Source organism: Maribacter algarum (ex Zhang et al. 2020), from assembly GCF_005885635.1.
GTDB lineage: Bacteria > Bacteroidota > Bacteroidia > Flavobacteriales > Flavobacteriaceae > Maribacter_C > Maribacter_C algarum.
On the sequence record NZ_VATY01000002.1, the window covers coordinates 865,070 to 980,412 of the forward strand.

The window sequence follows — 115,343 nt, forward strand, 5'->3', positions numbered from 1 at the left end:
CGAAATTTAGCCAATTGATTATCTGCAAAGTACTCAAGGGCTACACCAGATAGGCAAATTAGCATTCCCACAAAGAATAACCATGTGTATTGCATTGTGGAGCCAAAAACATCAAATAATGGCCACATAGCCGAAAATACCATGGCAGTCGGGAAAAGATGTATGCCGAAAAAATTAACCAAAGGATAAAATGAGCCTGTTTGCTCGGCAAGGTCTCTATAGCGCCAATCTTCTTGCTCAAAACCGGACCAAGATCGAACCCAATTCAAGGTCAATCGCCAAGACCAAATACTTACCGTTAAAAACGTTAGCAAATGGTATATGGTGAGCGCCTGATAATTATTGTAACAAAGCAAAATGACAGTGTAGAAGGGAATTACGCTCCAATACGCATCATAAACTGAACTATTTTTTTTAATTACTGAGAAAACATAACACACAACAGTCATAACAAAACTGACCACCATAAAAACAAATATTTGACTGTTAATCGGTATGTATTTCCAAGTCAAAACGCCACTAAGACCTATTAGCATATAGATAGCAGCAATTTGTATGAGATGATTGGTTCTAGTTTTCAAATAGAAATATTTTATTTATCCTCTGGCACCAGCATTATTCTAGATTCAGTTACTTTCATAATTTTTTCTTTGGAATAATAGGCTGGAAAATAGGCGTTCTTGGACCACATTTCATGAAGGTTACCATAGTACTTGCTCTCCGGATTGCCCGACTGCCCTGGTGAATTTATCATCAAGGTTTTATCCCAATCACTTAAATCGGCGATGAATTTAAAGCTCCCGCCACTTACTTGATTATCATTATTTCCGGTTGAATTGGGTGTAAAACTATTTCCACCCCGAGGGAAAGTACCTAGATCTATTTTGGCCTGCAAACTATCATTTACAAAAGCTGATAAGGCATTTTTCATTGTCGAATGTTTAAAATTTGCCTGTCCATATTTCCATTTGGCCATATCACCACCCAGCTTCTTTTCTAGAGCATTAATGGTACTTGCCAAAGTATTTTGAAGGAACTCCTCTTTATTCAATTTCTCAAAACTGGGGCCGAAAGTCTGACCATCCATTTCCAACCAAGAAATAATTTTTTCTAATTGAAGGGATATCAAACCGTTCACTTCCTCAGGAATAAAAGCATTTTCCGCTTCTTGACGAATAATACGTTCCCACATGGCATAGATACCTGCTTCGACTGAATTTCCATCCAAAATATAATCCCATTTCAAAAGCCTGTTTTTTATCTCCTCCCCCTTTTCAGATGGTATTTTGATATTTTGGAGCATGGGGACTATAGTCCGTGCGGGAATGGAAAGATAATCTGATTGTAGCTCTTCCATATCCTTCATGGTAAAGCTTTTTTCTTGAGATAATACTGCGTCTATTCGCTTTCCTCGGTAGGAATCTGCCCAAATGTAATTCAAGGTCTTTTGATGCTTATAGTCAGCTGATGTAACGTTTTGATTCGCCGTTGCCAAATAGCCTTTTTCTGGATTGTAACTATTTGGGCGTTCACTAATCGGTAAATACCCCTCCCAATCGTAACTACCATCCCCGGGAACTGGAACCAAACCACTATGGGACTTACGTATGGGAGTAATGCCTACAGCTTGCCATCCTATATTTCCTTTTTTATCTGCCCAAACCATATTCTCCGCGGGAATGTTGCTATAGGTACAGGCTTCTTTGAATTCTTCCCAAGTTTGCGATTGGTCCATCCGCAGGGAAGCCAAATAAGGGGCTCCCCCTTTTTCCAACCAAGCGCATTTTACGGCGTAGGCTTTATGATTTACAGAATCGATATAGGTAACCGGACCATGAATCGAATAGCGTAGCGTGGTTTTCACGGTTTCTTGTCCTTTAATCTGAATTTCATCTTGAATTTCTTTCATAGAAACCCATTCATCTTTGTATTTATACTCCGATAGGTTTTGGGGGTTTAAATCATATACGTATAAATCCTCTCCATCGGTTCTGAAAATCGTCAATCCCCATGCACCATATTCGTTGTGACCAATGGAAATACCCGGAATTTCAGGCTCTCCCCCTCCTATTACATTCCAACCTGGTGCTACTAAATGCACCATATATCTTAGCGATGGCAAAGCAACTCTTCGGTGCGGGTCATTTGCCAATAGTGGATAACCGCTTTCTGTTTTTGATCCGGTTACTGCCCAATTATTACTACCATCGTCTAAATAGTCCTTGTCAATATCTTGCTCTTCGAAAACAACACCACTTGCATAGGCTTTGTGTAAGGCCAAAATATCTTCGGAAAGTACACTTGCATCAATTTTTGGGTCAAGGGAAATGTTTGGTTCATTCGGATGGAACCACATGAGTTCTTTTACTTTCGCTTCACCTATTTTAGCTACTGCCATTCCATATTGCAATTCACGATTTACATTCCCTTTTAGGCCTTGGTGTCTTGAAATCACAACATCAGGTGTCCATTTTTTTGGAAGGATATCTAAAATTCTAAATTCTATGGGAAGATTGTCAGGTGTCTTTAGCATCTCCTCGATATAGGCATTCACACCATCAGTATAGGCATTGATGATTTCGGAACCTTCGGGATGATAGTGATTCAACTCTTCTTCTAAATTGCCACGAAATTGAAATAAACGTGTTCCTATATCCCTTTTCAATTCATCGGGACCTAGAATCTCCGCTACGGTTCCTGTTGCTTGCCTACGCCAAATTTCGAACTGAAAAAGCCGGTCTTTAGCGGCTGCATAACCCTGTGCAAAGAAAAGGTCTTTTTGATTTTTAGCGTAGATATGATTAACACCCCATTGGTCTCGTAAAATTTCAACAGGTTCAGAAAGGCCAACAATAGAAATTTGATTTTCTTTTTGAGATAACTTACAAGCAGATACGAGTAGAAGTAGTAGGCAGAGCCTACAAAATTTCAGAAGGGGCATAGAAAATGGTTAACCAGTTGGATTCTAAAAATACGAAATTTTAAGAATCCCTAAAAAAGTTAACCTACTTTCTGTCCTTTATCCGATACATAAACTTTAATCCACTCCAATCTTTATCAACGGCGCAAACTTTGACATCTACTAATCCGTTTTTCAAAAGATACTCCCGAATATAATCACGATTTAAGTCTGTTTCGATTTTTGAACTGCCCTTAGGCCAACTTACCCAAAACATTCCCGTCATCTTTAGGGCTGGCTTCAACTTTATGGATTGTTTTTCAAAATCCGCTTTTTTCTTGCAGAACAAATGAATAAAATCAACCGATTCTTTTGGTGGATGCGTTACATAATTAACTTCAGGCATATCTTCGAAAAGTAAAATATAATGAGAAGGTTCATTTACTAGAAGTGTGGTATATCCCTCTTTAATTCCTAGCTTCCTTGCCAAAGGAGTAGTCGAATAGCCTGAAGAATTCATGATAAAATCGTTTTCTCCAAGTTAGTAAATTTTAAAGGGGTAGCGAGCTATTCTAGTTCCTTTAATATATTTTCAGCAGATCTTGTAATACGATTATAACTACGATAACCCCAATAAGAACAGAAAACTACAAAGAAAACGGCAAAAACTATAGATAGGTTTGCCCAGATATTTCTTTCTACCCTAAAGAAATCTTTGTTTGACCATATTTTTGCAAATACTCCAGAGACCGCAAACATCAATATAAAGCTCAGAAAAATACCGAATTGTTGAAGTCTTAGAAGATTTCGTTTGGCCTTAGAATAATTAAGCAAAGTCTCTTTGTAATTCGTATTTGTAATATTCAAGTTCCGTATTTTTTTTAAGGAGTTTAAAACCAAGATTGGAAGAATGAAAAGCACTGACAATGTAAAGACTCCACATGCCTGCAAATACCAAGTATCTAATTTTTCAAAATTAACTATAATGTGAATTGCTATGCCAAAGCAAATTACGGCTCCTACTCTTTCATAATTTGAAAGTGTTCTAAACTTATTGGTGTATCGTTCTTGTGTCATACTCATAATGATTTCGCTAGTTAATTTTTTTTGCTGTTCCAATTGGTCACTCATTTCAGACCACAGCGCTTTCATTTCTTCTATTTCCATAGTCTTATTGATTTACAATTTGTTGTTTTAATTTCTGTTTGATTCTTGAAATCCGAGTCCCTACATTGCTGGGAGACAACCCGGTAATCTCCGCTATCTCCTCATATTTCTTCCCTTCCAATAGCAATAACATCAACCCTTTTTCAAGTACATTGAGTTGTTTGATATGGGCATACATTAGTCTCAATCTTTCTTCAAATTCCGAGTCGTAGTTTTCTGTCTGTTGGAGAATTACTTTGTCTATTGAAACCGGATTTCCAATTCGCTTACTTTTCCTTAGTCTTGTGAGAGCTGTATTTAGGGCGATACGGTACATCCAGGTGCTGATTTTAGACTCCGCTCGAAAGGAGCCAAACGATTTCCACAATTGGTACACAACATCCTGATACAAATCTTTCTGATCATCACGATTGTCGGTATACATCGTTGTGATTTTGAAAATCACACCTTCGTTTTCCTTAATGATGCGAATAAATTCCGCTTCTTTTTGCATGCTTGGTTACTAGGTTTATGGTATTAGTATCCCATGCCTTGAAATTATCACAAAGATTTTTGAAAATAATATGAAGAAGGATAAAAAAGACTAGTTCCCTTTGGATAGAACGGTGTCAATGAAAGTCCTGATTACTGAAGGTAGATTATGTTCATCATAGACGGACCTTATTTCCTGGCCCTCTTCAATAATTTTGACATGATAGATAAAGCCATCATGTATCTCTCCTGAAGCTTCTGGTTTTACTTTTAGGGTTTGGAACAACTCTTTTTTCTCAGAACTTTCCAAACTTATTTCGCCATTGTATTGTTTAGGGATATTGGCGAATCCACCATTTATAAAAATCTCGTACTTCATCCTCCCCTTCTTTTGAAATTATGCTACTACTTTGGACAATCCTACAGTGGAAAAGCTATTTTCTACTGCTTGCAAAGCACCATCGCATACCTTTCCTTCATTCTGTAAACCTTCGGTTACTCGTAGGATAACATCCAACATATCATTAAAATCGGCTGTCCTCCACAGCGCCTTTAAAGTTTCAAACCAAATCATGGCACAGTCATCGATTCCGATTTCTAAACAGGATAAATAAAAGGCTTTATTTGGAATTCCGGAGTTGATATGTACGCCTTGATTGTCTGCATTTCCTGAATAATAATTATCCATATGGTCGGGTTGTGAATCGAAGTCATTTGCAGTCCCTGGCGCCTTCATTGAACGAATTGCCACCCCTGGAAATTCCTCGGTCACAACAGTGTCACCTATCAACCAATCTGCTTCAGAAATATCTTGGTTTAAATATTTTTGTTTGATTATTGTTCCAAAGACATCTGAGAAATGTTCGTTCAATGCTCCAGATTGGCTTTGGTATTCCAGATTGGCCAAGAACTGTGTAATTCCGTGTGCCAATTCATGGGCTACTACATCAATTGCACTGGCAAAATCTTTGAATTCCTTGCCATCACCATCACCATAGGTCATTTCATCGCCGTCCCAGAATGCATTGTTATAGTCTTTTCCATAGTGGACATTTGAGATGATATCAAGTCCATTATCATCAATGGAATTCAATCCGAAGGTATTTTTAAAATAATCGCGTACGAAGCCTGAAGTTACATAGGCTTTATTTACAGATTCATCATCAGTGGCTTCTCCACCTTCTTGACGAACCATTTCTACTCGTTGTTGGTTACGATTTTGACAATCATAAACAAATCGGTCACCATCACCCTCAACTACCTCACGAATTAGTAAATTGTTGAGAATCCCATTTCTTTTCTGAAGAATTCTATGGGTGTCGTTTAATGTTTTTTTACAGGAAGTATTACCGAGTTTTGCTAATTCCTCCAAGATATGAGGCGGAATGATAAGACAATGATGTTTATCGCACATGATTTTAGATATAGGGTTCCCTTAAATTTCTAACCTTTTACGGCGATTCGCAAATTATATGAGTTAAGCTTTTTCTAAAAAATCTATGGTGCTTATTCTTCTGGAAATAGACTTTTATCTAAGTCCGGAATTAGTTTTAGTGCATTCTTGTAATATACCTTTTTCAGAACTTCATCGGATAAATCAAGTCCGTACATCGCCCAGAACGCATGATATTTCTTGTAGTAAGGGAAATATTCATCGTCTGACTCCAGCACCCTAAAATAGGTTGGAAATTCTTCAGGCTTCCAGCTATCTTTTCCGAAAAGTATACGGTCTTGGTACTTTTCAAAAAATACCTTGGCATTTCTCGGTTGTCTGCCCAACTCAGCGATAACTGCAGCAATACCTACATTCATATTAGGAATTTCATCTAAAAGTTCACCCAGCTTGCCTAAGTTATTGGCATACCAACCCATGTGGGCATTGATGAAATTAGTATTGGGGTGTTTCTTGAACATACGATGTTGCTCTTCAATTATCTGTTCCCACGGTGCTGGGTCGGTGGCTGAACGTTTTCTTCTTGGCCTTGTTTTTAATTCCAACCAACGTTCATTCTCTCCGTCCATAGGATCCCAGAAGGACTTTGGATCAGCCGCATGAATTAAAACGGGAACACCGAGTTCACCACACTTTGCCCATATAGCATCCAATCGGGGGTCATCAATGGCCACACGATTTCCATCTGAATCTTTATATCGAAGCCCAAGACTTTTATAGATTTTCAAGCCTTTAGCCCCAGCTTTGATGTCCTTTTCCAATTGGGCGGCCGCTTTTTCACTCCATCCCTCCTTACCTACTCCATCAAAATCAACGTTAGCAAAAACTACGAACCGATTCGGGTAGTTTTTTTGAATGCTTTCAATTTTGGCATTTAAGCTTTCTCCTGAGCCACCACTGAGATTGACCATAATACCCTCGTTCAATTTATCCATATCAGAAACTAGGCCGCTTAGAGCTGTTGCGTCCATATTTCTTTGGTGGCTATGGACATCTATAAAGGGGAATTTTGCCTTGGTGATTTCCACACCTTCAACGACCAAAGTAGATTTCGGGTTGTACTCTTCAAAGCCCATTTCCTGTGCTGAAATCGAACTAAGTACAAATAAAGAAAAAATGTGCACTAACTTTTTGATATACATCTTTTTGTGAATTTTATTTAGCCTTTTTATTTAATATTTCCTGATAGGTTTCCCAGCTATCGATATCGATTTCTTTTCCTTCAGGATTCAATGCTAAAATAGCATCTTTATGAGAAGCTATAATATCCTTAGCTCCAAAATCTTTGTTAAGTTTTTGTAGTTCCGTGAAGTACTCTTTTCCAAATATGGCTGGTACTCCCATTCGACTTTCATATTGCGTAGTTATAATTTTGGATGGATTACCTCTCCAATTACCCATCATCTTGTTTAAGTAATTGGAATCGATTAGAGGTTGATCGGCCAACATAATCAGTAATGCATCGAAAGATAATGCCTTTGATGAAAAATGTTCTATGCCAGCCGCTATAGAGCTTCCCAATCCATCTTTCCAATTATGGTTTTTAATAATTGCAATGGACTCTAGTTGCACTTCAGCCATTATCTTTTCTTCATAAGCGCCTAAAACAACAAAAATGGCATCTACCATAGAAGTCTTTGCCTGTTCAAGTGCATTTCCCAGTAAAGTAGTATCCTTCCAAGGAAGTATTTGTTTTACCTTTTCTCCCATACGGGATGATTCGCCAGCAGCAAGAACTAAAATTGCAATATTCGATTTCTCATCCATTATTAATTTATTATTTGTTAAACCAATAGGTGAACTTTAGGGTCAATGACCAATCGCGAGGCATGAATGGGTCTATAATCTGATTATTTGTATACACTAGGAAGAGGTCTGAGGCTGGAGCATAACGCCATTGAAACCGTGAGTTCAGATTAAAGTTACCCGATTGTTCATTGTATTGAAAAAGAGTCGCGAAAAAAAGTTTGTTGGTAAAGGTAATATCCACTTCGCTTCCAATGAGCCAAAATTCATTCGTATTCCAAGGGGCGGGTAACTTGATGTGATTGTAATTTAAACTAGCATTTAAGCTTAGGTAGGGCTGAAAACGATACCCTAAATCTGTTGAAATACTTGTTCTATTGCCTCCGGCAAAATAGCCCCCGAACCTGGTATCAAAACCATAAGTGAAAAGGCTTTGAGGTTTAGAGGAAAACGTTCCACCAAATGCATTCCATTGATGTTTTGTCCCTGTTTCCAATTCTTGTTTTCCTAATTGCGTAGGATCAAAGGGAAATAGAAGCTCAACATAATCATCAGAAACAAAGAATTCAAAACTACTACGGTTCCTAAAGTCCAACTGATACACCAAATAGTTCAGATTATCGGTCCGTCGAAAATTCTGCGTGAAATAGAACTGGGAATTCAATGTAGGTCCATGACTTACTATTTTTCCATTCTTTGGAAAAAACAAGTGCCCTAAATACCCATTAAAATTGACATAGCCCGTTCTAGGAACAAAACCTACTTCTGCGCTATAATCCTCGCTTACCCACTCCTCTTGAATGCGCCAACTCCATTTGCGATTTCTATACTCAAGATGCGCTGCTTGTGTAATTCCATTAGCATCATCATTTGGAGAAAAAGATTTTAGAACAAAGGCCTTTCCATTCCATAAATTATTGGAGGATGCTAGATTGTATTCAATACCAAGATTTCGATTGTATTCTGGATATATCGTCCGCAAAGAGTCGCTTTCATTCAGATAATTAAAGGATTGTTTATTAATAAGCATCAATCCAATACTAGATCTGCTGAAAACCTTTTTCTGTAGGGATAAAACACCGAAGTTTTGACTCGGCAAACCTGTTTCATCAATACTGCCAGTTTGAATGTCCATAAGTCCCACGCGCCAAGAGTCATTAATATTACCACTTATTCGCGCTCCAGCTTGAATGGGCACTCCTAATCCTATTCGTCGCGAGAAAAAAGGTCGAATAGTCGGATAACCGAAGTTGGCAAACAAATCCCCATTTTCAAGGAAGAACTGACGCCTTTCTGGAAAGAAGAGCTCGAAGCGATCCAAATTCGTTATTTGACGATCCACTTCTACCTGCGAAAAATCTGGATTTACAGTAACATCAAGATTTAATGAGGGTGTCAGGCTGAACTTTATATCGCCTCCAATTTTCGGATTATATTCGGGCTCCTCATTGTTCGCTTTGTTTTGAGTCACTTCTCCTAAAACATATGGAATGACCGAAAAGTTCAATCTCGGTTTTGGGGGAGCTTCATCCCATACCAGCGTCCCATTATAGGCCATCGAAGATGTCGGAAATTGTCTAGGAACTGGCGTCCAACTTGATTTTTCGCTGGATTTTAAATCGAGCCGACTAAAGTTAATCCCCCACTCCTTTACCCCTTCTTCATATCGAATAGATTTAAATGGGACAGCCATTTCGAAGACCCATTTTTCCTCATCGTGAGTACTGGCCGATACCCATTTACTATCCCAATTTAAATCGATATTGCTACCGTTGAACATCGTTCCATCCCATTGAGCTCCATAAGCATTGGAACCAAAAGAAAATCCAGTGGTTTGATTATTGAAAGGGTCTAAGAATAAAAGGAAGTTGTCATTTTTCCCGAAGGAAAAATCCCTTCGCAACGATTCAACAGTATATTTTGCTGAACCGCTATGATAAAAAGTGGCCAATAAATAGAAGCTTTTTTCATCATAGGCCATTCGAATTTCGGTCTGCTCATTCGCGGGGTCAGTATCCATGGGCAGAACCATATGAAAATCCTTTGCTACATCGGTATCTTTCCAAGCAGCATCATCCCCAATGCCATCTATGTTTATCGCAGAGCTTACTTTGCGAATTTCTAACCTAAAATCTTGATTCTTCTTTTGTCCATTTGCAGAAATATATAAAAGCAAAAGCAGCGTTGAAAAGACCGGCGTTTTTTTCATGAATTGATAAACTTCTTGTAAATGAAGATGGAAAACTACGAAAAACCCTTAACAATGTTTAACACTTATTTTAAAAGATCCCTATAATTTAAATGGATTTTGACCGTTCTGAGAGGTGAACCCAAAATTTAGAAAATGAAACCATTCACCAAATTAGTTATCCTGCTTTTATCTATTACTTTCTTTGTTTCCTGCGGGAATGCGGACGATGATGTCAATTTCCGACTGAATACTGGAGACGGACTAGGAAAAGGTAAAGAAGTAGATGAATGCTTGAACTTAGGCGAGAACGATCTCATACTATCCATTCAAGAACAATTCACTACCCTACCAGGTAAAGTATCCATTCTTTTTAAAGTTTCCGATAGCGATCAAAACCCTATTTCTGGACTCACGGCCGATCAGTTTACAATTTACGAACAAGGAAGAAACGATGATTGTTTCAATACGATATCCACTTCTGAGTCCTTAGCCAGAATATCACCGAATTCACAGGTTTTTAGTAATAATACTTTGTTGGTCCTGGATTTAAGTAACAGTGTATTGAGCAGTAGCTTAACTGAGCTTAAAAGCGCCAGCATAAGTTTTATTGACAATGTGATGCCAGATACCGCTCAGGAATCATTTAAAATGGCTATTTACTGGTTTGATGGGGAAAACGAATTACATCTATTAAATGATTTGACGATTTCCAAAGAAGAGTTGACAATGGCAATTAATGGAATAACCGATGATATTAGCAATGACCCTTCAACCGACTTATATGGTGCGGTAATAAAGTCAACAGATAGAGCAACTGAACTACTAAATGCCAGTACGCAAGGCGACAAAATAGGTGCAGCTTCAGTGGTACTTTTTACCGATGGTACAGATCAGGCATCTCGTTTTACAAAAGATGCTGCGCAAAAGAAGGTAGATGAAGCAGACCCGAACATTTCCTTCTTCACTATTGGACTAGGCGGTGAAATCGATACCCAGGTACTTACCGATATCGGAAAAACTTTTAGTGTATTTGCTGCAAATAAAGAAGAATTGGAAACCACCTTCAACGAAATTTCAACCCGCGTATCCGAACGAGCTAACAGTTTTTATCTATTTGAATACTGTAGTCCTAAGCGCGATGGTAGTGGTGAAAATAATCTTGCTATTCAAGTCAAGGCAGGTAGTAAGCAAGGCGCTGTACAAACGAAATTTGACGCAACAGGATTTACAGGAGGTTGCGAATAGTCTTAAAAAACAATCATTTTAAAGGAGAAACATACCGTTTCTCCTTTTTTTTTGCATTTCAACTAATTGTTACAATAAAGGGTAGGGACTTTCTGCGGATAGTTGTTTCTTTACTGAATCCCAAGTCAATGTCCTGCCTACATCCTTAGACTATGTAATGTTTAATCCGCTTGTTAGAACCAAGCCTCAAAGAACACTATCATGGATGTAATCAATTCTTTAATTCAAAATTCTTCATTAAACGGAATGCCAAAATGGTATAAGTTTATGGCGATTTCTTTATTCTCTGTAATCGTAAGCCTGCTTTTAACAATGATGACTTTATTGTTGATTTATGGGCCAAATGTAAATATTCGTTTCGGGTATTAATAAGTATATCGAAATAAGATAATCTCAAACAGCGGCTTTTCAATTGGCCGCTGTTTTTTTGTTTTGTAAATATTGATTTGTGTCTAAGTATAGATACCTTCCCTAATCGTACGGGCCACTTCCCTCATTTCACGTTTTATATAATACTATTTGGTTATAGTTTCGTTTTCATAATCAACGACCAAAAGTATGAAACGACCAATTTTCATTAATAAAGCATTCTTCACCATTCTTTTGTTTTTGACAGGAATACTGTCTCAAGCCCAATCTGGCTTTGTTTCAGGTACTATAGAAGATTCCGATGGCGTGCCTATTCCTGGTGTGAATCTAGTGATCAAGGGTCAGACTAAGGGTACTCAAACTGATTTTGATGGTAACTATCGTATCGAATGTGAGATCGGAGACGTCATTATCATCAGTTATATTGGGCAACAGACAAGGGAAGTCAAGATTACTGCGGCAATGTTCGGAGAGAAACAACATTCAACTGCTGTAAAAACCGTTGCTGTAAAAAGCATATTAGATACAACTTACCAAACTTCGGTTCAAAAACACATACCATCTTTTCTTGTAGTTCCTAATATTCAAGAAAGCTCTAAAACGCATAACGGCAAACAATATCTCAATGTCAATCGATTAAAAGAAATTTCAAAAAAAGGAAATACTGTTAAGTTGACATACTTCAAGCCGGATATTTTTTTTGAAGTTGGCATTTCCTCACAGTTAGGAATGCAATTTGTACAACAAAGCAACTTACCTGAAATTCAAAAAACATTTGCACAAGGAATTCCAGTAAACGGAACAAATACATATTTAGGTCCTGAAACCAGCACACAGTTCTCCTATGGACCTAGAATAAACGCCTTAGATTTTGATGGCGTTAGTTATCCTTTTGATACAAATGGAAGACTGGTTGCAACTGGGGGTGGTACTGGAAAAACCGGGATTATCTACGATAATAATCCTTTTCGAAATGTACTAAAAACCACAAATAACCTATTCCTTAAAGTATCTACGGACAAGCACTTTTTTGGCCTTGATTACTTGAATAATTCAGGGATGGATATTTATAATGTTGAGCAAAACAATCTTAATGAGCTGAATCTTAATTACTACAATTCACCTGCGAATGATGGTCTCCAATGGTATATGGATTTAAAACATGTTAAATCAATCGACAATCAACCCAACATCAATGGATTTCAAAACAACCTCCTTTTAAATGCTTTGGTTACCCCAATTAGCTTCGATAACGACCAAGGAACCACATTACAAGATGGAAACCAGCGTAGCTTCAGTACTTCAAGATTTAATAATCCTAAATGGTTACTAAATAGTAATCGAAATCAACTTGAGAATGATTTATGGTTGGCCGTATTACGGAATGAAATCTACATTTCAGATAGGGTTAGCATGAATAGCAAATTCGGATACACATTAAGTACAAATAACCAAGAGTTTGGATTGTTTACAAATACGGCAGGTTTCCTTGATGGCTACACAAGTGATAAAGTAATCACCAAGGACGTTTTCGATTCAACCATTAGTATTGACTGGGATGAATATTTTGGGGGAACTACACTAGAGGTATTTTCTTCAATACACTATAACAATGAAAATTTAAAATACCAATTTTCAGAAAGCCATGGATTTGATACAAATACTTTTATCAACCCAATCAATAGCAACAGCATCAATCGTGATTTGAGTCGAGCAATTTTTCGTTGGGCTACAAGAATCGACTACAGGTTTTTAGACAGAAATGCTAAGTTTTCCTTTGTCAACAACTCATTTACTTCAACAAAACAAAACAGTAAATGGTTTTTACCCACCTTTCAACTTGAGTATGAGTTTGGACGTCTTTTTTATTCAGGATTATTAGAAAGGCTTGACCTTTCATTAGGTTATGGTAATGATATCAATTACCTCAATTTGTTTTATGACAACTTGAGTCATAACAGTTTAAGAGTCAGTCCTGAAGAGAGTTTTGGCTATACGGCCAACAACGACCTTTTTGCATCAGATGCTGTGAAGTTAGAAGAAAAGAAGAGTTATGAGCTAAACCTTGACCTAGGTATGCGAATAAGCCAACAGTACTGGACACTAAACACTACGTATTATTCAAATACTACTAATGGAAGTGTCTTTCCGGTATGGGAAAACAATCAATACCAACTTCAAAACGTAGCGAATATCAAAAATTCCGGCATTGAATGGTCCCTTGAAGGAAATACCTATAATTACGACGAATTCACGTTTACACCGAAACTAATTTTTTCCTCTTACCGAACAAAAGTTCTAGACCTCCTTACCGATGACACTTCAATTCCTATTGCAGGATTTTCTTCTCTTTCAAAAAATCTTATCAAAGGGCAACGCGCAGGAGTGCTAGTAGGTAGCGTGTATGAAAGGGATGCCCAGAATACTATTATTGTTGATTCCGAAGGATTCCCTGTGATTAGTCCTATACCTGAAATAGTTGGTGACCCCACCCCCGATTTCAATTTAGGATTCTCAAGTATTTTCAAATGGAAAGGTTTTCAATTTGATTTTGTGATAGACTACCAGAAAGGTGGAGATATCTGGAACGGAACGCAAAGTGTTCTAAACTATTTCGGAACCTCTCAACAATCTGCACTAGAGCGGGAATTAGACAACTCCTTCTTTAATAGGGTCCAACGAAATGGGTCTGAAGGTATTGCCGAAGATGCCATTGTTGATGGGAGTTACGTAAACCTAAAATCAATTCATTTATCCTTTGAAAAAAAACACGAAGATTCAAAACCATTTTTTCGTCAGCTTAAAATAGGAATATATGGCACCAATCTCTTTATGATTTCAAAGTTTAAAGGGGCCACACCTTATTCAAGCCTATTTGATCAGACATCGAGTCAGGGTATTCATTTTTTTAACAACCCGACTATCAGCGAGGTGGGAATGAAAATCAATATAAAAATTTAGAGCATGGACACTACACTTAAAACCATTCGTAAAATAGCAACATTTTTCTTTTTAGGATTACTATTGACTTCATTCAATCGTGATGAACCTAAACTAGATTTGGTTGAGAAAATCTATACCCATACGGATAGACCCTTATACTTTCCTGGTGAGACCATTTGGTTTAAGTCATATGTGATGAATAGATCAAATACCATTTCTGCAATTAGTGAGATGATGTATGCCGATTTAATTTCTCCCAAGGGCTCGGTTGTCAAAACGCTAAGATTACCTGTTCAGAATGGGTATTCATATGGTGATTTTTTCATCAATAAAGAATGGATAGGTGGTGTATATACACTTAAAATTTATACAAATTGGATGCGTAACTATGGGGAAGAGCTACTCTTCACCAAAAAAATTACGGTTCAAAAAGTAGTACAGCCCAAGCTTCTGATGAAATTAAAATTCGTAAAGGAAGGTTACGGAAGGTCGTCGGAAGTCACCGCTGATTTTGAAGTCAAAGATTTAAAAAATAATCCCTTGTCAAATACTGAGGTTAATCTGGCCGTGATGATAGATGGAAAAAGCTATTTAAACAAAAAACTGCGTACAGATGCTGAAGGCAAGTTAAAACCAAAATTCAAACTACCTGATGACCTTGAAACAACAGATGTACTCCTAAATATGCTCATACCACACAAAGGTTCAACGGAATCTATTTCCAGAAATGTTCCTGTGTTTTTAGAAAATTTAGATGTTCAGTTCTTTCCTGAAAGTGGAAAAATTATTGCCGGAACATCCAATACAATTGCCTTTAAAGCAATCAATGAATATGGTAAACCTGCAGATATTTCAGGGGAAGTAGTAGATAATGAAGGAAATCATATTCTGGATTTTGATAGCTATCATGATGGAATGGGCGGGTTTGAATTCGAACCTATTGCAGGAAAAAAGTACTTTGCCCAAATAACGAAACCTTATGTTTCCGATCGACAATTAAACTTACCAGAGGTATTCGAAAAAGGTGTTCGTTTTTCACTTAAGGAGGAAAATAAGACTGTAGCGCTATCCCTTTTTTCAAATACAAAAGAAGATTTGCATTTGAAGATATCCAATAGCACTGGTGAAATTTTTAGTCAGCCAATAGCATCCGAAGATAAAAACATTAAAATAGCTACGGATGAATTCCTTATGGGCATTACGAAGTTTACTATTCTTGGCAAAAAAAAGAGGGTTCTGGCAGAGCGCCTGATATTCTTAAAACAGGATGAACAACTAAAAATTGATATCCAAATTGAAAAGGAAATTTTCAATACTAGGGAAAAAGTTTCGGTTAAAATACATACTAAAGATAAGACAGGAACACCCGTTTCCTCCAACATATCGGTTGCTGTTGCGGATAACAAATTACTGTCTTTTGCCGATGACAAACAGGATCATATTTTATCATATCTCTTAATGTCATCGGAACTCAAAGGTGAAATTCACAAACCTGTTTTTTACTTTGATAAAGAAGAGTCAAAAGGAAAAAAAGCCCTTGATTATGTTATGCTGACGCATGGTTGGAGAGATTACATTCAAGAAAAAGAAGTCTCACTTTATAATGCAGCCTATCAGCCTGAGCAATTGGCTATTCAAAATGGTGTGGTGGTCGACCACAAAGAAAATCCCCGAAAAGCACAATTGTTATTATTCGATAACAATGATAATAAAGTACTTGATTTTGATACCAATGATAAAGGGGAATTCTCTTTCAAAATGTCTAAGGGAAGTCGTTTCACCTTAGTCGCATATACCGACGATAATGCCCCTTTACGCATTCGCCCAAAAAGAAGGGCAGATGGTTTTTCAAGCAGACCTCAAAACAAGAAGGGAATTCCAAACCCAGATACGCCCTTTGATTTTTATGGGGTCGTAAAACCAAATCAGAAACCTATAAACAAGGAAGCTAAAGCCAGTCTTGTTTTAACGGAAGATACTGCCCAACTAGATGAAGTTGTTGTAACGGCTATGGGAATATCTAGAAAAAGAGATGCAACAGGAAGTGTTACATATATACAGTCTGAGGAGTTGCAAACAAATGAAAGTATAGCTCAGACACTGCAGGGCAAAGTAGCCGGGGTACAAATCACAAGCTCTTCAGGTATATCTGGTGCCGCTACCAAAATAAACATACGGGGCCATGCATCAGTTTCAGGAAACAATCAACCGTTATTCGTTGTTGATGGCATTCCGATGGATTTTAAGGGACAAATGACAATAAACCCGGATCAAGTCAATTCAATATCGGTTTTGAAAGACCTTGCTGCTACTACACTTTATGGTTCAGCTGGAAGTAACGGGGTAATTCTAATCTCTACAAAAAAAGCGAATTATAACTCCTTTAGTAAGAAAAAATTAAACAATAAAAAGTACAACAACTATGTCTCATATGATTTCTATAACTACAACGGAAATACTTTAGATCGTCAAGCCAAATTTTATGTGCCACTGTATGAGGGGGAAAAACTTCCAGAGGAGCGTACCGATTTTAGGTCAACAATTTATTGGAATCCCGTAGTACAAACGAATGCAAAAGGAGAGGCCGAATTTGAATTTTATAATTCGGATGCGATAACCTCTTTTAAAATTAGTGCAGAAGGTGTTGGACACAACGGTCTTTTAGGGCGACAAGAAAAGGACTATAGTACCAAGAAGTTATTGAACCTTGATTTTAAAACTCCTAGCTACATGACACTAAATGATATTGTGGTATTGCCAATTACCATCGTAAATGAATCGGACGAAACGCTGTTTTCGGAGCTGCAATTGGATTTGCCGGAAAATCTACAACTGGCCGAAACTATTGATAAAAATATTACCATTGCCGCACACTCCACTGTGATACGAAATGTAAAGGTTCTTGTAAAGAAAAAGGGGGATGACCTAAAAATAAGGGCTACCATAAAATCTGATAAGTATCAGGATTTGGTACACAAGAAAGTTTCTATCCTCAGTCCCTATTTTCCAATGCAAACGGCTATTTCAGGTACGAAAAGTCAATCATTCGAATTTGAAGTGAATAATGCCGTTCCCAATTCATTGTCTGCTGAATTTACGCTGTACACTGATATAACAGGAGATGTCATGAATGGTATTGCGTCAATGATGCGCCAACCCTATGGCTGTTTTGAACAAGTATCTTCTGCGACGTATCCGAATATCTTAATACTCAAATACTTGCAAGAAAAAGGAAAAATCAGACCGAGAATTGAACGAAGGGCTAAAAAATACATTGCCGATGGTTATCGACGAATGGCCGCCTATGAAACTAAGGAAAATGGTTTTGAATGGTACGGAAGAACACCCCCGCATGAAGCGCTTTCAGCTTATGGTCTGATGCAGTTTAAAGAAATGGAAGGAGTTTATGACGGTGTGGACAAGAAAATGATTGATAGAACCATTAACTGGTTATTGAGCCGCAGGGATAATAAGGGAGGATTTCTTCAAAACAAAGGAAAATATGGATTCTCAAGCGGTCCGAAAGAGGTAAACAACGCATATATCGTTTATGCGCTCACTGAAACCAATACAAAAGTTGATTTAGAAAAAGAATACCGAACTGCCTATTTTCATGCGCTGGATAGCTTAGATACTTACAAGTTGGCCTTAACGGCCCTGTCAAGCCATAATCTGAAAAAAGTATCGGATTATGAAAACCTGATGTCCTATGTGAAATTAAACATTAGAAATCATGGTTTTGCAAATATTCCGGTGGAGCATACAATTACAAGGTCTTACGGTGCTGCTAAAAATATAGAGACAACTGCTTACGTATTATTGGCATTGTTGAAAGATTTCGAATCAAATGAACTCTTAATTAAAGAAGGCATTGAACATTTATTTAGTAGAAGGTCTTATGGGCGATTTGGTTCCACGCAATCTACCGCAATGGCTCTTAAAGCATTGATAGCCTATGCCAAGATTCAAAAATCAAGGATTATTGGCAAGGATGATACTATTGAAATACTGTTAAATGGAAAGATAATAAAGGAAAAACTTCAATTGAACAACTCGGGTAATGTCAAAATCGATAGCCTTGAAAAGTATATAAAGGATGGGAAACAAACTATTAGTATACAGTTCAAAAACCCAAAAGTCACCTTTCCGTACGACATGAATGTGAGGTGGGATAGCGACCTACCGGATACCTCTGAGAATTGCAAAGTTGATATGCAAACAGAAATCACACCCGGTAATTATAAAGTCGCTGACATTGTGCGTATGAAAGTTTCCGTCTCAAACAAGAGAGAACATGGCCTGCCGATGACCACAGCTATTGTTGGAATTCCTTCTGGAACATCGGTTCAACCATGGCAGTTAAAGGAAATCCTTGAGCAAAAGAAAGTTGCCTTCTATGAAATATTCGATAACTATCTGGTCTTCTATTGGCGTGAAATGGGCCCTGCGGAAACAAAGGTCATCAACTTGGACCTCAAAGCTGAGATAGCAGGTAACTACGTGGCACCTGCAAGTTCAGTTTATTTATACTATGGTGATGAAGAGAAGTCATGGATAAAAGGTAATCAATTGACGATATCTGACTAGTATATAAGGCTTTACCCTGTTTTCAGGGAGTGTAATTTCACTTTTGGCAGTGAGATATAAATTCGGTTTCTGAAGTAATTTTGGAGTGTAAACAAAACACAACTAAAATTCAGAAATTATGAAAACGATTAAAAACATTATCAAAGAGAGTCCAGTAGGAACATTATCTAATTCTTATAAATATGCAGTTATCTGCCTATTCTCAGGAATTGTTGTAACCGTAGCCTCACTTTTAGTCTTTATGCTGAATAATATGGACTACGTAAGCACAAGCTTTAACTTCTAATACTGAGCCCCAATAGTAATATTGGGGCTTCTTTTTATCTATAAATCATGGAATTCTTGAAATTTCCCTCACCGTTTTTGAGGTCAATTAGAAAACCATTAATTATTGCATATTCGTAAAGCCCATTTTTTTCAAGTAGGAAAGTGGGGTTTATACCTACCTCCAAGTTGAGTTCTGGGAGTTCGTATCCTGGGGAAATCAAATGCATGGGCATTTTGAAATCCAGCCAATCTGAAGGAATATTTTTTGAACGCGCATAGGCATAGCCTTTTTGCAATAATTCCAGAGCCTCATTGGCTTTAAGTTCAGAAGGCATTTTAAGAATTTCGGGAGCAGCTTTGCCTGCTCGTATAGTATATCCGCTAGCATCGAAAGTTTCATAGCCGTAATACGTGGATAAATCACCTTGGTCGATAACTCGACTACTGTACCAAAAATCAGTACTTTCTTCGATTGGAACTTCCAATCGGTTCATTCCGATATCAAGTATATAAGGCTTCCCGTTAATTTCGTAAGTAGCGTTGGTAATCTTTAAATCAAACAATTTTCGGTCGTTTTCAGGAATCTTCTCATAATCCTCTAACGGAATATCCGCATAATTCCCTTTGGCAATTGTATAAATCGCTGAGAGGATGGATACATAGTTTAACTTTCGAATCTCTTGTTTTTCGATATCATTGGCATATCCCCCGGATTCAATCAGAATAGTGCTTGTCCCCCATTTTTGAATATTATCGCCAAAAGCCCTAGGCTCAAAGTCATCATTATAGCGACCTACTTGTCCTGGCGCATATTTCTGAATAATATTGTTCATAAAAACAATCACCTTCATAGCATTTCCGCGCTTCTCATTGATATCCTTTTCATAATTATAGGCAGGAGCCAGATAAGATATTGTAGCCGGTTTTTCTGTGCGTTCTGCATTGTAGTAGGTGCTTTGATCGTGCAGATTGAATCCAAAATCAGCATTGAGACTATCACGGACACGTTTTAAAGTTTGACTTTCTGGGGACTGTAAACGCAAGGCATCTCGATTGATATCTACTCCTAAAACATTCCTTCGCTGAAATCGCTCCGCCCCATCAGGATTCAACATTGGGAGAAAATGTAAAGTTAAATTATCTAATATTTCCTTTTTTTCATCCTTGAAATCGTCGCTTGATAGGAAATTGAAAATATCAAAAATGGCCTGCGTGGCTGTAGGTTCATTACCGTGCATTTGCGACCACAAATAAACATTGGTCTTCCCCCGCCCTATGCTCACTAGGGACAAATCACGCCCTTCGATGGACTTTCCAACAACCTTTACAGTAAAAAACGGATTCGCTCTAAACTTTGCCAATAAAGGCTGTAGCTGGTGATGCTTGATTCTTCGTTTATCTAGACTCGGCTCTTTGTAGTTTTCGTAAGTCTCAAAGAGTTGTTCAGTGATATCGCTTTCTTGGGAAAAAGAGACAGCAGCTACTAGGAGCATGAGTGTAAAAAATTTAATTTTCATAGTTTTTGTAAGTGTTATAGTGTTTTAAGAAAAGAGAATATGGAAAAGAGAATATCAGTTTTAATCTCTGGTCTTTTCTTTTTTCTCTATTCTATTTTCTCTGTTCTAATTTTAGGTAAAGGTTGAAACTCTTTCTTTTTTATGGCTTCTCGGACTTTTCCCATAAAATCTTCTCCAGGATCGGTCTTCTCAGTACGATAGCCATCATCTTTTTCCAACCAGAGTTCATGGCCCTCGAAAAGCGTGTATTCATAGTGCCCGATGAGATAGTCAATAGCATACTTTTTCGAAAGATAATTTACCAACCAAATATTAGACTTTAGTTGCGCCTCTGTCAATGGTAAATCTTCCGTCCCGCCAATATTTTCGACCCCTATAGAACAATGGTTTAGACCGATGACATGTCTAGCCATAGTTGTTTCTGGAAGTAAACGATAAATAGTCCCGTCTCTGTCTACCATAAATTGTGAACTAACATTTAAAGTACTTGCTGCTTTGATATCTGGTCTGCTGGGCAGTGTTGACGAATTAAAAGTTTCGAAAGATTCCTCAAAAGTAGGGATGACCGTCCAGTGTAGAACTATCATCTTGGGGTCGATAGTTGGTTCGCTTTGCTTTAAACCATACCTATCCTCCAAGTACTGTAATGTCAATTGTTTTCGCTCTTCGTCAAAGATTATAGGTTTGTCAATGATTTTATATTCCGTTTTGCAAGCAAAAAATAGTATAATGGACAGACCGGCAAATACTGATTTCAAGTAGCGCATATTACTCTTTTACGGAATGGGTTAGCGTATCTTTTTCAATGGCATAAACGATTTCCAGGTCTTGAACACCCCATTTTTTAGCTTTCTCCACCTTTTCACCCATATAAATATCAATCCTTTTTGTCCATCGTTTGGCCATTTTATCCTTTACCAAATAAACTCCTGGCAGCCCTTTTATCATTACTTTGGTATTGTGTTTTAATCCTAAGGCCAATAGATCCCGGGATACAGCGATAGCCTTCATTCGAGGTTTTAGCGTATCTCCCCAAGCCGCAATATTAGGCTCACCATCCGTTTGCGAAGGCACTGAATTATAGGCCGAAACCTTTACCTGCATTGATTTCCAGATGAATTTGTCCTCCTTGTCATTCGCACAACTCAAAAATAGTACTGCTACCAGAAGGACCTTCGCTCTCATTTAACTTAATTTTTGCCCAGGAAGTGGAACATAGGTGTCATCATCATCCATCATGGGAAAGGTTTTCGCCTCCCAAGCGGATTTTGCCTTTTCAATTTTTTCTTGGTCCGAAGAAACAAAATTCCAGTAAATATGTCGTTTTTCAGGAAAAGGTACGCCCCCGAATAATAACAGATGGGTGTTGGGTTTTAAAATCGTTTGACAAGTATCCTCAACTTTGGAAACTAAAATATTTCCTTTCCCTATAGCTTCTCCACATGCCTCAATTCCCCCTTCTACAATACAAATTCCGATTTCACCTTTCAAGTTATCCTTGGTATTTAGTTGGTACTCTTCCGTAGTTTTAATTTCAACCATAAATAGGGGTGAATGGACAGGAACCGGGGATTTTCTATTGTATCCCTCACCTGCCACCAAAGTAAATTCCGTAGAACCATCTTTCCATCTTGGTAATTCTTCGGCGGAAATATGATGGAATTCCGGTTCGATTTCTTCTAAATCCTTAGGCAAAGCCACCCAAATCTGGTATCCATGTGCCGTAAACTGTTTGCCATTCCGCAAGTCCCTTGGAGTGCGCTCCGTGTGTGAAACTCCTTTTCCGGCCACCATCCAATTGACAGAACCGGGTTGAATGCGTTGTTTTGTACCAATACCGTCCTCATGCATCAATTCCCCTTCAAGCATATAAGTTAGCGTTGACAATCCGATATGTGGGTGTTGGTCAACATCCATATAATTTTTCGGACCTAAAGTAGTAGGTCCCATATGGTCAATAAAAATAAAGGGACCTATCATCCGCTTTTTACGAAAGGGAATCAACCTACCTACCAAAAAATCACCAATATCCCTACTGCGCTCTTCTATTATCAATCCGATGTTAGACATAAAACTATTGGTTATATTCGTTCTTAAAAGTACTTTAAATTAAATAGAAATCCATCTTGAAAATCTTTAAACGAATACTTCTCGCCCTCCTGGTAATACTTGCTATTGCAATTTTTTTCAATTACCCGAAACTCAATATTGTATCAGGTTATGCTTCTAAAAATCTAGCATCAACCCATTTTATTGCAGATAGATTGTATTCTGATATCGTCGAAAGTGATAATAATATGGAACTCATAGAACTCGCAGAAATGGAAAGCGCAGATGAAAAAAGTGTTATCACCTCTGTTTTTGGACTAATGGAACGTGAAACCGTTTGCCGGGATGGATTAGGTTGTGTCCTAATTAACAAAGATTATGACAAGACCCAAAAGCTTTTAAAACCAACTCGCACAAAGTCCCTTCATGACTCTTTGCCTTTTCCATATGGAAACAACGGAAAGAAGGACACGGTTTTTGCGAACATAGATTATGAGCAGTTAAATTCAGCGGTTCGCGGAGCATTCGAAAATTATGAGGTTCAAAAGACAAGAACAGTACTGGTGACTTACAAAGGACAAATTGTTGCAGAAGAATATATTGAAGGTTTCTCCAAGGATACTCCCATTCTAGGCTGGTCAATGACTAAAAGTGTTTTGGCAACCTTGTACGGTATTCTCCAACATGAAGAAGGGTTGAATTTAGATTTAAGACCTTTCGATACAATTCCTGTTATTAATACTAAAACTATTATTACGTTGAATGATTTATTACGTATGCAAAGCGGATTGGAATGGGATGAGGACTATGGGTCTATTTCTGACGTGACCGAAATGTTGTTTCTAGATACTGATATGACTGCGAAGCAAGGTGCTAAAAAACGGATTGCTGCTCCCGCAGAAGTTTGGAATTATTCATCAGGAACTACAAATCTTCTTTCAGGAATCCTTAGAAAGGAATTCCAAACCCATCAAGATTACCTAAACTTTCCCTACACAGCATTAATAGATAAAATCGGCATGCATTCCATGTTGATAGAAACCGATATGGCCGGGAATTTCGTTGGTTCTTCATATGGATGGGCCACAACACGAGATTGGGCCAAATTCGGAATATTACACCTAAATAAAGGCAATTGGAACGGAGAACAGCTCTTTGCTCCCAAATGGATTGATTATATCACCAAACCTACTGAAGGCTCAGACGGAGTCTACGGCGCTCATTGGTGGCTCAATGCCGGAGGAAAATACCCTGATGTACCTCGAGATTTGTATTCTGCCAATGGTTTTCAAGGGCAACGGGTATTTATAATTCCCTCAAAAGACCTCGTCATCGTCAGAACCGGACTAGCGGGAGGCGATGCTTTTGATGCGAATACTTTTTTGAAGGAAGTTGTTGCGGCTATAGAGTAGTTGATTCAGCCTTGATGTTTCTATCAATAAAACTGAACAAGGCTTTTCTGTAAGCCTGTCCTCCTTTTTTTGATAAATTCATGTGGGTACCACCTTTTATTGGATACCAAGTTTTATCTTTTGCTTTCAAATTATCAAAAAGAGCTTTTCCATAAGAGAAGGAAATTCTTTTGTCAGCATCTCCGTGCGCAATAAAAATGGGTTGTTCTATAGCTTTGACGGATTCAATGGGTTGAACAGCATAAGGGTCAAAATCTGCAATTTGGGCGGCTCTTTTTAAAGCATAATCAGAGACAAAACGAATTCCAAATCCCTTCATAAATCGCTTCTTATAATCAAAAGCCACTTGGTGTAAGTCGGTAAATGTACTTTCGATGATTCCGAATTCTATTCTATTATCATTTTCCAGCGCCTGAATTGCAACTGCACCACCCAAAGAATTACCCCAAATTCCCAATGGAATGTCCCCATATTCATCCTTTATATAATCGACAATTTTACTGATATCGTTCTTTTCATAATACCCATAAGTGCAGTACTCACCATCACTTTCACCATGTGCCCTTTCATCAAAAACCATTGTCGCAATTCCTATTTTGGCTAGTTTGGTACCGAGTTCCACAAAATGTTCTTTGCAACCACCTACTCCGTGAACCAATATCATGACACCGGTAGTTTCATTTTTTTGTGAAGGTATATGGTAACCCACTAATTCGAGTTGGTCATCAGTGGTTAACGTTATGCACTTATTAGTAATACCAAAGTCTTCAGGAGAAGTTTTAAGAGAGACCCTAGCTGGCTGTATAATGATATAGGGAGCAACGAAATGCACCCCAACAAAGGCAGGGATTATGGTTAGTAGCAATACTGCAAGAGCGAAACGTTTTAGTTTTTTCTTCAATGAGGAGTTTTATGATAAGTAGACTTAACTCAAGATTTGTTACAAGTGAAGCATAGGAACTCATTTACAGGTCTTTACTACACGGGTTTTAAACCCAAATAACAGAATTCTGGCCTTTCACCACAAAAAAACCCGCGCTCACAACAATAATTTAGAAAAACGCTAGAAGGACACTAAGTTTGAAGTGTAATTAAGAAGTAAATTTTTTCATTTTCATATAGTGTTCTCGTAAAAGAGCTTGGTCCAAAAGGGTTGAGCTCTTTTTAGTTTAAATAGGTTTTACTGTCATTCCCGCGAAGGCGGGAATCCGTTGAAACTATCTTTTAACTCCCATTCAAATCCAATCGCCCAAAAAATACTAAGGAAGCTCCTTTCCCTAGCAGGGGAAGGTGTCCGCTTGCGGACGGAAGGGGTTGAAGCCCGAACCTTAGAACAAACACATAACATTATTAAAGTGCCAAACCATTGTTTTCGTTCTTTTCTAAGGTGTTGTGATCGAGATGAGGGTAAGCGCTCTACCCCTTCCGTCTTGCTATCCGCCCAGTTGGCGGATGCAATCCACCTTCCCCTGCATGGGGAAGGAACAGGTAAGTTCTTAAATCATCTAAAAATCCAGCAATCCAAGAACCCAATTCAAGGTATCCACTTATCCTTACCAAAATCAGGCTTACGCTTTTCTAAAAAGGCATTACGCCCTTCTTTTGCCTCTTCGGTACCATAGGCCAAACGTGTAGCTTCACCGGCAAATACCTGTTGCCCGACCATACCGTCATCGGTAAGGTTCATGGCGAATTTTAACATTTTAATGGAGGTCGGGGACTTTTCCAATACTTCCTGCGCCCATTGGTAAGCTGTTCCTTCCAACTCGTCATGTGGTACAACCGCATTGACCATACCCATGTCATAGGCTTCTTGTGCGGAATAATTTCTACCTAAGAAAAAGATTTCTCGCGCTTTCTTTTGCCCCACCATTTTAGCCAAATAGGCAGACCCATAACCCCCGTCAAAACTGGTGACATCGGCATCGGTTTGTTTGAAGATGGCGTGTTCTTTACTGGCCAAGGTCATATCACAGACCACGTGCAAGCTATGACCGCCACCAACAGCCCAACCGGGTACAACGGCGATGACTACTTTAGGCATAAAACGAATCAGTCGCTGGACTTCCAATATATTCAAACGATGATAGCCATCTTCACCTACATAACCTTGGTCTCCTCGAGCCTTTTGGTCTCCACCACTACAGAACGAATAGACACCATCTTTGGTCGACGGACCTTCAGCGGAAAGTAAAACCACCCCTATAGAAGTGTCTTCTTGTGCATCATAAAAGGCATCATACAATTCGCTTGTGGTCTTTGGGCGAAAGGCATTTCGAATATTAGGGCGATTAAAAGCGATACGGGCTACGCCGTCGCTTTTTTGATAGGTGATATCGGTGTATTTTTTGGCTGTTTGCCAGTTGGGTGATTTCATTTAATTATTTTTAACAAACTTAAAGATAAGTTTATTTGAATAGTTAAATTACAAAGAAGTTATTGCACAAATTTCTAATTGTCAAAACTGTCAAAATTGTCAAATGAAGATATTGTATTCACTATTTTTATTTTTAGTCATGATTACCAGATATTTAAATTCAATAGATGAAAATCACAATATAGCTAATTCATCAGAATATAGCTTTTCCTCATCTGACCTATTGATTCAAACTGATAACTATCCCTGTGAACTTAAATTAAGACTCTTCGACGAATCAAATAAGGAAGAAATAACCAATGGAGTCGACAATTTAAAATTAGAGTCCTTAATTATTAAATATGAAATACATTTTCCCCTAACGATTGGATTAAAAAATTTTAAAATTGTTGGACCTACCCAGAATAACGGTTATACTAGCAATTTGATAGGTCCCAAAGAATATAATTCTGAAATTGTTTGTCCATCGGATAATTGTAGAAATACCGTAATCGTCTATGAGCAGTTGTTAAGGAAAAATAACCTGGTAAACCCACAAATTGGGCCTCTTGAAATTGAACTTTTGGCTGAGATACCCACATTGGAGTATAATTTCGAAGGTAGACGAATTTATAATGACACAATCATCAGAGTAAAATCCGATTCGATATATTAATTAACTTTCTCAAGCACTACCTTGGCTAGAGCTCGTCTGCCACGAGTACCGTAGTAAGTAACTCAATCCTTTATCTGAATCGCATCACAAGTCCCAACAAACGGTACACCCGTCTGACCATAGGCATAGGTAATCAAGCCCACATAAACCTCTTCGCCATAAGCAGGCGTTGCACCAGGTAAGTCACCAGTATCTCGGTAGAGATTCCAATTATCTTCTGTAGTGGAATAGTTCAAATTTGGGGTTTGCCAGTATACGATTAGTTCTCGTTCTGTTGTACCGACAATTCTGATATCTGCTCTTCCCTCTGGAGCGGTATTGGCCCCGATATCATTAACGCTTGACGAACCGTTGACCGTGTTTTTTCCTTCAATGGTAAATTCCGCGCCACCTCGGTGCCCTACTACGACGTGTGATGAATTGATGGAATTAAAATCTATATCATGTACTTGAACACCTGAAAACAAATAGGGGTTTCCGTTGGGTGATGGTGCTGTTTGAGAATCGGCTAAGGTGCCTATTCCAATATTTCGAGCGATAAACTCAAAGGGGAATGTGACTGGTTTCGCATCAATGCGTCCTTGGTCCTCATGAAAATGGAGGGTGATATTGTTGGTGTTATCGTCTAAAACTGCCCTATATCGTCCTGAAACGCTAGATATATTGGGTAAAGCAGATTCGTTGTTCGTTACATAATCTATTAGGTCCCCGTCAGTGTCGAAGCTGTCTTCAAAAAAGTCATCCGGATTTTCATTACTGGGACTTTCGTCACTGGGATCGTCATCTGAGCCGTTTTCATCGTCGGATAGTTCAACGGACTCATCCAAAGCATCTTCAATGGCATCGACTTTATCTGTCGAACAAGAATGTAAAATGAATACGATTAGAAATAACGGGACTAGCTTTTTCATACTTCAAGATTGAATTTATAAAACGGAATTTGAGCTGTTGTATTGTTTATTACAAAAGCCTAGGCAACAAAAGCACAAGTAGTTGCGTCTATTAGTAAACCATCAACACTCCTAAAAATGACCGACGTAAAAGGTATATCCAAAACTTCAAAGCTATTTTGTATCATAGGAAGCTCGTTTCTTTTAATCATGGGCCTCTTTCACGGTAGCGGTTTCTTCTATGTCAGTGAAACCATAGAAAAATCAAATGCTGAAGGGTTCTTGAAGGATATCGTACCTGCCTTATTCGCGCATCCCTCAATACATCTGATAGGATTAGCTGCTTTTGGTATTTTGGCGCTATTCCTTAAACAGGATTTGCGCAAAGTAACCTGGTTATTGGCAGTGTTGATTGCATTAGATGCTGCGCTCGGGTTCTATTTAGGAGGCATGATTCCGGGTATTCTTCTATTGTTGGCGGCCATCTGTTTTGTGGTGTCGGGGTTAAGGGATAAATCCCAAATACTCATCTAAGGTTCCCTCCTATTTTATGCATTCTCATAAGTTTCTCCTTGCTAGCATATCCTGAGTAGCAATCTCTATTATATTGCCTATTTTTAGTCTTCAACAAATTACCAACTATGAAAAAGGCAATTTTCTTTTTAGCAATACTTGTTTGCGCCCAAACCTTTGGCCAAGAAGCCATGCGACGTTGGCGCAAACTGAATCAAGTCCGTCAAGATAAATTTGATTTGGTTCTACCTGAAGCCATGCGCGAAAACAATATTGCCATGTGGATCGTGACCAATCGCGAAGGCAATCTTGATCCACTCTATACCGATATGGGCGAAGGCTACGTAGGCCAAAATGCTTACTACATTTTCACTGACATAGGTAAAGAACGTATCGAACGTGCGGCACTAGGTGTTGGCGGATATTTATTGAAAGAAGGCGGTACCTATGATTATTTCGGCTCCGCTGATGAGCTCAAAGAGTTTGTCGCTAAACGTGACCCAAAAACCATTGGGTTGAATATTTCCAAGAATTTTGGTGGTGCAGACGGACTCACCCATTCTGCTTATTTAGAACTTTCCGAAATTCTCGGTGAGAAATATGCAAAACGCTTTGTATCCGCTGAAAAATTGGTTTCTGATTTTAGGTCCAGACGGGTGGCTAGTGAAATTGCCATCTATGGAGAAGCCGGAGAATTTTCGTATACCATTGCTGAAAGAGCCTTTTCTAACGAGGTGATTACTTCAGGAGTAACGACACTTGAAGATGTCGCTTGGTTTATGAAAGACCAACAATTCAAGAACAACCTTGGTTCGTCTTTCGGAATGCCTTCCGTTTACATTACAGGTCCTGATGGTGTTGAAGCTACTTCGAGCGACCGAATTATTCAACGTGGTGATGTCTTGATGTTGGATTGGGGCGTGGGACTCATGAATATGTTCACCGATATGAAACGTATGGCCTATGTATTGAAAGAAGGAGAGACCGATGTGCCGGCGGGAATTCAAAATGCCTTTGAGCAAGGGGTGAAAGTCCGTGATATCATCAAAAAAACCATCAAACCGGGAGTCACGGCTCAAAAAGCAGAAGATGCGGTCTATGCAGCGTTGACCAAGGCAGGATTCAACAAAATGAAGGGTTTCAATAAATTCACCGATTTGGATAAGACCGATGTAATCATTGGTTGTCACTCCGTTGGGAATTGGGGGCATGGTATTGGTCCTTCTGTAGCATTTTTCAATCCTGTTCGTCTTACTTATGAACTGAAACCTTCGAATTTGATTTCCATTGAGCTATTTGCCTATACCAAAGTCCCAGAATGGGGTGGCAAAAAACTACGTGTTCCCTTGGAAGACGATGCGGTGATTACCGAGAGAGGTGTTGAGTGGTTGTACCCTATCAATCCTAAAGTTTTAGTGATTAAATAAGTATTATCAATGATAAAAACGGCTATTTTTCTGATGCTTTCGCTCTTCGTTCAACAAACGATGGCCCAAGAAAACAATGAGCTACTGGAAGCACAGAAAAAAGTCATTGCTGAATTGAGTGGTCATCAAATTCCAGAAGATGGTAGAAGGATTCCGCATCGGAGTACCAAAGAAGAACGTGAACTTACCAGGGACTACTTATCGAAGGTAATCGAATCCCTTGACCTTACACCTCAATTGCAAGAATATACCCGTCCGAATGTGAATCCGATTATAGATTTGCTTTTTGAACCTTATAGAGGTGCCAATGTGTACACCACCTTACCTTCAACGAATGAAAGTGATGCCTATCTAGTGATTGGAGCCCACTTTGATACGGAGCGAAACTGCCCGGGAGCTATAGATAATGCCTCTGGAATCGCAATAGGATTTGGGGTACTTAGAAAACTTACAATGCTGAAAGAAAGAAATGCAAATGTGATTTTGGTCTATTTTGATCAGGAGGAAGAAGATCTTGTAGGAAGCCAAGCTTTTGCACAAAAACTGAAAAAAGAGGAGTTCAATGTCCATTCCGTGCACAGCATGGATACCATGGGCTGGGACCGCGATGGTGATAATGCCGTAGAATTGGGATTACCGAGCGACCTTTTAGAAAAAACGTATGTAGAAGTTGGTAAAGAATTGAATATTCCCATTGTTATTACTAGCGTTGGTTCAAGCGACCATGTACCATTTTTAGATTTAGGTTTTAACGCTGTAGGATTGACCGATGAACTTACCTCAGGTGACTATGCACCCTACAAAGACACTGAAAACGATACCTATGAGACGGTAAATTTTGATTACATCACGACATCGACTGAGTTGGTGTACGAGGTTCTAAAAAAATTAATGGAAGAATGAGTGTTTTAAAACAAATGGCTTCTTCTAAAGTGCTGTATTCACTTCTAGGCCTTTCAGTGCTGTTCTTTTTAGTCAAGGGGGTTACCTATGCTTCCATTGGTAGTTACGTGCCCATCCTTTTTATAACTATTGCAATCATTATTTTGGGTTGGAGTTTTACAAGATGTAATAAAGTCCATCGACATATCATACGTTTTTGGGCAATACTAATTATTCTTTGGGCTAGCATTAGATTGGTTTTATGGATAGTTTTAGAAATAGATACTACCCTCACTGAATCGCATTTACGTGAACAATTCGGAATAGTTCAAAATATTATTTCCTTACTAATGCTGCTTATCGGTATTAAAATCATTAGGGAAGTAAAACAAAGAAAACTGAATTAGTTTATCATATGTTTTTCTCCTCAATCCATTTGGACATATACTTCGTACTTGCCATGGTTTGGTGCCCAAGTATTGCGCCAACAAAGTTGTTTTTACGGTGGGTTTCTAAATCTTTTTGAACCGAACCTATTTTTGCATCTAACTTTTCAATCCAAACGGATTTGTCGTAAAGCGTATTGATGATTTCAAATCCATTGGTTTGTGCTTCCTCCCAAAGGCTTTGATTTTTATATAGCTCAATTGCGGAAGCAGCGATATTTTCTGATGTTTCCGCAATTTGACCGTTAAAATCTAAATCGCCGTGCATGCCCTCTGCTCCTACTGAAGTTGTTACACTAGGAGTCCCGTTCTGCATAGCATCTATTAGTTTTCCTTTGAGTCCGGCCCCAAATCGTAAAGGCGCCAAATTAACTCTGGCTTGATTGAAAACTTCGTTTACATTTTCTGCCCAACCTTTTACTAAAAAGCCTTCATTTTCAGTATGCATTTGTCGAATACGCTCAGGTAAATAAGCACCGTAGATTTTTAGATTGGCTTTTGGCAATTGCTTTCGAATCAAAGGCCAGATTTCGGACTTTAACCAAACTATCGCATCTACATTTGGAGCATGTTTCCCGTTTCCTACACAACTGAAATCTACTCGGTTTTCGAAGCTATTCCAAGTTTGTTCTTCTTCCTTAGAAATGGGGTCCAATAGAAAAGGTAAGTATATCAAAATAGACTCATCCATACGAAGTACATCCTTTAATAAATACATCTCATAGAGAGATATAATTAACGATATATCAGAACGATAGATACTTGAAATTTCCCGTTTCGTAATACCCTCATTCAGCCAAGCATCAGTAGAAAAGGGAATACTATTCTTAAAACACTTTTCACGTGTTTGTCTTAAGGAATGTAGGTCTTCGGTATCGAGAATTCGGAGTGCATTGGGGGCGAACTCAGCAACCCGCCAACCGAATTGCTCTTCCGTTAAGAATCTGTCGAACAAAACAACTTCAGGATTCAACTGGGTCACAAATTCATCAAAACTGGAATGGTTTAGTTGTATGGATGCTTTTTGAATACCCAGAGTATCTAAATCAATGGAAAGTTCAGATTCGATTGCTGTACTTGCCATTGTAATTTGATAATTCTTACGCAGAAAATATTGAATGAGCTGTAGCATTCGGTTCCCCGCTGCTGTGGAAGAGGGTTCAGGCCAGACTAGTGCTATTATGAGGAGATGTTTTTTAGTCATTTGCTAGTAAGCAGTCTTTTGAAAGCCAAAATAGTGAATATTGAAGTTCGATGTTTCTAAGATCTCAACTCCGCTCGATATGACAGCAGTAGTTGTTTCAGAATAACTGCCTACTTCCTACTACTAACGGCATACTGACATCTACATCCTAGCCGCAAACTTCTTTGAGATATTTGAACGCAGTTTACGTTCATAATCCTCCTCGAGCCATTCCTTGTAATTCTTTGTATTGTTCATGATACAATAGGAATATTGGCGAACGCGATACTGAATTTCTTCTTTCAGCTGTTTGGCTAGAATACGTGCATCAAAGACATCTTCGGCATTTTCAACACAGATTTGAGCATGCTGTTCGATACTATTTTCAAGCACGGTTTTAGACTTCTGTCCTAAAGCAAAAATTCTCTTATACTCTGCCTTTACGTCGTATTCAATATTATCTGACTTTGAGAATTTTTCACGTAATGAAGCTGGCATTTCATATATAAACTCCCGTTCAATATCCTCGTCATTCTTGATATTCTCCAAAAAGAAATCCGGGAAATGGAAAATTTCTTGCCAATCGATGGGCGCATCCCACATACCGAAACGTGCAACATTATTCCCCATATCCACCACTGTAAATTCCTTTTTATTTGGAAGTACACGCGAACCACGACCAATCATTTGAAAGTACAAAGTGAGTGAGCGGGTAGCTCGGTTTAGGATGATGGTTTCTACAGTTGGTTCATCAAAGCCTGTAGTTAAAATACTCACAGAGGTTAATATTGCATTGGGCGTATTCGAAAACCAATCCAATATTTCACGACGCTCTGCAGCACTATTTTTATTGTCTAAATGACGGATAGGAAGCTCTGCTTTCTTAAAGGTCTCGTAAACGTAACGGGAGGTGTTAATCCCGTTATTGAAAATCAAGGTTTTGGTTCCCTTGGCAATTTCATTATACGCCGTCATTAGCTTGCTCAGCATGTTTTGATTGCCGTATAGCTCGTCAGACGACTTTACCGTATAATCCCCATTGATACCTAACTTTAAGTTCTGAAGGCTTACATCATAATTGTAAACGTTGGCTTTTGAAAGGAAATTCCGCTTTATCAAAGCAGCGATAGACTCACCAACTATCAACTTCTGATAGTTGTCCTTCATGGGTAACTTGATGTTCGAACTCAAGGGAGTTGCTGTCACTCCTAAAATGAATGAGTTTTCAAAGTATTTGAAAAGCTTTCGGAAGGAATTGTAATGTGCTTCATCAATGATGACAAGACCAATATTATTGATTTCAACTTTCTCCTCTTGTAGGCGATTATTAAGCGTTTCTACCATTGCTACAAAGCAAGCAAATTCATCTTGGTCCTGAAGTTCTTTGACTTCACTATTGATAATTTTATTATTTACCCCAAAACCGCTAAGCATGTTAGAGGTCTGAATGCTTAATTCAATACGATGGGTCAGTACAACTACCTTTTTACCGGTTTGTTCGATATATCTTCGAGCGATTTCGGAAAAAACAACTGTTTTTCCTCCCCCAGTAGGTAATTGATATAATATATTGGAACCTGCTTCGGACTCATCAAGTGCTTTGAAAATTTTATTTAAATCTTCAATCTGATAGTCGTATAAGGTTTTTTCCTTTGTCTCCTTTTGTACTTCCAAGTAGTTCTCTTTTCTTTTGAATTCTTGTTAAAAATTTGATGCGGGGGGAATTTTGCAAAACTAACAGATTTTTACACTTGGACGAAATTTAATATTGGGATTTCTACAATTTTAATGAATTATGTTGCTAAGGCAACACCATTTTCAATAGCCCTTTTCAGTAGAAACTAAATTCAACAAGCTCTCTCCCCTTTGCATTCTATGATAGTTTTCGATAATCTGCGGGACTACAGATGCTGTATCTGAAACACTGGCGTAGTGCGGTGTGATGTGTATTTTTTCATGTTTCCAAAAGGGGTGTCCTGAGGACAAAGGTTCTTGATGGAAAACATCTAAAGTCGCCCCTGATAAATGTTCATTGTCCAACATTTCTATTAAGTCTTTATCCACCAAATGCCCGCCCCTAGCGGCATTGATGACAAATGCACCTTTTGGTAATTGTTTGAAGAGTTCCTTATTTAAAATACCTGAGGTTTCATCGGTCAAGGGAAGCAAACAAACCAGGATTTCCGACATTGCCAAAAACTCACCAAGTTCTTCCTGTCCAGCAAATGCTGTTACTTCGGGAATTTCTTTTCTGGAATTTGACCAACCCTGTGTCTTGAATCCAAACCGGACTAAATCCTTAGCTAATACAGCCCCCAAAGCACCTAGACCCAAAATTCCAACCGTATAATCAGCAATGCGGTGGTATTGCTTAGGGTTCCAAAGGGATTTTATTTGATTGATTTTATACTCGTAAAACCGCTTTATGTGGCTAAAGATGGCTGCAATGACATATTCGGACATGTCACTTGCCAGCATTGTATCTACAACCCGTGTAATGGGAATATTTGTAGGAGCCGTTTCATCCTCAAAAATAAAGTCCACCCCTGCACCACTACAGGCAATGTATTTGAGATTGGGATATTTTGCTATTGTTCCTTTCGGATGCTTCCAGACTAATACTACATCAATTTCATCAACCGGATGCTCCTCCAAATAACTATACACTTTGATATCTGGAGCAGCTTCTTGCAGTGCTTTTTTCCAAAGTTCAATTTTATCGTCTTGCCGTATGATTACTATGCTCATAAAAATAAGTTCAAGTTCAAGCGCAAGCTCAAACGAAAGTTAGACTAATCAATGATATCCAGAGCCCTATTAAACTCTTCCTCAAACAACCAATTTTGCTCTTGTGTTATGGTATATACTTTTACGATTCTTTCCTTAAAATCCGGCAGCAATCCGTTTATGGAAATGAACTGAACAGCTTCCGTAAAACTATTGGCCATGCTTTTAAAAAAGGCATCAGGCACGTTTCTATCCATTGAGAAAGACTGTGCGATTTCAAGGTTAAAAAGCATTACATCAGCCACTAAATTCGGTTCAACTCCAAGTTTATTAAAATGTTTGATAAACTTTTGTGCAACAGAACGTCGTGCCTTAGGGCGTTTTCGCTTAATTGGAAAATACTCGTTTGAGATTTTGGTCTTCGCTTGCTGAATCAACTTATCTTCTTTCGGATTAAATACAAAGTCATAGTATTCCTTTACCAAAGGGAAGCGTTGGTACAAATCCATCAACTGTTCTTCCAGTTCTTTTTTCTTTAGTTCTGCTAAATATTTCTGTAAAGCTCTTTTACTCATCTCATGAATTTGTCTTTCAAAAATAGCTTTTGCGTTTCAATTATTCATCATGCTCAAAACGCTTTAGACTGTTCATCCAAATCCAAAACACCGCCAACGCAATGAAGTAGAGGTTTAACAAGGTTTTGTAATAAATTATGTATAAGATTATCTATATGTCTTTGGAAAAGAGGGGATAAAAATGTATTATGATGTCTTGTAGAACACCGAAACACCAAAAACATATATGAGGCAACTAAAGATTATCAAGCAGGTAACGAACAGAGAATCAAAATCACTCGACAAGTACTTGCAAGATATCAGCAAAATCGATTTAATAAATGCTGCGGAAGAAGTTGAATTAGCGCAGCGCATTCGTGAGGGTGACCAATGGGCCCTTGAAAAACTAACTACAGCTAACCTACGATTCGTCGTTTCAGTAGCAAAACAATATCAGAATCAGGGATTGAAACTTCCCGACTTAATAAATGAAGGTAACTTAGGTTTGGTAAAAGCTGCCAAACGTTTTGATGAAACTAGAGGATTTAAATTTATCTCTTATGCCGTATGGTGGATTCGTCAATCCATTCTCCAAGCTTTGGCGGAACAATCAAGAGTAGTTCGATTGCCATTGAACAAGATTGGTTCGATCAATAAAATCAAGAAAACCTTTTCATATTTAGAGCAAGCCAATGAACGCCCACCTTCTGCAGAGGAAATCGCTAAGGAATTGGAGATGACCGTTAGTGAGGTAAAACAGTCAATGAAAAACTCCGGAAGACACGTATCAATGGATGCACCACTTCGTGAAGGGGAAGATTCGAACTTATACGATGTATTGAGATCAGGAGAATCACCAAGACCAGATAAAGATTTAATGCAACAATCATTGAACATTGAGATTGTTCGTGCTTTGGAAACTTTGTCTCCACGGGAGGCTGATGTAGTAAAATTGTACTATGGAATTGGAGATCAACAATCGATGACTTTGGCTGAGATTGGACAAACCTTCGACCTGACTCGTGAGCGCGTGCGTCAGATTCGTGAAAAAGCGATTCGTAAATTGCGTCACAATTCAAGAAGTAAATTATTGAAGACCTATTTGGGATAACTTCAAACTAACCATAAAAAAAGCGCCTTAACACTAATGTTGAGGCGCTTTTGTATAAAGGGAACTACCGTTTAAGAATAGTTCAATTTATTGATTTCGTAATCGGTTAAGATTTCATTTAAACTTTCAATGAAGTTTAAATACGCTGCGTTGTCTGAATTCTGTGCCATGATTTGGGGTTTTTAATTTTGTGAAAAGTAAACTACATATAGTCTAACTCTGCTAATTCGTTTACACTTAAAATTTCATTTAATTCTTGTAGGAAGGTTAGGTACTCCTCGCCGTAAGTATCGTAAAGCATAGTAGTTTAGTTTTGGTTAAGTTTATTGCGTTTGGGTTTTCAATAATTCTTTCTCAATATCTCTATAACGTTCAGGGAAAACAATTAATTGTGGTGAACGCTTTAATTTTTGTTGCGAAACAAGGGAATTAAATAGAAAAGATTTTAAAAGCCACAAATATGGAGTGTAGTTCGTCGATGTTTTTGACAGCTTTGATTTAATCACATGTTGATTTCGTATAACTGGTAACTTCATTATACAGAGATTGATCATTTATCCAAGAGTTTATTCAGCTGTTAAATGTAGCTCCTGCCTCATTTTTAAAGGTGTTGACGGATAATAAGAAACACTTAAATACGTTATTTACTTATTCAAGTCCGAGGAAGTTGAAACTAGGCTTTCTCCCAAATTGAATTCCCAAATGAAAATAGCAAGACAATCTTTCCTTCAAAGCATATCAAAAGGTCTGCTGTATTTTTTAATAAGTTTCAGTTTTATACATACGGCGACTGCAGCAGAGACTAATAAACATACTACTGTTCTTATAGAATCGCCTATTGTTGAATTGAATAGCAATAGTTTTAATGCAAAGAAACGAAGTGGATTTACCATTGCCGGACAATCGGAAGACACAGGGCGCGGATTGACAATTATCCATTTTAATTCTTCCAAAAAATTTGAACACAGGACTTTCGATACACATTCCAATATAGAGGCCTCGGAAAAAATGGTTGAAGTTTTAGAGAAAATGCTAAGCTCGAATTCAAAGTTTGCCATTTTAGCTCATGATTCTGCAGCGAAGAGTTTGATACAGCAATCCGGAAAATTAGCCGAATTGGGATTCCTGAAACTTAGTACATTGAAAAGTAGGCAAGCCTACATCATGCATAATTTCAAAGGTCAAATTTTTGAAAGTGTAGATGATATCACAGCAACTGCCAAATTGAATATTCCGGAAAATATATCGGACAACGAAATTTACTTTCCCAGAATACGCTACGAATTTGAACCGAACAACAATCGGTATATCGCTCATGCAGGTGGTGAGGTAAACGGAATCAAGTCTACGAACACCAAGGATGCTTTAGACCAGAACTACAAAAAAGGCTTTCGTCTTTTCGAATTGGACATTATTGAGACTTCGGATGGAAAGCTCGTCGCTGCACACGACTGGAAAATGTGGGCGCGATTTACGGATTACTCTGGAGCACTTCCACCTAGTCATGCGGAATTCATGAAGCATAAAATATACGGTGATTATACAACGCTTGATTTAAAGGGAATCAATGCCTGGTTTGCGGCGCATCCAGATGCCACACTTGTTACCGATAAGGTAAACGATCCTATAGCTTTCGCCAATCAGTTTGTAGACAAAGACAGACTTGTTATGGAACTCTTTAGTCAAATGGCCATTGAAGAAGCCTCAAGGAATGGTATTCAACCCATGATTTCGCAAACTCCTTTGATGAAATTAAAAGGTAATAAAATCAATTATCTTCAAGTCAACAACGTAAAGTACGTTGCGCTTTCCAGAAGAATTATTGCTAACGAAACGAAGTTGATGTTGCAATTAAAAGAAGCTGGAATTAAAGTTTACGTCTACAATGTCAACTTTGATCCAGGTAAGGACGAAAAATACGTTCAGGAGAACGAAATCGGACTCGTTTATGGGATGTATGCTGATAAGTGGGTGTTTGATTCTGAAGAAAAGAAGTTGTCGAAATAGCCCTAAATTTTATTGGAAACATCTTGGTCTCCTCGCGCACAGTCGAGAGGTCCTTTCTTAGATAAAATACAGGTAATTAGGTCACGACTGCGCTCGACCAGACAACCTAAAACTTCACTTGATAGGTCAACCCGGCTGAAACGCCAAAAAAGTATTCACCAGCCGCAAATGCAAATTCTTGACGCGTTACACCCATGTTAGCGCGATACGAATTTGTATTGCTCTTACCAGTAAATTGGTATTCAAGACTTAAACGTTGGGATTCAACATATAGTAGTGTTTCTGCCAACAATTCATCCCCCGAAATCAACTGACGTAGTTCTGGAGAATAGCCCATACCGACGTTAATTCCAAAGAAGTTCTCGGCGTCTTTCAGATATTTACGAACGAGTAGATTACCAGATATTCCGATTAAATCGTTTTCTTTTGGGCGAACATATGAGCGTAGGGAAAAATAATAATTACCTCTGTAATGCCCAATTGAATTGGCATACACGGTTACATTTCGGGAAGCGAAGCTAATATATCTAGCTCCAGCTGAAAACTCCATGGCACCAGGTAGGTTTACGTACAAGTCTCCTCCGAATTTGTGCTTTGGGAAAATAGTAGCATTTGAATACCCATAATTCAAGTACGCGTAAAAACGTTTTGAGAACTTAGGGTAGAAGTCCAAATCGTATTGTACTCCATGTTGTCCATTGCGATTATTGTAGTTGATTCTTGGAATCAAGCTGCCTGCTTGGGTCTGCCGTCTTAGTGACACACTTGAATATATTGCAGGGTCATAGCGTTGGTCGAATACAGTAAATGCATTCCGAATGGCAATTCGATTGTTCAATACTTCTTTGGCAACCGGTGTTTTAGCTTCATTTGCATTTTCAGGTTTTGTATCTTTTATTTCTGGTTTTACTTCTTTCTCCTCTGGCGTATTTTTTTTCTTTGCTTTCTTTTTAGAAACTTTTGTTTTAAGTGGTGATTTTGTGTTGTGCCATCCCAACTCCGGATATTTCTTGTTCTGAATTCGTTCTATTGCCATTTTGCGTAGCCTTTCGACTTCCGTATTGCTTTTTAGATAGAACAAAGCTTTATTTGCCAATCCCAAAGCTGTGGGGTTTTGGTTGGCATATAATTCGTTCTTGATGGATGAAATCCAAACGGCACTATTGGTTCGTTCAACAGAGGTAACTTTGTTAAATTCATCCCTCGCTTTGGTATATTGGCCATTCCAGCTATAGGTACTAGCTAATAGAGTACGTGCATCTAGATCTTCCGAATTTTTAGCGACCAACTGCACAAGTATATCTTTTGCATTCTTATGCTTGCCCTCATAAGCGAGCTTATGCGCCTTGGTATAAGGGGTGTCATTCACATCATGATAGGCGATATCTTGACTTCTGCCAATAAAGCAAAGCAACCCGAAGAACAGAACACTATGTAGTTTTTTTAGGGACATTATTCTTCAAATACTAATTCTGCGGTTTCTTTTGTTTGTTCTTTGGGCACTTTTTTGGTCAAGCTTACTCCATTCTTTCTTGCCTGTCTTTTTGCCCGAGCAATTTTATCTGAAATTTCATTTACGCTAGAACTGTTTTGCTGTGCAAGATCAACTAGTTCTAAAGCCTCCAAATGCCTGTCAGACCAAAAGTATACGTCAAAAAGTGCGGCGTACGAATCGATATAATTTGGATTCATTTTAATACATTCCTGTAAAATACCTATAGAGGTTTTATAATTCCCTTGCCAAACATTAACCCTTCCGGTAAGTATCTTGGTATCAATATGGCTCGGAGCCATGGATAAGATATATCTGCATAACAATAAGGCTTTATCAAATTCTTTGTCAAAGGCAAAGTCTCTTGCAATGAAATAACCTCGGTCTGAATCTTGTCCATCATAAACACTATTCAACCAAATGATTTCACTATCGGTGAATTTTTCTTCCTTTACTGCAAAGACAGCCATGTCTTTAGGTATAATCTTATCGTTTGTCGTGACATAGGCGTTCATAGCCTTGAAGTTCTTTAACTTAGACTCTCCTTTTGAACCACCAAAAGAAGTGCCTAAATCCATATTTTCATCGATATCATAAACCGAACCATCGGAAAAGAGTTTTTCTCCATCAACAAATTCCTTAAGTTCATTTTTGTTACGCATTAAGGGAATGTCTTTGATAGACCTATACCCTTCATTCATGTCAAGTGCACTCCCCATCCAGGCCACTTTTTTAGGAGTTTTGAGTTCATACTTTCCTTCGAGTAAAGCCAATAGTGTTGGGGTGACATCAAAATGAGAGTTCAAAGCACTCATCTTTCTGGTTTTCTTCAACATCGGACTATAAATCATCAAAGGCACATGAAAACGACTCAGATTGTTTCGCTGCGGAATGGGAATCAATCTATGATCACCGGTAACAACAAAAATCGTATTGTCATAGTTGGGTTGCCTTTTGTATTCTTCAAAAAGATATTTCAAGGCGTCGTCTGTATAGAGTAAGGTTGCAAAAACATTGTCATTTTTCTCAATTACCTTCTTGATTTTTCCTTGGTGCTTTCCTTTTGCCAATATTTTTTCCACCTCATTCTCAAAGTAGTCCTGTCTAGGTGGCAAGAAAGGTTCATGAGTGCTAATAGTCATATAGACTTCCATACGAGGCTGGTTGGCATCTCTTGGGATACTCATACTTTTCTTGAATAGTTCTTTATCAGGATATCCCCATGTGGAACCTGCTGCATCTTCTTCTTGTAAAGTGTATTGGTTTCCGAATCCGGATTTGTCCAATACGTAATCCACATTTTCGCTGAGTAGAAATCTATCTACATTATCAAAAGAACTATTGGTTCCTTGTAGAAAGGATGTATGATATCCATTATTTTTCAAAATACTGTAGAGCGTAAGTTTGTTTGGATACTTCTCCAACTCCATAAAGCCACTCTTTCCAAAAGGAAGTGAACCCATTAGGGATGGTAATACACCGAAAGTTCTTCCTGTGTTACTTAAACAGTTTTCCCAATACAAGGATTTGGTGCTTAAGTCGTCTAAAAAGGGAGTGAATCCCCCATACTCTGCTCCTTCTCCTACAAAATCCCTTCCTAAACCTTCAACCATGACAAATACGATATTGGGTTTCTCCTCTTTGAGTTCAAAATATTCTCCAAGCACATTTTCTATCTGCTGGGATTTTATCAGAGGATATTCAACATCGGCCTTATAAGAAGTATCTTCCGTTGAGGTATCGTATAAATTCAGCGCTAAGTACTGTGTCTTATTCTGGTTAATCGGCTTCCCTTCCATGAAAAGCGTCATGATAAATAGACTGAACAGAATAATCGTAAACGGATACATCTTACTTATAAAGTGATAGTATTTCGAAGTCACTTTGTACAATCCGAAGAACATCCCCACGATTACCACCACTCCTACGAACAATGAAATAGACATACCACCCGAATTGGCAATCGTCATTTTAATATCCGAAAAACTATAGCCTAATAAATCTGACCCTAAAGGAACCAAAGCTGTGCAATAGTAACTTATCAGCATCGCCTCAATAATCAGCAGAAGAATCAGAACGACGAAAACCAAGTTAAACCCATATCTGGGTCTTAGGTTTTCCCAAAAGTTAAAGGGAAAAGCAAGAATTACACCAATCAAAGAGGCATACCCAATTTGATGTACAGCAGCATTGAAAAAACTGGAGCCAAATATGATATCCACGACTCCTTTGAAATATAGTGTCGTGTATTGATAGGTCGTCAGTACCAACAAAACCACAAAGAATGAGATAATCAATCTTGTGTATTGTTTTAAGGTATATCTATCTAATTTACTTGTATTCATGGTTGAGTTTTAAGTTGCTTTCGCAAAACCTTTACGTACTTGTGAACCCCAACCGGACTTCACTCGGAACAATTTTTTATAATTTCCGCGCACCGCGGCCCATACCACAACTGGGTGGAAAACTATAGGTTCGATTATAGCACAAAACATGAGCGTTAAAATGTCTTTGGTTTTCTTGTATTCGTTGTAAGAATAAGTGTCCCAGAGAATTGCATAAAAAGAGAACATGATTGAATACAGGTAAACGGTTGCTGTAATCGCTATAAAGAAATCCCAATTCAAAATTCCCAAATACCAGAATAAAACGATGGTAATCAGTCCGAAAAACTCTAAAAGTGGAGCGAGCCACTCATAGAAAAACCAATAAGGATAACTCAATAAACCTAGTCTCCCATATTTGGAATTGAAGAACATATCTTTATGCTTGAACAGTGTTTCTAGGTTGCCCCTCGCCCATCGGTCTCTTTGATTGACCAATATTTTAAGGTCCTCAGGAACTTCTGTCCAGCATAATGGGTCCGGAATATATTCAATAGTGTACGGAATTTTTTGGTCATGCATATGACGACGCATTTTGAAAATAATTTCCATATCCTCTCCTACAGTTGCGGTGTCGTATCCACCAACCTCTAGGGCTATTTCACGGTCGAAAAAGCCGAAGGCACCTGAAATAATCAATAGGCTATCGATTCTTCCCCAAGCCATTCTACCCAGTATGAAGGAACGTGTATATTCTAAAAGCTGGAATTTAGCCAGCCAGTTTTTTGGCAAACGAATTTCTTCAAGTCGACCTCCATCAATAACACAAGAATTTGCGACACGAATTACACCACCAACCGCAATTACTTTTTTCTCAGAACGACGGTAGAAAGACTTTACCACATGTAGCAAGGCATCTGGTAATAATAAACAATCAACATCAATACAACCGACATATTTGCTTGATGACAGCGCCATCCCCGTATTAAGAGCATCCGATTTTCCTCCGTTTTCTTTATCGATTACCGTAAGTTTTGAAAAAGCCTTGTGAGGTGATTTATAAATTCCTCGAATGGGCTTACTCTTCCAATCCGGGTCAATTTCTTGTTCAATTTTCACCAAATCGTAGGCGTCAATCATCTTCTGTAAAGTGTCATCTTTACTCCCATCGTTCACTACCATTACCTCGTAGTTCACGTACTTTAAAGACATTAAAGAACGAATGTTCTCAACTATGGTAAGCCCTTCGTTATAAGCAGGAGCGATAATCGTTATGCTCGGTGCTAAGGGTGAAGCCATTACCTTTGAAAGTTCATTAAAGCTGTTCTTATTTCTATAATGAATTGAATTTCGGGTAGAAAAATAGGCCATTGCCGTAAACATGGTAAACAACACTAGCGTAAACAAAAAGAAGACAATGTTTATATAATCTAAAACGATATTTGAAATACCACTATCCATTCAACTTTTCGATGATTTTGCTTGAGAATGCGCAGATTTGTCCGAAAAGTGACTCCTGATTACTGCTTTTCTGAGTTTGCATGTTCTTTTTTTCTTTAACTATCGTTGTCAAAGGTTCTGTTAGCTCAAAAGTCAAATCAAAAATTTCTGAAGTTTGAGGTGGTTGAATTTGTAGTTCCTCCATCAAAGAATCGTATTCGGCAAGTGTTTCCTCCTCAATTAAAACCTCAATTTTCTCGACCGTTTTTTTATCAATAGGCATTGAAGGAGTTTCAACTGAACTATTTTCATCAGAAACGATTAGCTTGGCTTTAAGCTCTTCGAGTACTTGGGCAGCCTTATTACTAATTTCTTTTTCTTGATTCTCCAAAAGACCTTCTAAAAAATCTATTTCGCCCTCATCGCCTACAGCAACTATTTCATCCATAAGAATAAGTTTGGCTTCGGTATCGCATGTTCGAAATAAATCCTCGAACACATTGAAAGGCTTTAATAAAGTATCTGGTTCTGGTTTTTCTTCTTGCGCAGAAAATTTTTCGATAAGACTTTTTACCCGGTCCTTTACGGTTGTGTACTTCTCATTTACCAGCATTTCATTTAAAAGTGGAAGCTCACGTTCATCACCCATTTCAGCTAAATCGTCAAGCAATTGCATACGAGATTCCTCTGTGTTATCTGTTAAATCAATAATTTCATCGAAAATCTCATCACTTAAAATTGCTTTGGGAATGGTCAGTTTCACCTTGGCCGAAACTTCTTCAATTTCTGCATCGGAAACTTTTTCACCTTCTTTCGAATTTTCTTCGGAATTGGTTTCAGAAGTTTTACTTGTATCCACAAATTCATCTCCAAATTCTAGCAAAGGCCAATCGTGCGTTTCCATATCCGTTTCTTCGGAAGGTTCGCTAACATTAAAATCGATGAGGTCCTTGATGATCTTTTTAAAATTTTGCTCCTCTTGAGATTCCATCTTGTCATAGGGTTGTAATGGTTCATGATCTACATTGGATTTTGAATCCATAGTATCTTCTTGGGGGCTATCAGGTGAAACTGATAGAAAATACGGGTCGATTTGGTCCTCGTTGTCACTTACTAAAATTTCATCGTAGACAACGGTGGTATCTAAAATCTTAGCTGTGCTATATTCTGAATAGTCTAATAGTGGTATTTTTGTCAAATCTTTAGAAGTAATTATGATTTCTTCAAATGTGATTTCAATGTTGTTAACAAAGGCTATATGTTCGGATTGGTCTTTAATAGAGTCAACTACATATGATTCTTCAATCATTTCAGTAACAATGGGTAGGAAAGCAATTTCTTCCGCTGTGATTTCCAAAGAAGGCTTCTCTTTTTGAATAATGACCTCTTCAAAATGCACAACCATATCATTCAAATCAATCTTTGCGTCATTTTCAACATTATTCATTTCGGTTTCTAAAAGCTCTTCCACAACAAGTGGCAAGAAGTCAAAAGACAAGGTTTCATTATTATTTAATGAGGGTTCTTCAAAAATGGGTTCTCCATTTTCTTGATTTGAAGAATCTTGATTTTCCATCATGGCATCGGTCTTAACTTCATTATCAATTGTTACGTGTATTGGGTCTATGGTCTCATTTATGGGATTCCATTCTAGATTTGCAACTTCTTCTATTTCCTGTTTTTTAGTATCATTTACCAGTTCAATATCTTCAATGCTATTATTTGAAATTCCAATTTCTAAATTCGCATCAATATTGATTTCTCCCAGTTCTTCCTCCTCCACTTCTTTTATTTTGATATCTGCAGGAATGGTATATTTCGCTGAGTTTACAACACCTTTTGAAGGCATAATGCTATCTGGTACTATGGCATTGATACTGCTATGTGCTTTGCTTCGAACTGAAAAATTTGCTTCTTTTTTTTCAATGAGTTGTAGAAACTCAATATCCGAATCATCTCCTAAATCCCCGATTGCGCCTAGAATTGAAATTTTCACATCTATGGAGCTTTTCCAGAAAACCAACTTTAAAGTCGGAAGTGCTTCAACAATTCGAAACTCCCTAATACAGGCAATTGCTTCCTCTTTTATCTGATTGTTCTTGTGTCTTACTAACTCGATTAGTGCTGCATCGGCATCATTCTGATTGTAAAACTTTATCAAACGCAAGGCAAACAGCACAACATGACGGTTTGTTGACGTCAACCATGCCTTGAATCGTGGAGGTTGATAATCCTCCATATTCCGCAATACGTCCATCAATTTTAGTTGTTGCCATTCAGAAATTTTATATTTCGTCGTATCCAAAAAATAATTGATTCCCTCTGGTTTTAGGGTAACAATGGCTATTTCTGCCTGTTTGCGAATAGTAGCTCTTTTATCATTAATGAATTTCGTAACAAAAGTATAGGCCTCGGCAACCTGCATTTGAGTAAGATTAAGAATGGCTTTGGAAACAACTTCCCAACGCCAACTCTTTAATTTTCTAAAATCATCATTATGCAAGCCCAAATCTTGATACAACTTGAAAAGTCTTTTTTGAGTATTACCTGAGACGTCCTTTCTTAGGTCGAGCAATACTTCGGATAGTACCTTGCGATTAAAATCATCTTTTAGCAATTGACGGATTTCAATCTTTAGATTTACATAGTTGCTTTTCTCATCTTTAGATGCTTCATCTTCATAAAAAAGAAATTCACTTATCATGGGTGAAAGCTCTCTTTTTCGCTCTTTTACTTGCCAAGAACGTTTGGAAAGAAGATTACGGTAGAAGAAAACAAAAATGAAGTACACGGCAGCCAAACCAATAAACAGGAATGATAGGTCCCACAAAAGATCCGTATGGATTTGCGGGGCGGTTATCAAGGGTAATTGGTTATATGTTTGGCTGTATAAAATCAAATTATACTTTTTGTAATTCTCTTTCTATTCGTACTAGCAATTCCGAAGGACTAATCGGTTTTGATATAAAATCGTTTGCGCCTAATTCAAAGGCTGTTAATACATTCTCTTCATTACCTGCCGACGATATGATAATTATCGGAGTGCTAAGATTCAATTCGTTACGTACATAATCAATAAGCTCCATTCCCGAGAAATAGGGCATCATAATATCACTAATAATCAAGTCGGGCGAATACGCGTCAAGGTGTTCTTTTACCTCTCTACCATCACTGCTCAGCTTAACTTCGTATCCACCTTTTTTAAGGCGGAAGTTTAGTAGCTCGGCCAGCAATTCATCGTCCTCAGCAAGTAAAAGCCTTTTCTTATTCATTATATTAATTGTTCTTCAGTGCTTTGATTTGTTCGTCGATGGCATTTTCTACTAACGGATATTCTTCAACAAAACAATTATGTAAAAAATTCAAATGTTTACGGTCACCATTGGTTTTACATATTTTCTGAATTTGCTCAACAAGGGTGTATAAACTTTTGGACTGCATCATCGCTAGTCCTGATTTAATCTTATGCGCTGCAAAAGCGACCTCCTCTAAATTTTCATTATCCAGATTTAGTTTGACAATACCGATAAACTCCAAGGCATTTTGCTTGTAAAGCATTACTAATTCTTCTAGTAAGTCCATTTGGCCCAGGCAATCTTCCAATATGATAGAAAGATTGATTTTGGTAGCATCGGAATACACCTCTATTTCTGGATTGATAGTTTGCGATTCTAATGTGAGTGTTGTTTTCATACGATTTTTGTGTTTTACCAATTTGGTTAACAATTCATCAGGACTGTAAGGTTTTAAAATAAAATCGTTGATTTTATGTTGTAGACACTTTTCGCGGTCTTGAGCTGTAAAGTCAGCAGAGACGGCGATTACAGGCATCTGTTTAACAGATTCAATTTCACTTTTGCGAATCAAGCGGGTCACTTCAAAACCGCTCATTTCAGGCATTTTTAAATCCATCAAAACCATGTCAATCTGATTGGTTTCGAGAAGATTCAAGCCATATAGGGCATTGTCGGTCACATAGGTTTTGCATTGCCATGATTTCAAACGTTGGGCAATCAACTTTTGATTGATTACATTATCCTCGAAAACAAGAATACGTAGACCTTTAACAGCTAACAGTTCATCACTGTTGATTGAAATGGTCGAATCTCTTTTGACGATATTTTCGATGCTTCCCTTTTTATAGGGAAGCATGAAACGAAATATCGTTCCTTCTCCAAGCTTACTATCCACTGATATGTCCCCCCCGAGATTATCAATGATTTGCTTGACTATGCTTAGGCCCAATCCGGAACCCCCGTACTTTGCCTTTGTATCATATTCAGCTTGCTTGTAAGAATCGAAAATATGATCTAAACTATTTTTAGAAATTCCAATACCTGTATCGGCAATTGAAAATGCTAGAAATAGCTGATTTCCTCGTTGTTTCCTTAATTCAATAGTTAAATGAATACTACCCTCTTCGACAAACTTTACAGCATTACCTAACAGGTTTAGTAGTATTTGTGATAGTTTGGATGGATCACCAATTAAACCTTCCGGGACTTCATTGTCAATAGTGGTTAACAGTTCAACATTTTTGTCCGTTATAAGGGTATCACATAAATACACGACGTTATCGACAACACTGTTTAGGTTAAAATCGACGGATTCGAACTGCTCTAAACCAGCGGACAGTTTAGAATATTCAAGTAATTCATTGATGATTTCCATCAAACCGTACGAAGCGGTTTGAATTGCGTTAACACGTTCTAACTGTGTTTTGGTTAGTTTATCTTCCTTAAGTAGGTCGGCAAACCCTATAATACCATTAAGTGGTGTTCTAATTTCGTGGCTAACCTTAGCTACTAGCATGTCAGCATTTGGAGATTGTATATTGTTTTTCTTCAGATTCTTAGATCTTGAATCTTCCTGAATATCAATTTCAGCAGGCTCTACGATATAATTTGAAGGGGTGAAAATTTTATTTTCTAGGCTAACCCTAAAGGTTTGGAAAGATTTCTTTAGGTGAGCAGCTTCTGCAGCTGTTAATTCTTCAAATGAGAAATCATTCAGCGTGTGCTCTAAACGAGTTAGTTGGGAAAGTAGGTCTTTTGGGTTCAATTTATCTGGGGGGACGATTGGTTAAAAAAATAGTTTGATACTTTTCTTACATTAAAATGTGGTGTTGGTTTATAAAATTCTGTTAACGGTTCTACGTAAAAGTCTTGAAATAAAGGAGTTTATACAATTAAATGTTATCTAGGTTTCCATTATTGTTGTCAAATGGCTTTATTTGTATGTATAAACTCTTACAAAATGAAAAATTACCTTTTAGTATTGACTTTAATAGTAGCCTATTCTTGCGGTGAATCTCAACAAAAAACAGAGATGAGCATGGAAGACCGTGCCAAAATGATTCACGAAAAAGTGATTACAATTGACACTCATGATGATATTAATGTGAAGAATTTTACAGATAGTATTAACTATACCCAAAGATTGGATACGCAGGTAAATCTTCCAAAGATGGAAGAAGGAGGTTTAGACGTTGCCTGGCTGATTGTTTACACCGGTCAAGATTCTTTGACTGACTCAGGGTATGCGAAAGCAAAGCATAACGCTATTTCTAAATTTGATGCGATTCATAAGCTCTGCGAGGATATTGCACCCGATAAAATTGAGATAGCACTTACTTCTGCAGATGTTAAGCGTATTGATGCTGCCGGAAAGAAAGTCGCCATGATTGGTGTAGAAAATGCCTACCCCATCGGAACCGATATGTCAAACTTTCAAAAGTACTATGACCTTGGAGCTCGTTACATCTCCCTAGCACATAATGGACATAGCCAATTTTCAGATTCAAATACTGGAGAGACGGATAGTATATGGTTACATAACGGTTTAAGTGATTTGGGTAAAGATGCTGTAAAAGAGATGAATAGACTCGGAATAATGATTGATGTTTCACATCCATCCAAAGAAGCTTTTAATCAAATGATCGCACTTTCAAAAGCACCCCTTATTGCTTCTCATTCTTCTGCCCGAGCACTTTGTGACCATAGTAGAAATCTAGATGATGACCAGTTGCAATTGCTAAAAGAGAATGGCGGCGTAGTACAAACGGTTGCTTTCAGTTCGTATTTGAATACCGAAAAACATGAGGCACGGGCAGAGAAAATTAAAGAGATTGAAAAAGTAGTAATGGATTCTATGGGAATGGAATCTATATCCCGTCAAGAAGTTATGGCGTTGCCTACAGATGAGCGTGATGAATATATTATGGGATATATGAAAGTGAGAGGCCTGGTAAAAGAAAAGACTAAAACCATGAGGGGGCTGCCTCCTGCCGTAGACGTTGGTGATTTCGTGAATCATATCGATTATATGGTCAAACTCATTGGCATTGATCACGTAGGCATCAGTTCGGACTTTGATGGTGGCGGCGGAATAGAAGGCTGGTCAGATGCCTCCGAAACCTTTAATGTGACCCTTGAGCTTGTAAAACGCGGTTATACCGAAGATGAAATCGCTCAACTTTGGGGCGGAAACCTAATGCGGGTTTTAGACGAGGTTCAAGAAGTAGCTAAAAGTATGTAAAAGGGCTAAACCTACTTGTCCAAGCGGTCCTTTACGAATTCAATTTCAGTTTTGCCATGTGGAGTCGGTTTACCATCTGCTCCTAGATTTACCATGATAATATTGTCAACCGTAATAATAGGCTCTCGGGTCATCTTGTTTCGGACTTCACAATTTAAGATGAGTGAGGTTTTTCCAAATTTGACTACTTCGATACCTATTTCGATAATATCTCCTTTTCGAGCTGAACTCATAAAGTTTATTTCGGACATATATTTGGTAACTACTCTATTATTTTCTAATTGGATGATACTATATAAGGCCGCTTCTTCATCAATCCATGCCAATAGTTTACCGCCAAATAAGGTTTCATTGGCATTTAAATCTTCTGGTTTTACCCATTTTCTGGTATGAAATCTCATAGTCTCTGAATTAGGAGGCAAAATTAGTTAAGAAAATCACTTTAGAACAAGGTTGGACCAGAATCGTGAAGCGTTTTAGGAATATGTAGATTACAGCCTAATTTTTTGTTCAATTTTTCAATAAACTTGACGGAAAGTAGCGGAGACTCCAATTCCATATTTTGGTGAACGAAGAAATGAATATTTTTTAGGCCTTTGTCCGTCCAGTCGGCAAGTTTTTCTACCCAATCATCCAACCGAGAATAATCTGTAGTATGGTTTGCACCTACATAGCGAATGAATGCTTCATTATTGGTTAAACGCATGTGCATGATATCGCGCCTACCAGCAGTATCGACCAATGTGTTTGATATATTGTTCTCCTGTAATAGATAATAAAGTTCTTGTGCTACTTTTTCGTCATTAAACCAATCGGTGTGACGAAACTCCATAGACAATTGAAATTCCTTTGGCCAATACTCAACAAAGCGCACTACTCTGTCCCAATTTTTAGGCCCGAAGTTTCCATGCATTTGGAGGAAGATTGTACCTAACTTATCCTTTAAGTTTGAAGTGACCTTAAGGTACTCATCAAGAATGGGATAGGCTTGATCATTTAAACGTCTTAAATGGCTCACGTTCTGAACGATTTTTGGAAAAAATTTAAAATTTTCTGGAGTCTTATTATACCACTTTTGATAGGTTTCAGCTGGAAAGATTCGATAAAAAGTTGCATTTAATTCAATGCAATTGAACTGCGTTGCATAATACGCTAACTCATCTTTTGTACCTCGAGGATAGAATTGCTTAAGGTCTTGGCGATTCCATTTTGCGCATCCTACGAAAATACTGGGCGATCCATCATCCTTAGTCTTAGCCAAGATCACTTCGGTATCCGGATGGTCATCAGGCATAGTAAAATCAATTCGTTCAGGTTGTTCTACTTTTCCGAATTTCATGCTTCCAATTTGCACTAAAAATACTCATTATCAAGACAGTATCAAACCCCTGTTCATAACCCCGTTAAAAACTAAAATTGAACTTCCAATACGTGCACACCTAAATACCTACCTTTATGTAAAACCTGACATGATGAATGAAAGATCCCATAGTCTTAAGAAGATCCGTCCCCAAATTTCATCCGCAAAGATTACCGACAATATGAGTCATGAAGAGCGTTTTCAGAATGAAACCCTCCGCCCTATTATCAAGCTACAGAATGATTTGTTCCTTTTTGCCTTTCAAAATTATATCGCGAAGCGCAAGAATACCTTTTATGAGTTAACTCTTCAGAAACGGCTTGATTATGTCACACATGCGATTCAAAAAGACCTTAAACTTCGTAATTCTCTTAAGGGAATGGTCATTGGGCAATTTACTGTAGAAGAATACGAAATGTACACTGGAAATTCATCCGCATTAAATAAGCGTATGATGAATATGGTTATTAAAAGAATTCAAGATCAAATTCAATTTTTTGAAAAGGTAGTCTTAGTCTAAAAGCGATTCCCCGTTTAAATTGGTCGTCAAAACGTCGCTCATTAAATCAAAATACGAACGTATAGCTTTAAATGAATTGCTTACTTCCTGAAGAAAACTTGGATCTAAGACTTCTTTGTCTGTAAACTTCCTTGTGAAAATAAACTGCTTTTTTCTAATTAAATCAATGTTTGGATGTTCTTTGTCAAAACCTTTTGGTGCTGTTTTTACTTCATCACCAATTAAATCTCCCCAAATATTTTTGATTTTTCTATTTCCAATTACTGCTCTAAATTCAGAGGCATCTAATTCTAACTCTTTACGAATACGAAGTAAATCTTCCTTTTCAGGACCCCAAAACCCGGCTGCTATAAAACTAGCATTTCTTGGTTCTATATGCGTATAATAACCACCTCTGAGCTTTGCTCCAGCTCTTGCCAAAGAACTTGAAAAATTGATTTTGTAGGGTGTCTTGTTTTTAGAAAAACGGATATCCCTGTAAATTCTAAAAACCTTTATCTTTTCAATTTTGTCGTGCGTACTTACCTCTTCACCCAAAGTATTAAAAAACGATTTCATTTCTGTTTCTAAAGATTTGAACTCTTTTTTATTCTCTGTAAACCAGTCTCGATTATTATTCTTTTCTAACTCTTTTAAAAAAGAGAAAACTGCGGGAGTAATTACACTGTTTTGCATGCGACTTAATTGGTATAAATTTGAGTTAAAGTTAACCATTAAAAAAAACCAATCTTGTAATATTGATGATTATTAGAAATAACCTAGTAAGTCTATGGATAAAAAGTTAATAATTCAAAAGATACGAGAACACAAAAAACAGCCTAACCTAAGATATAAGCTAAAAGAGCGGACGGAAGTGTTCACCAACCTCTTATTCTATACCTTATTTGATATTGAAACTCCAGTAGAAACTAATCTAGACAAACTAGAAACTGAATTTGATTCCTTGGTGCACCTTGCTTGTTGGGACACCGAGAGGCCTTGTAAAAAAGTTTGGGAAAACTATGTAGCGAAGCTGCCGACTATTTTGGAACTCTTAAATCTAGATGCAGAAGCCACGGTAAATTGTGATCCAGCTTCCTTGTCTATTGAGGAGGTTTATATGGCCTACCCCGGGTTCTACGCAATTGCTATATATAGATTAGCGCATGAATTGTATCAAGTAGGATTTCCATTGGTTCCGAGATTAATGACTGAATATGCGCATAGGCAAACCGGTGTAGATATTAATCCAGGTGCAGTAATCGGAAATTCTTTCCATATAGATCATGGTACAGGGGTGGTGATTGGTGAAACGGCCATCATTAAAGACGATGTGAAGATCTATCAAGGAGTTACATTAGGGGGGCTTTTCGTTGCAAAGAACCTTCAAAAGACAAAACGCCATCCCACGATTGAAAATAACGTGACCATTTATGCAAATGCTACTATTTTAGGAGGTGAAACTATTATAGGCGAAAACTCCATTATTGGCGGAAATGCTTGGTTAACAGATTCTGTCCCTGCAAATTCTACCGTTTTTCATACTCCCGAAATCAAAATCAAAACCCAAGTAAATGCCTCATAGTTTATTAGATTTAATAGGAAATACGCCTTTGGTAGAATCAAAGGTTTTGAACACCAATACAAATGTTAGATTGCTTTTTAAACTAGAGGGTCATAACCCTGGAGGAAGCGTAAAAGATCGCGCCGCTTACAACATGATTAGAAGCGGGCTCGAACGCGGAGATTTTGATAAAAACTCAAAACTTATAGAAGCAACAAGCGGGAATACAGGTATTGCCCTTGCAATGATTGCTGGAATCTACGGATTGAACATAGAACTAGTAATGCCCGAAAAGGCTACTAAAGAGCGGGTTCAAACGATGCGTGCATACGGTGCTAAAGTCACATTGACACCTGATGGAATCGAAGGAGCGCGTGATTATGCGGAAAGTAAGGTGAAAAACGAAGGTTGTATTATGATGAACCAATTTGCCAACAACGACAACTGGAAAGCGCATTATAAGTCGACAGGACCTGAAATCTGGAAGGACACCAAAGGTGAAATCACACATTTCGTATCTTCTATGGGAACTACAGGAACTATAATGGGTACTTCAACCTATTTGAAAGAACAGTCCTCAAATGTTCAGATAGTCGGAGTACAGCCCACAGATGGATCCAGGATTCCTGGAATACGTAAATGGCCAAAGGAATACTTACCGAAGATTTTTAATGCTAGCAAAGTAGACAAAGTGTTGGAAGTAAGTGAAACAGAAGCTCGCGATATGGCCCGAAGACTAGCTAAAGAAGAAGGTATTTTTTCCGGCATGAGCAGTGGCGGTGCGGCTACTGCAGCGCTTCGACTAGCAGAAACCTTAAATAGTGGTACCATCGTTTCTATTGTTTGTGACCGCGGGGACCGTTATCTATCCTCTGGCTTGTTTGACTAAGCCTTACTTTAAAGCTTCATTCATACCCGTTTTAAAGACTTCGTAATCTTGCAAGTAATTATGACCAACACCTTCGATGGTATAGAATTTTTTTCCGTCACCGGGAATGGATTCGTATAATTTTTGAGCAAATTTATAGGGAATTACTTTGTCATCGGTACCATGGAAAATATAAATAGGGCATTTTACCTCTTTCATGTATTCCGTTGAAGGAAACCGGAATTCAGACAACCATGATACTGGTAAAATAGGAAAACGGTGGTTTCCCAAATCTACGGCACTAGAAAAAGGAGATTCCAATATCAACCGACACGGATTGTTCTTTGCTGCCAATCGAGAGGCAATACCAGTGCCGAAAGAACGCCCATACAATACTATTTCATTTTCATCGTATTGCTTTGTCGCATACTCATAAAACAGTTGTGCATCAGCATTTAATGCTTCTTCGCTTAATTCTCCGGTACTTTTTCCATAAGTCCTATAATCCACCAAAATAGCATCATACCCTTTACTGGTCAGCAGATTTGCAACATGACCAAGATGTGATACGTTTCCTGAATTTCCGTGAAAATACAGGGCCACTCCTTTTGAAGAATTATTTTGAATATGCACCGCATTGAGTTTTGCGCCGTCTTTTGTTTCGAGAAAGAACTCTTCAAAGGGCTGACAGAATTCATATTCATGCTGCATTGGCATTTTAGAGGGGAAAAATATAAGTCTTTCTTGAAAAAAATATATCGAAACGACCAGTAACAAGTAAAGTACACCGAGTACAATACCAATTTTTTTTAATCTACGCATTAGCTGTTTTCGAGGAATGTTTTACGTGAATACTTGAGCCTTCTAAGTTAATCTTTTTTGGTTTTGAAGTAATGATTTCATCTAGAACTTTATGGTAGTATTCAAATGTATTTAAGTTTTTATGTCCACCGCCAATAATGGAATGTAGCGTAGTCAACTTGGGTTTGATTTTTGAAAGTTTTACACTTGTTTTATAAGGAATCAGTTTATCATCAGTTCCATGAATAATGTGAATCGGACATTGCACATACTTCAACCATTTATAGGTAGGCATCGGAAATTTAATGAGAATAGATAGTGGCATAAAGGGCACGTAACGCTTGGCCACTTTACTTAAACTATAGTAGGGAGCGTCTAAAATCAACATTCTCGGATTGTTCATAGAAGCCAATTTGGTGGCAAAACCAGACCCCAAAGATCTACCATAAAGAATCACATACTTTTCATCAACATTTTCTTTTATTTTATTGTAAACAACTTGAAGGTCACGCTTGACGGCCTTTTGGGTTCGGCGTCCTGTACTTTTACCAAAGCCCCTGTAATCGACCATAATAACGTCAAACCCATGTCTGGTGAAATCGACGGCGAATTTGCCCCAGCCTTTCATACTTTTAGAATTCCCCTTCAAATAAAACACTACGCCCTTAGGCTCTTTTGATTTGAAATGAAGTCCATTAATTGTAGCTCCATCCCGTGTTTCAACATTGTATTCCTCTATTTCTTGGTTTTCATAATGAAATTGGAAGTCCTTGTCCAGTTTTTCAGGTTTGAACATCAAATAATCTTGCAAGAAATAAAGTAAAACACTTATTCCCACATAAATGCCTAGTACTAGTAATACGATATAGAGCCAATAGGACATTGTAGCTGGTTTAATAACAATTTACAAAAATTACCAAGACTACAAGAGGCTAATGTTCAAAATGAAGCTCGTTTAGCAATAGTCCCGAGCCTGGTGCCACATAGTTTAGTTGCATTGAATTATTATTCAGAAGAGAATTTTCAATATCTGAAATACAAAGTTCTCCCTTGCCTAGCTGTATCAAAGCTCCCATCATCATGCGAATTTGATACCGCATAAATCCCTTTCCTTTTACATGCAATACGTATGAAGTTTTAGGAAAAAAGTTAGCGTGAAGAATTCTATTTGGACGGATTTCACAAAGCTCTAGTCGTCGAATGGATTGTGTATTTTCTTGAATACGTGCCGTATAGCTTGAAAAATCATGCTCCCCTTCAAATAATTTAGCAGCCTTCATCATTAGATCAATATCCAATTCATCGATGAGATTCGCAATAAAAGGGGCAGCAAACGGATGGTTTTTTGCTCCAAAGGAAAACAAATACGCATACTCTTTCACCTTACTGTTTTGGATAATATTAAACTTTTCATTTGTTTCTGAAATACCTGTAATCCTTATGTCGGGCGGCAGGTTCTTATTGAAAAGTTTTTGAAACCCATTCAAATCTGAAATGGGTTCATCGATAAAAAGTTCGAATGCAGCGTCGAGAGCAGAAACTTTGGCATCGGTACGACCAGCGCCAAGAATCTTAAAATTCACGCCTGATGTAATATATTTTAAGGTTTTTAAGAGCATTTGCTCTATAGTCTTCTGTTCAGGCTGCTTTTGCCAACCACTATAGCGAAAGCCCAAATATTGTAACCGTATTAGATAGTAAAAACGTCTCCTTTGCATTCTTAAGACATATGGTTTATGGATGTTTGTCAAAACTAGATATAAAATTGGTGCGGCGACAAAAGAAAATTTTTGTAATTTAAAAAACGAATCAACTAAACCAATTCAATATGTCAACTAATGTAAAAACAAAGCCACCTGTTTGGTTTTGGATTGTAAGTGTTTTAGCCCTGCTGTGGAATTTAATGGGTGTAGGAGCATATCTCGCAGATGCTTACATGAAAGATGAAATGATGGCGGCCTTTACAGAGGCGCAGAAAAGTATTTTTGAAAACCAACCAGCATGGGTTACTGGTGCATATGCCATTGCGGTTTTTGCTGGTGCTTTGGGTTGTATTGCCCTTTTATTGCGTAAAAAATGGGCCAAACCCTTATTTTGGTTATCAATCATAGCAGTAATATCTAGAACGATTTACTATTTCTTTCGGACAAATGCCACGGAAGTTTTCGATATGTTTCAAGGAACAATTATGCCGATTCTTGTAATTGTCATTGCTGGTCTATTACTAATAATAACTAAAATTGCCTCCGAGCGTAATTGGATTTCATAGAATTATCAATATGAAATCTAAACAAATAAGAATCGTTTCACAACGTATTTAGAGCAATACCCAACATTCGTTGCGCTTCATCGAATTTTTTAAATAAAACAGAGTTGAGTTGCGTTCTTTACCACCAAATGGGAATCATTTAAACCCCCGAAGGTCCTATATAATGAAGTCTATCTTAAAATTATTTACTTTAAAACGTACGTATATACTATCAATATTTATATTGGTTTTACTGATTATTTTTAACTTTTATGGACCATATACTAGCCAATTTTACTTTTTTAAGCCGGCGAATTATATTTTTCCAATTTTGAGTGTTGGCCATTTCATATTTCTATATGTACTCTGGTTTAAAATAAAAGAGGATGAAATGACAGATCCTCAAATGCGGAATTTAGAATATGTACTTTATATTATTTTCCTAGTTTATGTTTATAAGGCTTTTGAGAGCATATACATATTATCAACTTACTGGGACTATGAGTTTCATTTGTTGCCAGGCGCTTTTTTACCTATCGGTATATTACTTATGATATGCTATTTATTGCTCATAGGTACTACCCTTTTGCTTTTTAAATATAGAAAGGACCGTGTTGGAGCATATAATTTCGATGATATGAATCATATCGATTCTTGGGAATAAATAATTTAGTTACAGTCAAAACAAAATGCCCTATGAAGAAATTCATAGGGCATTTTCATCTAAACAAAACAAACACCAACCTAAACCTTAATTTACCGTTATAGTTACTTTAACCAAGTTGTACCCACCTCTAGGGTCTGCATAGCCAACTACACCGGCAGGAGAAGAAATCACGCCTTTTCCAAATTGAATATCTTCAAGCTCGGAAACTCTTCGAATTGATGTATTCTCATCTGCTGCACCGGTGTTAGGCCCTACTTGTCTCATAGGCTGGTCAGCTCCGAATCCAATTACTTGGTCTACTTCTGTACCAGCATCATATAGATATGATTTTTCAGTCGCACCATTTCCACTTTTTGGTGTTCCATTCGAATCAAACAATGGATAGCCAGCATTATTATAGGCTAAGAACCAATCGTTTGTGTTTACGAGCATTGTATTATAACCGAATTTATACCCCGCAGGAACATCTTCTAAAGTAAATGTAAAACTCTGGCCCGGGGCTATCGGCATGGCCTCATTACTTTTAGCAACAGGAATTCCTAAAGTAGTATTGATGTAATCAAAAATGATTTGATTGTTTCCATCCTCCGCACTTTCTTCGATTCCGCTTCCAGGAACTGCAGCTTCTCCTTGAGTGAACACTGGATCACTTTCAGCATCGAAAGCATAAACCACTGCTGGCGCAAATACACTGTACGAAGAAGATAATCGTAATGGAGCGCCTGTACTCCCTGTTTCAGTAAACCATCCATATAAATCGGAAGGGTCTCCTTGTACAGCAATTTTTGCTAAGCCTAGTTCTCTCTCAGCCTCACCTTCTGTAAATAAAGGATTGTCTAATGCGTGAACCACAGCGATACCTGGCGCTAAAATTACCGGTTCATTTGCATCCATTGCACCTCTTAGGTTTTTAATTAATAATCGGAATGTTCTTGTATTTTCATCATATTCCAAGGTAACTTTTACCATTGATGTAACATCCGTCGTTATTATTCTAACAGTATTGTCATCATCAGGTTCGCCCGCTTCAGCACCACCGGGAACAGATGTAATGGTCGCAGGATCTTCTTCTTCCGTTCCCGAATCCCATAAATAGATTTGATTTGTAATATCTCCTGTAACAGGATTTCCATTTTCAAATAAATTAACACCTACACCTGCAGGAGCGTAAAACCAGTCATTTGAAACTACTTGCATCGTTGCAAAACTCAACTTGGTTCCTGGTGTAGCTTGAAAATCAAACCAATAAGAACCGTTTTGATTTGCAACTGGTCCTGGAGTATCTGCCCCGTCAGGTGTATTGAATACCTGTACTGCTAAATAGTTGATAATGTTTGTAATGGTCACATTAAAACTGCTTGTTACGAATTCGGTGATTTGGTTAACCGCACCGAAGGTCAAAGTAGTGGTTTCGTTCCAGTCGGTAGCTACATCTCCTTCGCCATCATAAGCAATTGAATTGTTTGGACTTCCAACAACCGCGACAAAATCTCCAGCAACCCATTGACCTGCAGTAACAGCTACATTCTCTCTAGCGCTTCCAGCAGCTCCCCATTGTACGAAATCAACAAGGGCATCTGGATTGGTAAACTCATTTGTGTTGTAAAGACCTAACCCGCCTTCATCATCAGGTAGACCATAGCTAACAACAAGATATTCCGCAGAAGCCAATTCAATACTCCCGCTAATAGGAGTAAGCGTTCCTATCTGAACATATTGACCAGGACCAAGACATAGCCAATAGTCAGCCAAATCTAAGCTTCCTGTTCCATTGTTTAGAATTTCAATTGTATCCTCTCCTTGATATCTAACCTCATTAATTACGACTGATACTTCCTCAGTTGTCATAGGTTGTTCTTGGGGTTGTTCCTCTTGCTGTTCTTCAGCAATTAAATTTGGAGTATCATCATTTTCACATGACATTAAACCTATTACTAGCAAAGCTGCTAGTGCACTCTTAACAAAATTTACTTTTTTCATAATAATTATTTATGTTGTTTTTATTTAACACCACAAATTAACGGCCATGAAGTAACAGGTGAATCACGAAGAAATAAACTTTACGAGAGAATTGTTTATAGTTCCGTTAGAAGTATTATGATTTCATTTGGATTTTAAAAAAGCATAAAAAAAACACCTTAGAGTTTAGCCTAAGGTGTTTTCAACACTAAACAATACTAGAACTACCTAATTATCACTTTTTTCGAAACGAATTTGCCTTCTCCATTTGATATATTCAGAATGTACAATCCTGAAGGCACAGATTGAATATCTAGAGAGATACCTTTCTGTACGACTTTCTGAATGTCTCTTTTAACAGAATTTCCTGCTAAATCTACCATGTTGACTTGAACATCGCTATTTCCAAATGACTTTAAGGAAACATTCAATATATCACTGGCTGGTAAAGGAAATACAGTCGCACTGGATTTTCCGCCTACGCTGGTTTCTTCCAAACGAACTACTTCAATTGCATTTGACAAGTCGAAGCAACCTTGTAAATCGTTGGCATTTAAATCGGGTTCGAGACCAACTAAGCCATCTTCGTAACGCAGGTACCATATCAAACAAGTACCTACTCCAGCAGCATTGAAGTCTACACCTTCTACAGCTTCCATAGTTGGAGGTAGTCCAAGAATCTTCCCTTGGTCATCAGTGATAACAAATGTGCTGTTGGTTCCAGAACGTTCTCCTGTTAGTTCTATTCCAGAAACATTATCAACTTCATCGTCGACAACAAATTCGAACGGTCCTCCAACGAGTGTACCCCCTTCAGTAACTATGCGAACCACGCTCACTGGATTGGAAAGGTCAAAGTTTCCTTTCAGGTCATTTGCATTTAGGTCTGGTGCTAGCCCTTTAAGACCTTCCTCATAACGCAAATACCAAATCAAGCATGTACCAGCTCCTGCACCGTCAAAGTCAACTCCTTCAACTGCTTCCAGTGTTGGAGGCAGACCAAGAATCTTTCCTTGATCATCGGTGATTACCCAAGAACTCATACTTCCAACGCGGTCTCCAGTTAATGAAAGACCTGAAACCATATCGGGTGTACCATCTACACAGAACTCGAAAGGTCCTCCAACGATTTCTCCAGCTTCTACCATTACCTCTTCTGAACGTATCACCTCTACTCTATTTGACAAATCGAAACAACCTTCAAGGTTACCGAGGTTGCCCTCTGCTTCCAATCCGGTAAGTCCGTCCTCATAACGCAAGTGATAGATAAAGCAAGTACCCGCTCCTGCACCGTCGAAATCTACTCCTTCTACTGCCGCCAAAGACGGAGGGGTTCCCAGGATGTTCCTGTCCTCATCGGTAATGACCCAGATACTATTTGTACCGGCCCTTCTTCCGGTTAATTCAATTCCAGATACCATATCCGGCGTACCATCAACCGTAAAGTAGAACGGTCCTCCTACGAGGGTTCCCCCTTCGGTCTCCCTACGTACCACTTCTACGGGGTTCGATAAATCGAACGTTCCTTTGAGGTCATGGGCGTTCATTCCCATTTCAGCACCTTCCAGTCCATCCTCATAACGTAAGTACCAGATCAAACAAGTACCAGCTCCAGCTCCATCGAAGTTCACACCTTCCACTGCATCCAGTGTTGGTGGCAAACCAAGGATCTTTCCTTGATCATCAGTAATCACCCAAGAACTGTTGGTTCCAACGCGATTACCTGTCAATGAAAGACCTGAAACCATATCGGGTGTACCATCTACACAGAATTCGAAAGGTCCGCCAACGATTTCTCCAGCTTCTGGAGCTGCTAAACGGTTTACCTCTACTCTGTTCGATAGATCGAAACAACCTTCAAGGTTACCGAGGTTGCCCTCTGCTTCCAATCCGGTAAGTCCGTCCTCATAACGCAAGTGATAGATAAAGCAAGTACCCGCTCCTGCACCGTCAAAATCAACACCTTCTACTGCTGCTAAAGACGGAGGGGTTCCCAGGATGTTCCTGTCCTCATCGGTAATGACCCAGATACTATTGGATCCTGCTCTTCTTCCTGTTAATTCAATTCCAGATACCATATCCGGCGTACCATCTACCGTAAAGTAGAACGGTCCTCCTACGAGGGTTCCCCCTTCGGTCTCCCTACGTACCACCTCTACGGGGTTCGATAAATCGAACGTTCCTTTCAGGTCATGGGCGTTCATCTCTGGTGCCAAGCCTTCAAGACCTTCTTCATATCGTAAATACCAGATCAAACAAGTTCCAGCTCCTGCACCGTCGAAGTTCACACCTTCCACTGCCTCCAGTGTCGGGGGAAGACCTAATATCTTGCCCTGGTCATCAGTAATTACCCAAGAGCGCATGCTCCCTGCACGGTCTCCGGTCAATGAAAGACCTGAAACCATATCTGGTGTACCATCTACACAGAATTCGAAAGGTCCGCCGACGATCTCACCGGCTTGCGGTGCACTTAATCTGTTTACCTCTACTCTATTTGACAAATCGAAACAACCTTCAAGGTTACCGAGGTTGCCCTCTGCTTCCAATCCGGTAAGTCCGTCCTCATAACGCAAGTGATAGATAAAGCAAGTACCAGCTCCTGCACCGTCAAAATCGACTCCTTCTACTGCCGCCAAAGACGGAGGGGTTCCCAGGATGTTCCTGTCCTCATCGGTAATGACCCAGATACTGTTGGTTCCAGCTCTTCTTCCTGTTAATTCAATTCCAGATACCATATCCGGCGTACCATCAACCGTAAAGTAGAACGGTCCTCCTACGAGGGTTCCCCCTTCGGTCTCCCTACGTACCACTTCTACGGGGTTCGATAAATCGAACGTTCCTTTCAGGTCATGGGCGTTCATTCCCATTTCAGCACCTTCCAGTCCATCCTCATAACGTAAGTACCAGATCAAACAAGTTCCAGCTCCTGCACCATCAAAGTCAACTCCTTCCACTGCCTCCAGTGTTGGTGGCAAACCAAGGATCTTTCCTTGATCATCAGTAATCACCCAAGAACTGTTGGTTCCAACGCGGTCTCCAGTCAATGAAAGACCTGAAACCATATCGGGTGAACCATCTACACAGAACTCAAATGGACCACCAACGATTTCTCCAGCTTCTACCATTACTCCTTCAGAACGAATAACCTCTACTCCATTTGACAAATCAAAGCAGCCTTCCAGGTTACCAAGGTTAGCTTCTGCTTCTAGTCCAGTGAGTCCGTCCTCATATCGTAAATGATAGATGAAACATGTTCCGGCACCAGCACCATCGAAGTTTACACCTTCAACAGCTTCTAAACTTGGTGGGATACCTAAAATCTTTCCTTGATCATCCGTAATTACCCATGTGCTGTTCTTACCTGACCTTTTTCCCGTCAAGGAAATACCAGATACCATATCGGGTGTACCATCAACGACAAAGTTGTAAGGCCCACCTACTAGCGTACCTCCATCAGGTTGATTTCGGTATACTCTAATTTCATTTGAAAAGTCGAACTCCCCTTTCAGCGCTGATACATTGTTTCCTGCATCAAGTCCTTCAAGACCTGCTGCATAGCTCAGATGCCAAATCAGACAAACTCCAGCACCGGCGCCATCAAAGTTTACAGCTTCCGGATTTGGCGGTAAGCCCAATATTTTTCCATCCAAATCGGTAACAACCCACTGAGAGTTTTCGGTATTGTTGCATTCAAGTTGAATTCCCGACACATGGTCGGCTTGGCCATCACCAACGCAAAATTCGAAGGGTCCTCCTGTAATGGTACCGCCATCAATCGTAAAGAGCGCATCATTTGCATGAACAGATTGCCCCAAGAACAATGCCATACAAATAAGTGCAAACAAAGGCCAGTATATCCTTTGAGGGCTTTTGTTCGCATCATTAATTAATAGTAATTTTTTTTCCATCTTTTTCATTTTTTAGATTATCTAAACAAACTAAGCCATATATTATCAGGGAAAAGTCACGAAATCATAAACTTTAGTGCAAATCCTGTTAGGGTTTTGTGATACTTTCGACTAGTAGAAGGTTATTTCTCGAAACAGAACCAAAGAACAAAGCTGTTCACAGATAATTTTTAATATTTATTTTTTTTGAATTGTCCGTGATATTTATGTGATACTTTTTAACTTCTTTCGTAACTTATTAATTATGAAACAAATACTTATCATAGAAGATGATCCAGAAATCATAAAATTACTGGAGATACATCTCACCGACCTTATTTATTCCACCTCAAAAGCGATGGACGGAGAAGTTGGGCTCCGCATGGCGTTGGAAAACGATTATGACCTTATTTTACTCGATCTTACACTGCCTACTTTGGACGGTGTTACTATTTGTAAAAGGTTAAGGGAGAAAAAGAACACCCCTATTATAATGCTCACCGCTAAATCAGAAGAAATTGATCGTGTCTTAGGATTGGAAATGGGCGCGGATGATTATATCACCAAACCTTTTAGCATTAGAGAATTACTTGCTCGAGTTAAAGCAGTGATGCGAAGAACCGATTCCACAAAGATGGACAAACAAAATTCTTCTGCAATATCTGCCGAAGGTTTGCTTATTGATATAGACCGTAGAAAGGTAGTTTTGGATGATAAAAAGGTTGAACTCTCACCTAAGGAATTTGAGCTTTTAGTGCTAATGGCATCAAATCCCGGAAGGAATTACAGTAGAACTGAACTATTAGATATGATTTGGGGCTACAATTTTGAAGGTTATGAGCACACTGTAAATTCACATATCAATAGATTACGTGCCAAAATCGAATCAGATATGGCAAACCCAACCTATATATTGACCACTTGGGGTGTAGGATATAAGTTTAATGAAGACATTGCCGTATGAGCACAACACCAAAAACACTTACTCCAAAACTAGTTAAGAAATTATGGCTGGCTTTCATTGTATTGGTCTTAATGATGGGGATATCCTATATAGGTATCACGGGCTATTTCGCCAATAAGCATAATCAAGAAACGACCCAGCGTCTCAATGCCGAAGTGGCTAATCATGTTATCGCTGAAAAGTTTCAAAACGCCTCCCCTTTTTTAGAAGACGGCAGTGTCAACAAGCCCCTTTTTGGTGATTTGATGCACGATATGATGGCCGTAAATCGAGGAATTGAAGTTTATCTTTTGAATGAAGGAGGTGAAATTTTATATTCCGTAGTACTTGATCCTAATGACCAGGATGCTACTAAAAGTGTTTCCTTAGGGCCGATTGACTCTTTCATCGCTGACAAAGGAGAAAATTTCATATTAGGTGATGATCCGAGATCTCCTGGTGAACAAAAAATATTTTCTGCAGCGCCTTATTCCGTAGATGGTAGAAACGGTTTTATTTATATTATTCTCGCAGGAAAGCGGTTTCAGGAAGTTAGTAGTACTCTGATGGGGCAGTATTTTGCGCGTCTCGGACTCGGCGCAACCTTACTCACCACTATTTTCGCGGCACTCATAGGGCTTTTGGCCATATGGTTTTTGACGAAAAACCTTCGTGTTATTACGAGTACAGTACGTCGTTTTAACGAAGGTGATTTAACCGCTCGTATTGAGAACCCGGATTCATCGGATATCTCAATATTTGCAAATTCTTTTAATGAAATGGCCGATACAATTACGGGAAATATTGATAAAATGCAATCCGTAGATTTATTGCGAAGAGAACTGATTGCAAACGTTTCACACGATTTGAGAACTCCTCTAGCAATTCTGAAAGGATATATTGAAACCCTTCAGATAAAAAGAGAATCATTAACTGAAGCTGAAAAACAGGAATACCTTCAAATAACACATGATAACGTCGACAAGCTTTCAAAGCTTATTAATCAGTTATTTGAATATTCAAAATTGGAGGCTGAACAGGTTACACCAGTAAAAGAACCTTTTTCAATTACTGAGCTTTCGCACGATCTTATTGCCAAATTCAAAGTATTGGCGGAACAGAAGCAGATAGAATTACAATTGGACAATCCAAAAGAAAACAATATGGTTTTTGCGGATGTCAGCTTGGTAGAGAGAGCATTGCAAAATCTTATTGAGAATGCCATAAAATATACCGAACCCAAGGGTAAGGTTACACTTTCATTGTCAAAAAAGGGTAAGAATGTTGAAATAAACATTACCGATACGGGAACTGGAATTCCTGTAAACGAACAACCTTTTATTTTTGACCGTTATAAACAAGTTGATGAAAGCGCCAAAAAGCAGGGATCTGGATTAGGTCTTGCAATCGTTAAAAAAATCATGGAATTACACGATACCACGATTACAGTATTAAGTAAACCTAAAGAAGGTAGTTCGTTTATTTTCAATCTACCTGCTTACCAAGTTTAAATTAATTTTAAGCTATGAAAAAGAAAGCCCCTGTTGTTGTTTGCAGGGGCTTTTTGATTTATAGTCCGTTTATAAAACTGCCGTAGAGGTCTTTAAACTGGTAGCCTTCCGAGAATCTATTTTTACTCAATTTCTTATGAGCGACTAATCCCCATAAGACGATTTCTTTCAAGAAATAGGCATCTTTCTTTGGAAAATCTGGCTGATGTTCTTTCAACAGTTGATTTAACTCAGGAATACTATCTAAGGTTCTTTTGTACTCTTCATCAGTGAAGTCATCTAGTAATTCAAAACCTTCACCTTGAAAAAACCAATGTAACAATTCATCGTACGGAGTTTCTTCATCTTTGCGCTCCAGTTTATTGATTTTCGGGAAGTATTCCGGAAATAGAGACTTCACGGCATCATCAATCAAAATGGCTGCTACACCATCGGCTCCCTCCTGTTCTCCTTCATATACCAGCTCAATTTTACCTGTGATTGCAGGAATCACGCCTAAGAAATCACTTAATCGTACCATTGTGGAATCTGCTCCAGACAACAAAGCTCTGCGTTCTGCAGTACTTAGAAGGTTTTCAAATGCCGTTATGCTTGTTCTTGCACTAACACCACTTTTGGCATCAACGTATTCACTATTTCGTGCTTCGAAACTGATTTGTTCCAATAAATCCTTAGCAATATCAGGAACGTAAATGGCATCCGTTTGTCTAGAATCTAAATTCGCTTCTTGCTCGGTGATTTTACGTGCGGTTTCAATATCATCTGGATAATGCGTTAAAATCTGTGATCCGATTCTATCTTTCAAAGGAGTAACGATACTTCCCCTATTTGTATAATCCTCAGGATTTGCAGTAAAAACAAATTGCAAGTCTAATGGCAATCGCAATTTGAATCCACGAATCTGAATATCCCCTTCTTCCAGAATATTGAAAAGAGAAACCTGAATGCGTGCTTGTAAATCTGGAAGCTCGTTGATGACAAAAATGCATCGGTTCGCTCGTGGAATCATTCCAAAGTGGATGACACGGTCATCAGCGTATGATAGTTTAAGATTCGCAGCTTTTATAGGGTCTACATCGCCAATCAAATCGGCAACGGTCACATCGGGTGTAGCCAGTTTTTCATAAAAACGATTGTCTCTGTGTAACCATGAAATAGGGGTCTTATCGCCTTGTTCCTTAATGAGCTCCATGGCATAACGCGACATGGGTTTCAGAGGGTCATCATTGATTTCAGATCCTTCCACTACGGGAATCCATTCATCCAAAAGGCCAATCATCAATCGTGCAAGTCTTGTTTTAGCTTGACCCCTCAATCCCAATAAATTGATATTGTGACGTGATAAAATTGCTCTTTCCAATTCTGGAATTACCGAGTTCTCGTAGCCCCAAACTCCCGTAAAGGAATCTTCTCCATTTTTGATCCGTTCTCTAAGATTATCCCTGAGTTCGTCTTTAATACTTTTGGTTTGGTAACCAGCTTTTTTCAATTCTCCTAAAGTGGAGATTTTTTCTTTATTCAATTGCATATATTTTTTAATCAAATGGTAATAAATCAGGTTCTAAAAACGCTGTTTTAGCTTGTTTTGAATTGAAAATATCGAATCCGTAGTGTGTATCGATAAGTTCTTTAAAATTGTTTTTTAGCCTGGGAAATTCCTTAATAAAATCTTTAAAATTAGTTGACTCAGATTTCAGCATAAAATGATAAACTGCCCTGATAGCGGCAACTGTCAAGGTTGCATTGTATTTATCTTCCGCTCCGACCTGCTTTACAAAAGCCTTTATCTGCGATTGTATATTCGACACCGCTACGTCAATTCCGTATGTGCTGATATGTATCCATGCGAGTCTTAAATGCGCCTCATGACTAAATAAAGATGGATCTAGTTCACAACGCTCAAATAGTTTTTCGAATTCCAAATCGGATAACTGAAAATGGTTTTCCATATCACTTCAATCTTTTTCGTCTATTATTCTCGTAATCCTCAAAAATCATTTCTCCCAATCCCTTTAATCCTGTAAAAAAGGCTTTTCCTTTATTTGCTTCTGTAAAATGCCGTATAAACTGCATTAAATAGGGGTCTTGAGCAATCATAAATGTTGTGATGGGGATATGTAATTTCCGTGCCTGACGTGCCATATTATAGCACTTCTCCACAATATAGTCATCAAGCCCAACACTATTTTTATAATAAGTTCCATCAGGGAGTCTCAAACAGCTTGGTTTTCCATCAGTAATCATAAAAATTTGCTTATTGGTGTTTCGCTTTCTTCGGAGCATATCCATCGCTAATTGTAAACCTGCAACGGTATTCGTGTGATACGGACCTACTTTTAAATAGGGTAAATCTTTAATGGGGATGGGCCAAGCATCATTTCCAAAAACTAAAATATCAAGTGTATCTTTTGGGTAACGGGTTGTAATCAATTCTGCCAAGGCCATGGCCACTTTCTTTGCTGGCGTAATTCTATCTTCTCCATAGAGAATCATACTATGGCTAATATCAATCATTAACACCGTGCTCATTTGAGCCTTGTACTGGGTGTCCTCAACAACTAAATCTTCTTCACTGAGGTTAAAACTTCCAATGCCATGATTGATTTGGGCATTTTTCAAACTCTCGGTCATCGAAATGTTCCCTAAATCGTCACCATAGCGGTATTCGCGCATATCGCCCGTATGTTCATCTCCTTGTCCTGATTTACCCGTTTTGTGATTTCCAGCACCACTTCGTTTGAGTTTTCCGAAAATTTGGTCTAATGCCCTTTGGCGAATGATACGTTCCATTTTTGCAGTTATAGAAATCGTACCGTTGCCATTGCCGTCTTCCCCATCCTCACCTTCTTCGTCCATTTCGCCACCTCCATCTTCAAACTCTTCGCGAATATATCCTTTGGTTTTTAAATCTTCTATAAAATCATCGATAGTATAATTCTCGTCGGTCAGTTCATACTCTTTATCCAATTCACGTAACCAATCAATAGCCTCATCAAAATCACCTGAAGTGTGTGTGATGAGTTCTTGAAAAATATCAAAAAGTTTTTCAAAAGGAGTTTGTTCCGGGGCTTCATAAGTGGTGAAGCGGAACCCTTTTCTCATATCCATAGCCATAGTATAAAAATACGGCTTTTAACAAAAGTGGTATTGCGTTTTAGCGAAAACTTAACGCTTGGTACAAATTCCAAATGGCAAATTCCAAAAACCAAAACGTATCTTGTAAATTCGTGCTGGTATGTCACAAACACATCTTCAAAAACAATGTGCTGGATTTCTCAACACCCCTCCCCTTTGGCAAAAGGAACAGTTCGGGATTAAACAATTTGAATTTCCCAAAATCGATTGGAGCACTTTTCAGCCAAAAGCTATTTCGGAACGCATCCGATTGGGACATCAAATGGAACATGTGTTCAAACAACTTGTTGAACATTCCGAGGCTTATGAAATTCTACTGCATAACCTACCCATAAAAGATGGAAATCGGACCATTGGCGAAATTGATTTTGTTTTAAAGAATACTCAAACCCGTCAACTTATTCATGTAGAACTCACGTATAAATTCTACATCATAAATCCTGAGATATCAGAACCCATCCATCAACTGATGGGCCCCAATCGGCGTGATATGTTCTTTACGAAGATGGAAAAGATAAAGAACGACCAATTCCAATTATTACATTCACACGAAGGGTCTAAAGCCTTGCATAACAAAGATATAGATCATACTAAAATTTTGCATCAGGCCTGTTATAAAGCACAGCTTTTTGATCCCTATAGAAGCAACCCCGTAAATATTAGACCCTTGAACACTGAATGCTTCACCGGGTATTGGTTGCGATTTGAAGACTTCAAAACAGCGGATTTTAAATCCTTTGAATTTTATATTCCCTTTAAAGCCCAATGGGTTATTGAACCGCATGAAGATGTACAATGGACTAGTCACTTCGAAACACTGATGGACATTAATCTTCGCATGCTCAAAGAAAATACACCGATGGTCTGGATGAAAACCTCTGAAACAGAATTCGAAAAGTTCTTCGTAGTTTGGTGGTAAGGAAAAGTACGAAGCTAGAAGTACGAGGTTCGAAGTCGGAAGTTTGAAGTTTTAACTATTCTGTCTGGGAACTAATTTGAAAAAGTACTCTGATTTTATTTTGTAACTTCTCACCAATCAAAATCGTCATATCCATCAATCAAATCATCAATCATGTCTTCAACAAAATCACCTAGAATTGAAATTATCGATGCCCTTCGTGGTTTCGCCTTAGCAGGAATACTAATCTGTCATATGGTGGAACAATACATTGGTGCTGGTGCACCGATGAGCCATTATGAGACCGTTAGTTCTGGAATTGGCAATCAAATCATTGACGGGTTCATCGGCATTCTCCTTAGAGGAAAGTTTATCGCTTTGTTTTCTTTTTTATTCGGATTGAGCTTTTTTATTCAAATGGACAATGGCGCGAAAAAAGGAATCGCCTACGGTGGAAGATTTCTGTGGCGTTTGGTGCTTTTGCTTCTGATCGGTTATGCACATAGTCTTTTTTATAGAGGGGATATCTTGACCATATATGCCATGCTAGGTATATTCCTTATCCCTTTTTATAAATTGAATACGAAATGGGCACTGGGATTTGCAGCGCTTTTGTTTTTGGGACTGGGTAGATATATCATTTTTTATTTTACCAATGGGGAACATCTTTTTTTGGATATAGACCCGATGGACATGGAATCTCCTCGAATGACTGAATATTACGAAACGATTAAAAATGGAAGTCTTTATGAAGTTTTTGCCACCAACAGTTGGGATGGTCATCTCGATAAGATGAACTACCAATACGGTGCCTTTGGAAGAGGCTATTTTACTTTTGCTTTCTTTCTCATTGGCCTATATGTAGGGAGAACAGGATTTTTCAAACGCTTTAAAGAAGAACGAAAGTTTACCAAAAAGGTGCTAATTGGCTCGATAATCTTATTGGTGGTCTCCATTAGTATCACGGCAGGGGCCTTTATTGGAATAGGGCAAGAAGGAAATGTCAATAGCTGGCTAGGCATGATAGGATTGTCAGGTATGGATATGGCCAATTTAGCAATGACTCTCATATACATTGCCCTTTTTGTTATCTTTTATCGAAAAGTAAAACCAGAGAAATGGTTGGCTAAATTCGCGCCATATGGCAGAATGGCACTTACCAACTATGTGCTACAAAGCATTGTGGGTACGGCACTACTCTTCGGATGGGGTCTAGGTTACCTCGGCGAACTGCAAAATGTGTACACCTTTTTGATTGCCTTGGCGCTCATCGCCATTCAAATGTGGTTGAGCAAAATATGGCTCCAAAACTTTAATTACGGCCCACTGGAATGGATCTGGAGAAGTCTTACATTTTTCAAGGTCTTTCCGATGAAGAAGAAATGAAAGATACAAGGTAAAAAGTACGAAGTTAGAAGTACGAGCTACGAGTCTCTTCAAAGTTAAACTTAATACTTCGCACGTTGTACCTCGTACTTCCTACTTCGTACTTCTGCTCATTCAAACGTATAGCTAGTCCTATTGAACTCGGTTAGCCTAAAATACCCTTGCGCATAGTTATCGGGATTCGTAAGATTGATACAATTTCCCTTAACAGAAACTGGAGTAGCTTCAAAGATTCCGACGCCACCGATTTGGTCGATAAGGATGGTGATATAGTTATTATACGCTTCTGATATGCCATACATGTCAATATCCAATACATCTCCTGCCGCAAAGGGTTGCCTTACATCATTTTCATCATCAGCTTCTTCAATTTCATACCACCAATCCACTTCGTTTCCATTGACGAATTCATCATCGCCTACTTCAAAATCAGGGAGTAGTTCGCCTTGTTTTTCGAATCTGAAAAAGTAATAGTTGCCTTCTTCCGGTGGGTCTGTAAATACAATATGTGCTTCTAATATTTCATCATCAAAACCGTCTGCAGTGTCTTGAAACAGTTCTGTAATATCGGGCACACCCATTAAAGTTTCCTGTGCACTGTAGGTTTCTCCGTTGTGGATGATTTCCAAAGTATAGGACTGTCCGATTACAGGAACAAAACTTGAAGTTGCATATTCCCCAGTATTCAGGTCTGCAAAAACGAACTCCGCTCCGCTGGAATCATTCGTCACTTTTACAGAAGCCCCGGTAACTGCGGTATTGCTGGTGGTATCAAAGAAAGCGGTGGAATTGCTCAAACGGATGCTTTGCTCATTTCCCGCGGTTCCTTTCTCCCAATCCAGAGAGGCTTCGACCACAAGTCTGGTGGGACCGGTTTGTACGGGTACGTCAATAACATCTTCGCAAGACGCTAAGGCAATACTTAAAAGGAGGATTGTAGTTTTTATAAATCGGTTCATTTTCTTAGAATTTAAAGTTATAGGTTAAGGAAGGAACAATACCAAAAATGGCAGTTCGCGTGGCTTCGTTGGCTCCGGTTTCTACATTTTGACCAAAGGATATCGAAGCGGCATTCTTTCTACTATAGGCGTTATAGATACCGAGTACCCACTCCCCCTTCAATCTTTTATTGGGTTTCTTATTGGGTTTGTAATTGAGCGAAAGGTCCAAACGATGATAGGCGGGTAAGCGGTCGGAGTTTCTATCGGAATAGCTCGCGACGGATATTCCTTCGTACTCATATTGTCCGTTCGGATAGGTAACTGGCCTTCCTGTCTGGAACACCAAATTCGCACCAAAACTGAACTTATCATTCAAGCGATAGGCTCCGGATATGGAAATATCATGGGTACGGTCAAATGGTGTGTAATACCACTCTCCATTGCTGATACCCAATCCGCCTGCTGATCCACCAGGTGTACGTTGTTCGGACTTTGACAAGGTATAGGCTATCCATCCTGTGAGTTTGCCTTCGTTTTTTCGGAGGAGCAATTCGAGTCCGTAGGCTCTGGATTCGCCATTTAATATTTCAGTTTCAATGGTATTCTGTCCGATTAAATTGGAGCCATCGATATAGTCGATACGGTTGTCGGTCGTTTTGTAATAGATTTCCGCTTCTAGGGAATACACCTTATCCCTAAAGTTTCGAAAATAGCCTAGTGCATATTGATTGGACAATTGGGGTTTGATAAATTTTCCACTGGGGGTCCAAACATCCAAAGGTGTTGCTGAAGAGGTGTTGCTCAACAAATGAATGTATTGCGCAGCTCTTGAAAATCCTGCTTTTATGGACGACACTTCATTCAACTCGTAGGCCAAGGCCAGTCGCGGTTCGAAATTACCAAAGGTTGCAATCGCATCTCCCTTTTCGTAATTAGTTTCCCCAATGGCGGTTCCGCGTTCGTAAATGCCTAAGCTTGTATTGTACACCACGGGTTGATTGTTGGCATAATCGGTCAAAGGTTGTCCACCTAATCTTGAGAAAGCACTGTAGCGTAGTCCGTATTGGGCGGTTAGTTTTGAACTCAATTTGTGTTCTGCACTGGCGTATACCCCACTTTCAAAGGCCTTTTTACGGTCCAATTTTAAGGGGTTAACGGGAGACATCTCCGAAGTCGGGCGAATCTGCCCGGGGTCAAAATCGTAGTAGATTCCGCTGGCACCGAAGTCCAGTTTAAATTTGTCACTGAAATAGTATTTCAAATCATACTTCAGATTGTAGTTATTGATAGAGGACAACCAATCAAACTGTGCGAGGCTTAGATCTAATTTGTAATCATACTTGCTGACAATCGCCGATAGGTTCGAAAACAACTTGTCATTAAAAATATGGTTCCAACGCAGGTTACCTGAGGAATTTCCATAGCTGGCCCCAAAACTACCTCCAATTTCGAAATTATCACGACCAAAATAGCCGGAGAGGAACAATTTGTTGTTTTGATTAATAGCGTAATTGGTCTTTAGGTTCAAATCGTAGAAAGCAGCACTATTCTTTTCTCCTGCAGCCTTTAAAATCAAATCGGCATAGGAACGGCGCCCTGCAATTAAAAAGGAACCTTTGTCATTGAACATTGGGCCTTCTGCTGTTAGTCGGCTTGAAATGATACCGAGACCCCCGGTCAAAGCGAACTTTTTATTGTTACCATCTTTTTGCCGGACATCCAATACCGAAGACACTCGACCCCCAAAGCGTGCGGGAATACCGCCTTTATATAATTTCACATCTTTGATGGCATCGGCATTAAAGACCGAAAAGAAACCAAACATGTGCGAGGTATTGTATATAATCGCCTCATCGAGCAGTACCAGGTTTTGGTCTTGTGCCCCACCCCGAACGTGAAACCCACCAGAACCTTCGCCATTGTTGGTGACACCGGGGAGCATTTGTAGGGACTTCAAAATATCAACCTCGCCCAATACCACCGGCATTTGTTTTACGGTAGCAATGTTCATTTTCACCGTACTCATTTCAGGCTTTTTTAAAATCGCCCGTTCTGGTTCGTCGGCGGTGACGACCACTTCTTCTAGTTTCGTTGAGAACTCTGCAATTTCAAAATCGAGTTTTTGATTTTTAGAAAGGGTAACCTCCTGACTGATTTCTGAATAACCTAAATATGAAATCGTCAGGGTGTAGTTGCCCTCAGGTGCCGTTATCGAATAGAAGCCGTATTCGTTGGTAATAACCCCAATGGTTGTGCCCTTTAAGAATACCGAAGCCCCAAAAAGGGTTTCACCATTACTTTTGTCGGTAATCGTACCATTTAGCGTATAGTTCTGCGCTAGCGCAGATGAACTTAAGAGTAAGAAGAATAGCCAAGAGCCAAGGGCTAGAAGCTTTTTAGAATGTTTTTTCATTGATGAAGGTGTTTGTTGTTTTCCAAATTAGAGACATCACGAAAAGTTGAGGGTTGCATGGCAACGAACTATTAAGAAAATTTTGGCAATGTCTTCTGGGGACAAATCTAGGGTGACATGGGTATGCGGTTCGTTGACTTTGGTTAAGAAAGATGGAAACGGAAATTCGGTGTAAAGTCTTTACTTGACAAGTATCAGAATTTACAACTGTTAAAAACTATGGATAAGTTATTTATTGGTAGGGTTTTTCTGCTTAAATTAAAGCGCTATGTTTATCGGAATTTTAGAAGATGGAAATAGTAAATTACTGTTTTCAATTGTTTGAAATAATATCAAAAAATGATGAAAGATAAAGTTATAACTGAAGCATTAAAATATCCTCTTAGTAAAATCTTGAAATCTATAGGCTCCGAGATAGACCAAATAGCTAACAACAAGTTATTAGAACATCAAGTAAATACATATAAGAGAAGCTTATATGTAAAGACCATATTATATAGGTCTGAACCTGTGAATTTAATGGATATTTATTACCCTATTAAACTTGAAGACACAGAATCTATTAAGGGTACAACTAAGATTGTTACTATTGTTAATGGTGAAGATTTATTTAAACAGAATAATTGTATTACAATCACTGGTTCGGCAGGTTCTGGAAAAAGTATGCTACTCAAATATTTATTTGTAAAAATTGCAGATGAAAAGAAAAAAATTCCTGTTAAAATAGAACTTAGATACTTAGAAAAGTATGAAGGTTCTTTTGAAGGTTACATAAAAACCCTATTCAGTTTTTCGAAGATAGCAAAAGAAGAAAAATTTTCTGATAGACTTCTCGAATCTGGGGCCTTTGTATTTTTATTAGATGGTTTTGATGAATTAAACGCAATTACGAGATATAAGGTAATTAAGGAAATAGATTTTTTCATTGAAAAGTTTAGCAATAATAAATATGTCATAACAACAAGACCATATGTAAATATTGAATTACTACCTCTATTTAAAAACCTAAGTGTAAAAAGATTGGACAATAATGATATTTATAAATTCATTGAACAACAATTACCAAATCAAGAAGGAGAACTTCTTTCGGATAAGATTATTTCTAGCCTGAAAACCAATGATAATAAGTTTGATACTTTTTTACAAAACCCTTTATTATTGTCAATGTTTATTTTGACTTTTCAATCATATTCAACCTTACCATCACAAAGACATCTTTTCTACTCACAAGTTATCGAAACTCTATTTAATTCCCATGATAGCTTATCAAAATTAGGTTATGAAAGGGAAAGAGAAAGTGGTTTGAGTAGAGAAGAATTTAATACAGTACTAAATGTTTTCTCATTCTTAACAATTTTTGAAAACAAGTTGATATTCAATAAAACATACTTCAGGAAACAGTTGGTTAAAATAAAAAAACGATTTCCTTCTTTAAAATTTAGTAATGATAAATTACTAAATGATCTATTAATAGCTCTTTGCCTAATAAATAAAGAAGGTCTTGATTATTCTTTTGTTCATAAATCAATACAAGAATATTTTGCAGCAGAATATATTGCCAGTTTGGGTAAGGATAATAAAGAAAAGGTGTATGAAAAACTATATGAGCTATTTATTAATGAAAACCAAGAATTAAACATTGGATTAGTAAACTACATTTCAATTTTAATTGAATTAGATTATGAAAATGTATACAATCTTTTAATTTTCAAAGTTTTTGATTTCATAATTTCGGGTCAAGAAAACATTAAGAAAGTCATTGAGAGTAAACAAGAAGAGAATAAGTCTAAAATTGTAATTAACCATATTTTCGTTTTAAATCAAATTTTCTGTGACCTTTTTGAATTTAAAGAACAAAAAAGAATCAAAAAATCTTATGGTAAAATATATAAACTGGTCAAATTCGAAGGAATAACTGATAAGACAAATGAGGGAGGTTCAATATCTCTTAAAATAAGTATTGATGATTCATATGGAGACAAACTCGAAAAACTGCTAATCCAAGAAAAATCAAGAATCCAAGAAGTAATCAAACAAAAAATAATATCCGAAAATGGAGTTTTGGATTTAATATAAAAAGTACTATACCCCCTAGCGTTCGTCTGCAACAAGTGATTCGATACATGTCCCCTGCTACCGCTAGTCTCCGCCCAAAAAAAGGCGAACAAGCTTGAATAGTGGCGTCCCAAGTAAGCAATTAGACCTAAAAATTCCTCATCAGCAATACCTTTCTAAAACTTTCTTTTAGTTCGCGCAGTATTGGCGTAATCCGTCCGATCTTATAAATCCGTACTCCGGTTGTATAAATACAAACCTCTTTTATCTCGAAATCTTTTATAATTGGGAGTATCATATAAGGATAAAGCTATGAATTTCCATCGTGTAAAAGTTTCAATAGGAATTGTTTTGTTTACCTCTTTAGGGTTTGTCAACCTCTATTCTCAGAACTTTTCCAATTTGTCTGCTGCCCAAGAACAGAAGTTCAACAATATGGTGAATCGATGGGACAATCAAACCAAACCTGGTGTTGCCGTCTTGGTGATGCATAAGGGCGAGCTGGTTTATAAAAAATGTGTCGGACTTGCCGATGTGGAGCACCAGATACCTATTAAGTCCACAACCATTTTTCCTTTAGCCGAACTATCATCGCATCTAACGGCTACAGCAGCCTTTGTGCTTATTGACAAAGGCCTTTTGTCTTTAGATACCCCTATAGCTAGGTATCTTACAGATATGCCTGATTTTATGGCTAAGGTTCGAGTTAAAGACCTTTTGCAACATTCAAGTGGTATCGATGATTTGCATCGCTTACATGTGCTCGCAGGAGGTCAACCAAATGAAGTCCTGTCTCAAGATGTTGCGCTAAAACTACTTCGGTCTCAGCAGAATCTTTTGTTCGAACCCGGCAGTAGCACACAAGATTCTGCAAGCAATATGCTGTTATTGGCCGAAGTAATCGGGTCTGTTTCAGGTAAAGGCTTTGCGCGTTTTATGAAAGAAGACCTATTTGAACCCTTGGGCATGTTGCATACCTTCTCCATAGAACATATTGACCAGCCCATTGCGAATGCCGTGCTTTCGTATACCAGCGAAAATGATGTCTTGTTGCGAAAAAGAACCACCTCGTGCTTATTCGGGTACAATAGCATCTATTCAAGTCTTGATGATCTCATCAAGTGGGAACAGCACTTAAATAACCCTTCCTTGCTTAAAGCAGAAAGTGTCAAAAAACTAAATGCCTTGATTGAATTCGATTATCAAGATGAAACCATCAAATCAACCGGTACTACCCTTGGGCAGATTGGCTACCATTGGGAAAGTGGCGCCCATAAATCGTGGATGCGCGGCAATTTGGGTGGTTTTAGTAGCAGTGTAACAAAAGTTGTTCATAAAGGATTCTCCTCTTATATATTCGCAAATACCGGTGAGGCCTATACCGGCTGGGTTACGGTCAGAGCTGCGCTGATACTCTTACCCGATTTTTTTGTGGGTCCCTCAAATATTGATTATTCTAAAATTAAAACGCTATCCCTTGATAACAAAGCGCTAGCGCAGTATTGTGGTGACTACTGGAATGCCGAAGCTGGCTTTCGAAGAACGATTACCCTAGAGAGGGATACCCTACGCTATGTAAGACCCAATGGGGACTCTACCCCTTTATTACCCATAGAAAAGAATAGGTTTCAAATGATGACTCCCGGAGATAACTGGTACTTTTTAAAATTTTCAGAAGGGAAGGATCCCTATTTCCATTACGGCTCCCGTGAATTTCCGGAGTATTATACGTTTGATAAGTATGAGTCCAAAACCTTGAACGCATCAACCTTGCAGAACTATGAAGGCAGCTATATCGATAAGACCTTTCATGTAGTGTATGATCTAAAAATTGAGAATGGTGCTTTGGTCCTGAAAAATTACAGAATTGGAAATATCCCTCTAACCCATGTGCAAGGAGATACCTTCTCGAGTGAGACCCCCTATTTTACCCATTTAAAATTTGAACGAGACGCGTCCGAAACGATTACAGGAATCCAGCTGATGCATCATGGGGAAGAAAATCGTCTTTTACGAAAAATAAGCATCCGCTAACCCTGGCCTGTGTTTATTTGATTACCGCGTAAGTAATTAAACCAAAAGATGGCACTCTAAGGAATAGCCACAGAGACCTTGCCTTCTAAAATAGACCCATCTCGTAATATGGTATTACAAAATGTCAATGTGATTCTTTCGCCATCATTTTCCAAAAATAGTTCTGTTTCGGCTGAAGAATAATATTCAATCCATACTTGATTGGTAGATAATACCAGGTCTTTTTCAATATGAGTACCTGAAAATCCATTAACTACACCAAAATATTGTCCTGTTTGTGGATAACCGCCGTCCTTTTCGTTAAATCGAATTTCAAAGGTATTGGGCCAAGAGCCAAACTTGAAACCTATGCTTCCTTCTCCACAACATTCCCCATCAGTAATTTGTACCGAGGCATCTTTCCAAAAATCATAATCATTATTGTAATAATTGTCTTGATCGTAGTTACAAGCCATTTCAGAAGTCGTAAATGATTCCCAATCAATTTTTTCAGAATCCCCATTTTTGGTAACTGAGGCAAAGTAATAGGTGGTATTCGGTTCTAAAGAATCAATAGCATAATCAAATGAATAGGTACCTGTAAAATAGGGCACTTCCCCTTCCAAATCGATAATTTGATCATTACTCGAATCAGTTTCATCAACACCTCTGAATATAAATCCTGTTTTAAAAGAATCCTCTTCCGGAAACGCTCTACTTTCATGATTGATAAAACCATTGAGCGTTACAGAATTTTGCGAAATATAGGTTACATAAGCCCCAGAATAAGGCGCTTCATAGATTGCGTCATCGTCAGATGTCGAATCAGTTGTTGTATCGTTTGACGAATTTATATTGATAGTAGGATCATCTTCATTTGTGAGATCAATCACATTGGGAGTATCGATTTTAGTACAAGAAACTATAGTACATATACTAATTAGAAGTGCCAGTAGGTTTTTCATTGGTTTGTTTTTTTTGGGCTGATAAAAATAACGTGCGATAACAATTTGTATTGTTTGATGTACCGTTTACTTAAACCGTGTATCTTTCATTTAGTGCAATTGATATACCATCCGTTGCACTTTGATAAGTCCCCTTATCAACAAAATATCTAATCAATACCTGCGTTTGAACTATAGACAAAAGTGTGCGCGCAATAGCTGCTTTTAAAGCCATAGGGCTTCGCTAACCCCAAAGACAACTCCTTTGAAGATTAAAAAGTTCTGGAAACGATTTTTAGTAGTGCTCATCGCAGTGCCGATTTTGGTTGCAGGTGGGCTTATACTTTATATTCAGAGCAACCAATCTGAAATCATTAAAGAAGAGATTGCAACACTTAACCAAGAGCACAAAGGCCGTATCAGTGTTGGTGACAGTGAATTGTCACTATTTAAGAACTTTCCGTACATCTCAATAAAGGTCGATGATGTTAAGATTTTTGAAACCAAAGCATCCAACTCCCCTATCATTATGGATGTTAAAGACATCTATGTCGGTTTTAACCTATGGGATATTGTCAATCAAAACTATGATATTCAATCGCTATTGCTAGAAGAAGGTGTTTTTAACATTGTTATTCATGAAAACAATACCACCAATATTCAAAACTCCCTCGCGAGTACGACCGAAACAGATACATCTTCCACCAATATTCATCTAAAAAAGATTCGACTTAAAAATTTGGACATCCACACCTTAGATGAAGCGACGAATACCGATGTTGAAAAATATATCTATTCCGGTATCGGCGGTTTTAGCCAGCAAGACAGTATCATCGCTGGGCATGTCGATATGGATTTGGAACTGAATGTGATTAAAGAAGGTGATACTACTTTTATTCGAAAAAAGCATTTTGAAGTCAACACTGATTTGGTTTTTAACGAAAACACGGGTATACTTGAGATAGAACCTTCGGGAATTACCATGGAAAATGGTGATTTTGAGTTAGAAGGCTCCATAGACACCGAGAATGATGTAGACCTAAATCTGTACATCAAAGGAACAAAGCCCAATTTTGATATGCTCATCGCCTTTGCCCCGACGGATGTGATACCCATCTTGGAGAAATATAAAAATGCCGGAGAAATCTATTTCTATACCAGTATTCAAGGTCCGTCCAACAAGGGAAATACTCCCTCTGTAAACGTTGATTTTGGCGCAGGAAAAGCCTTTTTAGAAAATACCAAAAGAGGTAAAAAGATAGACAACATGGGCTTCAATGGTCATTTTACCAATGGCGATAAAAGAAATGCAAGTACCATGGAATTTTCGCTGACCGATATGACCGCCTCTTTAGAAAAGGGAGAATTGGAAGGTTCTGTTTTTGTGAAGAATTTCGACTCTCCCGAAGTAGATATGAAAATACGCTCCAATTTCAAGCTCGATTTTATTACCGAATTTTTTGAATTGGATGATGTCCAAGATGCTTCTGGAGAAGTTTCTATAAACATGAATTTTCACGATATTATTGATATTGACCAGCCCGAAAAAGCCTTACAACAACTCAATCAAGCCTATTTTGCAGAATTGCTCCTAAAAGACCTGAGTTTAACTACGAAGGAGCTACCAGCACCAGTACATGATATGAATGTGCATTTGGTCATGAAGGGTAAAAAAGCCAATTTGAATCAGTTTGAACTTCAACTAGGAGATTCCGATGTATCCGCAACAGGTTTTCTTTCAAACTTACCCGCGATTGTGCATCATACGAACAATCCTGTAGAAGCGCATTTGGATATTTCTTCCAAGCGTTTAGACATTGCTGAATTAACAGGTTTTACGAAACAGGATTCGATACAAAAGGGTATTGATGAACAGATACAAGATTTGAGTCTAGGGCTTTCGTTCAAGACTTCTGCTACAGCTATTACCGAGTCCAAGTATCTACCCAAAGGGGAGTTTTTTGTGGATAGTCTGTATGCCGACTTAAGCCATTATCCCCATAAACTCCATGATTTTCATGCAGATGTTTTAATCGATGACCAAGACTTGGAAATCGTAGATTTTACAGGATATATCGATGATAGTGATTTTCATTTTGATGGACTCATACACGACTATGCATTTTGGATGCAACCCGAACTAAACGGAGATATGGATTTGGATATCAATCTCACTTCCAGAAAGTTACGATTAGAGGATGTCTTTTCGTATAAGGGAGAAAATTATGTTCCGGAAGAGTATCGCCATGAAATTTTTGACGATTTGGCATTGCATGTTGCCTCCAGTATGCATTATAAAGATTCCGCTTTGCAATCCATCGATGTGGCTTTGGACAAGTTAGATACCAAAATGGAATTGCATCCCCTTCGCTTTCATGACTTTAGAGGGAACATACACTACGAAGATGAGCACATCGTCATAAAAGACTTTCATGGCGAAATAGGAACTACGAATTTTAATTTCGATTTGAATTATTACTTGGGAGAAAATGAGCAAATAAAGAAACGGGATAATTACTTGGCGCTAAAAGCCAATTACATTGACTTTGATGCACTATTTAAGTTCAATCCGAATCCTCCCAAAACAACGACAGCGGTTGCTTCAAAAACGGAGGATGTCAAAGAACATGCCGATGTCTTTAATATTTATGAGTTGCCCTTTACGGATATGCAATTCAAGGCGGATGTCGCCCACTTTATATATCATAGAATAGATCTTCAGAAAATCAAAGCGGACATACGCACCACACCCGACCATTATATTCACATCGATACCTTGCATATGGATGCCGCAGGGGGGACTATTCAACTAAGTGGCTATTTCAATGGCAGTGACCCAAAACACATCTATATGCAGCCGGACTTGGTGATGAATAATGTGGATTTGGATAAGCTGCTGTTCAAATTTGAAAATTTTGGACAAGACCATCTCATTTCAGAAAATTTACAAGGAAAGCTCACTTCTCGAATTAATGGCAAAATTAGAGTATACCCTGATATGGTGCCAGATTTGGACCAATCTACCCTAGAAATGGATGTGAAAGTTTTGAATGGAAAGTTAAAGAATTATGACCCCATGCTAGCACTTTCGGACTATATGGGTGATAAGAACCTACAAAGCATTCGCTTTGACACCTTGCAAAACAATTTAGATATCGATAAGGGTAAGATTACCATTCCCGCTATGAATATCGAATCCACTCTTGGGCATATGGAGCTATCAGGTACCCATGATCAAAATCAAAATATCGATTATTATGTGCGTATTCCCTGGAAAACCGTACGACAAGCTTCGATGCAAAAACTATTCGGAAAGAAGACAGACTCCACTAGTATCCAAGAACAAGAAGATGAGATTGTAGAAGTAGATGCCAACAAAAAAACAAAGTATCTGAATCTAAAAATCAAAGGGAATATCGATGATTATAAGATATCCTTAGGTAAGAAAAAAGGGAAATAGCCTTTAGCTGTTGGCCTCAAGTGCTTGTGTTCGACTGGCAGTCACAAGTATCATATTTCTACCTTCACGATTGAAAAGATTTTTTAAGAACAGAAATACCAAATACTATCTTTTCAAGAATCGAGTTCTAAAAGTAAGACCAAACCTCTTATAATGGAACACATGAAAAAAATAGTAAAAATTACCAGCTGGACATTTTTAATACTTCTTCTTCCGGTCGTTGGTTATAGTATCTACGTATATCAATCGAGTCCATGGGTAAAGGCTTTGGCCAACCATGATGAATCTCAACTTTTCTATCGACCGACTACAAAAGTATACGACATAGATGATGTGGTATACTATGAATCCATTTTGGTGGTAGAAGATTCTTTAACCGTTTATGCCTATATATTTGAACCCGTTATACCACCAAAAGCGAAAATTTTTCTGATACATGGCAATAGTGGTAATGTAAGTACGAATGCTGAAGCCATTAAAGCTTTGGTGAATAATGGTTTTATGGTCTATTCTGTAGATTGGAGAGGCTATGGCAAGTCAACCGGAGTTCCAAGCTACCAGGGCATCTTGGCAGATACCGAAGAAGCATTTACCGACTTTTACGAAGGTAGCCCCATCGATAGTCTTAAAACCATAGTTTACGGTATGTCATTAGGTGGACAGTTAGCTGTTAAGATTGCAAAGGACAACCCATCCAAAATAGATGCATTGGTCCTTGATGGTAGTTTAGCTTCTGCACACAGTTTTATCGAAGACAATGTGGAAGGTTCTGTATTATCGTTGCTAATGAAAAAGCCCGAAGACTACAATCAAGATTATGTTGCCGTTAGAGACATTGTTGACATTGAAAACATGCCCAAATTAATTATTCATAGTAAGACGGACAGAGCCGTTCCTTTTAAACGGGGTCAAAGTATTTATGATGCCGCCCAAGAACCCAAAGAATTCTGGGAAACTGATACCGAACATATTAGAACGTTACAAGATTTAACGAAGGAGACTATTGAGAAGTTGGAGGCTTTAATTCAATAACGCTTCTTTATACTTCGAACCTCGTACCTTGTACCTCTTATCTTATTACCCTTAATCCGCACTAACCACCTCACTAATCTGGAGCACCGGTTGAATATTCGTATAGTTGGGCACATCGGCTCTGAGTGCTTCTGAATGCGTACCCATTTGAGTCTGACAGGTCGCCATATCAGGAAAATAAAAGTAACCGACAGCTACATAGGGTGCTGGAGAATCGGGCGCACCGCCGCCAAGTCCCTTATCAATGACCATGGCCTTTAACTTATCACCAAATAAATCTGCTGCCATGGGCATATGATTATTGGTATAGTAGTCCATATCAAAGGTATTGCCTTCGCCATTCGGGTAAAAGATGGCCACTTTGATCATGCCTTCTTCGATTTTAGACTCCCCTGAAGATTCAAATTTTGTGAAACCGTATAGTAATCCGGTAACTATAACTAAGAGCGTAATTTTTATTTTCATTGTTTGATTGATTAAACGATTGAACTCTAAAGATAGGAGAAAAGTAAAGACTAAAGAATAGGTGTTATATTTATACGAACCCTATCAAGATATTGGCATCATGAATTTCAAAAATCGCAGAAGGTGGAAAATCATACGAGACTATTGTATTGGCTGGACCTTGGCCTTTATTTTTCTCTGTATTGTTCGCGGCGAGGGTACAGAAGAATTGGGTTCGGTAAATATTGAGTTTTGGGATTTTATTTGGTACTCTTTTCTTATTGGGCCCATATTTGGCAGTATATCTGTTATGCCCAGATACTAACGGAAGAACGGGGTTACAAAAGATTGTCCTTGGGCAAATTATCACTCATCCGTATTGTTTTTGTGATGGCTTTTTTGGCTGCTCTCTTCGTATTCGGTTATTTCGTTACCCAACCCGATGTTAGCTTTCTACAATTCGTTTTTGAGCCTGGTAGTTTTGCCATGTTCGTTTATATCGTTGCTGTTGATTTTTTTATGCTCTGTTTGCGTCAGGTCAACCTTTTTCTAGGCAAAGACAACCTCACCAAGCTAATACGTGGAGATTTTTATACCCCGCGGGAAGAAGAACGCATTTTTATGTTTTTGGATCTTCAGGGTTCTACCACACACGCGGAAAACTTAGGGCATATTACCTACAGTAAATTGATTCAAGATTGTTTCAATGAACTGGGCGTGGTAATTGAAAATGAAGCGGATATCTACCAATATGTGGGCGATGAAGCCATTCTTACTTGGAAACTCCGTGAAGGCCTACGAAACCAAAATTGTATACAAGCTTATTACAATTTCAAAAGTAAACTTCAAAAAAAGGAGAAATATTATATGGACACCTATGGGTGTATGCCCCATTTTAAGGCAGGTTTAAACTCCGGTATTGTTACGGTAACCGAGATAGGAAAGTATAAAAAGGAGATTGCCTATCATGGTGATACCATTAACGTTGCCGCTAGAATTCAGGCAAAATGCAATGTATTGAATCGAGAATTACTAGTGTCGGAAAATCTAGTAAATCAATTGAAAGATACCCCCATTAACTTTGAAAAAATGGAGAGTATTGAACTCAAGGGGAAAGAACAAAAAGTGCTCATTCATGCTGCTCATCTAGAACCGCACTTAGGAAATTAACCCGCCCTACCTTAGCGCATCATTGGTTAATCCCTGTAATTATTGTAGTTTTAAAATCCATCGTCAAAACCCTTTTATCATGAAAAAGTCAAACCCATTAATTCTCATGTTTGTTGTTTTATTTTCTATCTCGACCTATGGTCAAGATGATAAAGCTGCAGTGCAATCCGCTCTTGAAGATTATGTCAATGCATTGTATGAAGTCAAGCCCGAATTGATTGAGCGCAGCGTTGATACCACCTTACGAAAAATAGGATATTGGTATGATGATAAGTCAAGTGCATATCGAGACAACCTACCCATGACCTACCAGCAACTTTATGATTTGGCAGGTACATGGAATAAAGATGGTAATCGAACGACAAAAGATTCTCCCAAGACAATTGAAGTCCATGAAGTCAATGATAAAACTGCTACAGGCAAGCTAACTGCCGAATGGGGAATTGATTTGTTCCATCTCGCCAAAGTCAATGGCCAGTGGAAGATTATGAATATTATTTGGCAAAGCGTACCAAAATAAAAAATACGAGGTACAAAATACGAAGCTTGAAATACGGAGCTTGAAATACGGAGCTTGATACAGAAGTAAACTAAAATAAATCACAAATAAGCTATTGAAACTATCCTTATCAAAACTACTTGTCTTGGGCGTTGCCCTTGAACTACTGATTTTTGTTGTTTGTTATTTGTTACATCCTGAAATTGAGGAAACGTTTCGCTTTGCGGCACGCTATTCAGGTCGTTTATCTGCTGTCGTTTTTCTATTTGCTTTCTATGGATATGCCATTGCATTTCCAAAACCTCTAGACGAAAACAAGAAAGTCCGAAATCTAATCAAACTTTTTGCGGTATTGCATCTCATTCATTTTGGTTTTTTGGCAACGAATATCTATTTGAATGACATTGAATTAGTCCCTGTCAAATTACTTGGAGGTGCTTTGGCTTATTTGATGATTGTTTTAGCACCTTTTGCTTTACATAAATTAGGGCGTCCGTTGCAATTGCTGTATTTCTATTACGTAGCGATTGTAATGACTGTTACCTATATTGCCCGAGTTCAAGGAGACTTCGAAGGCTCTGAACCGTATTGGTTGCATTATGCAATGCTCGGCGTTTTTGCAGTCGCTATGCTGGCATTTGGGATTCGTATGTGGAAATCAAGGAAAAGTAATAAAAACTAACTGGTGAACATTTATCTATTTGTAGCTGGGGTCTTATGTTTCCTTTTGGGAATTGTACACTCCATTCTGGGAGAAATTTTGATTTTCAAAAACAAAAGGGTGAAAGGAAAATTAGTTCCGACTCAAGGAAGTACCGAATTGAAGGAAAGTCATATGCGAATTACTTGGGCGACTTGGCATTTAGCCTCTGTTTTTGGTTGGGGTATTGGAGCGATTCTGATTAAGACATCACAAGAACAAAATGGGGAAAGCTCCGATTTTATCGTTCAGCCTATTATGTACGCTATGTTCTTCGCGTCGCTTTTGGTTTTGATTGGAACCAAGGGAAAACATCCTGGCTGGGTCGTACTTCTAATCATCGGAATACTACTAATTCTAGGTAATTAATTGCATACTTGTCTAGTTCATCAATAAATACATCTTTTAGAATCTTTTGACTATTTACTTTTACGAGCGGCTATAAAATATTCCGTAGCGGGCTTTTCGATTAAAACTCCAGATTCGATTGTCTTAAATCCACTCTTTGTAATTGCTTTTTCAAGTTCTGCAATCTTGAAGAATCGGATATACGGAAGTATCTTTATTTTTTTTAGTAGGAACAGTATACCACCCGATAGAACCCCAATAATTGTTCTCTTTTCCTTTAAACATGCTGTTGACGTGATAAGAAAACCATCTGGTTTCAATAAGTCGTTGATTCGCTGCAATACTTTTTCGACATCTTCAAAATAGAGCAGAATATTAAAGGCCAAAATGATATCGAAACTACCTTCTTGAAACTTTTCATCAAAAAGGTTTGTTTGTGAAAAGGTAATATTCTTAGCGGCATTTTTCAATGCCAAATGTTCGGCAACAGCAATCATTTCAGAAGAAGTATCGAAGGCATGAATAGACTTGACCTTATCGGCGAACTCAAAAGAATACAGTCCTGTGGCGCAAGCAAAATCCAGAACAATAGCATCGGGCTTTAAAAACTTTGGAGTTCTTTTTAAAATTTGCTCGAAAGTCTTATCCTTGGCCTTCTTATCGTAATTCTTTGAACGCTTGTTCCAAAATTTTTCAGGATTGTTCATCTCCTTTTTAATATTTGCGACTACTGTACAAAGGTCAGACGAGTAAAGAGAAATATACTTAACTTAAGACAAGAAATTGAGCCCTAATCCGTTTTTGTATTCTTCCACTCCAATTTGGCGGCTTTCAAATCCTTTGAAAAAATAGGATTAGACCACATAGCAGACAGCATGCCATGGGCTAGTACCCGGGCCGCTTCTTCATCGCTAGGATAGTGAATGCCCATAATTTCCCTAGACTCCCCTATTTCGTAAGCTAATTCCAAAAATTCCTGTCGTTTTTCCGGAATCAATTCGCTCCAAGCAAAGGCTTGAATATAGGCCCACAAAGTGTGTCCACTAGCGAACGAAGGCGACGACATGATGGCTAAGGGTGTGAGCTTTGACTCTAGAACATAAGGCCTTGGCCGCAACAAATGATATTTGACCGTGAATTCCATAATTCGCATGTCTTTTGTAATCCCTTGCATGAATTTAAAAGTAGAAGGATAATTCTCCTCAGTACACTGGTCCCCCATAATGGTTCTTCCTTCAAAAAAAAGATGTTGCTTATTCTGCTCGTAGCCTGGGTGGTCTTTCTTTACATTGATATGGGGCCAATACCCAACTGGTGCAAGCACTTCGGCTGCCCGAACTTCTTGAGTTTTAGTACGTTTTATTTGCCAATTCAAAAGAAATTCCAGTTCAGCTTTGGTCTGTTCAGAGCTATTCGCAGGCTGTTTTAAGGAGTTTTTTAAATCATCTATTTGGTTTTGCGATAAATAAGCAGGACTCATCATCGTGTACAATAATGCTACGGAATTATATTGACTCGGTAGAAAAGCAATACTGTCTAACTCAGTCCGGGACATGCTGGGGGCACCATCCAATTTTTGAAATTCCATGTAATGGTTTGAAGCAGGCTCCAACGGATGGATTTCCTGTGAGAAAAGTGAAGTGTATTGTATTAAAATTAAAAGAAAAAGTATTTTTTGCATGATGTACTGTTTCAAAGCATTCATTTGACTAAATACAAATTTACGATATTAAGTCACTTTAAGTTTGGCTTAAAAGCGACCTGAACTTTCACCTTCGTATTTCGCGAACCGTGAACTTTTTTTATTCCTTCGTGCAACTATCCTAACTTCGTATTGTCTTTAGTATTGAATTTAAATTGTTGAGAGGCAGAATCCAACTGAAACCATTGGAAACCGATATACGTTTTACGCATAAAGCACTAGTTGAAAAGTGCAAATCTGGCCATAGTAGCTCGCAGTACGAGTTATACGAGCTTTATGTGGATGCTATGTACAATATTGGCAGACGGATGTTGAATTCAAAGGAAGATGCTGAAGATATTGTACAAGAGAGTTTTGTTTCGGCCTTTAAAAATCTTAACAGTTTTAATTATGAAAGTACGTTCGGCGCTTGGCTCAAACGTATTGTCATCAACAAAAGCATTAACCATTTGAAGAAAAAACAGCTTCCAGTAGTTCCGATGGAAGTGCATGAGTTTCATTTGTCGGAAGATAGTCCGGAGGAAAAAGTAGATGCAATGGATATCAAAAAAGTAAAAGTAGGTATCGGGCTACTCCCCCCAGGGTATAAACAAATTATCAACCTATACCTGATTGAAGGGTATGACCATATTGAGATCGGAGAAGTATTGGGCATCAGCACATCTACCTCCAAATCGCAATACCATAGAGCAAAGAAAAAACTAGTTGAAATTATTAACGCATTGTAATGGACAATTTTGAAAAACACATACGGGAGAACGCTTCGGAGTTCGATGAGCATAAAGCGGACCGTTCCAAAATGTGGGCAAAGATTTCCCAAGAACTGGAAGTTCAAGAACCGAAAGTGATTCCCCTTTGGAAATCACCTATGCTCCGCATTGCAGCTTCCCTACTCTTATTATTAGGCCTTGCTGGTTTTATTGGGAAGCAAGTCTTTGGAAGTTCCGTAGAAACGCAATATGCATCCAAAGAGCTTTTGGATATTGATATGCACTATAAGAGCTTGGTTTCATATCAAGTTAAACTAGTACAGAACAACCCAAACCTATCCAATGAAGATAAAACGGAGTTTTTATCCTTTATGGATGAGCTTGATGCCGAATATGAGCAATTGCGTATAGAGATGCAAAACAACCTAGATAATGAAAGGGTTTTGGAGGCAATCGTTTCCAATTACAAACAGCGTATAGAACTGATTGAAAATCTATTGAAACAGATAAACAATTCTAAATTAAATGATGATGATTATGGATACACTTTGTAAAAAGCTGCTTTGGGTAGCGCTGGTGATGGTTCTCGGGCAGTCCGTCACCGCACAGGAAAAAGTATCTAAAAAGATAACGAAGACCTACGCCATGACCGATGCCGGTAAATTGAACCTGGAAAACAAATATGGAAACATTACAATCAATGGATGGGATAAAAACGAGGTATCCGTAGCGATTTCCATTGAGGTAAACCATCGAAAAAAGGAAAATGCGGAAGCTTTATTGAAGCGTATCCAGCCTATAGCCAGGGATGGTGAGGAATTTGTATCCTTAGGTTATGAGATTCTTGAAAAGAAAACGGGATGGTTTGCCCGCCTAATTGACGAAGCTAATCCCTTTGATTACGACCGTAGTAATATACAAATCGATTATACCATATATATGCCTGCAAAAGCGGAATTGAAGATTACCAATACTTTCGGGGATGTTCTTATCGAAGATTGGACGGGTAAACTAAAAGCCCTAATCGAACACGGCGATGTTTGGCTCAGCGAGGATTTAAACAAAGCTGATTTTACTATGCGTTATGGGAAGCTTCGTGCCCAAAACATTAGTTATGGTAGTGTGGACATTAAAAATGGAGAACTTGATATAAGAGATTCCAAAAGCCTACGTCTAAACAGTAATGGTAGCGATATTGCCATGGATGCGGTTACTTCACTCGAAATCTATTCAAATAAAGATAATATAAGTATGAATGAAGTAAGTACGATGTTCGGTACGCTGAAATTCTCCACACTAGAATTAGATTATTTAACCAAAGAAGCAGATATGACTTTGAAAATTGCAGATTTTCGGGTGGGAAATATTACGAACAGCGATGTAAATATTGCCATTAATCAAGAATCCTCTGAAATCAGTTTAAATGTAACTGACTTTTCTCATCAATTCGATGCTACCTTAGAACAAGGCTTGGTGCGTATGCCGAAGTCTTTCGATAACATCGATTCAAAAATGTTGGATAAGGGTAAAAAGCTAAGGGAAATCAAAGCTACCTATGGAAATAGTACCCAAGGTCGTATTTCAATTAGGGGTAAAAAGGGTGTGGTACTATTAAAAGAACTGTAGCATTTCTTATCATAAGTCAAGTTAAAAAACCCCCAGAAAATCGAATTTAGCGTAAGCTTATAAAATTTAACACGTGAATATGCAACTTTTCAGAAAATCATTTGTCTATCTAAGTAATCAATCAAAACATAACACTATGAACAATCAAAAATCAATTTTTACACTTTTATTCTTCTGCCTTGTATTTATAGGTTTTGCGCAGGAGGAGGAAAGTGATTACGTAGAATTCAATGACCGCAACAATGTTGTACATGGCGTTTATTTGGGTTTGAACTTTGCCTTGGGGGAAGTTGATGACAAAGACACTTATATGGGCGGACTCAAAGTCGCTTATGTCGCTAATCAACAATTTGAAGTGGGTTTCGCGGGTAAATTCATCTATTCAGAACAGAATATATTTAACACCCGAACAAGTGAAAATGAAGATTTAATAGGAGGTTATGGAGGATTACATTTAGAACCAATTCTATTTAGTAAATCGAAAGTGAACTTATCTTTTCCATTATTAATTGGTGCGGGCGCCGTTGGTTATGTCGACCGTGATTTGATACGAGCTGAAGAAGATGTAAATCTTGACGACGATGACGTAGCGCTACTGTTCGTGCTGGAACCAGGTGTGAGTGCATTATTCAATATCAACAGATATCTTCAATTGGAAGCAGGTGTGAAATACCGCTTTTCAAACAAAATTGACCTTTTCGAGAGTCCAGTAGAACGCATAAATGGTTTTTCAGCGGGCATTGGTATAAAAGTGGGCGTTTTTAATTTGGGAAGAAATAGATATAAAAAGAAACTATAAGATGAAGAATAAAAATAGTATTGCCAAAAGCTTTCATGCTGCAATTAAAACCCAGCATGTCTATATCGAAAACGAACAGGTCTTTCTAAAAAAGAATAATCAGGAAACCTTCATGGAAGAGACAAATGTAGCCGAATGGTTTCCGACAGATTTCAAATGGATTCCAGTTTAATCTAGAGAATTATCAATCACTATAAAATCAATCAAAATGAAAACAAAATCAATAGTAATCATACTTTTCCTAGGATTAGGACTTTTAACTTCCTGCGACCATGATACCATTCGAGCTTCGGATGAAGTAAGTTCGCTTGACTATTCCATTCCAGAATATTCTACTGTAAAAGTTTCAAATGCATTTAATACCAGAGTTACTTTTTCAGATACCGAAGAAAGCATTCGTATTGAAGCTAACGAGAATCTTCATGATCGAATCATCGTTCAGCGAGAAGGAAGTTCTTTGGTCATTCGACTTAAGAAGTTTACCAGTGTCCGTGGTAATGCTACTCTAAATGCATATATCGTTACTAAGGACATTTCAAAGTTTGATATTAGCGAAGCTTCAAAATTAATTTTAGAAAATCTTTGGGATACTGAAGATGGGCGGATTGAACTTTCGGGTGCTTCGAATTTCACTGGGGAAATAGCCACAAAACATCTAAACTTAGACATGAGTGGTGCATCTAGTCTAGACCTTTATGGAAATTCAGTTTCCCTAGATGCAGATCTTTCGGGAAGTAGTGACATTCGAGATTTTGATTTATCGGTGAAAGATTTAAAAATAGAAATGTCAGGCGCTAGTGAAGCTTATCTTTCGATTAGCGAATCTATTGATATCAGGGCTTCTGGTGCTAGTTCTTTAAAATTCAAAGGAGATGCCAAGATTACATACAAACGTCTATCTGGCGCCTCAGAAATTGTAAAAATTGATTGATGATGATTGGTTAGATCATGGTTTGAAAATGCCGCTATTTTTAGATAGCGGTGTTTTTGTTTGAACAATATGCAAAATGCTGAAGGCTTATTTTCAAAAATTTGTTCGGTAAGTCTGAAGCTAAAAAATAGAAATTAAGGATTGGTTGTCAAAATTAAAAATAATCTTCGACAGATTTTCGAGTCCATTATAACTGTTTTTCAATGGGTGAACTGTTGTAGATTACTTTATTAATCTTCAATTCGTTTAAGAAAACTTCAAAAACGAACAAATTCTTTGTTCTAAATTCTCTAGGTGTAGTTTCATTTTTTGGATGAAAAGTGCCCCTAACCTCGCCTCTCATTATGACTAGGCTCCCTAGCCGTTCGAACTCAAAAATTTCATGTTTCATTTTTACTACACCCAGTTCCTTCTGGTTTTTTAAGAAATTGCCAAGTGCCTTTGTTCCGATATTTAGTTCATAACCAGGAGCCATGTGTACTACATCATCAGCATATACTTTAAGTTGTTCTTCAACTGAAATTTCAGTATCGTCCAAAACAACCAATATCTCTTCTATCTGGTTTTTTAAATTTCCTTCATCTAGTCGTACAAAATGACCTTCGTAAAATAGTCCTGTTGGATTGTCGGAAGCATCGAATTGAACCGATTTCATGTGATACTCATTTTTGCTAATCCATCGGTAATTGTACACACGGTAAGTATCTTTTGGTTCACCTTCAAAAAATATCTTTAGCGTAATATCTCCATTTTTAGAAATGCTTCCCTCTCCAACTCCAGCTCTTAGTTCACCGAAACTTGACAGATGATTGATTTTTTTGGTTACTGGATTATATGACCAAAAAATATGCCCGTTGGGTTCTGGTCCATCAATTATGGAAAACAAGCTATTTGTTGTATTAATTTGTGTGGAAATAGTATGATGCTTGGGTATAGCAAGCGTATCGGTAGAATTTCCCCAGTTTTGTATCCATTTATTATCCTTAAGTGTCCATTCACCAATGAATTCTTTAAATGGATTCTTTACCATGTTGACTTGATTCAATCCGTTGGTATCAAAGGAAATTATCTCTTTTTGAGAAAAGCTCTTTGTCATGAAAAGCAAAAAGATAGTTACAGTGAAATATTTCATACGACTTTATTTATTCTTTGGGAGAAGCTGGCACACTATGATTGATCATTTGTCTATAAATTTTGATGGAACCATCTTCCATTTTTTTATACAATGTCAATCCTTTACCCTCAATATATGAGGGTTGTCCTTCCCAAGTCCAACCAACATAATATTCACCAAACTTCAATGCGTATTTACCCATATCAATGACCTTTACACTTTTTGTCATCAATGAATCCATCTGAAAGTCAGGATTGTAGTGCGCATCAAAATAGGCTGCTATTTTATCCTTACCAACAAAAGGTGGGTCATAATAGGTCATGTAGGTAGCGTCGTCAGCATAGGTCTTCATTTGGCGTTTTGAATCACCAGTAAATACCGCATCATATACAAATTTTCGGATTTCTTCGATGTCTTTTTCCCATTTGGTGCTAGGCTTTACTGCTTTAGAATCCGATACGGGAACCGAAATAAAATTCAAGTTCTCAGTCTCAAAATAGTTTGAAGCCCCCCAAATATGTGCCATGATTTTCGGGGGATTATCACTGTCAAATTCCCAGTAAGTCAAATACTTTCCGACATATTGAAAATCTTTGCCACTTGGAGTTTTATAAAGATGTTCAAATGTGCCCAACTCAACAAAATATTCACCCAACGGAAGTATCTCAAAGGCTTCTTTAGAGAATTTTGAGGTACTGGTCTTTTCAAAAAATTTACTATAGTATGCAGAGATTTTTGACTTGCCAATAAGCGATTTATGGTATTCCGGAAGCAACGTTGCCTCATCACAGAATAAGGAGAGAGTGTTTTCCAAAGACTCTGATTTCAATGCTTCAACCAATTTTTGGCTTTGTTGGCTGACTTGCCGTTCTTTGTTATCTGTTTGTTGAAAGGCCAGTACATTTTGGGATAAGACAAGTATGCACATAATTCTAACTAAAATTCTCATGTTCTTCTATTTAAGGATTCAATTCATGTAAGTTTTAGTTCGTCGGCTCTTCATAAGGCTGAATAATCTCATGAATCGTAGCCCAGCCTGTAGGGCTTTCATCATAGCGCTGTAAAATCACCAAAGTTCTGCCTCGGAATATAAATGGTTCATCCCCATTTTTTGGAATAAGGCGAAGACCAAAGAGCATCTGTTTTATGACCATATCTCCTTTGTGTATGAATAGCTCTTCCTTCTTATCATTTAAAAATTCAAGATCAAAGTTGGCCATAGTATCACGAAGCCCTTCTAAAACAGCCTCGCGGCCTACTTTTAGATTATTATAACCCAATGCCTTGACCACCTCAGGGTGGTGGTACAATTTTATGGTTTCCACATCTCCACTTTTAAAGGCCTCCCTAACTGCAAGTCCCCCGGCATTGATTTGTTGGACAATTTCCTCTTCCATAGTTGTATTTTGGGAATAACAAGTGTTATTAATGTTTAGGAGAAAAAAGAGAATGGGAATTCCGATGACTTTGTATATACTCTTCATTTGTTAGATACTATTGGTTCATTCCAAATAAAATAGATATTCGGCTTAACAAAAAATAACATTGTCTTTAGGTTGCGGATAATTGACAAGGGGTAACATATTGATTATATCCTGGGAAAAAATGAAAGATTAATCTGAAGGATTACCTTTTGTCATCTAAAGGTTACCTGTTATCAATTTCGTAACAAAAAGAAAAGAGAGCTACTTTGTTTTTGAGTAATTTTATATAAAGTATAGTACGGTTTGATTGAAAAAGTGAAGTTGTTTTTTGTTCGGTACAAATTATACCATCTGATTTTTTGGTTTTTCTACCACTATTTCTGGTGGGCATTAACAAGCGGAAGTGCTATAGAAGCAGCCAACAATATTTTCTTTTCCGATTATACCATTAAGTTTTTGTTCTATGTTGGAATGCAAGCTTTGGGTGTTTACTTTAACCTTTACTATTTAATTCCGAAATTCTTACAGAAAGGAAAATACCTTGTCTATATTCCAGCACTCATATTGACTGTTCTTTTTACATCTTTTGGAATCATAGGTGGATACCATCTAAACGCCGCCGTTGTTGGAGTACCTTTTCAAGAACTTTTTAAGATTGCTCCAACGGAGTACTTTCTTCTTTTCAAGAGTAATGCCTTGCCTTCCACCCTGGCCAGCATGACGCTAGCCATGAGCGTTAAATTGGCCAAAAACTGGATGGCTTCAGAAAAAAGAAGAAATGAGGTGGAAAAGGAAAATTTGAAAACAGAACTTAAATTTTTACGCTCTCAATTTAATCCACATTTTCTATTCAACACCATTAACTCAATTTTTGTATTAATAAATAAAGACCAAGACAAGGCCTCAGATTCATTAGCTAAGTTTTCAGAATTATTACGGTATCAATTGTATGAATGTAATGAACCTTTTATTAATCTAGATAGGGAACTAAATTATTTAGAAAACTTCATAGAACTACAAAAACTAAGACAAGATCGTACAAAATTTGAACTGCATGTAGAACTTGACATTGCTGGGAATTACAATTTGGAAATTGCACCCTTTATACTCATGCCCTTTGTCGAGAACGCCTTTAAACACGTTTCTCACTATAAGTCGACTAAAAATTGGATTGACATTAAATTAAATCTCATAGAAAAGGAGCTAGTATTCTATGTCGAAAACAGTAGGAATATTTTAGAAGTGAGTCGTGAAAACGATACTAGCGGCATTGGCCTCAACAATGTAAAACGCCGTTTAGAATTATTATATCCTAATGCCTATGCCTTAGACATTGTTAAGGGTAACACCAAGCACAATGTGCAACTACGATTACAATTAAACAAAATGCGAATCGAAAAAAACCGAATAGCCTAATGCGACCTATCAATTGTGTTGTTATTGACGACGAGCCATTGGCGAGGGAAGGCCTTATTAATTACATACAGAAAATCGAATTTTTAACCTTTATTGGTGAAGGTAGTGATCCTACGGACTTATTTGCCATAGAGAAAAATCAATCTCCCGATTTGATTTTTATGGATATTCAAATGCCTACGATGACAGGAATTGAATATTTGAAATCTACTAAAAACCGACCTATGGTCATTATTACAACGGCCTATCCAAGTTACGCCTTAGAAGGTTTTGAATTGGATGTTTTGGACTATATGGTAAAGCCCATAACCTTTGAGCGATTTTTTAAGGGAGTATATAAGGCAAAAGACTATTTTTCGATAGGTAAGGGAGAAACTAACCCTCTTAGCTTTAATGCCAAACCTGACTATTTTTTTGTGAAGTGCGATTCCGTTTTTGAAAAAATCTTTTTTAATGATGTAGCATATGTACAGGCCTTGCAGAACTACGTGATTATTTATACTTCCCATGGCAAATTTATGCCTTTGCTTACGATGAAGCGCATGGAAGAACTCTTAGGAAGCGAAAAGTTTATTAGAGTTCACAAATCATACTTAGTAGCGGTGGATAAAATCCGTTCTATAGAAAGTACCCGAATAAAATTAGAAGGTGCAGAAATTCCTCTGAGCCGAAACTACAAGGATGCTGTTTTTAAAAAAGTACTTGATAAATCCCTTTTCAAAAAGTAAGATGAACTAATTGTGTCTTTTCTTCAATTCAGTTTCGATATCCTTTAGCGAAAAACCCTTTGCTTGTAAAAGAATAAGATAGTGAAAGAGCAAATCAGCACTTTCATATAGAAAGAGTTCGTCATTATCATCTTTTGCTTCAATAACCGTTTCTACCGCCTCCTCGCCTACTTTTTGTGCAATTTTATTAATACCTTTTTCAAAAAGTGATGCCACATATGATTTACTACCATCGGCAGAAGTTCTTCTTTGTTCAATAACGGATTCTAATTGTGATAAGAATCCGAAATTAGAGGTGTTTTCTTCATTCCAACAAGTATCGCTTCCAGTATGACACGTTGGCCCTTGGGGATTCACAGAAATTAACAAGGTATCGTCATCACAATCATTTTTGATATCCACCAAGTTTAAAAAATTGCCACTCTCCTCGCCTTTCGTCCATAAACGTTTCTTTGAGCGACTGAAAAAAGTCACCTTTTTAGTTTCCCGAGTTTTATCAAATGCCTCCTGATTCATGTAGCCCAACATCAATACATTCTTGGTTTGCGCATCTTGAATGATTGCTGGTACGAGTCCGTCTGAATTTTTATTGAAATCTATTTCCATCGTATTACTTGGTTTGTGTCATTTCTGCCAAAGCAAAATCCACAGCAGCCTGAGCATGAATCTTAGTAGTATCAAAAACGGGAATGTCACAATCTTCCGATTGAATCAATAACGGGATTTCAGTACAGCCTAAAATAGCTGCTTCTGCGCCATTACTTTCTGATTTCTTGATGATTTCAACGTACTTAGCCTTTGAATCCTTAGAAATAATCCCTTTCGACAATTCATCATAAATTACCTGATGAACCGTATCCCTATCTTCCGAAGATGGTATCAATACTTCAATTCCAAATTGTTCTTTTAAAATATCCTTGTAAAAGTCTAACTCCATAGTATATTTTGTACCTAGTAGCAATACTTTTTGAATTCCTTTATCCTGTATTGATTTGCCCGTTGCTTCTGCTATATGTAAAAGCGGAACATTTATGTTCTCTTTGATTTTATCAGCAGATAAGTGCATTGTATTTGCGCACACCAAAATAATATCGGCACCCGCCGTTTCTAAACTCTTGGCAATTGTGGCCATTTGGGTATGTAGGGTATCCCAGTCGCCAGCACTTTGTTTCGCGGAGATATCCGCAAAATTTACCGATTCTATTAAACAACTACAAGAATATTTCCCGCCAAGCGCTTCAGAAACCATTGTATTTAAATATTCGTAATAAAGCTTGGTCGATTGCCAAGTAATGCCACCTATTAAACCTATTTTTTTCATAACTCCAGCTTATATTCTTACAGGAATTTTGTTTTCCTGTAATTCTTCTTTTAAATCCTTGATTTTTATCTCCTTAAAATGAAAAACACTAGCCGCTAGGGCTGCATCAGCCTTTCCTTTAATAAAGGTATCTGTAAAATGTTGCATATTTCCTGCTCCACCCGAGGCTATTATGGGAATATTCAACTCTGTAGATAGTCTTGCCAGCGCTGCATTCGCAAATCCGTCTTTAGTACCGTCATTATCCATGGAGGTAAATAAAATTTCACCAGCACCTCTCTTCTCTACTTCTTTAGCCCATGCGAACAAATCCAATTCCGTTGGGACTTTACCACCCACCAAATGAACAACCCATTTACCTTCAATTTGTTTCGCATCAATAGCAACGACAATACATTGGGAGCCAAACTTAGCCACCAAATCATTGATCAATTGTGGGTTCTTAACCGCAGACGAATTGATAGAAACCTTGTCCGCTCCGTTTTGCAATAAAACATCTACATCTTCGACAGATGAAATTCCACCCCCCACCGTAAACGGAATATTCACTTTTTCGGCCACACGAAATACGAGGTCGGCCAAAGTTTTTCGTTTTTGTTCCGTAGCTGATATATCTAGAAATACCAGTTCATCTGCACCTTCTCGACTATATATTTCCGCTAATTCTACGGGGTCACCAGCATCTCTCAAATCAACGAAGTTCACTCCTTTTACAGTGCGGCCATCTTTGATATCTAAACAAGGTATGATTCTCTTTGCAAGCACTAGTCCTCGTTTTTTATTTTTAAATCAATTCCGTCATAGAACCCAAGGTCTTTGTTTTTGAGCTGTTTTACCCAAAAAGCAATTTGACCCGTATGATAAGAATAATGTTCGACGGCATGCATTATGACACCAACACCTGAAAATGAAAACCCTTGCACCGATCTAATTTTTAAGAGTTGATCCAAGGAAGAATCGAAAATCACCCGCTTGGCTGTGTCTACGGTGCTTTCTAATTTTTCAAGTATTTCTGATTTAGTTCCACTTTTGTTTGTCTCAAACTCCAAGTCACGCTTTCGAATGTCTTCAGTTTCTCCAAGTGATGAGATGATGTACTGTGTGATATTTCCACATAAATGCAACATCAAATTGGCAATGCTATTTAGGGAATCGTTGGGCTTTTGCCATAATTCTTCCTCCGAAACATCTTCTAAGCTCTTCCGTATCATGCGTGTGCTTTCATCTATACGATATAAAGCATTTTTCACTAATTCATCGACTAGTTTCTCTTCCTTGGTCATATTGATATGATATATTTTTCCAACTGCTTTAGGCTGATTCTGTTTTCATAAATGGCTTTACCGATAATAGTTCCTTCACAACCTATTGCAGCTAATTTGGGAAGTTCATCAAAGTTTGATATTCCTCCAGAGGCTATTAGTTTGAGTTCTTTTTCAAAACCGTTCTCGGTGGAGCCTGTCCCGAGCACAGTCGAGGGGCTCGAACTGACCGATGCGATAATTTTTTTATATAATTCGAATGAAGGACCCTCGAGCATTCCATCTTTACTAATATCGGTACAAATTACATACTTAATTCCCTTGTTCTTATACGATTGAATAAAAGGAAGTAATTCCTCTTTAGATTCTTCTTGCCAACCAGAAACTGCAACCTTTTCATCCAAAGCATCTGCTCCCAAGATGATTTTATCCGGTCCATAGCTTTCAATCCAGCCTGTAAAGGTTTCTTTGTCTTTTACTGCTATACTTCCCCCTGTAATTTGATTTGCGCCGGACTCAAAAGCGATTCTTAAATCATCATCAGTTTTTAATCCGCCACCAAAATCAATATTTAAATTTGTATTTGTAGCGATTTGTTCTAAAACTTTGTGATTAACAATATGTTTGGACTTCGCACCGTCTAAATCAACCAAATGTAAATACTGGATTCCACTTGCTTCAAATTCTTTCGCAACTTCTAGTGGACGTTCATTGTATATCTTCTTGGTATCGTAATCGCCTTTCGAAAGACGAACGCACTTACCATCTATAATATCAATCGCTGGAATTATCCGCATATTAATCTAGTTTCTGTTTATCTCTGGACATCCACAATGGGGATTTTCCGATTTTTGTAAAGCCATATTTGTTATATAGTCCATGTGCATCTTTTGTTTTTAATGACAAGGTTTGTAGGCTTTGAATTGTTTCTTGGCTCAACATAAATTCTATCAATGCTGTCCCTAAGCCTTGACCCTGATATGCTGGACTGATAATTACGTCCATGATATTTCCATAAAAGGTGTAATCGGTTACAACTCTAGCAAAGCCGATCTGCGCGTTTTCATTTGTATACATTCCAAAACAAAAAGAGTTCTCAATAGTTCCTTTTGTTTGTTCTAAAGTTCTACCCTTTCCCCAATAAGCGTCGTTGGTCATATAACTCTGAATAAAATCAATGTCCAATAAATTCTTATCCACCGATATGTAAAAACCTTCTCTCATTACAAGTCCAAGAAATTCTTTAAAATCCGTTCTCCTACAACACTGCTTTTTTCTGGATGAAATTGCGTACCATAAAAATTATTCTTTTGCAAAGCTGCACTATAGCTTAATTCGTAATCTGCTTTTGCAATGGTTTCCTTACATACTGGTGCATAATAACTATGGACCAAATAGATGTGTTCATTTTCATTCACTTCATTGAACAAATCAGATGTAAGATTGCTAATCTGATTCCAACCAATTTGGGGAACTTTAACTTTTTTGGAAAACTTAATCACATCAACATCGAATATCCCCAATCCCTGAGTATTTCCTTCTTCCGAGGAATTGCACATTAATTGCATTCCCAGACAGATGCCTAAAACGGGCTGTTTTAATTCGGGTATGATTTTATCCAAACCACTAGCTTTGAGCTTGTTCATGGCACTACTCGCCTCTCCCACACCTGGGAAAATCACTTTGTCAGCTCTTCGAATTTCTTCAACATCTCTGCTTAAAACTGCCTCGCATCCCAAGCGTTTAATGGCAAATTTGATGCTTTGGATATTACCAGCTCCATAATTTATTATTACAATCTTCATCTATAAAACTCCCTTGGTACTTGGTAAAACCATCTTTTCAACATCTCTCTTAACAGACATTTTTATAGACTTTGCAAATGCCTTAAAAATTGCTTCTATTTTGTGATGTTCATTTTTGCCTTCTGCTTTTATATTCAAATTTGCTTTAGCCCCATCGGTAAATGATTTGAAAAAGTGCTGGAACATTTCAGTCGGCATGTCACCTACCATTTCACGTTTAAAATCAGTCTTCCATACAAGCCAGTTTCGACCCCCAAAATCAATAGCAACTTGCGCCAAACAATCATCCATGGGTAAACAAAATCCGTATCGTTCAATCCCTAATTTATTTCCAAGTGCAGTATGAAAAATCTCTCCTAAAGCAATTGCCGTATCTTCGATGGTATGGTGTTCGTCAACTTCTAAATCTCCATCTACTTGAATATCCAAATCCATCTGACCATGACGTGCCAGTTGGTCCAACATATGGTCAAAAAAAGCCAATCCTGTTTTGATATTGCTTTTCCCTGTTCCATCTAAATTGAGCTGAATCTTAATATCAGTCTCATTCGTTTTTCTATGAATTTCAGCTGTTCTGTTTTTTAACTTTAAAAACTCATAAATCTTTTCCCAATCATTATTTTCTAAAGCAATCACAACATCTAGTTCGTCTCTTTTTACCGTAATTTCACCCGTTCCTAGATTAGTGTTGTCATTAATAAAAATTCCCTTTGAACCTAAATTCTTTGCTAGTTCCATATCGGTTAGTCGATCTCCTATTACAAAAGAGTTGGTTAAATCATACTCCTCTGAAAAGTACTCAGTCAATAGTCCAGTACCCGGTTTTCTGGTATCCGCATTATCTTTTGGAAACGTTCGGTCTAAAAATACTTTATCAAAAACAACACCCTCATTTTCAAAAGATTTGAGAATGAAGTTATGTACCGGCCAAAAGGTTTCTTCTGGAAAGATGTCCGTCCCTAAACCATCTTGATTGGTAATCATTACCAGCTCAAAATCCAATTCTTTGGCAATTTTCCCTAAATAGGTAAAGGCTTTTGGATAGAATATCATTTTCTCAAACGCATCTATTTGTTCATCCACAGTTTCTTTGATGATGGTACCGTCACGATCAATAAAGAGTACTTTCTTTTTACTCATCACATATATTTTTTAAAACTTCAAGTAGTTTTTTGTTTTCATTTGGTGTTCCGACGGTCAGCCGCAATGTATTATCGCACAATGGCTGGGTACTTCTATTCCGGATGACGATACCGTTATCCAATAACTGTTTGTACCTCCTATTGGCATCATCAACTTTAACCAAAACAAAATTAGCATCAGAATGATAAATGGTTTTGACAAATTTGATCTGTGTTAAATCCCATAAAAGTCGGAATCGTTCTTCTTGAATCTCCAATATCTCAGATGCCACTTGTTTTATTGCTAAAACCCGTTCCAAAGCCTTTAGCTGTGTTAGTCCATTGATATTGTAAGGAGGCTTGATTTTGTTTAGAACGGCAATGATTTCCTTTGATGCAAAACAAATTCCCAATCGAATTCCAGCCATTCCGTATGCTTTGGACAAGGTTTGTGTCACAACCAAATTAGGAAAATCAGACAAGCGCGAAACCCAGCTTTCATTTGGTGAAAAATCAATGTACGCTTCATCGATAACCACTAAACCATTGAAGCTGGTCAATAGTTTTATTATACTTTCTTCCGAAATGCTGTTCCCAGTTGGATTATTGGGAGAGCAAATGAAAAGTAGTTTCGAATTATCATCCATTGCTTCTAGAATGGCTTCCATATTTGGCTGAAAGTCTTCATTCAACAGAACTTCCCGGTTTTGGATGGCGTTGATTCCTGAAAGAACCTTATACATTCCGTAGGTCGGTGGAAGCGAAATGATATTATCTTCTTTGGGTTCGCAGAAAGCTCTGAATATTAAATCTAATACTTCATCGCTTCCATTTCCTAAAAGGATATTTTCTGAACTCAACCCTTTTTGGTCTGCCAAAACAGCTTTTAAGCTTCGTTGTTGTGGATCAGGATACCGATTTACTCCACTCTCAAAGGGATTCTCATTGGCATCTAAAAAGACCATTTCGGAACTATCAGACACGTATTCGTCTCGTGCAGACGAATAGGGTTTTAGGCCCTTGACATTTTCTCGAATTATATTTTCTAAACTAAAACTCATTTCAAACTATTCAATCGTAAGGTTACGGCATTTTTATGGGCCTGTAAGCCTTCAGCTTCGGCCATGATTTCAATGGCATTCCCTATTTCTTGTATACCTTCTTTTGAAATCTTCTGGAAGGTCATGCTCTTCATAAAACTATCTAAGTTTACACCACTGTACTGCTTCGCGTATCCGTTTGTAGGTAAGGTATGATTAGTGCCAGACGCGTAATCTCCTGCGCTTTCTGGGGTGTAATTACCGATAAAGACAGAACCAGCATTGAACGTATTATGAATATAGAAATCTTCGTTATCGACACATACGATATAGTGCTCTGGCCCATATTCATTGATTAAATCAATTGCGGTTTTATCATCTTCAACATATATCAGTTTACTATTGGCCATTGCCTTTTCAGCAATCCGTTTTCTTGGTAAAAGATTGATTTGTTTATCCAATTCCACTTCGACGGCTACTAAAAAATCTATTGAAGTTGAAACTAAAATCACTTGACTATCTACCCCGTGCTCGGCTTGGCTCAATAAGTCTGAAGCTACGAAAGCAGCGTCAGCTGAATCATCAGCAACAACTAACAATTCACTCGGACCGGCAGGCATGTCAATGGCTACGCCATACTTTGTTGCAATTTGTTTTGCAACGGTGACATATTGGTTACCTGGACCAAATATTTTATAGACTTGTGGAATGCTTTCCGTACCAAATGTCATTCCAGCAATGGCTTGAATACCTCCAACTTTGAAAATATTAGTAACTCCACATAAAGCCGCGGTATATAAAATAGCGGGATTGATTTTTCCATCCGAATTAGGAGGTGAACATAAAACGATTTCTTTACAACCTGCTATGCTAGCAGGAACTGCAAGCATTAGAATTGTAGAAAATAAAGGCGCTGTTCCTCCAGGAATATACAAGCCAACCTTCTGGATCGGACGTTTTTCTTGCCAACATTTTACGCCTTTTGCAGTTTCTACTTCCACTTTATCTGTTACTTGAGCTTTGTGAAAACTTTCAATGTTTCCCTTCGCCAATTGAATAGAAGCTTTTAGTTCTTCTGACACCAAGTTTTGAGCTTCTTCTATTTCCTTTAAATCGACCACAAATGAATCCAAAGTAACACCATCAAACTTTTGGGTATATGTTCTTAAAACAGCATCTCCACCTGCTTGAGTCTCCTTGAAAATGCCATTTACTGTATCCTCAATGTCCTCGACGGACTGAGTGGGTCGCTTTAATACCTCACTCCAACTTTCTCTTTTCGGATTGTATATTTTATTCATTGCTTATGTCTTCAAAATTCATGAAATAATGGTACGCCTTGGGCTTATACCCTTGTCGTTCCCAAAATTTTTGCCCCTTTTCATTTTTCATATAGCAGTTCACTTCTGAACCTTTACAGCCTATTTCTTTGGCATACTTGAACATATAATCCATCATAAGTTGTCCTACGCCTCTACTCCGATATTCTTCTTTTATAAAGACATTATCCGGCTCTACGTGCTTGCCTGCATAGAGTTTATTCAATACCCAAATTCCACAAATACCAATCAATTCTTCAGAATCATAGACTCCTATGCATTCATAGCCTCCCATGGATAACATGTCTTTAAGTCTTTCTTTAAGAACTTCGTACCGAATTTTCTCATTATTGAGCAAAAAAACGAGTGGCAAAATAGATTCCATATATTCATAAGGAATTAACTCTATTTTAAAATCGGAATTCATATATTAAAGGACCATTTTTTCAATTGGGCAAACCAAAATACCTTCAGCTCCTGCTTGCTTTAGCTCATCAATAACCTCCCAGAATTTGTCCTTGTTGATTACGGTATGTACAGAACTCCAACCTTCTTCCGCTAAAGGAAGTACCGTCGGACTGCGCATACCGGGAAGCAAGGCAATAACATCTTTCAATTTATCATTAGGAGCATTCAGCAACACATATTTTGATTGTCTTGCCTTCAAAACAGATTGAATGCGGAATTGTAGCTTCTGAAGCACTAGTTTTCTTTCTTCAGAAATTTTCGGAGATACGGCCAAAACGGCTTCACTTTTCAACATGACCTCGACTTCTTTCAAGTTGTTCTTGAACAAAGTACTTCCGCTTGAAACAATATCGCAAATGGCATCAGCTAGTCCGATATTAGGGGCAATCTCTACAGAACCACTAATGATATGTAGATCCGCATTTACCCCTTTCTCTTTCAAATAGTTTTTAACAGTATTCGGATATGACGTTGCAATTCGTTTCCCTTCAAAATCCTTTACAGAGTCATACTTAACAGCTTTAGGAACAGCCAAAGAAACCTTACACTTTGAAAAACCAAGTTTTTCCGCAACAGCAATGTCCTCACCTTTTTCAATTAATACATTCTCTCCGATAATTGCAATGTCTACTACTCCATCTCTTAAGTATTGGGGAATGTCTCCATTTCTAAGGTAAAACACCTCCATTGGAAAGTTCCGCGAAGAAGCCTTCAATTGGTCTTTACCATTATCAATAGATATTCCACAATCTTTTAAAATCCGTAAAGAATCCTCATTAAGCCTTCCGGATTTTTGAATAGCAATTCTAATTTTTGTCATTTCTTGTTTTTGATGTTTGAGGCAATCAAAATGGTCTAAAAGCAAAACCCGCTTGATTGCTCAAACGGGTTTAAATATTTTGTAATACTACAATACACCTTTACCTCGCTTGACAGCCAGTTACAAGATGATGATGTGTATTCTTATTTCTCATTACGTGGTAAAAGTAAAATTAAATTTCTTTCTACGAAAGCGAATTTAAAAAAATCACAAATTGTGCTTTTTAGTTATTTCCTAGAATAAGAGGTAATCCAGCTTCACCCCCGCCTACAATCACTACTTTGGAGTTTGGAGATTTGGAAAGCTCCAATGTTGCATCAATACCTTTATCCTGTAAGATCTTATCTGTTAAGGATGCACTTAATATTCTGTTTGCATCAGCTTTACCTTGTGCTTCAATGGTAACTTTTTCAGCCTCTTTTTTCGCAGTTACTAAACGGAATTCATACTCAAGGGATTCTTGCTCTTGCTTTAACTTACGCTCAATTGCATCTTTAATCGTGTTAGGCAAGGTCACATCACGCACAAGAACTTCATTTAATTGTACATTCTGTTTATCTAAAATCTTTTTGGTTTCTTCGAATATTTCATCTTGAATAGCATCACGCTTACTAGAATACAACTGCTCAGGTGTATAACGTCCTACAACACTTCTCGCAGCACTACGAATGGCCGGCTTTATTACACGGTCTAAATAGCCTTCACCTAAATTCTGATGTAAATTTCCTAGTTCTGCAGCAATGGGTTGGTACCAAGCTGAAGCATCAATTTGAATTTCTAGTCCGTTTGAAGACAGTACTTTCATCTTTTCGAACAATTCTTGCTGACGTACTTCGTAAATAAAAACATCGTTCCACGGAGCTACGATATGAAACCCCTCGCCCATCGGTGGCTCATCAGTAACAACACCTCCTCCGAAGGTTTTATATAATACTCCAGCTTCACCCGACCCTATGGTGACTGCGGATTTAGAAATTAGAATAACTAATGCAATCAGTATGAATACTACTGGTAGCGCAACTTTTGGTAATTTGTCCATAATGTTCTGTTTTATGTTAGTCCGTTATATTTTCTTATAAACCATTCCGCTGCTAATGCTGCGATAATGATTGCTAAAAGTACGCGAAAATCTATTAAGGACACTATATTTTTAGTGGCTTTTTGAGTAGGTACAAAACGACTATCGTTAAGTAAACTTTGTACCAAGTCGTCCATATTGTTTGGGAAATATAGTTTTCCATTTGTTGTAGATGCCAATTGTCTCAACTTTTTATAATTAGTGGACAAGAATTGTTTTTCTACATCGAAATCCAAGATTGTAAAACTCCCAGACTGTTTTCTATTTTCTTGTTCAACATTCACAATAAATGCATATTGTCCAGGAGGTAAATCACTTAAATCGGCCTCATAGAAGTTATTTTTTAATAACATGGGAATCTCTTGGGAACTTCCACTTTCTGTATTCTTTAGTTTTACAACTAAGGAAGCATTTGAATCGAATACAAAAGCCTCATCAAAATAGGATGCTTTTATCTTAGCATCATTGCTACCTTCATAGACGGATTTATAATCTACATCCAGCCTATTCTTTCCTTTGTTGGAGGAAAGGTATAGCATCAACTTGCCTATAAAATCATCAAAATTTTGAAAGTTTTGATTGTTTCTAAAGCTCTGCATTCGCCATTTCCAAATGTTTTCGCCCGTTAAAACAATCTCTTTGCCATTCTCATTGTCAAGGGCAAAAAGCAAAGGCGATTTTAAAGTGGCGCCAAAGACTTTCATTTGTACTAAAGTTTCAGCACCATCCACTTTAATACCTCCTGCATTGCTGTCTAATGGTGGAAAATCATCCATGGTAAAATCGGTGATATCGAACTTTGAAAAAGAAGGATTCAGAACTCCAATCACCTCTTGTATCGGATAGCCGTCTCCTAAGTTATATTTTCTAGATGCCTTATTTATTGTGCTCCAGTTTGTTTTAGTTCCTCCAATGGTAAAAACACTTGCCTTTTTCTGCTTTAAATAGGTATAGATGGTTGTAAAGGATGGATTCGGTTGATATAACAGGAACACATCTACATCATCAAAATCCTTCAGGTTTGCCGTCGGCTTCTTAATGCTTACCGAACGCTGTTCATTACTTTCAATGGCTTTCCGTAAGGTTCCAATATCTGGATGTATCATACTTGAGATGATGGCGATGTTGGTTTTTTCGTCAATAACTTCAACAACAGCATTTCGAATGTTGTTCTCTTTATTTCGCTCTCCATCTAAGGTACTAAGCTCTATTTGAATGCTCTTTATACCTACTGAACCGGCATCTAAGTTTGTTTTAATTGTTTTTGAACTATTCGTATTTGACAGCTTAGTATTTTCACGATATACCGTATTCCCGTTCACTTTTATGCTTACTGTAGAATTCACCTCTCTTGACCCATCATATGAAACGTAAATTTCTAAAGGGTACTTGTTTTTGAGAAATGCATATTTATTACTATTGACTTGATTAATACGGAGGTCTTCGTATTGGGTAGTATCACCAATAGCAATGGGGTAAATAGGAAGTTTGGCATTTCTTCCTGAAAAGATGTAGTCCTGCCCTATTGTACTATTTCCATCGGTAAGAAGAACCATAGTGGAATTCGTGTTGGCATAAATTTCATCAAGTGAATTTATAGCTTTCGAAATATTGGTGTTGTTCTCAAGAAAGGAAAGACTATCTGTTTGTTGAACAGAATTACCAAAATGGTACGGTGCAACGCTAAACTTATCTACAAGACTTGCATTTACCTTTAATTTGTTTAAAACTTCTTGAACTTTTTCTTTTGAATCGGCTAGTGATGATGAATTGTCGGTCAGTAGAATTAGATTGGTCTTTTCAAGACTATATTCATTCTTTGAGAACTTAGGATTGATAAGCAATATGAAAAGTCCGAATAAACCAATAAAACGCAAAAAAGAGAGTAAGGCATTAAGCTTTCCTCTCTTTTTAGAATTATAATAATACTGAAACAACACCATCCCTAAAGCCACAATTGCAGCTAAAATAATAAGGAGAACGGTGCTTGTTTGCATATTCTTATGTCAACATTCCGCCATCGACATTAAGCACTTGACCAGTTACATATGCCGATAAATCAGATGCAAAAAATAAACATGCGTTAGCAATATCTTCTGGGGCCCCTCCCCTTTTTAGAGGAATACCTTCACGCCAGCCTTGAACAACTTTCTCATCCAACTTTGCTGTCATTTCTGTTTCAATAAATCCAGGGGCTATAGCGTTGCATCTTATGTTTCTAGATCCTAATTCTAAGGCAATGGATTTTGTAAAACCAATCATTCCAGCCTTTGAAGCGGCATAATTTGCTTGTCCTGCATTTCCTTTCACGCCAACTACACTACTCATATTGATGATTGAACCTTTACGCTGCTTCAACATAGTTCGCTGAACAGCTTTTGTCATATTGAAGACTGATTTCAAATTAATCTCAATGACCTTATCGAAATCCTCCTCGGCCATACGCATTAGTAAATTATCTTTGGTGATACCGGCATTATTAATAAGTACGTCGATGCCTCCAAATTCTTCTAAAACATTGGCTACTAAAGTTTCCGACTCGTTAAAGCTCGCCGCATTACTTTTATAGGCCTTGGCTTTCACGCCTTTAGCAGTAAGTTCTTTTTCAAGTGCTAAAGCAGGGGCTTCGCTCGAACTATAAGTAAATGCGATGTTTGCGCCATGTTCGGCGAATACTTGAGCAATTCCAGTTCCTATACCCCTACTTGCTCCAGTAATAATTACATTTTTTCCTTCTAGCAATTTCATTCTTAAGGTTGGTATTTAAGTTTTAGTTGAATTCAAAAATACGATTTCTATACCAACCTTGTTAAGATTTTATTGGAGCAGGTTTCTCATAATTGAACAAGTAATCCACATCTAGTTCTTTTACCTTGCCAAATTTCTCTAATGCTTTGATATCAACATCTTTCTTATTTCCAATGACCATTAAATCATAGTTAGAGCCTTTGATATTTTCATTAAAGAAATTTCGCAAATCCTCAATGGTCATATTTTGAATCGCTTCGTACATTTCCTTTTTGTTATTCTCTGTCATACCTCTTTTTTTCAATCTTTCATGAGACCAAAAGATATTTGTTTTATTGGTACGTTCCGCTGCCATCCTTTTTAAAGTAGACTCTTTTGCAGCATTAAAATTCTCTTCGGCTTCTGGCATGTTGTTCATTAATTCTAACATAGCGTCCATTGCTTGGTCCATTTTGTTAGCTTGGGTACCAACGTAGGCATAAACATAGTCCGGGTCGTTGGCTTTACTTGCTCCTGAGTAGGCAGAGAAAGCGGAGTAAGCGAGTGATTTTGACTCTCTTATCTCTTGAAAAACTATTGATGATAATCCACTACCGAAGTAAGAATTAAACAGGGAAGAAACCGCCATTTTCTTCGGGTCAAAGGTATCGCCTTTTGCCATAAATAGCATTTCAGACTGTACCATATCGTAATCTACAAAGTAAACATTACTACCCATATCTTTTGGGTTATACTTCTTTGGCTCTGGGTATGTCATAAACTCTTTCGGAGCAGTATGCTTAGCTTCAATAGCGGCAATACCATCTTGTTCATCCTTGCCATAGTAGAAGAAATTATGTTTATAATTTCGAAGAGTCTTTACCATTTCTACAAGCTCATTCGGGTCAATAGCCTTTAATTCTTCTATCGTATATACGTCACGTAAACTTGAGTTGTCTCCAAACTTGCCATATTCCCAAAGACCATTCCACATAATCGCTCCCTTGTTAGATTTTGTTTCTTCACGCTCTTTGGCCAGTTTCAATACATACTTATCATATGCAGACTGGTCCGCTCTTGCATTTGCCCATAAATCTTCAAGTAGACCCAGACCAGCATCTATATTTTCACGCAAACCGGATAAGTAAATTCCAGATTTATCGCTTTGAGAATATACCCCGTAATTCACACCTAGCTTGTAGAACTCTTTTTTAATTTCTTCAGACGACTTAGTGTCCGTTCCAACATACTCAAAGAAGCCAATAGCCAAATCTAATTTTCTATCATGGTCTTTGCCCATTTCAAAAAAGATATAAAGTTGCGCTAAATCATTAATGTCATTTTTAACATACTCATATTTTAGCCCATTGTTGAGCGTACTAGTTTTAATAGCCGAAGCGTAATCGATGAACTTTGGCTCAATCTTGGTTGCTTCCATGGCATCAAAATTAGTCAAGAACTCAGATTTCTTGCCTCTATTCAATTCTATTGGAGTAATACCAGGGTTGTCAACTTTTACCTGATTATCATCTTTACCTTGTCTCTTATATACAACTCCATAATTATCTCCATAAAACTTATTGGCAAAATCCACTAATTCTTGCTTGGTTACCTTTTTCATTTCGTCAATACGTTTTACACGGCCCTCCCAATCTTGAAAGTGCACGAAAGCATCTACATAGGCATAGGCCACAGATGACGCATTCTCAAGCTGACGCATCTCCGATAACTTAAGGTCATTGGTAACGGCATCAATCATCCAATCTTCAAACTCACCTTTTTTAATTAGTTCAATTTGATCTAGCAAGAGCTGTTTCACTTCGTCAAGGTTTTGCCCAGATTTTGGATAACCATACATAATGTGCATACCATAATCCGTTAAAAACTGTGTATACGAACCAGCACGCTGTACTTTTTGTTCTTGATTTAAATTCAAATCAATTAAACCGGCAGTACTATTAGCCAGTATATAATCCACAAGATTAACATACTTCTCATCTTCTGAACCCAATCCAGCTGTTCGATAGGCCATCATCATGTTTTCTGATTCTGGTCCGAACACTTCCTTTTTTACGGACTTGACCATCGGCTCTTCAACAGGTCTTTTTGGATGTATCACTTCTTTGTACTCAAACTTTCCGAAAGCCTCATTTACTTTTTTAATTGTTTCTTCAAATTCAATATCACCAACTAGAATTACAGCCATATTGTTAGGCACATAATAGGTGTTGAAGTAATTATGAATTGCTTCCATTGACGGGTTTTTCAAATGTTCAGAAATTCCGATTGTTGTCTGCTGACCATAAGGATGCGTTGGAAATAGGGCATCATTCAATGCGGTATTTACTTTTCGTCTATCTGAATCTTGCCCTCTGTTGAACTCTTCATAAACAGCCTCTAACTCCGTATGAAATAATCTCAGAACCAATTGACTAAAACGCTCAGATTCGAGGTGGAGCCATTTATCAAGCTCGTTCGTTGGTATTTTATTTGTGTAAACTGTTTCTTCATGCCATGTCCATGCATTTGTTCCTTCGGCACCCAACGAACTTACCATTTTATCATATTCATTGGCGATTGAAATTTTCGAAGCTTCTAAAGAAAGACTATCGATAGACTTATAAATCGCTTTTTTTGCATCTGGATCTTTTTCTGCCTTATGCTTTTCATATAAATCTGAAATCATTTCAAGTTTCACCTTTTCTTCTTCCCAATTTTGGGTTCCGATCTCGTCAGTACCCTTGAATACCATATGTTCAAGATAATGGGCCAAACCTGTATTGTCGGCAGGATCGTAAACAGAACCAGCACGAACAGGAATGAAAGTCTGTATTTTTGGTTCATCAGTATTCTTACTGAGATATACTTTAAGACCATTTTCCAAGGTATATAATCTTAAACCTGTGGGGTCATTGGTAACGGACTCATAGGTAAATCCGTTGGCGTCTTTAGCAGTTATTGTAGTTACCGTGTCCTCTGTAGCGTTCTGCTTACAAGAAGAAAAAAGTATTGTTCCTAAAAATAGGAGTAAGAATGTTTTTTTCATGAGTATACGTTTTTGACTGATTTAAGTTTGATAATTGTTATAAAGACTGACAAGATTATATAAAAAATCCATCATACTAAAGTAAGAATGATGGATTTAATTCAAATGAATATTTAAGAATGTTTAACACAATTCCTACTATCCCATTACCTCTTTTACTTTTTTGCCTATTTCTGCAGGAGAATCTACGACGTGAATTCCATGTTCTCGCATAATTTTCTTTTTTGCCTGTGCTGTATCGTCGCTTCCTCCTACAATAG

General features: G+C 37.9%; 103 protein-coding genes (2 of these 103 running past the window's edge). 39 read left to right on the plus strand and 64 right to left on the minus strand.

From position 1 onward, the window contains the following. The 10 genes from FEE95_RS12700 to FEE95_RS12745 form a co-directional block, all read right to left on the minus strand. A protein-coding gene (locus tag FEE95_RS12700; protein ID WP_138658318.1) for a DUF1295 domain-containing protein crosses the window boundary here: on the minus strand, window positions 1-581 show its 5' portion. Its footprint begins 280 nt before the window's first position; 581 of the gene's 861 nt are visible here — the first part of the coding sequence; it begins with the start codon at window positions 579-581; its stop codon lies beyond the left edge, outside the window. 11 nt (window positions 582-592) lie between these two features. Beyond that, complete coding sequence (locus tag FEE95_RS12705) at window positions 593-2,941, minus strand: penicillin acylase family protein (protein WP_138658319.1); 2,349 nt, start codon at window positions 2,939-2,941, stop codon at window positions 593-595. 64 nt (window positions 2,942-3,005) lie between these two features. After that, on the minus strand, window positions 3,006-3,419 hold the full coding sequence (locus FEE95_RS12710; protein WP_138658320.1) for a DUF3052 family protein: 414 nt from the start codon (window positions 3,417-3,419) through the stop codon (window positions 3,006-3,008). Window positions 3,420-3,466: 47 nt separating this feature from the next. Further along, window positions 3,467-4,066 carry a hypothetical protein gene (locus FEE95_RS12715; RefSeq protein ID WP_138658321.1) on the minus strand — a complete coding sequence of 200 codons (600 nt, stop codon included), beginning with the start codon at window positions 4,064-4,066 and terminating at the stop codon, window positions 3,467-3,469. Window positions 4,067-4,070: 4 nt separating this feature from the next. Further along, complete coding sequence (locus FEE95_RS12720; RefSeq protein WP_138658322.1) at window positions 4,071-4,559, minus strand: RNA polymerase sigma factor; 489 nt, start codon at window positions 4,557-4,559, stop codon at window positions 4,071-4,073. A 90-nt stretch (window positions 4,560-4,649) separates the two neighbouring features. Then, a complete protein-coding gene (locus FEE95_RS12725; protein WP_138658323.1) occupies window positions 4,650-4,916 on the minus strand; it encodes a hypothetical protein in 267 nt (88 codons plus the stop codon). A gap of 18 nt (window positions 4,917-4,934) precedes the next feature. Next, the gene (locus tag FEE95_RS12730) at window positions 4,935-5,951 is read right to left on the minus strand and encodes a M4 family metallopeptidase (RefSeq protein WP_138658324.1); all 1,017 of its coding nucleotides are present in this window, start codon (window positions 5,949-5,951) and stop codon (window positions 4,935-4,937) included. A gap of 92 nt (window positions 5,952-6,043) precedes the next feature. Further along, complete coding sequence (locus tag FEE95_RS12735) at window positions 6,044-7,132, minus strand: amidohydrolase family protein (RefSeq protein ID WP_138658325.1); 1,089 nt, start codon at window positions 7,130-7,132, stop codon at window positions 6,044-6,046. Between the two features lie 13 nt (window positions 7,133-7,145). Next, window positions 7,146-7,757, minus strand: coding sequence for a nucleotidyltransferase family protein (locus tag FEE95_RS12740; RefSeq protein ID WP_138658326.1), 612 nt, complete (start codon window positions 7,755-7,757; stop codon window positions 7,146-7,148). A 10-nt stretch (window positions 7,758-7,767) separates the two neighbouring features. Beyond that, a complete protein-coding gene (locus FEE95_RS12745; RefSeq protein WP_138658327.1) occupies window positions 7,768-9,945 on the minus strand; it encodes a DUF5916 domain-containing protein in 2,178 nt (725 codons plus the stop codon). Between the two features lie 135 nt (window positions 9,946-10,080). Between FEE95_RS12745 and FEE95_RS12750 the strand changes: the two genes are divergently transcribed. The 4 genes from FEE95_RS12750 to FEE95_RS12760 all read left to right on the plus strand — a co-directional run bounded on the left by FEE95_RS12750 (window position 10,081) and on the right by FEE95_RS12760 (window position 19,071). Beyond that, window positions 10,081-11,172, plus strand: a complete 1,092-nt coding sequence (locus FEE95_RS12750) for a vWA domain-containing protein (RefSeq protein ID WP_138658328.1) — start codon at window positions 10,081-10,083, stop codon at window positions 11,170-11,172. Between the two features lie 201 nt (window positions 11,173-11,373). Continuing rightward, window positions 11,374-11,541 carry a hypothetical protein gene (locus FEE95_RS22140; RefSeq protein ID WP_171037040.1) on the plus strand — a complete coding sequence of 56 codons (168 nt, stop codon included), beginning with the start codon at window positions 11,374-11,376 and terminating at the stop codon, window positions 11,539-11,541. A 189-nt stretch (window positions 11,542-11,730) separates the two neighbouring features. Beyond that, on the plus strand, window positions 11,731-14,502 hold the full coding sequence (locus tag FEE95_RS12755) for a carboxypeptidase-like regulatory domain-containing protein (protein WP_138658329.1): 2,772 nt from the start codon (window positions 11,731-11,733) through the stop codon (window positions 14,500-14,502). 3 nt (window positions 14,503-14,505) lie between these two features. Then, on the plus strand, window positions 14,506-19,071 hold the full coding sequence (locus FEE95_RS12760) for a TonB-dependent receptor plug domain-containing protein (RefSeq protein WP_138658330.1): 4,566 nt from the start codon (window positions 14,506-14,508) through the stop codon (window positions 19,069-19,071). Window positions 19,072-19,391: 320 nt separating this feature from the next. Here FEE95_RS12760 and FEE95_RS12765 read toward each other — a convergent pair whose 3' ends face one another. The 4 genes from FEE95_RS12765 to FEE95_RS12780 form a co-directional block, all read right to left on the minus strand. After that, on the minus strand, window positions 19,392-20,855 hold the full coding sequence (locus FEE95_RS12765) for a M14 family metallopeptidase (protein WP_138658331.1): 1,464 nt from the start codon (window positions 20,853-20,855) through the stop codon (window positions 19,392-19,394). Between the two features lie 86 nt (window positions 20,856-20,941). Continuing rightward, complete coding sequence (locus FEE95_RS12770; RefSeq protein ID WP_138658332.1) at window positions 20,942-21,622, minus strand: N-acetylmuramoyl-L-alanine amidase; 681 nt, start codon at window positions 21,620-21,622, stop codon at window positions 20,942-20,944. 1 nt (window position 21,623) lies between these two features. Continuing rightward, the gene (locus tag FEE95_RS12775; RefSeq protein ID WP_138658333.1) at window positions 21,624-22,040 is read right to left on the minus strand and encodes a 3D domain-containing protein; all 417 of its coding nucleotides are present in this window, start codon (window positions 22,038-22,040) and stop codon (window positions 21,624-21,626) included. Further along, the gene (locus tag FEE95_RS12780; protein WP_138658334.1) at window positions 22,041-22,925 is read right to left on the minus strand and encodes a pirin family protein; all 885 of its coding nucleotides are present in this window, start codon (window positions 22,923-22,925) and stop codon (window positions 22,041-22,043) included. A 56-nt stretch (window positions 22,926-22,981) separates the two neighbouring features. Here FEE95_RS12780 and FEE95_RS12785 point away from each other — a divergent pair, with 56 nt between their 5' ends. After that, a complete protein-coding gene (locus FEE95_RS12785) occupies window positions 22,982-24,316 on the plus strand; it encodes a serine hydrolase domain-containing protein (protein ID WP_138658335.1) in 1,335 nt (444 codons plus the stop codon). On the opposite strand, the gene FEE95_RS12790 is transcribed toward FEE95_RS12785, so the two are convergent. Both FEE95_RS12790 and FEE95_RS12795 read right to left on the minus strand, forming a co-directional pair. Next, complete coding sequence (locus FEE95_RS12790) at window positions 24,306-25,217, minus strand: alpha/beta hydrolase (protein ID WP_138658336.1); 912 nt, start codon at window positions 25,215-25,217, stop codon at window positions 24,306-24,308. The two genes, FEE95_RS12785 and FEE95_RS12790, sit on opposite strands and share 11 nt — an antisense overlap. A gap of 633 nt (window positions 25,218-25,850) precedes the next feature. Then, entirely contained in the window at window positions 25,851-26,693 is an 843-nt protein-coding gene (locus FEE95_RS12795) for a 1,4-dihydroxy-2-naphthoyl-CoA synthase (protein ID WP_138658337.1), read from the minus strand. Between the two features lie 103 nt (window positions 26,694-26,796). Here FEE95_RS12795 and FEE95_RS12800 point away from each other — a divergent pair, with 103 nt between their 5' ends. Further along, window positions 26,797-27,348, plus strand: a complete 552-nt coding sequence (locus FEE95_RS12800; protein WP_138658338.1) for a hypothetical protein — start codon at window positions 26,797-26,799, stop codon at window positions 27,346-27,348. Window positions 27,349-27,410: 62 nt separating this feature from the next. On the opposite strand, the gene FEE95_RS12805 is transcribed toward FEE95_RS12800, so the two are convergent. After that, window positions 27,411-28,259, minus strand: a complete 849-nt coding sequence (locus FEE95_RS12805; protein ID WP_138658339.1) for a hypothetical protein — start codon at window positions 28,257-28,259, stop codon at window positions 27,411-27,413. A gap of 117 nt (window positions 28,260-28,376) precedes the next feature. On the opposite strand from FEE95_RS12805, the gene FEE95_RS12810 reads away from it, so the two are divergent. The 4 genes from FEE95_RS12810 to FEE95_RS12825 all read left to right on the plus strand — a co-directional run bounded on the left by FEE95_RS12810 (window position 28,377) and on the right by FEE95_RS12825 (window position 31,467). Next, window positions 28,377-28,772, plus strand: a complete 396-nt coding sequence (locus tag FEE95_RS12810; protein WP_138658340.1) for a hypothetical protein — start codon at window positions 28,377-28,379, stop codon at window positions 28,770-28,772. A 107-nt stretch (window positions 28,773-28,879) separates the two neighbouring features. After that, window positions 28,880-30,178, plus strand: a complete 1,299-nt coding sequence (locus FEE95_RS12815; protein WP_138658341.1) for a M24 family metallopeptidase — start codon at window positions 28,880-28,882, stop codon at window positions 30,176-30,178. A gap of 9 nt (window positions 30,179-30,187) precedes the next feature. Continuing rightward, window positions 30,188-31,081 carry a M28 family metallopeptidase gene (locus FEE95_RS12820; RefSeq protein ID WP_138658342.1) on the plus strand — a complete coding sequence of 298 codons (894 nt, stop codon included), beginning with the start codon at window positions 30,188-30,190 and terminating at the stop codon, window positions 31,079-31,081. Then, a complete protein-coding gene (locus tag FEE95_RS12825) occupies window positions 31,078-31,467 on the plus strand; it encodes a hypothetical protein (RefSeq protein ID WP_138658343.1) in 390 nt (129 codons plus the stop codon). Before FEE95_RS12820 ends, FEE95_RS12825 begins: the two co-directional genes overlap by 4 nt. Window positions 31,468-31,471: 4 nt before the next feature. On the opposite strand, the gene FEE95_RS12830 is transcribed toward FEE95_RS12825, so the two are convergent. The 4 genes from FEE95_RS12830 to FEE95_RS12845 form a co-directional block, all read right to left on the minus strand. Further along, entirely contained in the window at window positions 31,472-32,710 is a 1,239-nt protein-coding gene (locus FEE95_RS12830; RefSeq protein ID WP_138658344.1) for a glycosyltransferase, read from the minus strand. A gap of 141 nt (window positions 32,711-32,851) precedes the next feature. Beyond that, window positions 32,852-34,363 carry a DEAD/DEAH box helicase gene (locus FEE95_RS12835; RefSeq protein WP_138658345.1) on the minus strand — a complete coding sequence of 504 codons (1,512 nt, stop codon included), beginning with the start codon at window positions 34,361-34,363 and terminating at the stop codon, window positions 32,852-32,854. Window positions 34,364-34,507: 144 nt separating this feature from the next. Then, window positions 34,508-35,437 (minus strand): 2-hydroxyacid dehydrogenase, encoded by a 930-nt coding sequence (locus tag FEE95_RS12840; protein ID WP_138658346.1) that lies wholly within the window; start codon window positions 35,435-35,437, stop codon window positions 34,508-34,510. 44 nt (window positions 35,438-35,481) lie between these two features. After that, entirely contained in the window at window positions 35,482-35,991 is a 510-nt protein-coding gene (locus tag FEE95_RS12845) for a DUF6155 family protein (protein WP_138658347.1), read from the minus strand. 226 nt (window positions 35,992-36,217) lie between these two features. Between FEE95_RS12845 and FEE95_RS12850 the strand changes: the two genes are divergently transcribed. Further along, window positions 36,218-37,081, plus strand: a complete 864-nt coding sequence (locus FEE95_RS12850; RefSeq protein WP_138658348.1) for a sigma-70 family RNA polymerase sigma factor — start codon at window positions 36,218-36,220, stop codon at window positions 37,079-37,081. A gap of 702 nt (window positions 37,082-37,783) precedes the next feature. Further along, entirely contained in the window at window positions 37,784-39,088 is a 1,305-nt protein-coding gene (locus FEE95_RS12855) for an interleukin-like EMT inducer domain-containing protein (RefSeq protein ID WP_138658349.1), read from the plus strand. A 106-nt stretch (window positions 39,089-39,194) separates the two neighbouring features. Here the strand turns inward: FEE95_RS12855 and FEE95_RS12860 are convergent, their stop codons facing one another. From FEE95_RS12860 to FEE95_RS12885, 6 genes are read right to left on the minus strand one after another with little or no spacing between them, the layout of a single operon-like run. Next, window positions 39,195-40,541 carry a YaiO family outer membrane beta-barrel protein gene (locus FEE95_RS12860; protein WP_138658350.1) on the minus strand — a complete coding sequence of 449 codons (1,347 nt, stop codon included), beginning with the start codon at window positions 40,539-40,541 and terminating at the stop codon, window positions 39,195-39,197. After that, window positions 40,541-42,925, minus strand: a complete 2,385-nt coding sequence (locus FEE95_RS12865) for an LTA synthase family protein (RefSeq protein WP_138658352.1) — start codon at window positions 42,923-42,925, stop codon at window positions 40,541-40,543. Before FEE95_RS12865 ends, FEE95_RS12860 begins: the two co-directional genes overlap by 1 nt. A gap of 9 nt (window positions 42,926-42,934) precedes the next feature. Continuing rightward, window positions 42,935-44,365 carry a glycosyltransferase family 2 protein gene (locus FEE95_RS12870; RefSeq protein ID WP_138658354.1) on the minus strand — a complete coding sequence of 477 codons (1,431 nt, stop codon included), beginning with the start codon at window positions 44,363-44,365 and terminating at the stop codon, window positions 42,935-42,937. Next, on the minus strand, window positions 44,358-47,243 hold the full coding sequence (locus FEE95_RS12875) for a HEAT repeat domain-containing protein (protein WP_138658356.1): 2,886 nt from the start codon (window positions 47,241-47,243) through the stop codon (window positions 44,358-44,360). Before FEE95_RS12875 ends, FEE95_RS12870 begins: the two co-directional genes overlap by 8 nt. A 1-nt stretch (window position 47,244) precedes the next feature. Then, window positions 47,245-47,616, minus strand: coding sequence for a response regulator (locus FEE95_RS12880; protein ID WP_138658357.1), 372 nt, complete (start codon window positions 47,614-47,616; stop codon window positions 47,245-47,247). A gap of 4 nt (window positions 47,617-47,620) precedes the next feature. Next, the gene (locus FEE95_RS12885) at window positions 47,621-49,405 is read right to left on the minus strand and encodes an ATP-binding protein (RefSeq protein WP_138658358.1); all 1,785 of its coding nucleotides are present in this window, start codon (window positions 49,403-49,405) and stop codon (window positions 47,621-47,623) included. Between the two features lie 195 nt (window positions 49,406-49,600). On the opposite strand from FEE95_RS12885, the gene FEE95_RS12890 reads away from it, so the two are divergent. Further along, the gene (locus FEE95_RS12890) at window positions 49,601-50,881 is read left to right on the plus strand and encodes a dipeptidase (RefSeq protein ID WP_138658360.1); all 1,281 of its coding nucleotides are present in this window, start codon (window positions 49,601-49,603) and stop codon (window positions 50,879-50,881) included. A gap of 11 nt (window positions 50,882-50,892) precedes the next feature. Here FEE95_RS12890 and FEE95_RS12895 read toward each other — a convergent pair whose 3' ends face one another. Both FEE95_RS12895 and FEE95_RS12900 read right to left on the minus strand, forming a co-directional pair. After that, window positions 50,893-51,282 carry an acyl-CoA thioesterase gene (locus FEE95_RS12895; RefSeq protein ID WP_138658362.1) on the minus strand — a complete coding sequence of 130 codons (390 nt, stop codon included), beginning with the start codon at window positions 51,280-51,282 and terminating at the stop codon, window positions 50,893-50,895. A gap of 41 nt (window positions 51,283-51,323) precedes the next feature. Continuing rightward, complete coding sequence (locus tag FEE95_RS12900; RefSeq protein ID WP_138658364.1) at window positions 51,324-52,220, minus strand: DUF72 domain-containing protein; 897 nt, start codon at window positions 52,218-52,220, stop codon at window positions 51,324-51,326. A gap of 133 nt (window positions 52,221-52,353) precedes the next feature. Here FEE95_RS12900 and FEE95_RS12905 point away from each other — a divergent pair, with 133 nt between their 5' ends. After that, entirely contained in the window at window positions 52,354-52,761 is a 408-nt protein-coding gene (locus FEE95_RS12905; RefSeq protein ID WP_138658606.1) for a glyoxalase, read from the plus strand. Here the strand turns inward: FEE95_RS12905 and FEE95_RS12910 are convergent. Continuing rightward, window positions 52,753-53,436, minus strand: a complete 684-nt coding sequence (locus tag FEE95_RS12910; protein WP_138658366.1) for a DUF2461 domain-containing protein — start codon at window positions 53,434-53,436, stop codon at window positions 52,753-52,755. The two genes, FEE95_RS12905 and FEE95_RS12910, sit on opposite strands and share 9 nt — an antisense overlap. Before the next feature lie 94 nt (window positions 53,437-53,530). On the opposite strand from FEE95_RS12910, the gene epsC reads away from it, so the two are divergent. Beyond that, a complete protein-coding gene (gene epsC, locus FEE95_RS12915; protein ID WP_138658367.1) occupies window positions 53,531-54,325 on the plus strand; it encodes a serine O-acetyltransferase EpsC in 795 nt (264 codons plus the stop codon). Then, on the plus strand, window positions 54,315-55,193 hold the full coding sequence (gene cysM / locus FEE95_RS12920; RefSeq protein WP_138658369.1) for a cysteine synthase CysM: 879 nt from the start codon (window positions 54,315-54,317) through the stop codon (window positions 55,191-55,193). The genes epsC and cysM overlap by 11 nt, the downstream gene beginning before the upstream one ends. 3 nt (window positions 55,194-55,196) lie before the next feature. Here cysM and FEE95_RS12925 read toward each other — a convergent pair whose 3' ends face one another. From FEE95_RS12925 to truA, 3 genes are read right to left on the minus strand one after another with little or no spacing between them, the layout of a single operon-like run. Beyond that, on the minus strand, window positions 55,197-55,994 hold the full coding sequence (locus FEE95_RS12925; RefSeq protein ID WP_138658370.1) for an alpha/beta hydrolase: 798 nt from the start codon (window positions 55,992-55,994) through the stop codon (window positions 55,197-55,199). Further along, window positions 55,987-56,856 carry an alpha/beta hydrolase gene (locus tag FEE95_RS12930; RefSeq protein WP_138658372.1) on the minus strand — a complete coding sequence of 290 codons (870 nt, stop codon included), beginning with the start codon at window positions 56,854-56,856 and terminating at the stop codon, window positions 55,987-55,989. The genes FEE95_RS12925 and FEE95_RS12930 overlap by 8 nt, the downstream gene beginning before the upstream one ends. A 49-nt stretch (window positions 56,857-56,905) precedes the next feature. Next, entirely contained in the window at window positions 56,906-57,691 is a 786-nt protein-coding gene (gene truA / locus FEE95_RS12935) for a tRNA pseudouridine(38-40) synthase TruA (RefSeq protein ID WP_138658373.1), read from the minus strand. Window positions 57,692-57,801: 110 nt separating this feature from the next. On the opposite strand from truA, the gene FEE95_RS12940 reads away from it, so the two are divergent. After that, window positions 57,802-58,242 carry a hypothetical protein gene (locus tag FEE95_RS12940; protein WP_138658375.1) on the plus strand — a complete coding sequence of 147 codons (441 nt, stop codon included), beginning with the start codon at window positions 57,802-57,804 and terminating at the stop codon, window positions 58,240-58,242. 370 nt (window positions 58,243-58,612) lie between these two features. Beyond that, a complete protein-coding gene (locus FEE95_RS22335) occupies window positions 58,613-58,885 on the plus strand; it encodes a hypothetical protein (RefSeq protein WP_238474571.1) in 273 nt (90 codons plus the stop codon). Between the two features lie 87 nt (window positions 58,886-58,972). On the opposite strand, the gene FEE95_RS12950 is transcribed toward FEE95_RS22335, so the two are convergent. Beyond that, window positions 58,973-60,868 (minus strand): spondin domain-containing protein, encoded by a 1,896-nt coding sequence (locus FEE95_RS12950; RefSeq protein ID WP_138658379.1) that lies wholly within the window; start codon window positions 60,866-60,868, stop codon window positions 58,973-58,975. Between the two features lie 203 nt (window positions 60,869-61,071). Continuing rightward, window positions 61,072-64,755: a T9SS type A sorting domain-containing protein gene (locus FEE95_RS12955; protein WP_138658380.1), complete on the minus strand. Its 3,684-nt coding sequence runs from the start codon at window positions 64,753-64,755 to the stop codon at window positions 61,072-61,074. 244 nt (window positions 64,756-64,999) lie between these two features. On the opposite strand from FEE95_RS12955, the gene FEE95_RS12960 reads away from it, so the two are divergent. Together FEE95_RS12960 and FEE95_RS12965 are read left to right on the plus strand one after the other, a co-directional pair. Continuing rightward, window positions 65,000-65,698 carry a response regulator transcription factor gene (locus tag FEE95_RS12960; RefSeq protein WP_138658382.1) on the plus strand — a complete coding sequence of 233 codons (699 nt, stop codon included), beginning with the start codon at window positions 65,000-65,002 and terminating at the stop codon, window positions 65,696-65,698. After that, complete coding sequence (locus FEE95_RS12965) at window positions 65,695-67,188, plus strand: sensor histidine kinase (protein WP_138658384.1); 1,494 nt, start codon at window positions 65,695-65,697, stop codon at window positions 67,186-67,188. The genes FEE95_RS12960 and FEE95_RS12965 overlap by 4 nt, the downstream gene beginning before the upstream one ends. Before the next feature lie 58 nt (window positions 67,189-67,246). Here the strand turns inward: FEE95_RS12965 and FEE95_RS12970 are convergent, their stop codons facing one another. From FEE95_RS12970 to FEE95_RS12980, 3 genes are read right to left on the minus strand one after another with little or no spacing between them, the layout of a single operon-like run. After that, window positions 67,247-68,716, minus strand: a complete 1,470-nt coding sequence (locus FEE95_RS12970; protein WP_138658386.1) for a MoxR family ATPase — start codon at window positions 68,714-68,716, stop codon at window positions 67,247-67,249. Window positions 68,717-68,723: 7 nt separating this feature from the next. Continuing rightward, window positions 68,724-69,137: a hypothetical protein gene (locus FEE95_RS12975; protein ID WP_138658387.1), complete on the minus strand. Its 414-nt coding sequence runs from the start codon at window positions 69,135-69,137 to the stop codon at window positions 68,724-68,726. A gap of 1 nt (window position 69,138) precedes the next feature. After that, on the minus strand, window positions 69,139-70,302 hold the full coding sequence (locus FEE95_RS12980) for a vWA domain-containing protein (RefSeq protein ID WP_138658389.1): 1,164 nt from the start codon (window positions 70,300-70,302) through the stop codon (window positions 69,139-69,141). Window positions 70,303-70,423: 121 nt separating this feature from the next. On the opposite strand from FEE95_RS12980, the gene FEE95_RS12985 reads away from it, so the two are divergent. Together FEE95_RS12985 and FEE95_RS12990 are read left to right on the plus strand one after the other, a co-directional pair. Next, window positions 70,424-71,242 carry a DUF1853 family protein gene (locus tag FEE95_RS12985; protein ID WP_138658391.1) on the plus strand — a complete coding sequence of 273 codons (819 nt, stop codon included), beginning with the start codon at window positions 70,424-70,426 and terminating at the stop codon, window positions 71,240-71,242. 153 nt (window positions 71,243-71,395) lie between these two features. Beyond that, complete coding sequence (locus tag FEE95_RS12990; protein ID WP_138658393.1) at window positions 71,396-72,607, plus strand: DUF418 domain-containing protein; 1,212 nt, start codon at window positions 71,396-71,398, stop codon at window positions 72,605-72,607. Between the two features lie 110 nt (window positions 72,608-72,717). Here the strand turns inward: FEE95_RS12990 and FEE95_RS12995 are convergent, their stop codons facing one another. Then, entirely contained in the window at window positions 72,718-73,566 is an 849-nt protein-coding gene (locus FEE95_RS12995) for a DUF4249 domain-containing protein (RefSeq protein ID WP_138658395.1), read from the minus strand. Between the two features lie 4 nt (window positions 73,567-73,570). Continuing rightward, window positions 73,571-75,961 (minus strand): TonB-dependent receptor, encoded by a 2,391-nt coding sequence (locus FEE95_RS13000; protein ID WP_138658396.1) that lies wholly within the window; start codon window positions 75,959-75,961, stop codon window positions 73,571-73,573. Window positions 75,962-76,300: 339 nt separating this feature from the next. Here FEE95_RS13000 and FEE95_RS13005 point away from each other — a divergent pair, with 339 nt between their 5' ends. Beyond that, window positions 76,301-78,037 carry an NACHT domain-containing protein gene (locus FEE95_RS13005; RefSeq protein ID WP_138658398.1) on the plus strand — a complete coding sequence of 579 codons (1,737 nt, stop codon included), beginning with the start codon at window positions 76,301-76,303 and terminating at the stop codon, window positions 78,035-78,037. 291 nt (window positions 78,038-78,328) lie between these two features. Next, the gene (locus FEE95_RS13010) at window positions 78,329-80,050 is read left to right on the plus strand and encodes a serine hydrolase domain-containing protein (protein WP_138658400.1); all 1,722 of its coding nucleotides are present in this window, start codon (window positions 78,329-78,331) and stop codon (window positions 80,048-80,050) included. 56 nt (window positions 80,051-80,106) lie between these two features. Here FEE95_RS13010 and FEE95_RS13015 read toward each other — a convergent pair whose 3' ends face one another. Next, complete coding sequence (locus FEE95_RS13015; protein WP_138658402.1) at window positions 80,107-80,994, minus strand: hypothetical protein; 888 nt, start codon at window positions 80,992-80,994, stop codon at window positions 80,107-80,109. Window positions 80,995-81,238: 244 nt separating this feature from the next. On the opposite strand from FEE95_RS13015, the gene FEE95_RS13020 reads away from it, so the two are divergent. Continuing rightward, entirely contained in the window at window positions 81,239-84,433 is a 3,195-nt protein-coding gene (locus tag FEE95_RS13020) for an AsmA-like C-terminal region-containing protein (RefSeq protein ID WP_138658404.1), read from the plus strand. 162 nt (window positions 84,434-84,595) lie between these two features. Beyond that, complete coding sequence (locus tag FEE95_RS13025) at window positions 84,596-85,465, plus strand: alpha/beta hydrolase (RefSeq protein ID WP_171037041.1); 870 nt, start codon at window positions 84,596-84,598, stop codon at window positions 85,463-85,465. A gap of 51 nt (window positions 85,466-85,516) precedes the next feature. Here FEE95_RS13025 and FEE95_RS13030 read toward each other — a convergent pair whose 3' ends face one another. After that, on the minus strand, window positions 85,517-85,930 hold the full coding sequence (locus tag FEE95_RS13030; protein ID WP_138658408.1) for an EthD family reductase: 414 nt from the start codon (window positions 85,928-85,930) through the stop codon (window positions 85,517-85,519). Between the two features lie 100 nt (window positions 85,931-86,030). On the opposite strand from FEE95_RS13030, the gene FEE95_RS13035 reads away from it, so the two are divergent. From FEE95_RS13035 to FEE95_RS13055, 5 genes are all read left to right on the plus strand, one after another. Then, the gene (locus tag FEE95_RS13035; RefSeq protein WP_138658409.1) at window positions 86,031-86,234 is read left to right on the plus strand and encodes a hypothetical protein; all 204 of its coding nucleotides are present in this window, start codon (window positions 86,031-86,033) and stop codon (window positions 86,232-86,234) included. A 29-nt stretch (window positions 86,235-86,263) separates the two neighbouring features. Then, window positions 86,264-87,079, plus strand: a complete 816-nt coding sequence (locus FEE95_RS13040; RefSeq protein WP_138658411.1) for an adenylate/guanylate cyclase domain-containing protein — start codon at window positions 86,264-86,266, stop codon at window positions 87,077-87,079. Between the two features lie 79 nt (window positions 87,080-87,158). Then, window positions 87,159-87,599, plus strand: coding sequence for a nuclear transport factor 2 family protein (locus FEE95_RS13045; protein WP_138658413.1), 441 nt, complete (start codon window positions 87,159-87,161; stop codon window positions 87,597-87,599). A gap of 94 nt (window positions 87,600-87,693) precedes the next feature. Beyond that, a complete protein-coding gene (locus FEE95_RS13050; protein WP_138658414.1) occupies window positions 87,694-88,260 on the plus strand; it encodes a hypothetical protein in 567 nt (188 codons plus the stop codon). Window positions 88,261-88,359: 99 nt separating this feature from the next. Beyond that, a complete protein-coding gene (locus FEE95_RS13055; RefSeq protein ID WP_138658416.1) occupies window positions 88,360-88,647 on the plus strand; it encodes a hypothetical protein in 288 nt (95 codons plus the stop codon). 50 nt (window positions 88,648-88,697) lie between these two features. On the opposite strand, the gene FEE95_RS13060 is transcribed toward FEE95_RS13055, so the two are convergent. Both FEE95_RS13060 and FEE95_RS13065 read right to left on the minus strand, forming a co-directional pair. Beyond that, window positions 88,698-89,333, minus strand: a complete 636-nt coding sequence (locus FEE95_RS13060; protein ID WP_138658418.1) for a class I SAM-dependent methyltransferase — start codon at window positions 89,331-89,333, stop codon at window positions 88,698-88,700. A gap of 83 nt (window positions 89,334-89,416) precedes the next feature. After that, on the minus strand, window positions 89,417-90,307 hold the full coding sequence (locus FEE95_RS13065) for a phosphatase PAP2 family protein (RefSeq protein WP_171037042.1): 891 nt from the start codon (window positions 90,305-90,307) through the stop codon (window positions 89,417-89,419). A 179-nt stretch (window positions 90,308-90,486) separates the two neighbouring features. On the opposite strand from FEE95_RS13065, the gene FEE95_RS13070 reads away from it, so the two are divergent. From FEE95_RS13070 to FEE95_RS13090, 6 genes are all read left to right on the plus strand, one after another. Beyond that, window positions 90,487-91,056 carry an RNA polymerase sigma factor gene (locus FEE95_RS13070; RefSeq protein WP_238474572.1) on the plus strand — a complete coding sequence of 190 codons (570 nt, stop codon included), beginning with the start codon at window positions 90,487-90,489 and terminating at the stop codon, window positions 91,054-91,056. Next, entirely contained in the window at window positions 91,056-91,592 is a 537-nt protein-coding gene (locus FEE95_RS13075; protein ID WP_138658424.1) for a hypothetical protein, read from the plus strand. The genes FEE95_RS13070 and FEE95_RS13075 overlap by 1 nt, the downstream gene beginning before the upstream one ends. Continuing rightward, window positions 91,576-92,664 carry a hypothetical protein gene (locus FEE95_RS13080; RefSeq protein WP_138658426.1) on the plus strand — a complete coding sequence of 363 codons (1,089 nt, stop codon included), beginning with the start codon at window positions 91,576-91,578 and terminating at the stop codon, window positions 92,662-92,664. Before FEE95_RS13075 ends, FEE95_RS13080 begins: the two co-directional genes overlap by 17 nt. A 136-nt stretch (window positions 92,665-92,800) precedes the next feature. Further along, a complete protein-coding gene (locus FEE95_RS13085; protein ID WP_138658428.1) occupies window positions 92,801-93,463 on the plus strand; it encodes a hypothetical protein in 663 nt (220 codons plus the stop codon). Between the two features lies 1 nt (window position 93,464). Further along, window positions 93,465-93,635: a hypothetical protein gene (locus FEE95_RS22145; protein ID WP_171037043.1), complete on the plus strand. Its 171-nt coding sequence runs from the start codon at window positions 93,465-93,467 to the stop codon at window positions 93,633-93,635. 36 nt (window positions 93,636-93,671) lie between these two features. Further along, window positions 93,672-94,394, plus strand: a complete 723-nt coding sequence (locus FEE95_RS13090) for a head GIN domain-containing protein (protein WP_138658429.1) — start codon at window positions 93,672-93,674, stop codon at window positions 94,392-94,394. A 187-nt stretch (window positions 94,395-94,581) separates the two neighbouring features. Here the strand turns inward: FEE95_RS13090 and FEE95_RS13095 are convergent, their stop codons facing one another. From FEE95_RS13095 to FEE95_RS13105, 3 genes are read right to left on the minus strand one after another with little or no spacing between them, the layout of a single operon-like run. Beyond that, window positions 94,582-95,526, minus strand: a complete 945-nt coding sequence (locus tag FEE95_RS13095) for a hypothetical protein (protein WP_138658430.1) — start codon at window positions 95,524-95,526, stop codon at window positions 94,582-94,584. A gap of 10 nt (window positions 95,527-95,536) precedes the next feature. Next, window positions 95,537-96,457 carry a YybH family protein gene (locus FEE95_RS13100; protein ID WP_138658431.1) on the minus strand — a complete coding sequence of 307 codons (921 nt, stop codon included), beginning with the start codon at window positions 96,455-96,457 and terminating at the stop codon, window positions 95,537-95,539. A 34-nt stretch (window positions 96,458-96,491) separates the two neighbouring features. Further along, the gene (locus FEE95_RS13105) at window positions 96,492-96,992 is read right to left on the minus strand and encodes a Cif family virulence factor (RefSeq protein WP_138658432.1); all 501 of its coding nucleotides are present in this window, start codon (window positions 96,990-96,992) and stop codon (window positions 96,492-96,494) included. Window positions 96,993-97,247: 255 nt separating this feature from the next. On the opposite strand from FEE95_RS13105, the gene FEE95_RS13110 reads away from it, so the two are divergent. Further along, window positions 97,248-98,348: a sensor histidine kinase gene (locus tag FEE95_RS13110; RefSeq protein WP_212748434.1), complete on the plus strand. Its 1,101-nt coding sequence runs from the start codon at window positions 97,248-97,250 to the stop codon at window positions 98,346-98,348. Beyond that, window positions 98,348-99,076, plus strand: a complete 729-nt coding sequence (locus FEE95_RS13115) for a LytR/AlgR family response regulator transcription factor (protein WP_138658434.1) — start codon at window positions 98,348-98,350, stop codon at window positions 99,074-99,076. Before FEE95_RS13110 ends, FEE95_RS13115 begins: the two co-directional genes overlap by 1 nt. A gap of 6 nt (window positions 99,077-99,082) precedes the next feature. On the opposite strand, the gene hisIE is transcribed toward FEE95_RS13115, so the two are convergent. From hisIE to sucD, 17 genes are all read right to left on the minus strand, one after another. After that, window positions 99,083-99,682 (minus strand): bifunctional phosphoribosyl-AMP cyclohydrolase/phosphoribosyl-ATP diphosphatase HisIE, encoded by a 600-nt coding sequence (hisIE, locus tag FEE95_RS13120; RefSeq protein ID WP_138658435.1) that lies wholly within the window; start codon window positions 99,680-99,682, stop codon window positions 99,083-99,085. A gap of 4 nt (window positions 99,683-99,686) precedes the next feature. Further along, window positions 99,687-100,397 carry an aspartate/glutamate racemase family protein gene (locus FEE95_RS13125; RefSeq protein ID WP_138658436.1) on the minus strand — a complete coding sequence of 237 codons (711 nt, stop codon included), beginning with the start codon at window positions 100,395-100,397 and terminating at the stop codon, window positions 99,687-99,689. A 9-nt stretch (window positions 100,398-100,406) separates the two neighbouring features. Then, window positions 100,407-101,162, minus strand: coding sequence for an imidazole glycerol phosphate synthase subunit HisF (gene hisF / locus FEE95_RS13130; protein ID WP_138658437.1), 756 nt, complete (start codon window positions 101,160-101,162; stop codon window positions 100,407-100,409). Then, the gene (locus FEE95_RS13135) at window positions 101,162-101,680 is read right to left on the minus strand and encodes a DinB family protein (RefSeq protein WP_138658438.1); all 519 of its coding nucleotides are present in this window, start codon (window positions 101,678-101,680) and stop codon (window positions 101,162-101,164) included. The genes hisF and FEE95_RS13135 overlap by 1 nt, the downstream gene beginning before the upstream one ends. After that, window positions 101,677-102,456, minus strand: coding sequence for a 1-(5-phosphoribosyl)-5-[(5-phosphoribosylamino)methylideneamino]imidazole-4-carboxamide isomerase (locus FEE95_RS13140; RefSeq protein ID WP_138658439.1), 780 nt, complete (start codon window positions 102,454-102,456; stop codon window positions 101,677-101,679). The genes FEE95_RS13135 and FEE95_RS13140 overlap by 4 nt, the downstream gene beginning before the upstream one ends. A gap of 1 nt (window position 102,457) precedes the next feature. After that, the gene (locus tag FEE95_RS13145; protein ID WP_138658441.1) at window positions 102,458-102,883 is read right to left on the minus strand and encodes a GNAT family N-acetyltransferase; all 426 of its coding nucleotides are present in this window, start codon (window positions 102,881-102,883) and stop codon (window positions 102,458-102,460) included. Beyond that, a complete protein-coding gene (gene hisH / locus FEE95_RS13150) occupies window positions 102,883-103,464 on the minus strand; it encodes an imidazole glycerol phosphate synthase subunit HisH (protein WP_138658443.1) in 582 nt (193 codons plus the stop codon). Before hisH ends, FEE95_RS13145 begins: the two co-directional genes overlap by 1 nt. Beyond that, entirely contained in the window at window positions 103,465-104,604 is a 1,140-nt protein-coding gene (hisB, locus tag FEE95_RS13155) for a bifunctional histidinol-phosphatase/imidazoleglycerol-phosphate dehydratase HisB (protein WP_138658444.1), read from the minus strand. Then, window positions 104,597-105,646 carry a histidinol-phosphate transaminase gene (gene hisC, locus FEE95_RS13160; protein ID WP_138658445.1) on the minus strand — a complete coding sequence of 350 codons (1,050 nt, stop codon included), beginning with the start codon at window positions 105,644-105,646 and terminating at the stop codon, window positions 104,597-104,599. The genes hisB and hisC overlap by 8 nt, the downstream gene beginning before the upstream one ends. Further along, the gene (hisD, locus tag FEE95_RS13165) at window positions 105,643-106,926 is read right to left on the minus strand and encodes a histidinol dehydrogenase (protein ID WP_138658446.1); all 1,284 of its coding nucleotides are present in this window, start codon (window positions 106,924-106,926) and stop codon (window positions 105,643-105,645) included. The genes hisC and hisD overlap by 4 nt, the downstream gene beginning before the upstream one ends. Further along, window positions 106,919-107,371 (minus strand): GNAT family N-acetyltransferase, encoded by a 453-nt coding sequence (locus tag FEE95_RS13170; protein ID WP_138658447.1) that lies wholly within the window; start codon window positions 107,369-107,371, stop codon window positions 106,919-106,921. The genes hisD and FEE95_RS13170 overlap by 8 nt, the downstream gene beginning before the upstream one ends. A gap of 3 nt (window positions 107,372-107,374) precedes the next feature. Beyond that, window positions 107,375-108,232 carry an ATP phosphoribosyltransferase gene (hisG, locus tag FEE95_RS13175; RefSeq protein ID WP_138658448.1) on the minus strand — a complete coding sequence of 286 codons (858 nt, stop codon included), beginning with the start codon at window positions 108,230-108,232 and terminating at the stop codon, window positions 107,375-107,377. A 223-nt stretch (window positions 108,233-108,455) separates the two neighbouring features. Then, window positions 108,456-109,271, minus strand: a complete 816-nt coding sequence (locus FEE95_RS13180; protein ID WP_138658449.1) for a prohibitin family protein — start codon at window positions 109,269-109,271, stop codon at window positions 108,456-108,458. 11 nt (window positions 109,272-109,282) lie between these two features. Further along, complete coding sequence (locus FEE95_RS13185; protein ID WP_138658450.1) at window positions 109,283-111,307, minus strand: vWA domain-containing protein; 2,025 nt, start codon at window positions 111,305-111,307, stop codon at window positions 109,283-109,285. A 4-nt stretch (window positions 111,308-111,311) separates the two neighbouring features. Next, the gene (gene fabG, locus FEE95_RS13190) at window positions 111,312-112,058 is read right to left on the minus strand and encodes a 3-oxoacyl-[acyl-carrier-protein] reductase (RefSeq protein ID WP_138658451.1); all 747 of its coding nucleotides are present in this window, start codon (window positions 112,056-112,058) and stop codon (window positions 111,312-111,314) included. A gap of 61 nt (window positions 112,059-112,119) precedes the next feature. Next, window positions 112,120-115,083 (minus strand): M16 family metallopeptidase, encoded by a 2,964-nt coding sequence (locus FEE95_RS13195; protein WP_138658452.1) that lies wholly within the window; start codon window positions 115,081-115,083, stop codon window positions 112,120-112,122. A 138-nt stretch (window positions 115,084-115,221) separates the two neighbouring features. Beyond that, on the minus strand, window positions 115,222-115,343 hold the 3' portion of the coding sequence (gene sucD, locus FEE95_RS13200) for a succinate--CoA ligase subunit alpha (RefSeq protein WP_138658453.1). 751 nt of this gene lie beyond the right edge of the window; 122 of the gene's 873 nt are visible here — the last part of the coding sequence; its start codon lies beyond the right edge, outside the window; its stop codon occupies window positions 115,222-115,224.

Excerpts from the sequence above, each read along its gene's own strand:
- FEE95_RS12705 (WP_138658319.1), bottom strand. The coding sequence starts at position 2,941 with ATGCCCCTTCTGAAATTTTGTAGGCTCTGCCTACTACTTCTACTCGTA.
- FEE95_RS12710 (WP_138658320.1), bottom strand. The coding sequence starts at position 3,419 with ATGAATTCTTCAGGCTATTCGACTACTCCTTTGGCAAGGAAGCTAGGA.
- FEE95_RS12715 (WP_138658321.1), bottom strand. The coding sequence starts at position 4,066 with ATGGAAATAGAAGAAATGAAAGCGCTGTGGTCTGAAATGAGTGACCAA.
- FEE95_RS12720 (WP_138658322.1), bottom strand. The coding sequence starts at position 4,559 with ATGCAAAAAGAAGCGGAATTTATTCGCATCATTAAGGAAAACGAAGGT.
- FEE95_RS12725 (WP_138658323.1), bottom strand. The coding sequence starts at position 4,916 with ATGAAGTACGAGATTTTTATAAATGGTGGATTCGCCAATATCCCTAAA.
- FEE95_RS12730 (WP_138658324.1), bottom strand. The coding sequence starts at position 5,951 with ATGTGCGATAAACATCATTGTCTTATCATTCCGCCTCATATCTTGGAG.
- FEE95_RS12735 (WP_138658325.1), bottom strand. The coding sequence starts at position 7,132 with ATGTATATCAAAAAGTTAGTGCACATTTTTTCTTTATTTGTACTTAGT.
- FEE95_RS12740 (WP_138658326.1), bottom strand. The coding sequence starts at position 7,757 with ATGGATGAGAAATCGAATATTGCAATTTTAGTTCTTGCTGCTGGCGAA.
- FEE95_RS12745 (WP_138658327.1), bottom strand. The coding sequence starts at position 9,945 with ATGAAAAAAACGCCGGTCTTTTCAACGCTGCTTTTGCTTTTATATATT.
- FEE95_RS12750 (WP_138658328.1), top strand. The coding sequence starts at position 10,081 with ATGAAACCATTCACCAAATTAGTTATCCTGCTTTTATCTATTACTTTC.
- FEE95_RS22140 (WP_171037040.1), top strand. The coding sequence starts at position 11,374 with ATGGATGTAATCAATTCTTTAATTCAAAATTCTTCATTAAACGGAATG.
- FEE95_RS12755 (WP_138658329.1), top strand. The coding sequence starts at position 11,731 with ATGAAACGACCAATTTTCATTAATAAAGCATTCTTCACCATTCTTTTG.
- FEE95_RS12760 (WP_138658330.1), top strand. The coding sequence starts at position 14,506 with ATGGACACTACACTTAAAACCATTCGTAAAATAGCAACATTTTTCTTT.
- FEE95_RS12765 (WP_138658331.1), bottom strand. The coding sequence starts at position 20,855 with ATGAAAATTAAATTTTTTACACTCATGCTCCTAGTAGCTGCTGTCTCT.
- FEE95_RS12770 (WP_138658332.1), bottom strand. The coding sequence starts at position 21,622 with ATGCGCTACTTGAAATCAGTATTTGCCGGTCTGTCCATTATACTATTT.
- FEE95_RS12775 (WP_138658333.1), bottom strand. The coding sequence starts at position 22,040 with ATGAGAGCGAAGGTCCTTCTGGTAGCAGTACTATTTTTGAGTTGTGCG.
- FEE95_RS12780 (WP_138658334.1), bottom strand. The coding sequence starts at position 22,925 with ATGTCTAACATCGGATTGATAATAGAAGAGCGCAGTAGGGATATTGGT.
- FEE95_RS12795 (WP_138658337.1), bottom strand. The coding sequence starts at position 26,693 with ATGAAATCACCCAACTGGCAAACAGCCAAAAAATACACCGATATCACC.
- FEE95_RS12800 (WP_138658338.1), top strand. The coding sequence starts at position 26,797 with ATGAAGATATTGTATTCACTATTTTTATTTTTAGTCATGATTACCAGA.
- FEE95_RS12805 (WP_138658339.1), bottom strand. The coding sequence starts at position 28,259 with ATGAAAAAGCTAGTCCCGTTATTTCTAATCGTATTCATTTTACATTCT.
- FEE95_RS12810 (WP_138658340.1), top strand. The coding sequence starts at position 28,377 with ATGACCGACGTAAAAGGTATATCCAAAACTTCAAAGCTATTTTGTATC.
- FEE95_RS12815 (WP_138658341.1), top strand. The coding sequence starts at position 28,880 with ATGAAAAAGGCAATTTTCTTTTTAGCAATACTTGTTTGCGCCCAAACC.
- FEE95_RS12820 (WP_138658342.1), top strand. The coding sequence starts at position 30,188 with ATGATAAAAACGGCTATTTTTCTGATGCTTTCGCTCTTCGTTCAACAA.
- FEE95_RS12825 (WP_138658343.1), top strand. The coding sequence starts at position 31,078 with ATGAGTGTTTTAAAACAAATGGCTTCTTCTAAAGTGCTGTATTCACTT.
- FEE95_RS12830 (WP_138658344.1), bottom strand. The coding sequence starts at position 32,710 with ATGACTAAAAAACATCTCCTCATAATAGCACTAGTCTGGCCTGAACCC.
- FEE95_RS12840 (WP_138658346.1), bottom strand. The coding sequence starts at position 35,437 with ATGAGCATAGTAATCATACGGCAAGACGATAAAATTGAACTTTGGAAA.
- FEE95_RS12845 (WP_138658347.1), bottom strand. The coding sequence starts at position 35,991 with ATGAGTAAAAGAGCTTTACAGAAATATTTAGCAGAACTAAAGAAAAAA.
- FEE95_RS12850 (WP_138658348.1), top strand. The coding sequence starts at position 36,218 with ATGAGGCAACTAAAGATTATCAAGCAGGTAACGAACAGAGAATCAAAA.
- FEE95_RS12855 (WP_138658349.1), top strand. The coding sequence starts at position 37,784 with ATGAAAATAGCAAGACAATCTTTCCTTCAAAGCATATCAAAAGGTCTG.
- FEE95_RS12860 (WP_138658350.1), bottom strand. The coding sequence starts at position 40,541 with ATGTCCCTAAAAAAACTACATAGTGTTCTGTTCTTCGGGTTGCTTTGC.
- FEE95_RS12865 (WP_138658352.1), bottom strand. The coding sequence starts at position 42,925 with ATGAATACAAGTAAATTAGATAGATATACCTTAAAACAATACACAAGA.
- FEE95_RS12870 (WP_138658354.1), bottom strand. The coding sequence starts at position 44,365 with ATGGATAGTGGTATTTCAAATATCGTTTTAGATTATATAAACATTGTC.
- FEE95_RS12880 (WP_138658357.1), bottom strand. The coding sequence starts at position 47,616 with ATGAATAAGAAAAGGCTTTTACTTGCTGAGGACGATGAATTGCTGGCC.
- FEE95_RS12890 (WP_138658360.1), top strand. The coding sequence starts at position 49,601 with ATGAAAAATTACCTTTTAGTATTGACTTTAATAGTAGCCTATTCTTGC.
- FEE95_RS12895 (WP_138658362.1), bottom strand. The coding sequence starts at position 51,282 with ATGAGATTTCATACCAGAAAATGGGTAAAACCAGAAGATTTAAATGCC.
- FEE95_RS12900 (WP_138658364.1), bottom strand. The coding sequence starts at position 52,220 with ATGAAATTCGGAAAAGTAGAACAACCTGAACGAATTGATTTTACTATG.
- FEE95_RS12905 (WP_138658606.1), top strand. The coding sequence starts at position 52,354 with ATGAATGAAAGATCCCATAGTCTTAAGAAGATCCGTCCCCAAATTTCA.
- FEE95_RS12910 (WP_138658366.1), bottom strand. The coding sequence starts at position 53,436 with ATGCAAAACAGTGTAATTACTCCCGCAGTTTTCTCTTTTTTAAAAGAG.
- epsC (WP_138658367.1), top strand. The coding sequence starts at position 53,531 with ATGGATAAAAAGTTAATAATTCAAAAGATACGAGAACACAAAAAACAG.
- cysM (WP_138658369.1), top strand. The coding sequence starts at position 54,315 with ATGCCTCATAGTTTATTAGATTTAATAGGAAATACGCCTTTGGTAGAA.
- FEE95_RS12925 (WP_138658370.1), bottom strand. The coding sequence starts at position 55,994 with ATGCGTAGATTAAAAAAAATTGGTATTGTACTCGGTGTACTTTACTTG.
- FEE95_RS12930 (WP_138658372.1), bottom strand. The coding sequence starts at position 56,856 with ATGTCCTATTGGCTCTATATCGTATTACTAGTACTAGGCATTTATGTG.
- truA (WP_138658373.1), bottom strand. The coding sequence starts at position 57,691 with ATGCAAAGGAGACGTTTTTACTATCTAATACGGTTACAATATTTGGGC.
- FEE95_RS12940 (WP_138658375.1), top strand. The coding sequence starts at position 57,802 with ATGTCAACTAATGTAAAAACAAAGCCACCTGTTTGGTTTTGGATTGTA.
- FEE95_RS22335 (WP_238474571.1), top strand. The coding sequence starts at position 58,613 with ATGACAGATCCTCAAATGCGGAATTTAGAATATGTACTTTATATTATT.
- FEE95_RS12950 (WP_138658379.1), bottom strand. The coding sequence starts at position 60,868 with ATGAAAAAAGTAAATTTTGTTAAGAGTGCACTAGCAGCTTTGCTAGTA.
- FEE95_RS12955 (WP_138658380.1), bottom strand. The coding sequence starts at position 64,755 with ATGGAAAAAAAATTACTATTAATTAATGATGCGAACAAAAGCCCTCAA.
- FEE95_RS12960 (WP_138658382.1), top strand. The coding sequence starts at position 65,000 with ATGAAACAAATACTTATCATAGAAGATGATCCAGAAATCATAAAATTA.
- FEE95_RS12965 (WP_138658384.1), top strand. The coding sequence starts at position 65,695 with ATGAGCACAACACCAAAAACACTTACTCCAAAACTAGTTAAGAAATTA.
- FEE95_RS12970 (WP_138658386.1), bottom strand. The coding sequence starts at position 68,716 with ATGCAATTGAATAAAGAAAAAATCTCCACTTTAGGAGAATTGAAAAAA.
- FEE95_RS12975 (WP_138658387.1), bottom strand. The coding sequence starts at position 69,137 with ATGGAAAACCATTTTCAGTTATCCGATTTGGAATTCGAAAAACTATTT.
- FEE95_RS12980 (WP_138658389.1), bottom strand. The coding sequence starts at position 70,302 with ATGGCTATGGATATGAGAAAAGGGTTCCGCTTCACCACTTATGAAGCC.
- FEE95_RS12985 (WP_138658391.1), top strand. The coding sequence starts at position 70,424 with ATGTCACAAACACATCTTCAAAAACAATGTGCTGGATTTCTCAACACC.
- FEE95_RS12990 (WP_138658393.1), top strand. The coding sequence starts at position 71,396 with ATGTCTTCAACAAAATCACCTAGAATTGAAATTATCGATGCCCTTCGT.
- FEE95_RS12995 (WP_138658395.1), bottom strand. The coding sequence starts at position 73,566 with ATGAACCGATTTATAAAAACTACAATCCTCCTTTTAAGTATTGCCTTA.
- FEE95_RS13000 (WP_138658396.1), bottom strand. The coding sequence starts at position 75,961 with ATGAAAAAACATTCTAAAAAGCTTCTAGCCCTTGGCTCTTGGCTATTC.
- FEE95_RS13005 (WP_138658398.1), top strand. The coding sequence starts at position 76,301 with ATGATGAAAGATAAAGTTATAACTGAAGCATTAAAATATCCTCTTAGT.
- FEE95_RS13010 (WP_138658400.1), top strand. The coding sequence starts at position 78,329 with ATGAATTTCCATCGTGTAAAAGTTTCAATAGGAATTGTTTTGTTTACC.
- FEE95_RS13015 (WP_138658402.1), bottom strand. The coding sequence starts at position 80,994 with ATGAAAAACCTACTGGCACTTCTAATTAGTATATGTACTATAGTTTCT.
- FEE95_RS13025 (WP_171037041.1), top strand. The coding sequence starts at position 84,596 with ATGAAAAAAATAGTAAAAATTACCAGCTGGACATTTTTAATACTTCTT.
- FEE95_RS13030 (WP_138658408.1), bottom strand. The coding sequence starts at position 85,930 with ATGAAAATAAAAATTACGCTCTTAGTTATAGTTACCGGATTACTATAC.
- FEE95_RS13035 (WP_138658409.1), top strand. The coding sequence starts at position 86,031 with ATGAATTTCAAAAATCGCAGAAGGTGGAAAATCATACGAGACTATTGT.
- FEE95_RS13045 (WP_138658413.1), top strand. The coding sequence starts at position 87,159 with ATGAAAAAGTCAAACCCATTAATTCTCATGTTTGTTGTTTTATTTTCT.
- FEE95_RS13060 (WP_138658418.1), bottom strand. The coding sequence starts at position 89,333 with ATGAACAATCCTGAAAAATTTTGGAACAAGCGTTCAAAGAATTACGAT.
- FEE95_RS13065 (WP_171037042.1), bottom strand. The coding sequence starts at position 90,307 with ATGCAAAAAATACTTTTTCTTTTAATTTTAATACAATACACTTCACTT.
- FEE95_RS13075 (WP_138658424.1), top strand. The coding sequence starts at position 91,056 with ATGGACAATTTTGAAAAACACATACGGGAGAACGCTTCGGAGTTCGAT.
- FEE95_RS13080 (WP_138658426.1), top strand. The coding sequence starts at position 91,576 with ATGGATACACTTTGTAAAAAGCTGCTTTGGGTAGCGCTGGTGATGGTT.
- FEE95_RS13085 (WP_138658428.1), top strand. The coding sequence starts at position 92,801 with ATGAACAATCAAAAATCAATTTTTACACTTTTATTCTTCTGCCTTGTA.
- FEE95_RS22145 (WP_171037043.1), top strand. The coding sequence starts at position 93,465 with ATGAAGAATAAAAATAGTATTGCCAAAAGCTTTCATGCTGCAATTAAA.
- FEE95_RS13090 (WP_138658429.1), top strand. The coding sequence starts at position 93,672 with ATGAAAACAAAATCAATAGTAATCATACTTTTCCTAGGATTAGGACTT.
- FEE95_RS13095 (WP_138658430.1), bottom strand. The coding sequence starts at position 95,526 with ATGAAATATTTCACTGTAACTATCTTTTTGCTTTTCATGACAAAGAGC.
- FEE95_RS13100 (WP_138658431.1), bottom strand. The coding sequence starts at position 96,457 with ATGAGAATTTTAGTTAGAATTATGTGCATACTTGTCTTATCCCAAAAT.
- FEE95_RS13105 (WP_138658432.1), bottom strand. The coding sequence starts at position 96,992 with ATGAAGAGTATATACAAAGTCATCGGAATTCCCATTCTCTTTTTTCTC.
- FEE95_RS13115 (WP_138658434.1), top strand. The coding sequence starts at position 98,348 with ATGCGACCTATCAATTGTGTTGTTATTGACGACGAGCCATTGGCGAGG.
- hisIE (WP_138658435.1), bottom strand. The coding sequence starts at position 99,682 with ATGGAAATAGATTTCAATAAAAATTCAGACGGACTCGTACCAGCAATC.
- FEE95_RS13125 (WP_138658436.1), bottom strand. The coding sequence starts at position 100,397 with ATGAAAAAAATAGGTTTAATAGGTGGCATTACTTGGCAATCGACCAAG.
- FEE95_RS13135 (WP_138658438.1), bottom strand. The coding sequence starts at position 101,680 with ATGACCAAGGAAGAGAAACTAGTCGATGAATTAGTGAAAAATGCTTTA.
- FEE95_RS13140 (WP_138658439.1), bottom strand. The coding sequence starts at position 102,456 with ATGCGGATAATTCCAGCGATTGATATTATAGATGGTAAGTGCGTTCGT.
- FEE95_RS13145 (WP_138658441.1), bottom strand. The coding sequence starts at position 102,883 with ATGAGAGAAGGTTTTTACATATCGGTGGATAAGAATTTATTGGACATT.
- hisH (WP_138658443.1), bottom strand. The coding sequence starts at position 103,464 with ATGAAGATTGTAATAATAAATTATGGAGCTGGTAATATCCAAAGCATC.
- hisB (WP_138658444.1), bottom strand. The coding sequence starts at position 104,604 with ATGAGTAAAAAGAAAGTACTCTTTATTGATCGTGACGGTACCATCATC.
- hisC (WP_138658445.1), bottom strand. The coding sequence starts at position 105,646 with ATGAGTTTTAGTTTAGAAAATATAATTCGAGAAAATGTCAAGGGCCTA.
- hisD (WP_138658446.1), bottom strand. The coding sequence starts at position 106,926 with ATGAATAAAATATACAATCCGAAAAGAGAAAGTTGGAGTGAGGTATTA.
- FEE95_RS13170 (WP_138658447.1), bottom strand. The coding sequence starts at position 107,371 with ATGAATTCCGATTTTAAAATAGAGTTAATTCCTTATGAATATATGGAA.
- hisG (WP_138658448.1), bottom strand. The coding sequence starts at position 108,232 with ATGACAAAAATTAGAATTGCTATTCAAAAATCCGGAAGGCTTAATGAG.
- FEE95_RS13180 (WP_138658449.1), bottom strand. The coding sequence starts at position 109,271 with ATGGACAAATTACCAAAAGTTGCGCTACCAGTAGTATTCATACTGATT.
- FEE95_RS13185 (WP_138658450.1), bottom strand. The coding sequence starts at position 111,307 with ATGCAAACAAGCACCGTTCTCCTTATTATTTTAGCTGCAATTGTGGCT.
- fabG (WP_138658451.1), bottom strand. The coding sequence starts at position 112,058 with ATGAAATTGCTAGAAGGAAAAAATGTAATTATTACTGGAGCAAGTAGG.
- FEE95_RS13195 (WP_138658452.1), bottom strand. The coding sequence starts at position 115,083 with ATGAAAAAAACATTCTTACTCCTATTTTTAGGAACAATACTTTTTTCT.